The organism is Paenibacillus sp. RS8, assembly GCF_041956825.1.
Classification (GTDB): domain Bacteria; phylum Bacillota; class Bacilli; order Paenibacillales; family Paenibacillaceae; genus Paenibacillus_AQ.
Genome location: NZ_CP168131.1, coordinates 5,929,073 through 6,044,415, shown reverse-complemented (window position 1 = coordinate 6,044,415; position 115,343 = coordinate 5,929,073). Strand labels below are relative to the sequence as shown.

Sequence of the window (115,343 nt, the reverse complement as noted above, 5' to 3'; positions counted from 1 at the left end):
GGTTGACGATAAGCATATTAAAATTGAAGAAGAAAATACAGGCAGGATTGCAGAATTGACGCTCTGGGATAAAGAGGAGAATGTCCCGCCTGGTGATATTGTCAAAGTGCAGTTTCTATTAAATGATCAAAAAATCTCAACCCCTGATGAAATATGGCTGTCTAATCGGGAAAGAGGAAGCAGATATTTCTCATGGATAGATATCCTTACTGTAAAGGATCGAAAGACTGGCGAAAAAGAAATCAATATAGTCCAAAGGCTTACAGATGATAGTCAGCCGATGGAAAAGCAAAAATGGAAAATAATCACGATTTCGCATGATGGCAGCATAGAAGAAAAATCACTGAGTTATGCTCAAAGAAGTGATAATCCTCTAGGTGTCAAGCTTATCGAATTTTCGGGTACTGCACTAATGGGTATGGGTTACTATTCAGATATTGCTAAAAGTTATCCAAGTGTAATTTTTCCTCTGATTTATCCATTTTTAACAGGTGTGTTGGGAATTTTCTTATTGATCATTACAGTTGTTCAATTACTGATTGAGCTTCAACATAGGCGCGTAATAAGGAAAAATGGGCGCTAATGTTCATAAGAGGTTGTGAATTTACCTGTAATCACGAATCACCTTTAACTTAGTCAACGTCGATAAAGCAAACAGTAGTAGCAATACACCGATGGAACCCATGACAGGGGCTGGACTGAAATGATCAGACAAGGCTGAGACGGCTGTAAGGCCAATAGAGGGCGCTACACTCATAATGGAGCCAAGTACACCGAAAACTCTGCCTTGTATGTCCTCCGAAACTTCCAGTCTGAGAATGGTATTGATCAGCAATGTACAGAATGAGAACATGAAGCCAATCAGTAGAATGATGGGAATGGCTAACGCAGCGGTAGTGACGAACGATAACAGGAGGTACATGGGACCCAGACATAACAGTCCAGTCATAATGAGGAAGCCTCGATTCTTTAATTTGGAGCCGAGAAACAAGATCATGCTCGAGCCAATCATATAACCTAGTGGAATACAGGCTTCCATCAGACCAAACTGAAAGGGGCTAGAATTCCATACTTTGACGGCCATGACTTGCGTTAGCATCAGGGAAGGCATAAAGAACAAAGTGAGCGTGGGGAGCATGATGATAATTGCTCGTGCGAAGGGGTATTTCCAAATATAACGAACGCCATCCGCAAGATCCTGCGTGAATTTTCTTTCTTCCTTAGGTCCGTTATTCACTCGGTTTGGCAGTGGAAGGGAGCGGACAGCAAGAACCAGTAGAAAGGAAACAAAAAATGTAGCTCCATCAAATAGGATGGCATCGGCCGCACCAAAACTTGCTACAAAAATACCTCCAGCTGAAAACCCAATCGTTCGACAGATGTTCTCCGACAAGTTCAGAATCCCGACTGCTTTTTGAACATGCTCCTTGCCAACAACAGTGGTGATAGAAGCTTGATAAGCAGGGGATTGGAATAATGCAGAGACAGTTGTAAGTCCCGTCAATATGGCCACGATAACGAATGATGTTGAAGACATAGATATAGCTAAAGCAAGCGTAACTACTAAACCACAGCTTATCAGATCTGTGACCAACATAATGGTTCTGCGGTTGATCCTGTCTGCCAGTGTACCTCCTATCGATCCGAGGAATGAACTGAGCAATAAATTGATGATCGTAATAATAGCTATCATTTTAGCGCTACCGGTTGTCTGAAGCACCCATAAACTTAAAGCAATGCTGTGAAAGGTATTTCCAAACAGGGAAATGGAATAAGAACTGAGTAGTAGCATAAATCTCCGGTTTCCCCAAAGGGTAGGATGGGATTGAACGGCGGTGGATGCATGTTTTGCTAAAGCGGGCTCTGTCATTGGTTACTCTCCTCTCAACTTAAGCGCTTAAGTCAATATCCAAAAAAAATTAATCCACAAAATAACGATTATTCTCTTGTGCGGGGTAGTCAGAGCGATCTAATAACTCTTGCATCAGTTCAAAAGCGGTGGCTGCCTTATCCCCTGTGAATACAAATTTCTGCACATTTTCACCAAGCATTTCTGGGCAATTACAGGTACAAAGAACAGAAAGACGTGAGAATACCCCGGATTTTTCAACATAACTCCCAATAAACTCATTAATAACGATGGCTTCTTTGAAGATCCCCTTGGATAAAATTGTATTCAATTCCTCCAGATTTTGAACTTTGAATATAGCTTTTTCAGATAAAGGAAGACTGTCTTGAATAAAGCGAGTGAGGAGGGAGTTATTGAAGCTCTCCATAATTAAACACACCTCTGAAGGATCCTCCGGCATTACCTTTTGTAGCGCTAAACGATAATTGAAAAGAACTTGCTTAAACAGCTTATCTTCAACCATACTGTCGATCAAAATCAAGGGAATACCTTCTACAAAATGCTTGGAAATCGAGTAGAAGGATTCATCTTGGACATCGATCAGAAAGACGGCTTCGAGTTTTCTTTCGACGATGATATCGAGTGAAGGGTGATCAGTACCAAGAGAGTATAAAAGTGTATGATATCCGGCATCTGTTAATCGCTGTTCCAAAGCACGAATAAATGTGAATTGCGCGTAGAGCTTCCAAGGAGGTAACTGGGTAGAATTATTGACAAGCACGCCTATCAATCCCGTTTTTTTATTGGCAAGTGAACGGGCTGCTAGATTAGGAATGTAATGAAGTTCTTCCGCGAGGAGTAGAATTTGATTACGGGTTTTCTCAGGAATGGTTTGGTTATCGACGCGGTTCAGAACATAGCTCACAGTTGCAACGGAGACATTAGCTCGTAGCGCGATGTCCTTCATTGTAGTCTTTTTCACCAGTAAACGACTCCCTTTTTGTATGATATTTCTAAAGATTAACATTCCGATTCCAAAGCGTCAATCCCTGGAAGGAGCCGAGACTAAAGTATCAAATTTCTCTATATTGAAATAATTGGGAAATTATTGTAGGATTGGCTTAATCGATTAAGCTTATCGGTTTTTTGTCCATCAGAATCTAATAGGGGAGGCGGTTGCGAATGGAGAATGTAGTGTTATATCCCTTTAACAAGATCACTCAAGGGATATTCAGATTCAGAGATTTGACGGATTTTAATGTGACGGCAGTGGTTGATTTTGTCCTTCATAAGGGTTGCGATGTAGGAGAGTTAATCGAAGGCGCAGCTGCGGGTATCCCAATCACGGACAATATCGAAGAAGCGTTTCGGTCAGCGAATACGCTGATCCTCAATGACCCGGGAACCTCGTTTGGTAACAACGAAGGCGTATACGGAGAATTTAATCTTAAAGAGCTTTGGAGAGTGCTAGTACTCGCGGCGCATGAGCATAACATACGAATAATTAGTGTCCACGAGATTTTAGATCAAAACACACTTCAATGGTTGGAAGAGAACCAAATTACAATCGATATTGATGAGCAAATCCCAGATCGATTGGTGAGTAGAATGGTTGATGAGTATGCATTTCCATCTCCTACTGATGAAATAACTACCTATTTAAATTATTTTGAATTGGATACCAAAATCAAAACTTATAATCAAAGGATTTGCAAGGTGGGCATATTTGCGACACGTGGATGTCTAGGTAAATTTACGGCACAAATGTCTTTGTTTAGAGAGCTGAAGAAAGCAGGAGAGAAGGTAAGGACGATTATCACCGAGCCTACCGCATCTCTGTTTAATCAGCCAGGCGGAGATATTATGAAGTTCATCGCTCGTAGACCTCTAAATCAATACCCGTACTATATTAATGCTGCTGTTCGGGATGCGGAGAATGACGGCTGTGATTTTATTATTTTGTCAGGGCAAGGTTCTTTGCTTCCGAATGAGAATTTCATTATTGCTGCTACAAAAATTTCTTATTTGCGGGCTTTCAGTCCTGATTTGACAGTGCTCATAGCTGGGTACGACGATGATGAGCAAATCAGAGATAGTCTTGATATTCTAAGAATTTATGGAAATGGAAGTCGCTCTTTTGCAATCCTTATTCCAGATAAATATGAGGTTGATTTTGGACAATACGAATTCAAAACACCTGAAGAAATGGAGCGGCGAAAACAAGAAATCCGAAGTCGTTTTGACGTAGACCATGTGGAATGCGTACTGGATATCGGCAAATTAACCAGTGAACTGATTAAGCATAGGAAATCCATCAGTCAATAAACTGCGGGGGGCTGTGAATATGAAGAAGGTAGCTCTTTATCCATTCAATAAAATTACACAGGGTCTTATCCGTTTTCGCGATCTGCTGGATGTAGAAATTGTTTCAGTCATTGACTTCGTTTTTCAGGCAGGCTGTGATGCCGGTGAACTTGTTGATGGGACTCTATCTGATATCTTTATTTATGCTTCCCAAGAAGAGGGTCTAGCGGGTGTAGATACGTTAATCTTAAATGATCCAGGTACCTCCTTCGGTGGAAATAAGGGCATTTTTGACGAAAATGATTTGTCTGGATTGTGGCGGAAATTAGTAACCTATGCAGTTTTGAGAGGTATACGTGTTATCAGCGTTCATGATATCTATGAGCAGGATACGCTGAGCTGGATGAAAGAGAATCAGATTAAGATCGAGGTAATCCACGGCTCTCGTGACAATCTGTTTAAAGACATGGACGCACGTTATGGTACGGAAGGTTCTAACACGGAACGCTACCTAAAGCAATTTGAGAATGAAGCCCTCATGTTCTCTATCCCCAAAAAAATTAAAAGAATCGGAATCTTCGCCACTCGAGGCTGCATCGGCAAGTTTACCTTACAAATGAAGCTATTCAAAGAATTCAAAAAGAATGACATTCCAGTAACGGCGTTCATCACTGAACCTACAGGCTTTCTGTTTGGTCAACCGGAAGGCGATATCTTCAAATTTCTGGCACAACGGCCGTTGGAACAATATCCTTATTATATCGATACTGTTGTTGACCATTCTGAACGTAACGGAAATGAATGGATTATCATGGCCGGGCAAAGCTCCATCCTTCCTACCTCTAATATTGCATTCAATTCACTCCGCTTTGCTATGTTAAAGTCTTTTAATCCGGATTATGTGTTATTAATTGTTGGATTTAATGATGATGAGCAAATTCGTGATGCTATAGAAATATTGCGAATCTATTCCAAGCGTCCAATCTCGCTGCTGTTACCTGATAAAATAGAGTCCTCCTATGGACAGTACGAAGCTTATCCCTATGAGCGGCGCATAGCCCGTAAAGTAGAGTTACAACAAAAGTTTCTAATTCATGTAGACCTAATCGAAGAAGCAGCAGATGTGATGAACTTGTTATTGGAAACAGAAAATGCCTCCTCTATTGCCGGTAGAGGAAAGTGATATGTTAAATCCCGGACACTCTGTTTATCAGATTATTACGGATCGTTTCTTTGAAGGTGATCCCGGAATTCGCCCCTCAGCAGAACTGTTTAGCTCAGATCAATCCAATCTCCGAAAGTACTTAGGTGGGGACTGGGAAGGGATAATTCGCAAAATTAAGGACGGTTATATCACGGAAATGGGGTTCAAGGCGATCCTGATTTCTCAGCCAGTAGAGAATGTCCACACTTGTATGGGGGATGAAGGAGGTACGACATCGTATCACGGTTATTGGCCTCGAGACTTCCTAAAGGCGAATGCTTACTTTGGATTACTGGATAAATTCAAGGAGCTGCTAGACGTCGCTCATGAGAAGGGGCTAAAGGTGATTATTGATTTCACACCTAATCATACTTCTCCGGCGCTGGAGCTTAATCCCGGTTATATGGAGAACGGTGCTTTGTACCGCAGAGGTCAGTTTATCGCATCTTACTCGGGAGATATGGAGAGGGTCTTTCTCCATAATGGCGGAACGGATTTTTTGGATGCAGAAGACTCTCTCTACCGTAATTTGTATGATCTAGCTGGATTGGATCAAATGAATCCGCAAGTGGATGCTATTTTACGTGAAGGTATTGGATTCTGGCTGGAGTATGGGGTTGACGGAGTACGAATTGATGCGGCTAAACATATTCCGCCAGGCTGGCTGAAATCATTTTCAGGATGTATTCATGCCTACAAGCCAGCATTTGTATTCGGCGAGTGGTTTCTGCATGCCCATGAAAGCCCGAGTGATAATGCCGCCTTAGCCAATGATAGCGGAATAAGCCTGCTTCATTTTATGTTCAGCCATACTTTACGGAGTATTTTTCATGGGGGAGGTGGATTTGAACAGTTCATCGATATGTTAAGCGGATCTGCCAATAGCTACGAACATTTATATGATCAACTTATATTTTTGGATAATCATGATATGACTCGTTTTACTGTTCATGAGAATCCCTCACTTACGGATCTAGCGTTGTCTTTGCTTCTCACTTCAATTGGAATTCCCTTGGTATACTATGGAACCGAACAGTATATGTGCGGTGGGGATGATCCAAATAATCGCGCTATGATGAGTGCATTCAACAGAGAAACTTCAGCGTATCGAATACTGTCTCAGCTTAATCGTTTAAGAGAACGGAACTTCGCCATTGCTTACGGGGGAATAAAGGTACTTTACATGACTAATAGAGTGCTGGTGTTTGAACGGAGCTATAAGCGAGATGTGGCTTTAATCATGCTGAATGTAGAAGAATCTACACATGAGATCCCTGAGATGGTGACTTCACTACCAAAAGGGGAGTACTCCAGCTTGTTGGAACAAGTATTTGCAGGCAATGATATCTGTATTAATAGTGGAGGAAGATTGTCTTATAAGGTACTGGCGCCACAATCTGCTTATGTGTACGCATATGAATCTGAGCAAGAAGAGCCAGTAGCCGTACATTATTATCCTAAAGCAGGCGTACCAGGCAATGAGATTATTATTCATGGAAGACATCTGGGCGATAGAGGAAGTTTATTTGTTGGCGGTCAGTGTGCAAACGTTATTTCTTGGAAAGCTGATGAGATTGTTGCACGTATTCCGTATTTGTCGGCAGGTAGCCACAAGATTATGGGGACAACGGGTCAAGAAAGTGAATTTCTGTTGCCCGGCCGTTTAACAGTCTGGACAGCTCCATTAGTAACAGTGCGCTTCGTAGTAACGAATGCGTTCACAGATTATGCTTCGCAGATATATGTGTCAGGAAATGTGTATGAGCTTGGAGAGTGGGAGATAGATCGCGCGAGGGGTCCGTTTTATAACCATATCGTATACCGCTATCCTTCCTGGTACTGTGATATCAGCTTGCCGGCAGACTGTACTGTGGAATTTATACTTTTTAAGAAAAATAAATCCGGATCGGTGGACAGGGAAAAGGGATTGCCACATAAGTTTACGACCCCGCGAGAAGGTGTATCTGAAATTACGGTAGAATGGCAGAGTTAATGTAAATGTTCGACTGGAGGTATCTAATCTGTATTAGGAGATGCCAAGTATGGAAGAAAGATTGCAGTATGATGGGGAACGATTGACATTTCAGACAGCTCTGGACGAAGGCATGAGAAATCTTATTTCTAGGCATTTTAATGCATCATGGTATGAATTACAGCAGGCGGTTCGTTTAACTACACTTTCAGTAGATAATAAATTCTCACGTTTTCTCTTTCCGGTGAAACAGTCTCTTGGAGAAACAATAGAAATGCGACTCCCCCGTGTGGAAAACCGTTATTTTTATGCCGATTTAGGGATTATTAAAAAAGCGCAAACGTTTGTATCCATTTCGAGATCTAAAGTTTTGCATGTTCTGGAGGATGGTGAAACGCATTATTCGGATTGGCTCTCCTTTCAAAGAGATCATGCCTCTCCTCCGTTGTTGGAACAGAACACATGGTGGGAATATTTTACGGGTTATTCTCTATCTAAAAACTGAGAGATTGGGAGGAAGCATGTATGCCAAAACCCGTGTCCGTCTTAATTTTGTCATGGGAATATCCCCCTCTGATTATTGGAGGGATCGCACCACATGTTTATGAATTGTCCAGGCACTTGAAGGATGAGTGGACAGAGATTCATGTAGTGACCAATTCCGCGCCCCAAAGTCCTATTTTCGAGACGGAAAAAGGTGTGTTCATACATCGGGTGAATTCGTACGAGAACCTGACTGATTTTGAAGATTGGGTCCTCCAATTTAATCTGGCGATTGTGGATTATGTGAAGACCCAGCTTCTTGGTAATGTCAGATTTGACTTCATTCATGCGCATGATTGGCTGGTAGGGTATGCAGCTATTCTTTTACGACATCAGCTTAACCTACCATTAGTTACGACGATTCATGCCACGGAATATGGTAGGAATCAAGGGTTATTCACGCCACAGCAGCAGGGTATCCATTCTATTGAGAATGAACTCGTATCTCTTTCAGACAAGGTTATTGTTTGCAGTTCCTATATGAAGCACGAGGTTTGCAATGTGCATGCGATTGATGAACAGAAAATGGAAGTGATTCCTAATGGCATTGACCTTAGCTCGCTGCAACTTAAGGAGCCTCACACTTTTCAAAGAGAACTTTATGCACAGGCAGAAGAAAGGATTGTGCTGTTTATTGGAAGATTAGTGAAAGAAAAGGGGGTTCAGGTGCTCTTAGAAAGTGCCCGAGAGGTCCTCTTAGTGATTCCAGATTGTAAATTTATCATTGCTGGGCGTGGTCCAATGTTATCCGAGCTGGAAAGTATAGCTTCCGATATTAACTCCCAGGTGCTCTTTACTGGATTCATCAAGAATCAGGAGAAGAATTTCTTGCTTGAAATTGCGGACTTGTGTGTGTTTCCGAGTTTATATGAGCCTTTTGGTATTGTGGCAATTGAAGCGATGGGGAGTGGAACACCTATAGTTGTTTCTGACGTTGGAGGTTTAGCGGAGATTGTAGAGGATGGACGAACTGGGCTGACTAGCGTGCCAGGGGACTCATATATACTTGCCGAAAATATCCTGCGGATTCTTCAAGATTATTCCCTGGCCAGCCGTATTGCTGAAGCCGGCAGAACGGAAACTGAGTTGCACTATGACTGGAGAAGCATAGCTTTGCGGACAAAGGAAGTCTATTCCAAGCTCAGCGGCGTTAAACTGTGACGGGGATATTTCCAAGACAATGGATTCAGTGAGGAACTTTAAGGTCGAATTTTCCAAACTCTATAGAAAAGAGGGCACCGTTATGACGTCTTTTAACACCTTGAAGGAAGAGATTCTTGATCATAATCTCTGCACATCCTGTGGTTTATGTGCCGCCGTATGTCCTAAGGGTCTTCTATCGATGAGTAGTGACTCGGTTCCTCTGCCTATATTTCAAGGTATCGAGGAGCTAGCCATGGATAGCTGCGGAAGCTGTACGCTTTGTACCGAGGTCTGTCCGGGTTATGATACCGGCGTTATGGAATCTGAGCTCCGAATCTTTGGTCGTAACCGCTCCGAGTCGGAACGCTGGACAGGTGTATATATTTCTACTCATCAGTTATCGGCAGCAGATCCGGATATTCTCGGAAGAGCAGCAGCAGGGGGAGCGGGCACTATTTTGGCTATCACGGCCCTGGAAGAGAAAGTCGCGGATGCGGTTATCGTTGTAGGTAGAGATGAAGAAAAGCCTTGGGTTCCGAAGGCGTTTATTGCAGATTCAGTGGATAAAATTATCGAATGTGCGCAAACGAGTTATTGCATCACCCCCAATCTTCACTTGTTGAATGATTCCCGGTATGAGCGAATTGGAATTATCGGTGTTCCCTGTCAAATTCAAGGCATTAATAAATTACTCAACTTACCAAAGGACACACCTACCTCTTTCCTGGCTAGTAAGGTAGCCTTTACGATTGAACTGGGTTGCGCTTCGAATACATCTTTGGCTGGAACCGAACATCTGATTGCTGAAATTCTGGGAGTTCAGCTAGAGGACGTTCTCTTTATGCGCTACCGAGAAGGAGAATATCCGGGACAGTTTGTGGTCAGAACACGGGATGGCAAAGAACATTCGCTGCCGTTTTACAGGTTGGTAGAAGAGTTCAAGAAATTCAAGACATTCCGCTGCTTATCCTGCCCCGATTGGTGGTCTGGAATAGCTGATATTTCCATTTCAGATGGGGACCCGAATATTTTTGATTCCAGCAAAACTGGAGTGTCAGTAAAAGCCTCCTCTACGGTGATGGTAAGAACTGCGATGGGGGCAAGGCTGATTGAACTAGCGAGGCGCAGGAATGCGATCGAGCTGGTTGATTACACATTCGATAACAACCTTGGCTTAGAGCGTAAGCGCCAGCGTTACCGTAGCTACGCTGCGCAAGGTGACCGAAAAATCCCGCTTGCTCCTGGAAGAGATATGAAATATTCGCAAATACTCTCGGATGACGAGGTGATTAGGAATGGAATTGGTACGGAACAAAACCGAACTGCCAACAAAATTTGACTTGAGGGTAAGCGCGAAGTTGGACGAGCATTCATTCAAATATGCATCGGTTCCTGGGGATAAATCTATTTCTCAGAGGGCAATTATGATGAACGCCATTGCGGAAGGGAAGGGAGTTATTCATAATGTACTGCGATCTCGTGACATTGAGAGTTGTATCGCTATTTTGCGCCAATTAGGTGTAACGTTTGCATGGAATGGTAATGCATTAACTGTCTATGGATTGGGGCTACAATCATTAAGAATTCCTGATGCCAGACTTGAAATCGGGAATACTGCTACATCTGCGAGACTTATCATGTCTGTTCTGGCAGGTCATCCATTTGCAGTCGAGCTAGCCGGCAATCGACTTCTATCTACTAGGCCTATGGATTGGGTGGCACAACCGCTGATAGAAATGGGAGCGTCGATCACCTATCTCGAAAGCGAAGGCTACCTTCCGCTTGTGATTAACGGTAGGTTCCCATTGAGCCCTATCAATATCGAGGCAACAGTAGCTAGCGCACAGGAGAAATCAGCCTTTCTATTTGCGGGTCTCTATGCAGATGGAACAAGTAGCTATCGACAAATGTGCCAGAGTCGCGATCACACGGAACGATTGATGAAATATTTTGGAATTGATATTGAAATCCAGAATAACGTTACCTCTATCCGAGGTGGTTATAACTTTGCAGCCAAAGATGTGATTGTTCCAGGCGATTTGTCTTCCGCTGCATTTTTGCTAGCAGCTTTTACGATTCGTAGTATGGATCGTAAAAAGGAACTTTGGATCAGAGATGTAGGTGTGAATCCAACTAGGTTTGGATTCGTCAGCGTGCTACGAGAGATGGGGGTGGATCTGAAGCTACATCGGGAAAGGCAGCTAATATCCGGTGAGCCAATAGCGGATCTCTACTGCACTACAGGAAAAACGCTAACTCCCGTACATGTGGAAGGCAACGAAAAAGTACAGAGTCTGATCGATGAGGTTCCATTGTTAGCTGTAGTATCAGCATTCGCTGAGGGGACTACCGTCATTAGGAACTGTAGGGAACTGAAGGATAAGGATACAAACCGATTGGAGACAACTGCCAAGCTATTAGCGGCGTTTGGACTCGAGACTTCTTATGACGAAGATGAACTTATTATCTTTGGTGGTCGTAGTCCTTCGCCTGCAGTCGTGAATAGTTATGGTGATCACCGAATTGCTATGACTGCCGCCGTTCTAGCTAGTAGTATGGAAAAGCCTTCTATTATTCGGAATTGTGGTTGTATCGCTGTTTCTTATCCTGAGTTTCTGAATGATCTGTCTCAATTTGCTGAGATTGAAATTTTGCAGTGACGAGATTTAAGACAACGTATTTAAGGTGGAGCTACCAAGCTAGAGCGGAGCGCTGTGTGTGCTCTAGCTTTTTTTATTTCATTTAACTAGTTGATAAACTGTTAACTTTTCTATGAACATACTCTTCCTTGTGATGTTTTTTATATTTTGGGTAAATAGATTTAAGAACCTAAATAAGTCAGCGAGAAGAGGTGTTCTCATGAAAACAAATTTTAATCCAGACGAGACAGAACAATGAAATCGCTTTATATACTGACACAAATTTGTGAAACCATTCACTTAATTATTAAGAATTTTAATATATAATTAATTTATAATCAAAATTAGGGGGAAGCGAAATGAAACTATTTAAAATGATTTTGGTGGCCGGGGTTTCGGTAGCGGTATTGGCTGGTTGTGGAGCAAACGAGGATAAAGCAACTAACTCGGCGGCAACTTCAGCTCCGGCTGCTGAGCAGACAGATGCAGTCACTACTGCCTCGATTGTGAATCAAGCAGATGCATTTACTAAAGCTGTAAGCAAAGATGGAAACTGGATTGTAGCTATTCTAAATGATGTAACGATTCCTGAAGAGATTGTTGTAGCTGGAGAATTCCATGATAAAGGAGCCGCTGATGGCGACATCTATCGTAAGATTGCCCTTTACTCACAAGACGCTGATCATAAGATCACTGCAAGTTATACACTTACCGTACCTAAGTTTACTGTACAAAGTGAAAATTTGAAAGTTGAAGGCGGAACGATTAAAGGCGATGTTTATGTAGAAGCGAAAGGTTTTACTCTGCCTGAAACCGCAACAATTGACGGTAACCTATACTTCACAAGCGAGGATCTGAAAGCATCTGCAAAGATTGACGGAAAAGTGACTGGAACAACAGAAGTTAAATAATTTTGTAATCATCTCATACGTAGAAGCCAACCCATAGACTATGGGTCGGTTTTTTCTTATTGAGGTGATGAGATGTATCCCGGTTTAGACGGTTGTGGATAATGATTATGTGATCTTTGGTTGATTTTCTTAATATTGATCTTATAATATTACTACCACTACTAGGAGGAACACATATGTCTAAGGAATATTCACGTACGTATATTGAGAGTGTAAAGCTTGAAATGTTAAATAGATTGGGATTGAAGCAAGTGTTCTTTAAGGAGCAAATAGGTGACGCTTTGATTTTTGAAGCGGTGGGATTTGATAAAGGAAGCAAGCATCGTTTTTGTGTTAGACCGAAGACGAAAACGATTGACGAATTCATTTCAGGAAAATGGATGAAGGTCCGTAGCTTTGTAATCAAAAGCGTAGAGATGTAATTTTGAACTCTAAAATGGTAGTTCCGTTTATATCGGAGTTACCTTTTTTTGCAGTTACCTAATACTGTGAACGTTTCGTGGGGCTTTTTTTCAAAGATAATGTGAAGTATCGCCGTAGAGATCAATGGTAGTATGATGGTCAGTTAGCGTTACTTTACATAAGGCTGTGGAGAGAATATCCGGCATTTCCCCTAACTCTTGCAATGATTTATTGAGAAAATGAGCCATTATAACTTTTAACGTTATCCGATGAGTGACAATAAGCACCTCAAGTCCTTCGTTATCGTTAATGATACGCTCTATAGTCGGCGTTACTCTTTGTTCAAGCTGACTGTAGGTTTCACCTGAAGCTAGAGGGAGATATAGATCAGGTCTGGTGAAAAAATGAGAGTATTGTAAAGGATAATCTTGTTCAATCTGATCCGTGTTCATTCCTTCCCAAATGCCCATGTTAATTTCCATTAAAGAAGCATCCTGTTGAATGGATAAACTCCGCTTTCCCCGTAAAATCTGCGCAGTATGCAATGCTCTTGGGCTAGTACTAGAATAAATTGCACTTAAATTTTCGCCTTCCAAACGATCTCTCAACCATTCAGCCTGCTGCTCACCTAACGCTGTAAGTGCCGAATTTTGATGCCCCTGCATCCGTTGTTGCAAATTCCATTCGGTTTGTCCATGCCGGGTTAAGAATAATACTGTCTCCTTCATTAACGAAACCTCCCTTATGAATAGTTGTAAGTATAGGATAAAAAAATATAAATAAACAATATATAATAGTTAGGATCCATAATGTATGGTTATAGTAAGAAACGAAGCTTCTTGAATAATGATTTTATTTTATATGGTTAGGAAGATATCACGATGAACTTTCATGTATTAAAATTGTTTTACTACGTGGCGATAACAGGCAGTGTGACCAAAGCTTCTGAACGTTTACATATCAGTCAACCCGCTATATCTGCGCAGATCCGTAAGTTTGAACGGGAGAATCAAATTTTATTATTAGAGGTCAAAGGAAAGAGGATGGTACTTACACCGATTGGAAAAAGACTGATCGATCCCCTTGAGAAGTTATTTGCCATGGGTGAACAAGTACAGCAGATCATTGAGAATCATCATAAATTTCCTGAGGGTCAAATTCGGATCGCAGGTAATTATCTGGCTACAAGTATCCTCATTCCCAGGTGGGCGTCATTATTCAAACAATCTTTTCCGGAAGTGAAAATTCAAATCACTACTACTAATTCTCAGGAAGTGATGGAACAATTAAAAAACTTTGAAGCGGACGTGGCGATATTCAGTGATATGGAGTTCCCTTCGCATCATACAGACATATTTGAATATCGGGAGTTATACAAGGACGAGTATGTGTTCGTGGTCGCTGCTAAGCACCCTTTTGCTAAGCAGCAGGTTAAATTTGAAGAAGTGATGTCTGAAGCATTTATTATGAGAGAGGAAGGCAGTGCAGCTAGAGAGAGACTTGTTCGAATATGTGAAGAAAAAAAGGTACAACAGCCAAGAGTTGAGCTTCAATTTAATGGAGTGAATGAGGTTATTCAAGCTGTGATTGCCGGGTATGGGGTTAGTTTTGTATCCGCTTTGTTAGCTAAGCCTTATCTTGAACAGGGGACGTTAGCCAAGGTTGATGTGGAAAATGTAGTCTCTAATCATTCGATATGGATGGGCTACAGAAAGAAGGAGCTTAAGGTGAGTTATATTCAGTCATTTATTAAGCTCGTCATGAAGCAAATATCAATAAATATATAATCATTTTTAGGAAATTGAAGATAATCTTATGGTAAACTATGGATGAAAAATGGGGAGGGGTTATGATGGATACAATCGTGTTCAAACAAATTGAATTTGTGCGTAGTGTTACTGTTCGTGCAGTTGAAGAGCTTTCCGAGGAAACGCTAGATATCATTCCAGAAGGTTTCAATAACAACATCAGATGGAACTTGGGACATATTTATTTGGTGCAAGAGAAGTTTGCTTTTCATTCCGCTAGGGAGCTTATGCAATTGCCGGAAAGCTTTGAACGATTATTTGCGAAAGGGACAAAACCTGCAGAGTGGAGCGAGAAGCCACCAACACTTGAAGTGTTAATCGAGATGCTTTCGGAGCAACCCAAACGTATCAGGGAAGCTATGAACAATCGCTTAAGTGAGCAAGTGACCCCTCTTACAACCGGTAGTGGATTAACATTAAATACTATCGGAGAATTCATAAATTTCACGCTTTACCATGAAGGGATGCATTTCAATACTATAAAACTATTAAATCGATTTGCAGATTGAAGTCATTAAATCGGATCAGCAACTTGGGGGGGGATTCAATGGAAGTAGGAAGAATCCTAGGGATTGCTTATAATGTGATTCCTGTAGAAGATTTAGAGAAGTCTGCAGCTTGGTTTGTGAAACATTTTGGCTTTAATATAAGGGATCGGAGAGAAGGCAACTTAAGCTTATTTAGGGATAATAGACCGATCCTATATTTAACTCAAAGTGATCATGATTCGAGAGCTGTCTTCGAGGTAAGGGATAAAAAAAGATGGGTGATCACTTTCTTTACAAATGATGTCTTAACCCTTCATCAGTATTTAGTTTCAGAAGATGTGAAAGTCGGAAACATTAGCGATGAAGGAGAATATGGGAAGTTTTTTGTCTTTGAAGATTTGGATGGTAATTTATTTGATGTATGGGAACACCATGATTGTGAGCTGGTTTATTAGCTTTTTAAGGATATCGATGTCTTGTCGATATCTTTTGTTATATATTGGAACAGAAAAAGATTTGTAATGAAAACGGTTTTATGATAATCTAATTTATGTAATACATGTAACCGGTTACACATTGGGGGATGAAATGAATGATGACGATTAAAGATGTTGCAAAAATAGCTGGGGTGTCGGTAGCAACCGTTTCAAGGGTTATAAATGAATCTGGTTATGTTAATATCGATACTCGAAAAAAGGTTGAAGCAGCGATCAAAGAAATGAATTATACCCCTAATGAGGTTGCAAGATCTTTGTATAAACGGAAATCCAAATTAATCGGACTTCTATTACCTGACATTACGAACCCATTCTTCCCGCAATTAGCACGTGGGATAGAAGATCGGATGCAGGAGCATGGTTATCGCATTATCTTTGGGAATAGCGATGAGAACGAAGAAAAGGAATTGGATTATATTCAAACCTTTATCCAAAATAATGTCATTGGCATGATCTCATCCACTAATTTTCCTGAAAAAGATATCTACTCTAACTTGAAAATCCCGGTTGTATTTCTTGACCGTACTTCTAATGACAGTCCCTCCGTATACGCAGATGGCAGAAAGGGCGGACGCCTTGCTGCTCAAGAAATCATTGCACGGGGAAGCACTAAGATTACAGTGATGCAAGGACCGGCACATATTAAACCGGCGCAGGATCGATTTCAAGGTGCGATAGAAGTGCTTGATGAAATGGGAATCACTTATCATGTGATCCAGACATCATCGTTCTCCCACACAGAAGCAGAACAATGGGCTGTAGAGTTATTTGATAAATATATTGATACAGACGGTGTAATTGCCAGTAATGACATCGTAGCGACGGCAGTGATTCATGAAGCACATCGCTTAGGTAAAAGAGTGCCACAGGATCTCCAAATTATTGGATTTGATGATATCCCGCTTAGCAGTCTTTTGTCACCTTCGTTATCCACTATTCGTCAGCCAGCACATGACATGGGCCGAGAAGCGGCGGGTTTACTTATTAAGTTAATTGAGCAAGATAAGGTAGAAGATAAAATCATTCAATTACCCGTCAGCTTTGTGGAGCGGGAAACAACAAGAAGTAAAGCATAGATGACGACATAAGAAAGGTTGATGAACATGGCTAAGATTTGTGTCATTGGAAGCTGTTCAATGGATTTGGTGGTGACTTCATCCAAGCGGCCTCATGCAGGGGAGACCGTTCTAGGTGAGAGCTTCGCTACCGTTCCAGGAGGTAAGGGGGCGAATCAGGCTGTGGCAGCTTCGCGTCTAGGGGCCGAAGTTACGATGGTTGGTTGTGTAGGTGAAGATTTCTATGGTAAGGAGATCATGGATAATCTAAAGAGAAATCGGGTTCTTATCACAAATGTGGAACCGGTTACACATACCGAAAGCGGGACAGCCCACATCATTTTAGCAGAAGGTGATAATAGCATTATCGTTGTAAAGGGAGCAAATGATTTAGTTACTCCTGCTTTAGTTGAGCGAGCGCTTGATGTTATTAAAGGCTCTGATATGGTGCTAATCCAACAAGAAATACCTGAAGAAACAGTATCTTATGTAAGTGAGCTTTGCCATAAATTTAATGTACCTATGCTGCTTAATCCGGCACCTGCTCGTCCTATCAGTGACACGATTATAGAAAATGCTGCTTATCTAACACCTAACGAACATGAATGTACAATTTTATTCCCTGAGATGAGTACTGCTGATGCCTTACGGAAATATCCCAACAAGCTGTTTATCACAGAGGGAAGCAATGGCGTGCGATTTTATGATGGTGAACAAGAAGTTCTGGTTCCTACTTACAAAGTGAATGCTATAGATACGACTGGAGCTGGAGATACTTTTAATGCGGCATTTGCAGTTGCGTTAGCTGAAGGCAGCTCCATTCTGGATAGTGTAAAGTTTGCCAATCGAGCGGCATCTTTATCCGTTACTAAATTTGGTGCTCAAGGTGGTATGCCAACAAGAGCAGAGGTGGAGGCGAATATGTAGCTATGAAGAAACACGGGATATTAAACAGCCATATTTCCAAAGTGCTTACGGATTTAGGTCACACCGATACAATTGTCATCGCAGACGTTGGGCTTCCGGTTCCACCTGGTGTTCCGAAGATTGATCTCGCGATTAAACTAGGGGTTCCTAGTTTCCAAGATATCGTTGATATCATTTCAGAGGATATGGTCATCGAAAAAGTAATTGTGGCAGAAGAATTAGCTACGGACAATAAAGCTACTTCTCAATACTTAAATAATAAATTTAAGGAAATACCCATAGAAGCGTATTCACATGAGCAATTTAAACAACTAACCCAGCAAGCTAAGGTTATTATTCGCACGGGTGAAGCTAAGCCGTATGCAAACTGCATTCTGCAAGCCGGGGTCTATTTTGGATAAAAAGGGGGTTCGAAGTGTATGCACATTACGATGAAAGATATTCATAAGTCTTTTGGCGCTAACCGAGTATTGACCGGTGTGGATTTTGAACTCAAGGACGGTGAAGTTCATGCCCTGATGGGTGAGAATGGCGCAGGTAAGTCTACACTCATGAATATTCTGATTGGTCTGCACCAACGTGACCAAGGAACGATTCATATAGATGATCAGGAGAAATACTTTACGAATCCCAAAGAGGCAGAACAATATGGAATTGCATTTATCCATCAGGAGCTAAATGTGTGGCCGGATATGACGGTTCTGGATAATCTGTTTATTGGCAAGGAACGAACATCCAAATTCGGCCTGTTAAATAGGAAAGAGATGAAAGCGTTAGCAAATGAACAGTTTGCTAAGCTCTCTGTGACCATTCCTTTGAACCAAGAGGCGGGGGAATGTTCGGTAGGTGAAAAACAAATGATTGAGATAGCTAAAGCGCTTATGACACATGCAAAAGTTATTGTCATGGACGAGCCCACCGCTGCATTAACCGAGAGAGAAATACAGAAACTATTCGAAGTCATTGCCTCACTGAAGAAAGAAGGCGTCTCTATCGTCTATATTTCGCACCGGATGGAAGAGATTTTTACGATATGTGATCGAATCACCGTTATGCGGGACGGGAAAACCGTAGACACGAAGCCCATTCCTGAGACTAATTTTGACGATGTAGTTCGGAAGATGGTAGGTCGTGAATTAACAGATCGGTTCCCTGAGCGAACTTCTAAACCTGGAGAAGTTGTTCTTGAAGTTAAGAATGCTTCAAAGAAAGGCCAATTTAAAAATGCTAATTTCTCAGTACGAGCTGGTGAAATCATAGGATTCTCCGGATTAATGGGATCAGGACGTACAGAAATGATGAGAACCTTATTCGGATTGGAATCACTAGATCAGGGTGAAATCTGGGTGAAGGGACAGAAGGTTACCATTCGAAATCCCAATGATGCTATGCAGGCTGGAATCGGCTTCGTTACAGAGGACCGCAAAGATGAGGGGTTAGTCCTTGATTTCTCGATTCGAGATAATATGGTGCTGACGAATTTATATAGCTTTGCCCCCAAGGGCGTAATCATTGATAAGAAAGAACAAGAATTTGTGGACATGCTCATTAAGCGGCTACACATCAAGACGCAGTCCTCATCGACTTTGGTGCGAAATTTATCTGGAGGTAATCAACAAAAAGTAGTTATCGCCAAATGGATTGGTATTGGCCTCAGTGTTCTTATCCTCGATGAACCTACACGCGGTGTCGACGTAGGAGCAAAACGGGAGATTTATCAGTTAATGAACGAATTAACCGAACGTGGCGTCGCCATAATTATGGTATCCTCAGAACTCCCTGAAGTCCTAGGGATGAGTGACCGCATCGTAGTTGTTCATGAAGGGGAAATCAGTGGAGAACTTACACAACAAGAAGCTACGCAAGAAAAAATCATGACGTTAGCTACAGGGGGGCAATAGTAATGACTACTATCAAAGATGAGAGTGTAAAGAAAGGTTTCCAAATCGGGCAAATCACACAGAAATTAGGGCCATTACTAGGGCTAATCATTCTAATAATTATCGTAACCGTGTTGAACCCAAGCTTTATGGAACCTCTTAATATACTGAACTTGCTTAGACAAGTCGCAATTAATGCGCTTATCGCTTTTGGGATGACCTTTGTTATTCTAACGGGTGGCATTGATTTATCAGTAGGTTCTATTCTAGCCTTATCCAGTGCTTTCACAGCCAACTTGATGTTGTCAGGTTGGGATCCGATCTTAGCTATTATTGTAGGCTGTTTAGCGGGTGGACTGATGGGGATGGTCAACGGTCTAATGATAACGAAAGGCAGAATGGCACCCTTTATCGCTACGCTGGCGACCATGACTATTTTCCGCGGGCTAACGCTTGTATACACAGACGGTAATCCGATCACTGGTCTAGGTGACAGCATGACGTTTCAATTGTTTGGCCGTGGATATTTACTAGGAATACCTGTACCTGCTATCACGATGATTATCGTATTCGCTGTCCTGTGGATTGTACTTCATAAAACGCCATTTGGCCGTAAAACGTATGCCATTGGGGGGAATGAGAAAGCATCCATTATTTCAGGGATTAAAGTAGACCGCATCAAAATAATGATCTATTCCTTAACCGGTATGTTATCCGCATTGGCAGGGGCTATCTTGACCTCTAGATTGAACTCAGCACAACCAACAGCAGGAACATCCTATGAGTTAGATGCGATCGCGGCTGTAGTATTAGGGGGGACGAGCTTAACGGGTGGTCGTGGACGTATTGTTGGTACATTGATTGGTGCCCTTATTATCGGGATTCTGAACAATGGCTTGAACTTGCTCGGCGTATCATCATTTTACCAAATGGTAGTTAAAGGGATCGTTATTGCGATTGCTGTGCTCATAGACCGTAAGAAAGCCGTATAAGGGGGATTCGACATGAAAAAGCTCACATTAATTTTTACTTCCTTACTATTGATTCTTATGACGGGTTGTTCCTTAGAGCCTCCAGAGTGGGCTAAGCCTAGCAGCGGTGGGGGTCCGGGGAATATGAAGATTGGATTATCCATATCTACCCTGAATAATCCGTTCTTTGTATCCGTTAAAGATGGAGTTTTGGCAGAAGCTAAGAAGTTAGGCATGGAAGTTCTCGTTATCGATGCGCAGAATGATTCGGCCAAGCAAAGTAATGACGTTGAAGATTTAATGCAAAAAGGTGTAAATGCGCTGTTAATCAATCCAGTTGACTCTTCAGCGATCTCGACGGTTGTTCAAACGGCGAACAGTTTAAGTATTCCAGTCATTACGTTGGACCGTTCTGCAGATAAGGGAGATATAAAAGCCCTTGTTGCCTCTGATAATGTAAAAGGTGGATCAATGGCGGCAGAATATATTGTTGAGCAGCTTGGAAAAGGTGCAAAGGTTATTGAGCTTGAGGGATCACCAGGAGCTTCAGCCACTCGTGAACGTGGGAAAGGATTCCATGAAATCGCCGACACTGAGCTTGATGTGATTGCGAAGCAAACCGCAGACTTTGACCGTACAAAAGGGTTGACTGTTATGGAGAACCTGCTCCAAGGAAACCCAGATGTACAAGCGGTCTTCGCTCATAATGATGAAATGGCTCTGGGAGCTATTGAAGCGATTCAAAGTTCAGGTAAGAATATCCCTGTCATTGGTTTTGATGGTAATGAAGATGCACTCAAATCCATAGAGGCGGGTAAACTGACAGGTACTGTTGCTCAACAGCCTGCATTAATTGGACAGTTAGCGATTCAAGCAGCGAAAGATGTGTTAGATGGCAAGACGGTTGAACAACTGATAGCCGCACCTCTTAAACTGGTTGTAAAAGAATAAATAAACGGTTATAGAAAAACACTGCATTCGCCAATTTGGTGAGTGCAGTGTTTTTGGTATACATAAGCTTATTTTTCCTCAATTACTCTATCCGGTAGCTGTGTCACATAACTATCTGACAGATGGAGAAGCTTTAAAGCACGTTCGAACTCATCCTCTGTAGTTTGTTGCGTGTGGTTACCATCCCCAGATAAGGTATAATGCTGACCGTCCTCGAAGCCACTGCCAGATAGGAAGAGCTCTTCATTATTTACGAAAGAGCCTGTTGGCAGATAATATCGCTGAGGTAGTAGGTTGTAAGTCGATTGATTTAGTAAATCTTGACCAAAATGAATATGATCCGCTAGAGATACACCCAATAAATTAGATACAGTAGGCAAAATATCCACTTGTCCGCCTAGCTGTTCTTTTACACTTGGCGTTGTAATTCCTGTCGCAGATAGGATAAATGGAATATTAATTAATTCGCGTTCTGTATATTCATGACCCAGGATCTCCTGTAGTAGGACGTGATCATCCTCTTTCAAAGAGAAGATAGGAAGTCCGCGGTGATCTCCGTACAATGCAATCAAGCTGTTATCCCAAACCCCATTTTGTTTGAGTTCGTCAATAAAAAGTCCAAGCGCATAGTCAGCATAATTCTGAGCACGAATATAATCTCCGACTAACGTTCCTTCGAACCGTTCTGGTAGGGTCATTTTGTATTTATCCTCAGGGATTGAGAATGGATTATGCGCTGACATTGAAATGACATGAGAGTAGAAAGGCTGATCATTCTGATCCATCCTTGCTAGCTCTGCAGCAGTTTTCTCATACAATACTTCATCAGATGCTCCGTAAAATACCGTGTCCTCTTCACCATAGTATTCCTTATCGTAATATCGATTAAATCCTAAGGCACTATAAAGCTCTCCACGGTTCCAAAAATCGACTTCATTCGTATGAAAGGTTGCCGTATCATAACCTTGCGCTTGAAGTAACTTAGGCAAGCTTGGAAGTTCTTTTGGTGCATACATTTGAGTGGCTGGACCATCAGGTGGAACATAGAAAGAAGTATTTACAATGAATTCGGCGTCAGAAGTATTTCCTTGTCCTACCTGCTGGTAGAAACGTGGAAAGTAGTAGCTGCTAGCCGCAAGCTTGTTCATATTCGGTGTGATTTCTACCCCGTCAATCTTAAGATTGATTAAGAAGTTCTGGAAAGATTCCATCTGCAGAATGATCAGGTTCTTTCCTTTGGCGGCTCCAAATAAAACTGGATCAGTGGAAGCTTGAATTCCTTTAGTTTCGTCAATTGCTGCTTGTGTAATCTTAGAGACGTCGATTTGTTCTTCCTCTTGATTGGCTAACAGAGAGTAAGCTTCATAATTGAGAATGCCCATCTGCTCTGCTTTTACAGTTTCGTTCATACTGGCCCGGTTAGGGAAAATATTCATTGCGCAAATGATGATGGAAATACAGAATAAGATCGCAACCGCTTTCCGATTACTTTTACGCGACATGGCTTTTTTCCAATCAAGTGCCTTTTGTTTTCTAAACATGACCAAGCTAATGACAATGATATCCACGAAAATAAGCATATATTGCGGACGCAGAACCGAAAAAATACTTTTCTTAACAGCTCCAACTTGTTTGACTTGATCTAATACTTGCGAAGTAGCAATGATGCCAAAATGATTATGATATACAATGAGTGAGAAAAATAGTGTAGTGATCAACACATTGACCAGCATGTAAATGGCAATTTTCCGTTTTGTTGCGAACCATTCAATCAAGCAAAAGACTAGAAGCACAAAAGGGATTTCTTTAAGCCATGTGGTCCAAGTTGGCCCATCTTCGAATAAAAAATACCAAGCAAAATAACTTTTAACCAGCATAATGAGAGAGAAAAATAATAGAGATCTTTTACTAAGTGTACGAGGTTCTTTAAACGGCATCTCTTATGCCCATCCTTTTCTTTTAGATTAGTTCATTCTATTACATTGAAGTGTTTAAAATCAACTAGATTGGGGTATGGGAGAGACTTATTTTCCTTAATATTACATTTGGGTGAATGAAACCGTACATATTATATAAAAAATTATTTTTATGCGAAATGAACTTTTTAAGGTACTCCTAACTCTTATAAAGGAGAGAGGTGAAGGTATGGATGTCGCACGTTGGGTGAAAAAAGCCAAAAAGGGGAATAAAGAAGCGTTGCTCCACTTAATCATGTCTGAAAAAGACGTTTATTATAGGCTAGCGTTCAGCTATATGAGGAATACACATGATGCCATGGATGCCATGGAGGAAATGATCGTCACACTATACGAAAAGATCGATCAACTAAAGAAAGAAGAAGCTTTTTATAGCTGGAGTAAGACGATTTTGGTGAATGTGTGTAAAAAACTACTTCATAAGCGCGGGAAACAGGTGCTGTTAGAGGATTGGAGTACCGTTGACGATAGGGATTTAGTTCAAGCTGTGAGTAGTGATCCTTTTCGCAGAAGTGAGCAGCAAATGGATATTGAGACCTTGTTGCTACAAGTAAATGAGCATCAAAGAGAAGCGATTCAATTAAAGTATTTTCATGATCTCGATTATCAAACGATAGCTGACCTTACAAAGGTTTCGATAGGAACTGTTAAATCAAGAATTTACCATGGAATACAAACGCTCAGAAATCATTTCGGAGGTGATGTTAATGAATAACGTCGAGCAACGATTAGCTGATGAGAAGACGCGCATAGCGTCCATTACCGCACCTGAAGAATTAGAAATGAGATTAAGAAAGGCATTGAATTCGGCTCCCGCAAAAAGAACGAAAAGAATAGCACCGATTTGGAAGGTCGCGGCGGTTGTTGTATTAGTGACAGTGATATCTGGACAGAATTACAATGCTTTTGCTTATTATGGGAAGCAGCTTTTTGGTTTTGATGAATTGCTTCAAGGCACAACGTTACAACAGCTAAATGAAAAAGGGATGGGACAAAACATCAACAAGAAGACAATGTTAGTAGATGGGACGGAGCTTACCATTAACGGAATTATGGCGGACGCCAATCAATTCATTATGTATTACACGTTAACTAACCCAAATGGATTAGAGGATATGTCTGTTGACGCTTTTAGACCTTCTAAAATAAGTGGTTTTTTAACTGATTCTAACGTAGTAAGTGGGACCTCATTAATCAATGAAGAACATACGGAGATTAAAGGAACGATGTCGTTTGAGAGCGTAAATCCATTTTCGAAAAAATTAACACTACACTTTTGGCAGCAGCTAGAAGTGAACGGTCAGATGAGCGAAGGGACTGTTACGTTTCCTTATAACCCGAACGAGGCCATGCAAGCTCAGATTAAACAATCGATCAACAAGAAGGTTAAAGTGGACAAAGGTACGATTACGTTTAAATCGATAACAGCTACACCAACGATGACTGTAATTAAAGGGAAGCTGGATGTCGAGAATTTTGATCGGGTGAATTTAGCATTACATGGGATACAATTAATTGTGAATGGAGCGCCTGTAGAGATCTTGGGGAGTGGCAGTCAATCTTCTTTAGGTGGAAGAAACTTTGATATTCGCTTCGATACGTTGCCAAAAGAGCTGCATTCCATGCAGATAATCGTTAAAGACTTTGCTGGATATCAGAAGCTGGACGAAAAGTATGTCCTCCAGACTTCCATAAGTGACAAGCCATTAAAGCTGGGTGATAAAGAACTATGGTTAAAGGATGTATCCAAAACCTCTCAAGGCATTGAAATAACGATTGCTTCTGATGAGGATGTAATGCTGGACGGAGTATCTATAGAAACGAACAACGAGAGTACGCCTTTAAAAACAACAATCAATCAAAAAGAGATCAAGCAAGCGGACGGTAAACTAATGAAAGAACGAACTTTATTATTTGATACACAAACGGAGCCTGAATCACTTCTTATAGAAGGAATGCACTACTTAAAGGCATACAATAAAGAGATTGAGATACCTGTAAAGTGAAAAGAAGTGCGATATCCATTTTTTATAACATATGGTAATCTATATGGACGTGAGAAAAGGAGGAGCACATGGATAATACAGGAGTTTATGAGGTGAGTCGTCCTTCTTTAATGTCACTTCTGCTATCAATGATTATTTCAAGTGGCTTACTATTGACAAGCGTCATAAAAAATTCGAACGGTAAAGTACTTTCGTATATCGGATATTTTTGGGTAATCTTTTGTCTGATAGTTGTAATCGTATTGCTCTATAGGATCATTACGATTAGAAGGTTCATTGAAATCAAGATTCTTCCGGACTCGATAATAGTTGGAAATAAAGAAATTGAAGCAAACCGAATTGAGAATATTTATGTAAAGGGCTATTTCAAGCCGGTAATAGGGATTAAACCTGTTGATCATAAATTTGCTCCCTATAGATTATGTTTTAGTTTTCTTGAACAGGAATACAGGGGAATGAAAGAACTAACCAAATGGGCTGAACGTAATCAAGTTAAACTGTCTCCCAAAAGATTTATGAGATGGCTCTAAGGGGCTTTGGCAATACAAGGGGTGTTCCAAGAGCCTTGAAATGGCTGATGGGGCGCCCTGTATTTTTTCTCCAAGCACCAAGATGTAATATCCATTTTTTATAACATATGGTAATCTATATGGACGTGAGAAAAGGAGGGGCACATGGATCATATAGGGGTTTATAGAGTAAGGCGTCCGTCGTTAATACCATTGCTGATAAGCATCAGTGTGCTATTGGGTATTCAATTATTTCAAATTTATAACCTGAACCATCGCTATACAGCTAGCGACGATTTAGTGCTTTCTAGTTTACTTTATGGTCAGGCTATTTTTTGTCTGATAGTCGAAATCGTGTTAGTCTACAGAATATTTACCATCAGAAGGGTTGTTGAAATTCAGATTCAACCGGAATCTATATTAATAGAAGATCTAAGAATAGAAGCGGATCGGATTAATGATATTTATATAAAAGGATATTTTAGTCCTGTAGTTGGGATTAGACCTAAAGTGAATAAATTTGTTCCTTATAAATTATGTTTTAATTTTCTGTCACAAAAAGATGAAGATGAAGTGATGAAACAGTTAAAAGCTTGGGCCGAACGAAATCAGATCAATGTGTCTCATAAGAGTTTTTCGAGATGGCTATAATCTCTTCTAATCTAATAGGTGAAATGAAAGACACTGACTCCTTGTTGGTGTCTTTTTATGTTTAACTGACACGTCATATGACATGTAACAAAGCTAATTGGTGACAGAACGTTTCTAGCTGGAATGACATTCCCTTTGTGATACTCATAACAGGTTAACCATTCACAAATAACATTTTAGAGGAGAATAGATTATGAAGAAAAAGACACGCAAGCTCAGCGTCATCGCACTATTATTATCAACAGCAGTATTTACAGCATGTTCAGTACCAGTCTCCAACAACGCAACAAGTTCGAAAGGATCTTTTAATGGAAAAGAAATCGAAGCTTTCGTGGACCCTATATTTGCTCAAAAAATGAAGGAATACAACGTGAACGGATCCAATTTTGTAGTGGTTAAAGATGGAAAGGTCCTCGTGAATAAAGGGTACGGATATGCGGATAAAGAAAAGAAAACACTTGTCGATAAGAATACCGTCTTTCAGATCGCATCCGTGTCGAAGACATTTACTGCTTTAGCAGCTTTGCAGCTAGTGGAACAAGGAAAGATGGATCTTGATCACGATATCAATGCGTATCTTGGAGGAATGAAAGTACCTAATGAAACGGAAACTCCGTTAACCTTAAGAAGTATGTTGTCATACACTACGGGCTTTGATTACCCGGATAAAGCTAACTTTGTTGCACCGGAATATGTAGATCAAGACATCCCCATGAAAAAGTTTATGACGGAGCATATGCCGACGGTCGTTCGGACGCCTGGTGAAGCGTATACCTATGATAATTTTGCCTTTTTACTTGCGGGCTATGCGATTGAGAACGTAAGTGGTACCCCGTTTTATAAGTATATGGAGAACCATGTGTTCAAACCGTTAGGAATGAATTCTACTAGTGCACGTTTTACCCCAGAACTATTAAATAGAATGGCCACACATTATGGTCCAGATGGCAAACCTCATCCAACTTATGGGCATGCTCCTACTGATGGGCCACAGGGCAGCATCCTTTCAACTGGTGAAGATATGGCTAAGTATTTAACTCTTTTTCAACAACAAGGTAGTGTGAATGGAAAGCAAATCATTAGTAAAGAAACCACAAAGATGATGCAAACGTACTCCGTTTTTGCGAATGAATTGCTTCCGATGACAACGATTGGTGGATTTGAAGGGTATCGTAATGATCTGATGAATGGCTATCATGTGGTTCTCAAAGGTGGAAATATGCCTGGTCATCAATCCCTAATCGTATTATTGCCAGAGGAGAATACCGCTTTCTACATGTCCTATAACAATGACACGATGATGAGTTTAGATATCTATGAAGCCTTGATGGATCACTATTTTCCTGAAAAGAAAGCTCCAGAGACACCAACGTATCTCCCATTGGATGCATCTGATGCCGCTAAATATACTGGAACTTATTTAAATACGAGATTCTATTTCTTGAAATCGAACTTCACCTATGCTGATGGTAATCTGATTATGGAAACTGGAACTAGCGGTACACATACGTTACGAATGATTAATCCGTTATTGTTCGAAGATGAATTAGGTAACAAATTGGCCTTTAAAAAAGATCATAAAGATCAGATCGAATACTTTTATTATACGAATCCTAATAGCCCAGATTTTGTTTCAGATGCTCGTAAGGTTCACACGAAGCCAGCATTTGCTGATGTATCTGAGGACAACGCTTATAAATCTTACATCTACAACCTGTATTCGCTTGATGTGATAAGTGCTAAATCTGGCAACCATTTCGAACCACAGGGAACCATGACACAAGGTGAGTTTATGGATGCTTTAATTCTTGCCCATGGATGGTACGGGTTTCCTCATTTAATTGAGGGGAATAAAGAATTAACGAAAAAAGGTATTCCTAGTATTGATCGTAATGCTGTCATCACAAGACAAGAAGCGGCCGTTATGATCCAAAATCTAAAACAAGCTAAGCAAGCTTCAGAAATTACGCTTAAAGGTGATACAGACTCATGGGCCACTGATTCGATCAAAGCATTAGTGTCACAAGGCATTGTAGATCCTGATACAAAAGTGAATGATGATGGGTCTGTCGATTTTCGTTCTAAAAAGCCCTTGCTTCGCCAAGAAGCGAGTGCATTACTTGATCTTGCTTTTGGATATTATACGTTGCCAATCAAACACTAAAAATTGGACACCTCAGAGAGACTCTTTGGGGTGTTTTTTTAAATGATAGGTTTAAGAGCAAATGAAATTATCGGTAGTATAAGGTTGTTTTAAATGCTAAAATTACCCAAAAGTATACTCTATACAGCAAGGAGGTATTTTTTTGGATTACAAAGGGTCATCGGTGTATGACAATGTGGATTTTTTCTATAACTATTTATTGAGAAGAAACAGAGCGGATAGCCCAAATAACATTATTGAAAAGCCGGTTATATATGATCTTATGGGCGATGTACTTGGGAAGAAGTTACTCGATTTAGGATGCGGGGATGCTAAGTTCGGATATGAGTTGCTTGAGCAGGGATGTAACTTTTACGAAGGTGTGGAAGGTTCAAGTAATATGGTCAAAGCGGCAAAAGAACTGTTAAATACATCTAAAAGTGAGATTCACCATGCTACTATGGAGAGTTGGAATTACCCAAAAGAGAAATTTGATTTGGTAATCTCTCGGTTAGCTATTCATTATTTACAAGACCTAGAACCAATCTTTGATAGTATCCGTAGTGCGCTTATCCCTAATGGTCAGTTTATTTTTAGTGTACAGCATCCGGTTCTAACATCATCCATGAAAAGTGCAACAACTTCAGAAAGAAAGTCGGACTGGATCGTCGATAATTATTTTGAAATGGGTAAGAGAATGGAGCCTTGGATTGGAGAAAGTGTAGTTAAGTACCATAGAACTTTTGAAGAGTATTTTCAGTCACTGAAAAATGTAGGATTTAAAATAGAGGATATTAGAGAATGTACACCAAATCCTCAGTTTTTTGATAGTGAAGACGAGTATATGTGAAGGATGAGAATCCCACTTTTTCTCGTGTTTAAATGTATAAAATAGTTTGTTGAAGTAACGCTAGTCTAATGAGCATATGAATGAAAAGAATTGCAATGAGGAGGTCTACGATGAAACGAATGCCATATATACGCCCCACTGAGCATTATGATCAACAAATTATTGAGATCGATGAGCAGATTTGTGCATTGATAAAACAACGTAAAGAATGCTCGGATAAAAATCCAGGATTTCCACCATTTGAGTATATTTCTGATTGGGCGGGCAAGTTTGAACTTTACGAGGATTTTTTGAAATCGGTATTTGGGACATTATTTAATGAAGAACATTTTAAGCCGATGGTCGAGCCAACTGATTTTAGAAAACATGTTGCTGTTCTACAATCTATTGAGGCAGATGAGTTCTTCTATACACTGACCTCTATACGACAATACAGTAATGCAAGTGTTATCACACTTAGTATGGATTGGGATATTACCTCTGAATTATATGCTAATAAGCCTAACCACTTTGAGTTATATATAGATAAATCGTATGATAGTCGAATGACGAATGGTGGAAGTTCATCAGGACATGCAGCCTATAACTACGTAGTATCTCCACCTCTCCCAGATGATATCTCTGGTATTACATTAGTGTTCAAGGAATTTAGTGTACCCATAAAGAAGGATGGGACAGGCACTGAGATTGTTTTTAAGCTAGAGTAACTATACAAGGGATTTTTAACAATAGAATTAAGCAGGAAGAGGTACGTAATTAATGAATCAAATGATATGGCTGACTGGGTTATCGGGTTCAGGTAAATCAACACTTGCTGAGGAACTGAAAAAGCACATTGAGAACTGCTACATTCTGGATGGTGATACATTGAGGAAAGGAATTAATCAGGATTTACAATTCAGCGAAGAGGATCGATTGGAAGTCGGAAGGAGAATTGGTGAGATTGGAAAAATTCTGCTTGATGCGAACCTGAATGTGATCGTTGCCTCGATCTCTCCTTACCGCTCCACACGTGAAAAGGTCCGTTCTCTCATTGGGAATTGCTACACGGAAGTCTATGTGCAATGCCCTCTGGAAGTATGTGAGGAGAGAGATCCGAAAGGTCTATATAAACAAGCAAGAGCCGGACAAATCAAGCATTTTACAGGTATTGACTCTCCATATGAAGAGCCTATTTGCCCGGATGTGATCGTAGAGACAGACAAGATTTCTTTAGAGGAATGCGTGTCGAAGATCCTTCAATACACATCAGCTATGCGAAGGAAATAAAACATTTATTAAATTTGATAAAAAAGACGAGCGAACCAATCAAGGGTTGCTCGTCTTTTTTACGTTCCACTGTCAGTAACAACGCTGGAAAATAGTTCTACTAATATTATTGTAAATGATAATCATTATCATATATGATGGGGGTATAAATCTCTCAACATGGAGTGATAGAGAAGGGGGAGCGCAAGACTGTGACATTGAATGATCAAGCTTTGCTATGGAATCAGGCATTCATCAAGATCATAGATATACGGCATACAAGAATGGAACAAGGCGAGGAGCTGCATGCGTACAGAATGCCCTCAAGCGTCTTCTTATATGTAACTCGAGGTAGCGCACATCTCCAATTGGACGGCATAGCACACCGCGTCAGCCGGTTTTCCTTACTCCATGGGGGCAAGGGGCTCTACCTTGATATTACTGCAGATGAGCTGCTGGAATACTATATTATTTTGTATAAAGCGGTACTAGCACTACCATCCCGTCAAGAAACGATCAAGCTGATGGAGAAGCACAATCCGTTTCAAATGCAATATGTTTTTAAGCCCCATTATCCGATTTCCGTTTTCCATCATGTCACCTCCATGAGCAAGGAGTGGCATCGTTCAGATCTACTAAATAAGCTTCAAGTTAAAGCGATATTTTATCAAATGGTTTATGAAATTCTAGAGCAGATGGAACGCCAGAATATCATAGCCGTTAAGCCTGACTTGGTGGCCCAAGCAGTTCGTTATATTCATGAACGCTATCGGGAGCCGATAACGCTTGAGACGCTGCTTGAACACCTTAGTTGCAGCTCCAGACAGCTACTGCACGCCTTTAAGAAGCAAGTGAGAACGAGCCCGATCGATTATTTGATTCAATTGCGGATGAGCAAAGCGAAGAATCTGCTTCTTTCCACAGATTTCACGCTGAAGGAAATTGCCGAGAGTGTAGGCTATACCGACAGCTATTATTTCAGCCGTATCTTCAAGAAATACGAGGGTGTTTCTCCCACTAGCTTTAAAGAAGCTGCGTTACAACAGGAGCAACGTCGAAATAATCCATCCTTCGTGTTCAGATCTCCCATTGTTGCTAGAAGGCAGCAACGTTATATTGGTAATGAGTTTGAGAATCATTATCAATATAAAAGAGAAGGGGAAATACTGATGTATCGTAAGTCAAGAACAACAATGGCAGCAACCTTATTATTTTGTTTCGTTCTCTTTTTGAGTGCATGCTCGACAGGGGGAACGAATGTCACACCAACAAGTAACAGCACGTCTACTAATAATGTTGCAACTTCCGCAAGTCCAGCTGCAAGTCCTTCGACAGATGTAAGCAATGACACAAGAGTGATTAAGCATGCGATGGGGGAAGAAACGCTTACCGGCGCCCCTGAACGTGTTGTCATATTGACCAATGAAGGAACAGAGGCACTTTTGGCACTTGGCATCAAACCGGTCGGAGCCGTTCAGTCTTGGATTGGTGACCCTTGGTACGACCATATCAAGAAAGACATGGAAGGTGTTACGGTTGTGGGAGACGAGCTTCAGCCGAATATTGAATTGATCGCGAGCCTCAAGCCGGATCTGATTATCGGTAATAAGGTTAGACAAGAGAAAATCTACGACCAATTAAAGCAGATAGCTCCGACGATATTCTCCGATGACCTGGCGGGAGATTGGAAAATCAATTTCAAACTCTACTCCGAAGCTTTAAACAAGCAGGAAGAAGGAGAGCAGGCGATGGCGGACTTCGATAAAAGAGTTGCAGAAGTCAAGGCGAAGCTTGGTAGCAAAGCAGACACGAAAGTATCTGTAGTCCGCTTCTCTGCGAAACAAGTGCGTATCTATCAGAAGCAAACGTTCTCCGGCGTGCTCTTGAGCCAATTAGGAATTGCACGGCCTGAGTCGCAGGATAAAGATTCCTTTATCGAAGTTATGACCAAAGAGACGATCCCTAGCATGGATGGTGATGTGCTCTTCTATTTCGTGTCGGAGACTCCGGGCAAGGACGATGCATCGAAGGTCGTAGAGGAATGGAAAAAAGATCCGTTGTTCCAAAATTTGAGCGTTTCAAAGAACAACAAGGTGATTCAAGTCGATGAAGCGATCTGGAACTCAGCAGGCGGATATGAGGCAGCCAATCTGTTGCTGGACGAACTCGTTAAATACTTTGATGTGAAATAATAAAGGCGTATCGAATCAATAAGCTGACGCTGTATTCGCGTCAGCTTGTTGACGATTGCGGCAGTTAAGTTGTTAAGACTGCCAATGAATAGGAGGCTCGGTGTAGACGTGAATGGTTCTTTCCTAAGCAAGCGAAAGCTCGCCGGCCTGGTTGTCGGCACGATTTTGCTTCTAATTAGTATGTTATGCAGTGTATTGTACGGTCTTCATCAATTCAGCTTGAAAGATCTATGGCTGGCTTACAGTCAATTCAATGGTTCCAATGAACATCTTATTCTGACGAGGGTTCGTGTTCCCCGAACACTGATTGCGGCACTGGTGGGGGCAAGTTTAGCAGTAGCCGGGGCGATTATGCAGGTTCTGACCAAAAATCCGCTGGCTTCGCCCTCTGTTTTCGGTGTAAATGCGGGCGCTGTGCTATTTATTGTCATCGGGCTACTCGTATTCGGTTCCTCGTTAACGATGAGCGGCATGGTCTGGCTTGCTTTTGCAGGTGCGGTCGCAACCTCGGTGGTCGTCTATACGCTTGGATTGCAAGGAGGCGGTTTCGAGCCGATAAAGCTGACCTTGGCCGGCGCTTGTATGGCAGCTTTCGCTTCCTCTATTACATCCGGCATTATTTTAATTAATAAGCAGTCGTTGGAATCCGCTCTATTCTGGATGATCGGCTCTGTAGAAGGAAGAAATCTGGAGCATTTACTGATGGTTCTACCTTATATGGCAATAGGAATGACGATCTCATTATTACTATCGGGCTCATTAAATATTATGGCGATTGGAGACGATAGCGCGAAGAGCTTGGGACAGCGTCTAACGCTGGTCCGCGTGCTTTCGGCTACGGCCATTGTACTATTGGCGGGAAGCTCGGTAGCAGCAGCTGGTCCGATTGCTTTCATAGGACTGATTGTCCCTCACTTATGCAGATACATCGTTGGGCATGATTTCAGATGGCTGCTTCCTTATACCGCATTAGTTGGGGCGATTCTTTTGGTGACTGCGGATTTAGCATCGCGCTTTATTCTGGAATCAAGAGAAGTTCCGGTTGGTGTCGCAACGGCGATTATCGGCGTTCCTTTTCTGATCCATGTGGCTAGGAGGAAACAGCATGCTTAAATCGCGTATAGCAAAGCATTCGTTCTTGTTGTTTTTAGGTTTAACTTGTCTCGTTGCCGCCTTGTCGCTCCTTAGTTTATCCGTTGGGGGAGTTAGCGTACCATTAAAAGAGGTACTTGCTTCTCTTACGGGGCGAAACGCAGAAGCCAGTAACCTGATCATTATGCAGTTCCGACTGCCTCGAATAGCAGCCGCAATACTCATTGGCGCAGCATTGGCTGTAGCAGGTGCGCTGTTACAGGGTGTCATTCGCAATCCGCTCGCTTCACCTGATCTTCTGGGTGTAACCGGGGGAGCGTCGGTAGCTGTGGTTGCCTTTATGACTTTCGTGACCGGCTACAGTATCCACTGGGTACCGTTCATTGCCATCGGCGGCGCGTTGGTTGCGACCACCATTAATTATGTATTTGCCTGGAAAAAAGGTGTGTCACCGTTTCGGCTGGTGCTGATCGGCATTGGCATTTCTACAGCAATGGGTGCGCTCACTACATTCCTGCTAATTAGCGGGCCGGCTTATTTGGCCGCTCAAGTGCTGAATTGGATGACGGGAAGCATCTACGGTACCAATTGGAGTTACATTGAAGTGCTGTGGCCGTGGGTAGCAGTATTCATTCCTTTATCGTTTCTGCTTGCAAAGGAATTAAATGTGCAATCCTTAGGTGAGGATGTCGCTATTGGGCTTGGAAGCAGGGTTCAGCTAAGCCGGATGATTCTCTTGTTTTATAGTGTTGCACTTGCCGGAGCTGCAGTTGGCGTAGCCGGGACGATATCGTTTATCGGATTGATGGCACCGCATATAGCCAGAATGCTTGTCGGAAATTCTTACAAGCTGATCATCCCGGTATCCGCGTTGATAGGTGCGATCATTCTACTGTTGGCGGATTTGGCAGGAAGAATGCTTTTTCAGCCGCTAGATGTTCCGGCCGGCGTATTCACAGCAGGCATTGGTGCTCCTTTTTTCATGTATCTGCTGTTTAAGCGCAAGAAGATCTAGATCCCCTTTCGTGGGGATTGAGAACAGAGGGAGGCAAAGAATGACTCGGGGATTGGAGCTTTTTGACGTAACCATTATCGGTGGAGGGCCGGCGGGCTTGTATGCTACCTTTTACAGCGGCATGCGCGACATGAAGACGAAGCTGATTGAGGCGAGAGAGGAGCTCGGAGGAAGGACGTTAATATATCCGGAAAAGATCGTCTGGGATGTCGGTGGCATGGGGCCTACTCGTGGCGCTCAACTTACAAAGCTCATGATTCAGCAAGCTCAAACCTTTGATCCGACCATTGTGCTAGGGCAACAAATTACAGGGTTGGAGAGATTGGTTGATGGCACGATACGCATAACGTCTGCAACCGGAGAACAGCATTGGAGCCGGACGCTGATCTTGGCCGTAGGTCATGGTGCGTTAAAGCTTGCTAAGCTTAGCCTGCCTGGAGCGGAGAATTACGAGAAGGAAAATCTCCATTATACCGTTACGGAATTGGCAAGCTTTCGCGGTAAAAAAGTGTTAATCTCCGGAGGCGGTGATTCAGCTGTTGATTGGGCTAATGAACTAGTGGGTATCGCTTCATCGGTTACGCTCGTGCACCGCCGGGACCGCTTCAGCGGTCTGGAGCGGAATGTGAGGCGGATGATGGCATCTGGTGTTCAAGTCCTCACGCCTTATTCCATTACGTGTTTATACGGGGATGGCACGCTCCTTGATGCTGTTTCGATTGCGCCATTAACTGAAGACGGGGAGTGGACGGATGAAACAGAACAGGAGCGTATCGAGGTGGACGCCGTCTTAATTAATCATGGGCTCAGCGGTAATCTCGGTCCGATGTTACATTGGGGGTTAGCGAGAACGGATTGGAATTTTAATGCGGATGAGAAGCTGGCAACCAATCTTCCGGGTGTATTTGTGGCTGGTGATATTGCAAATTACAGCAGTAAGCTGTATCTTATTGCTGGAGCTTTCACGGACGCGGCTTTAGCCGTGAATAGTGCTAAGATGTATATCGAGCCTGATGCGCCAACAAGAGTGCAGGTTTCCTCGCATAACGGCAAGTTTGATGAAAAGAACAGAGCGTTTGAACTTGTAGAGGAACGAAGCTGAAATGATCGGAGGTGTTATAGCTGAACTCATTAAAAAATAAAATAGCAATCGTTACTGGAGCAAGCAGATCCACAGGGATCGGTACAGCCATATGCCGTTCACTTGCAAGCCAGGGGGTGGATATTTTCTTTACGCATTGGCATCCCTTTGATGAAACAGAAGGGAATGGTGGAGAAAAAGAATGGCCGGATCAACTATGTGCAGAACTGAAAAGTTTGGGAGTCAGGGCAAGCCATATGGAAGCAGATTTTGCCAATCCTGAAATCTCGATAAAGATTATGGATCAGGTGGAAGAGTCATTAGGAAAGGCTTCGATTTTGATTAATAATGCGGCTTACTGTGTGCCGACGAATTATCAGAACCTGAATATCACTTCATTAGATCAACATTATGTAGTGAACAATCGAGGCACGGTTTTACTCAGCACTGAGTTTGCCAAGAGATTCGAAAAGAATCATCCAAAGGGGACTCCAGGTAGAATTATCTTTATGGTTTCAAAAGGCCCTGATCCTAATAACCTGGCGTATATACTGACAAAGGGTGCATTAATAGGGTTGATCGAACCTCTTTCGGTTGGTTTAGCCCCACTACATATCACAGTCAATGGTTTTGATCCGGGTCCTACGGATTCCGGCTGGATAACAGATGAGATGAAAGCTCATTTTTTGCCTATGTTTCCTATGGGGAGAATTGGGTTGCCAGAAGATGCAGCTAGAGGGATTAGTTTCTTAGCGAGTGATGATTCGCAATGGATTACGGGGCAAGTGATAAAATCTGAAGGTGGATTTCTAGGGAAATAAAAAGACATGCTTTACAATGGCAAATTTCCATAAGGTCTGAGATCAAATAAATACTTTAACTTGGCTGCCGATTAATGGGTAGCCTTTTTCGGCTAGTAGGCAGAATATCGCTACAATACATGGAAAATGATGATATAATATCCAAGCCTAATTATTCATTTAATGAAGGGGGAAGACCAGCATGATTACTCTCAGAAAGATTACACTAGAAAACCGACGTGCCATTTTTAACCTGGAAGTTTCAGATGATCAACGTCGCTTCGTTGCGTCCAATTTATCAAGTATGGCTTCGTGTTATGTCCTTGTAACCAATGGTGGTCATCCAATTCCGTTTGCGATTTACGCGGATGAAGAGCCGGTTGGTTTTGTGATGTTGACTTATGGGATCACTGGATATGAAGTTCCATCATTCGTGAACGATAGCTATTGTATCCTGCGACTAATGATTGATAAACGATACCAGAATCAGGGCTACGGTCGAGAAGCTATGACAAGAATTTTGGAATTTATCCGCACCTTACCAGCAGGCCCCGCACAATATTGCTGGATTTCTTACAAGGCTGATAACTTGCCCGCTAAAAGACTCTATGAAAGCTTCGGCTTCCGTGACAGCGGCGAAATTATTGAAGGCGAGCTAACGACCCTATTGCGACTTTGATTTTGAACCGGCGAATTATGTATTATAAGAAAACTACACCTGATATGAATATAAAAACAAGAAGTCAGGTAAATGAATTCATTGAACGGCTAGAGAAAATAAAAATGCTTGATGTAGAAAGCCCGAGGTGAGATATGGACAGAGTAGCGAATATTAGGGTGGAAGAGAAGAAATATCATGACTTGTGTTACGATCGTTATAATTTGTTCGAGCCAGGTTCATGGCTACATAAACCCGTACAATCGGTAATCGATCTTTTGGAAGATTACATCGATCAAGAATATTTAAGTGTATTAGATTTAGGATCCGGGATTGGCAGGAATAGTATACCCATAGCGGAATCTATGAAAAATAGAAACGGTAAGGTAGTTTGTGTTGATTTATTGGAGTCGGCCATTGATAAATTGCAGAGTTATAGTAAAAAGTTTGGGGTCGAGCCCTTTATTGTGACACGATTGTCAGACATTGAGCATTTCATTATCGATCAAGAGGAGTATGACATTATTTTAGCAGTTTCTTCCTTGGAACATGTAAGCTCGGAAAAGGCACTGGAAAAAAAACTTAATGAAATGATCTGCGGGACAAAAATAAATGGAGTTAATTGTATTATTATCGGATCGAACATACAAGAGGTAAACCTTGAAAATGGACAAGAACTAGATCCAATGTTTGAAGTGAATATCTCTACAGAAAGAATGATGGAATTATTAGTTGATCAGTACGCGGGATGGGAAGTTCAACAACGATTTGTAAAATCATTAGAATATAAAATTGATAGAAACGGACAGCCCGTAAAACTAACAACAGATTGTATAACCTTTGTGGCTAAAAAATTATAATTAACAATAGGAGATGGTTATGCCTTTTACTTTTGCTCATCCTATTTTTGGCCTTCCTTTTAAATATTTGAAACCAAAATACTTTAGTGCTACCGGCCTAATATTAGGAAGTATGTCGCCTGATTTTGAATATTTTATTATGCTTGAGCCTTATCAAAGTATAGGGCATTCTATAAAAGGATTAATATTGCAGGCGATTCCTCTTTGTGTGATCCTTGCAGTGATTTTCCATAGAATAGTTAAGGAGAGTTTAGTATTGCATCTTCCTTCATACTATAATATTGATCAACGAGCATACAATATCTTGAGCAAGCGGGGATTGAATTCTACAGGCTGGACAGCGTTTATCTTATCTGTGATTATCGGTTTTTTAACTCATGTGTTCATCGATGGATTTACACATTTCAATGGTTACTTTGTAGGTCAATATCCCCCACTAAGAGATCTAACGATTTTTAACTTCCCTCTTTATAAAATACTGCAGCATTCTTTTTCGTTATTCGGATTACTCATGTTAACCTGGATGATAATTAGTTCTTTGTATCGACACTATGAAACGGTAAAGACAATCCCAGAGGTATCTACGAAACAAAAGATTATTTTCTGGGCATTAGTAGTTGTTGTAGCGATAGCAGTAACCAGTATGAAGTTACTTTTTAGTTCGAGCAGGAATATAATTGGTATTCTTGTGGTTTCGCCTATTACAGGGGGATGCTTAGGAATATTGCTTGTATCGATCATAATAAGAGGTTTACAAAAGACAAAATAATCATAATTCGATTCGTTAAATAAATTACGAGTAAGAATATCATCGCATCATTAAAGCATCCATTGAATTTTTTTTGCAATAAAAGAATTTGTAAAATTTTGAGACTGCGGAGAAATGTGAAACAAATTCAATGGATGGTCCTATATTCAACTGCTGGCCATGGGGAGCTCTATTTTTTATTAAGCACACGCCTCTTTGGGATGTAGAACGGACCGAGTGGACCTTATATCCTCCGAAATGCATGTTTTAGTCGAGCTTACGGACAAATGTATGCGAAAAATCGAATACAATGTGCCGACAGTATCGTAACGAGCTAAATGTATGCGAAAAATCGAATACAATGTGCCGACAGTATCGTAAACGAGCCAAATGTATGCGAAAAACCGAATACAATGTGCCGCCGGTAACGTAAACGAACCAAATGTATGCGAAAAACCGAATACAATGTGCTGCCGGTAACGTAATGAGCTAAATGTATGCGAAAAACCGAATACAATGAGCCGCCGGTAACGTAACGAGCTAAATGTATGCGAAAAATCGAATACAATGAGCCGACAGTATCGTAACGAGCTAAATGTATGCGAAAAATCGAATACAATGTGTCGACAGTATCGTAAACGAGCTAAATGTATGCGAAAAATCGAATACAATGAGCCGCCGGTAACGTAACGAGCTAAAGGTATGCGAAAAACCGAATACAATGTGCCACCGGTAACGTAAACGAGCCAGCGCCCTGATTCATCCGGAATGGGCTTGTTATTAGGGAATAAGTGCAATGTGGTCCGTCCCTAATATATGTGCTTTTTTCATCGAAATAAAGGCTATACGGTTGGTAAGCAGAACCTCACACGGATACGAGTATGGAATTACGGATGTACTCAGCTTGTAACTTTACCTCTAAGGACGCCGTCAGGTGTTTTTTTTTTATTATTTTAAAAATGGTTGAGAAATACATAGTTAATAGGAGGAACTTTAACTTATAATATTACTTTAGCGTATTTTTCCAGCACGCTGTCCAATCCTTTATTTTAAGCAACACTAGCCTGAAAGGAAGTTATCCTTTGTTTGAGACTTTGCTTTTGAATTTCTTGTTTTTATTGTTTCCAATCTTAATGTTTCTAATTTTCTTTGAGAATCGAGCTTTTGCTTATAATAGTAAGATTCTAGTTCTATTGTCGGCAGTGACCATGTGTCTTTGTATTGCTAAACCGTTTAAACTCGATATTGGCTTTATTTTTGATTTGAGATATGTCCCATTTATTATTGTGGCTCTTTTTGGCGGGTACAAGAACGTTCTGCCGCTATATATCCTTTTAAATATCTATCGATTCTATGTGGGGGGAGAGGGGACGTTACAATCCTTTCTTTTTGCCACCTCAATCCTGATCCTGGTCCCACTATATAGTAAAAGGTTCTTAAAATTAGAGTCGAAAGGTCGCATCATCGCGGCAACGAGCATCTCTTTTCTGACGATGGGATTTTACCTAATTACATTAGGTTTAACACAGGGAAGTTTAAATAGGGAATTCTGGATTCTCACCTTAAATGCCTTTACGACGCATGCCGGGGTGATGAGTATCAATATGATTCTAATAGAAAAGATAATTACTAATATTAAGAATCGCGACCGAATTATGCATTCTGAAAGATTAAATGTCGTCAGCGAGCTAGCGGCTAGTGTATCACATGAAATAAGAAATCCACTTACAGTGACCAGCGGTTTTTTACAACTATTGAATAAATCTAATTCGATCACCCGAGAGGAAAAACAATACGTAGAACTATCTCTGCTAGAACTACAGAGGGCTGAAAAAATTGTGAGTGATTATCTCTCTTTTGCCAAGCCACAGTCCGAAAATATGGTTTATTCTAATATGAAGGCGGAGTCTGAATATACTAAAAATATCATCATGCCTTATGCCACTATGCACAAAGTAGAGGTCAAATTTAGTTTTAATAATTCGTTAAAAAAAAGCTATGATCGAAACCAAATACAGCAATGTTTAATTAATCTTTATAAAAACGGAATTGAAGCCATGAAAGAAAAAGAAGGCGGCACCCTGTTCATTGATATTTCGGAAAAAAAACAAAATATTATCATCAGTATTCGAGATACTGGCATTGGAATGACTAAGGAAGAAATATCACGTCTAGGTAAGCCGTATTATTCTACCAAAGCAGAAGGAACAGGACTGGGAATGCTAATGGTCTACAGTACCATTGATAAGGTAAAAGGAAATATTGAAGTCGATAGCGAAAAAGGCAAAGGAACAACGTTTCTTATCACTATCCCAACTTAATCGGACTGTTTATCCTTTATTAGGAAAGTGTAATACCTCTCATGAATGGATTTTGTGTAAAAAGGCTACGAGCCTGTATTAATCCATCAGGAGGTGCGGCTATGGAGGTTTTTATAACTATAGGTGTCAAACTGATCATCAGCTTCTTTGGTTTGTGGATTATTACCTTTATTACTGGCCGCAAGACGCTTAGCCAATTGACACCACTCGATTTCCTGTCATCATTGATTTTAAGTGAGATTGTAGGTAATACGATATACGATGATGAGGTGAAGATCTGGCAGCTGCTGTTTGCTCTATTCGTCTGGACCGCTTTGTCTTATTTGTTTGAAAAGGCGACTACCCATTTTGTGAAGTTCGGGAACATGGCGGAAGGTCGGACAGTGTTGCTAATCGACGATGGTAAAGTAAATCAGGATTTGATGGAGAAATATGATATCGAGTTTACCCAACTGCTGTTTATGCTGCGGCAGCAAAATATATTTTCTCTAAGTGAAGTAAAGTATGCATTGCTTGAAACGAACGGTTCTTTGTCGGTTATGCGCAAGTCTGAAGATGGGCAGCCGGAGCAGTCTTCTGATTTTTCCATTACAATTATAGATAAGGGCAGGCTACTGGAAGATTCCATGCGTGGCAGACCGATGAATAAGATACTGATCCACGAATGGATCGAGGAGCAAGGTTATAAACGCATTGAGGATATTGCTTATGCTGAATACAAGGAAGACGGGTCGCTCTATATCATACCTAAAAACAAACGATAAACCTTGTTGTTAATAATATTGTAACGGAGGTTATCATGCTTGTGTTAGTTACGGTAATGTTTCACGCAGGAGCATTATTAGATTTTATCCGACCTAGTGTGCTACAAACTCAACTTTTTGGCCTTCACACCACATTATTTGGAGCAGTTGTGATATTAGCCTATGAGGACGGTCGCGGGATAGGAATGTTTATTGGTATAATTGGACTTTTTACGGGCATTTCGGGCTCTTTTAGAGATTCCTCTAAATCGGGTGATAAAAAGAATATCTGATGGTCTTTATATTAGGAAATATTTGAAGGGGACAAATTTCATGGGAATTTCTTTATGTAAAGCAGGCGTAAGTGATGCAGAATTTATTCATCAAATGCAAGTCAAAGCCTTTATGCCATTGCTGGAGAAATATAAGGATTATGAAACGAGCCCAGCCAATGAGTCTGTAGAACAAATGAGAAACCGAATTAATCAGTCTTTTACAGATTATTATATGATTAAGAATTCTGATATTGCTGTGGGTGGGGTCCGAATCGTTAAAAAGGAGAATAGAACTTATCGTGTCAGCCCCATATTTATTATGCCAGAATACCAGGGAATGGGGATTGCCCAGCAGGTTTTTGCAATCATTGAACAGAGATATAGCGATGCAAAAAAGTGGGCCCTGGATAGTATTGAACAAGAGCAGAGGAACTGCTATTTATATGAAAAGGTAGGGTATAAACGAACGGAAGAAACAAAGGTAATAAACCATAAATTAACTTTAGTATTTTATGAGAAACTTATGGATTAAAAAAAGACAGCGGACATCTCATGTCCACTGTCTTTTTTGATTACAATTAGTAAACTCTAATACGCTTCACAAAAAACGATAAAATCAATCCAATACCTGCAATTGCTGCGATAAATAAGTAAGCATGTGTAATTCCAGCGGTTAAAATTTCAGGCTGTGCTGCTGTTGGATTTGTGTTTGCAAACCGCGTTTGTCCGCTAGACATTAGCGTAACAGCAAACGTTGTACCGAGGGCTCCTGCGATTTGCTGAAGTGTATTCATAACCGCAGCCCCATCCGGATAGTATTTTACAGGCAATTGATTTAAGCCATTGGTTTGAGCGGGCATTATGACCATGGCTAATCCGATAAACATTGCGCAGTGAATGAGAATAAAGGCTAGGCTACTAGTTTCAGTAGAGTTGCCTGTAAATAGAAAACCAGCAATTGTTGCAATGGAAAACCCAAGCGGCAGCAATAATTTCGGACCGAACTTATCAAATACTCTTCCAGTAACTGGAGCCATAGCTCCGTTAATCACACTGCCCGGAAGGAGTAGAACTCCTGCAGCTGTAGCTGATAACAATAAACCTCCTTTTAAATATAAGGGCAATAAAATGGCAGAGGATAAAATGATCATCATTCCTAAAAAGACCATCACCAGACCTATTGTAAACATTGGATATTTAAAAACTCGTAAATTCAGCATCGGCGTTTCTAACTTAAACTGCCTTAATACAAACAGGATTAAGCTGATGACACCAACGATAAGAGGCAGATAGACAATGATTTCACTTAAAGCATGATCAGCGATGTTGCTAAATCCAAATACGATGCCTCCAAATCCAAAAGTAGAAAGCAGGATGGATAAACTATCTATTTTTGGCTTAGTAATGTTGGCTACATTCTTGATAAAGGTTAATCCAAATCCAAATGTAAATAATAATAAAGGTAAGCTTATCCAAAAGATAAACGACCAACCCAAATGATCCACAATCAAACCGGATAAAGTTGGGCCGATGGCTGGTGCACACATAATCACTAGTCCCATCATCCCCATGACGGTTCCGCGTTTATGTGCAGGGAAAATAATTAAAATAATGTTCGTCATTAGGGGGAGTAATAAACCAGTTCCCAAGGCTTGCACTAAACGCGCAATTAATAACGAGGTGAAATTTGGGGAGAGGGCAGCAATTAATGTACCTACGATAGATAATAGCAAAGAAGCTGTGAATAATTGTCTAGTGGTAAACCACTGCATTAATAGGGCGGATATTGGAACGAGGATTCCCAATACAAGTAAATATCCGGTGGTTAGCCATTGAACCGTTGAGGCACTGATTGAGAACTCATCCATTAAGTTGGTAAAAGCCATATTTAAGGCGGTTTCACTAAATAGCCCGACGAATGCACCTAGCATAAGTGAGAAGGCCATAAGGGCGGGACGTTTAACTTGAACAGCTGCTGTTGATTCCATGATAGGAAGAAACCTCTTTTCAGAAATAGATTCATTTTTTATATAGAATAGATGATATGTCAACTATAGGACAGCGAAAATCATTTATGCATCTCTTACATTATTCTGTACACGCGTTAATAAAGTTTTTAGTGTTGAATATTCCGCAGGAGATAATCCTGTTGCAATAATTTCGTTTAATTGGATAGTCACCTCATTTATCTTAGTTTCTAATTGTCTACCTTCGTCTGTTACAAAAACATTTACCGAACGACGATCTTGCGTACTTGTTACTTTATGAATGTAACCCTTGTTCTCTAAGCTAGCGATCATTCGGGCAACACTGGCTTTGTCCTTCCCAAGTTTATAAGCAATCTCGTTCTGAGATAAACCTTCTTTCTCCAGCAGCAAAGCCATAAGTAAATGTTGTTCAGGAGCAAGTCGAACAGGGGCAAGCAATCTGGTCAAATAATTGGCTATTTCTAAATGCAAATCTCGAATAGCTAAACCAAGCGGGTCTTTGGAATCCATATGATCTCTCCTAATTCAAATATAGATGATATATCAACGTTATGGTTTTGTTTATATTAACATAAAGTATCTAATACATGTCAAGTAAATTTATAGTAGTATTATAGACTTAAGTACAAGCGTGAAAACCTCTTCCACAATATATTGTTATAAATACATTGCTGGAGGGGAAATTATGAGAAAAAGAATATCATCAATAAGAAGAGTGAAAAGTTCTATTTCTAAAGGGTCAACAGTGAAACGTACTTCGAGTAAAACAACGAAAAGAGTAGGGCAGTCAAGAATTCATATCAGACAAGCCAATGCATTCGAACTTCAAGTCTTTCGATTAGTTAACGAAGAACGGACGAGTAGAGGAATTGCTGCATTAACTCTTAATTCTCGGCTCACCGATCTTGCAGTTTTGAAATCAAGAGATATGAGGGATAATAATTATTTTAGTCATACTTCTCCAACATACGGTACTCCTTCTCAGATGTTAGATCGATTTGGAGTGGCTTGGCGTGCATATGGAGAAAATATTGCGGAGGGACAAGCAACACCTGAAGCAGTAATGAGATCGTGGATGAATAGTGCTGGTCATAGAGCAAATATTTTAGATCCTCGCTTTACGGATATTGGGGTTGGTTATGTAGGGGGAACAGCTACTAGCCAATATCAACATTATTGGACACAATTGTTTATCCAGAAACCATAAGGATTGTTCTGAGAATCCGCTCTTTAATGAAATGCGCCTCGAACGGTGTTCTACTTTAGAGGTGAAGTTCAATTACAGGGTGGGTTCTTTTATGTGTAGGACCTTAGTAAAACTCTTTTTTGCGATTTCTAGAACTAAATAATACAATGATTAAAGTGGGTTACTCCAAGACGATACATATGGGGGATTTTATGAATCTAAGTAATCTTTTTTTTCACATTCTGTATTGTAATTATAGATACTTCAATGACCCCAAGAGAAATTGGAGCAAGCTTGTCAGAACCCTTCAGCATCATGAACTTCTCTTAGTGACTGGAGGGAAGGGCAGCTTTATGATCGAACACAAAAGGTATTCGTTTAAAGCGGGTATGTTATTCTACATTTCTCCAGGGGTTAGGCATTCAATAGAGATCGATGCTGAAGATCCCTTATGCTTTCTGTCCGTTCATTTCAACTATGCGAAGGTGAGCATGAACGAAGAGGAATGGGGAATTAATGGTCATGTAGGAACGCTCCATCTTCAACCGGTAAATGAATTGAAGGATTATTATCAAGTAGAAGATATCTTCGGAACAATGATTCAAAGCTGGAATACCAAGCTGCCTGGATATGAATTTGTAGCGAAGACTTTGTTACAGCAGCTTATCATCGCGATTGCTCAAAATACACAAAAGCAAAGTCAAAATTATTCCACTTCCTTAAAGGTGGAAAAAATCATTAACTATATGCATCAAAAGCTCAATCATAAAGTGAGCTTGAGTGAATTGTCAGAATTAGTACAGCTGTCACCTGCTTATTTGTCGAGAGCGTTCAAAGAAATCACAGGTTATTCGATCATAGAGTTCTTTAATAAAATGAAAATTGATAAAGCGAAAGAGCTGATTCTCGAAGGAGACATGAAAATCAAAGAGGTTGCGCAAACCCTTGGTTTTACGGATGAATTTTATTTCAGCAGAATTTTCAAAAGAATGACAGGCATCAGCCCCTCGGAATTTCACAGCAAAAATGTCCATGGAGTTTAGAATAATGCATGGTATATAGCCAATCTGACTGTTAATATGAGGTTGTTATTGTTAGCAGAAAGAAGGCTTTTTTTTATGCCCATGTGGAAAAGGAATTTAATTGTTTGCTGGTTCGGTATGTTTGTAACAGGTGTGGGAATGAGTCAGATTGCGCCAGTCTTGCCACTTTACATTAAGCATCTTGGCGTAGATAATGCTGATTCCATTGCTCAGCTTTCTGGCCTTGCGTTTGGGATTACCTTTATTGTTTCAGCTATTTTCTCACCCATTTGGGGGCAGGCGGCAGATAGGTTCGGGCGTAAACCAATGCTTTTACGTGCGAGTCTTGGGATGGCGATCGTTATAAGCTGTATGGGTTTTGCGCCTAATGTGTATGTATTAATTGCTCTTCGATTACTTCAGGGCACAATTACAGGGTATAGTACGGCTTGTACTACATTAATCGCTACTCAGACGGATAAGGAACATGCAGGTTATGCTTTAGGAACACTTTCAACGGCTAGTATTGCAGGTGCTTTGCTAGGTCCTACGATTGGCGGTTTTATTGCAGAGAACATGGGTTTACAAAGTTCATTTTTTGTTACGGGTGGACTGATGCTCGTTGCCTTCATTACAACTGCTTTATTTGTGAAGGAGTCTTTTCATCGTGAAGATAAAAAAACGCTTAGTATCAAAGAAGTCTGGAGCAGTGTTCCAGAGAAGAGTCTAACGCTCACTTTGTTCGTAACCTTCTTTATTCTAACGGTTGCTTTATACTCTGTAGAGCCGATTATTACGGTATATGTGAGTCAGCTATCCAAGAGTGCTAACCATGTGGCTCTGCTTGCAGGGATGACCTTCTCCGCTTCAGGGCTGGCTAACATCATAGCTGCTCCAAAACTTGGTAAGCTGTCTGATCGAATAGGTGCTCAAAAGGTCATTCTAGTAGCGCTTATAGCCGCTGGGCTTCTGTTCATTCCACAAGCGTTTGTGCAGAATCCTTGGCAGTTAATGGGTCTTCGTTTTCTACTAGGTTTAGCAGCAGGTGGTTTAGTGCCTTCTGTTAATATCCTTGTTAAGAAAATTACGCCGGATGCTCTTACAGGCAGAGTATTTGGACTTAACATGTCGGCAGGTTATCTAGGCACATTTGCGGGCTCGGTATTAGGTGGGCAAGTGGCAGCCTGGTTTGAGATCCGGGATGTATTCTTTATTACGAGTGCGTTGTTGTTGATAAATGCAGGTTGGGTATATTTTAATGTGTATAAAAAACTTAGTATAAATAGGAGAGAAAACAATGGAAGAATTAAAGAGCCCAGAAACTGAATGTATAGATGCAAAAAAAACGGCGCTGGTCGTAATCGATTTGCAAAATGGAATTGTTAACATGCCTAATAAGGCACCGCATACAGGTGAGCAGGTGGTTCAGAAAGGCAGTAGTTTAGTTCAAGCCTTCACTGAAAAAGGGGCATTTGTTGTACTTGTTAGAGTATCATCGTTAGATGGATATGATATGTTAAGACCTCAAACAGATTTGAAGATGAGTGCAGCAGCTTTTCCGGAAGGCTGGGATACTCTTGTGCCTGAATTAGCCAGTTTCAAAAATGCACATGTGATATCTAAACGTCAGTGGGGTGCATTCTTCGGAACAGATCTTGATTTGCAGTTACGTCGCCGCGGTATAGATACGATCGTATTGTGTGGTATATCTACATCCATCGGTGTGGATACGACAGCTAGAGAAGCTTATCAGCTTGGTTACAACCAATTTTTTGTGGAAGATGCCATGACTGCCTCTACTAAAGAGGAGCATGATTATGTGTGTAAAACTATTTTTCCCCGCATAGGTAAGATTCGGTCGAGTGATGAAGTAATTTCCATGTTGAAATAGTATAAAAAACCCTCATGACAATCTCTGCGATAACAGAGTAATCATGAGGGTTTTTTTGTGGGAATTGTATCCTTACATAAAGATGAGGAGTAGGATTCCCGCCAAGAAGCAGTAATAAGAAAAATACTTCAAATTACCTTTAGCCATAATCCCCATAAACCAGCGCATAGAGAAATAGGTGACGATTAGTGTAGTAATAAACGCAATCAAGTATGGAATCGCCAGCTGCGAGCGGTTAGGATCGTGGGCAATATCAGATACGCCCATGACAAGTCCGCCCAAACTGACAGGAATATAAAGCATAAAAGAAAAGCGTAAAGCAGTTTCTTGTTTCATTCCCACAGCGATGGAAGAGATGACAGTTGCACCAGAGCGACTTATTCCGGGAATAAGAGCGACTGCTTGGGCAAGTCCGACGATAACTGCATCCTTCGCCTTTAAGTCACCATCTTGTTTACGGCCACGCAGGTTACGGATCAACCATAAAGCTACCCCTGTAACAAGCAAGGCAATGGATACGGTATGAACTGACGAGAAGATATCCTCAATCTGATCCTTAAAGAGTAGTGCAACAATTACAGCAGGCAAGGTGCCAATGATGATGTACAAAGAGAATAGAAAATCTGACTTATATTCCTCTTTGCGGGTCAAAATAAATTGAATGAATCCAGTGATCAATCTTCCAATATCTTTTCGGAAAATAAAACAAATCGCAATTAGTGAAGCCGTATTTGTTAAGATTTCAAAGGATAGCCCATTCTGTTTTAAACCTAGCAATTTCTGTGCAATGATCAAATGGCCGCTCGAGGAGACGGGGATTGGCTCAGTTGCCCCTTGAACAAACCCTAGTAACAAGTATTTAAGCCACAGTATAATATCTTCCATTTTACCTCCCAGTATTTTTGTAATCTTACTCATCATATCGCATTCTAAAAAGAAATGACAATAGAACCATCGTGCCATATTCAGTTGAAGGAGTTATACTAATTCATAAGACTATTAAATGAGGTGGAATTATTTGTAGTACATTACTCAAAATTCATCGGCAGGACATTCCGAAAGCCGCCAGTGTGCTGGCAGAAGCCTTCGCAAAGGATGATCCATTGTATCAGCATATTTTGCCAGATGAAACAACCAGGCTCCGCGTATTAAATATTTTTTTTCATCGTTATATTGAAATGCTGTATCCATATTCGGATTTATTAACGACGTCAACTAATTATGAAGCTGTCGCCTTAGTGTTTCATTCGGAGCGTCAAACGGGGACGTTGATTGCGAACCTTAACTATACGAAACAAATTGGGCTTGCGATTATTAAGTGTTTACCGATTTGCCGAATGATTGGTGTGCGAGGATTTTTTCGAGGGTTATCCATATTGCGCAGTATGAGTTCCTTATGGTTATCCATGTTTGGGGATCAGAAGTATTTGCATTTAGATATGCTTGCAGTGCAAGAACGTTACCGTGGACAAGGCTATGTATCAAAGATCATGAAGCCGCTGCTCGCCGAATGCCGTGAGAAGAACGCATTATGTACGTTAGAGACACAGACACCAAGCAATTTACCCATTTATGAGCACTATCAATTCCGCACGGTTAAGGTTATCCCCTTACCCAACAGTACACTAGAGCAGTATTGTATGGCATGTGCTCCAAGCGTTACTGAGTAGTTATTAAAACGGGGCGTCCCATTCAGCCATTTCATGGCTTTTGGGGCAGCCCTTTTTTTGCGTACTCTACAAGGGGAAGAGGGAAAACCTCCCTATAATTTAGCTGACTTTTTTTGATCATGAACTATATTTCGCAGCAGGGATGATTATTTTTATGGCTGTGCCATAACCTGGCTCGCTTTCAATGTGGATACCATAAGGTGATCCAAAGAGCAGCTGAATTCGATCATGAACATTCTGGATGCCAATCCCTGATAAATGATGTTTTTTGCTTACATTCACCTGCTCAAGAGCGTTCGGCATCCCTATACCATCGTCCATAATTTCGATGATTAAATGCTCATCCCGCTGGGAGATGAAGATTTGAATATTGCCGCTGACGTATCCAGGGAAAGCATGGAAAAACGCGTTTTCCACAAAAGGCTGGATGATCAGCTTGGGGATTAACAGCTCCGTACTGTCTTCAGAAATCTCAAAGTGGACACCGATTTGATCACCGTATCTGATCTGATTGATAAATACATAATGCTTTAAAGTCTCTATCTCCTGTTTTACAGTAATCATATCCTCAGTAGATCCTAAGGTATTCTGAAGCATGGAGATGAGACTATCGATCGTTTGATCCACCTGTTGGGTCCGATGCATGTTGGCTAAATATTTGATCGAACTCAGCGTATTATACAGGAAGTGAGGGTTGATTTGCATTTGCAGAGCATTGAGATCTGCCTTCCGGCGTTCCTGCTGTTCGTAGACAACTCTTTCGGTATACCGGTCAATTTCTCTAATCAGATGATTGTAGGCTTTGGTTAATACATTAGTCTCGTAGCTGCCATCTTCCTGCAAGGGATGCAATTTCAGACTGTCCCCTTTGGACGTTTTCATCGTATTGACTAACTGATTCAGGGGCTGAATGATTCGTTTACTAAGCCAATAGACAAACAACATGCTAATCACCAGTACAATGCTAACTACTTTGATGATTTCGTTTGAGATTGTATATAGCGGCGCAAATGCAGTTAATTGATCAACCTCCTCCATAATGTAGGCATTAAACTCCGGAAGGAAATACGAAATATAGGTTTGTTTATTTTCTGAATTTGTGACGATACCTCCTTGCTCCACAGCGTTCATGGCATTCAATAGAAGAATGGAATTATACGTGCTTATGGAATCCTTATTGCTGCTGGAGAGAATCGTACCCTCTGCTGAGATAAGCGAGATATGAATGCCTTCCGAAATGTAGGGGCTGTATTTAAGATAGATGTTAAGCTCGTCCATAACAACGGCTGTATATCCGTACATTGAACCGGAAGCACTATCTACCAAAGGTTTCGTAGCAAAAATATAGTTTTTATAGGGTACAGTTTCTTTGAAAAGATCTGAACTGCTATGATATTGAATTCGATTGGGGATAACTCCATTAATCGTCATATAATCCGATACGATTTCATCCGGTATTTTATCCCATTTCAAGTTATTGCTTGAATAATGGCGCCCTCCTTTTCCTGGCATTGCCGAAACAATGATATGGGAGTTGTCGGGACTGAGGTAATCTTTGTAGATATCAATATATCTTCCAAGACTCATGACCAGATTGGTATGCTCAAGTGAGGTCAGAGCCGGCTTGGTAATATAATTTTTAAATTCAACACTACTGTTTATCTGCAGCATCGTATTCACAACCTGGTCATTGTATCGCAGTAAATCATTCTTTACCAAATTCATATTGGCGGATGAATTCTGCACGACTTGATTTAGTAGAATCCGCTCTGAAATTTTCGAGGAGGCCATGGTAAGGATGAAGGAGATTACAAGAATCCCCATTAACATAAGGGTTAGAATTTTGATAAAGATACTATTCTTACGAAGCAAGCCGTTCACCTGTCTTTACTGGGAGATTTGAGTACGGAACTCCACAGGAGTCTTTCCAGTCATTTTTTTGAATACCTTCGAGAAATAATTATGTTCTGAGAATCCGGTTAAACGGCTGATTTCTGATACGGTTAAATTAGGGTCCAGCAGCAGTTCTTTTGCTTTATCTATTCGCACCCTGCTGATATAAGTAGTTAAATTCTCTTGCGTTCGCTGTTTGAAATAAGAGGAGAGGTAACTATAGTTAAGATGCAAGGTATTTGCCATTTCTGATAATGAGATTTCATTAGCATAATGTTTATTGACGTATTCATAAATCTGGTGCAGAATCATCGATTGTTGATCTGATTGTTTCATACTGGATTTCAGTGCATCTAGGAATTGTATCAAAATACTCTCTAATTCATTGATGCTATAGGCTAAATCAATGGTTTTAAATAACTTTAGCCTGGACGAACCAAACTCAGAAATGGGCTGCTTAATATGCTCAAGTGTACTCATTGCCGTATAGATGAGATTTTGACATAAACGTTTCAAGCTATATTCGTCATAGTCCTGTGTAGATAAGATTTTCAGGAAAAACGCTTTCAATTGTTCTCTGGCGTCATCTATAGCCAAAATCCGTAACAATGAAGTAAACTGGTTCAGGTCGAAAGATACCTTTTCGCTAGGAATGAGAATTGCATTTTCCGGAACTACTACTTGTGTTGGGAAATAGATCAGTTTGCCAAGGTATGGTGTTAATCGCAAATGGGCTTCCTTAATCTGTTCTAAACCGGAAAATGGATTGGAAAGAATAAATGAGATATACAGAAGCTTTTCTTTCACGGCCTCAGCTAATGATTGAATGGATGTCGTTATATTTTGAGCTGCAGTCTCTTCATAGTTTAAGAGAATTAGAAATTCAGTCTTAAGGAATATAAAAGAATAGGTTAAGTTGTTAGATAAATGTTGCTTCGCCAATGAAAGAAGGAGCTCCTCCATTTGGTTTTGACTCCACTCTGTTCTGGACAGAAGTAAGCTGTTGCTGGCTTTTGCCAGCATAAAGCAATTTCCTCGGAAATATTTTGTGAGCAAGTCTTTAGATTCTTCATTTGGTAACGCATCATGTTCAAAGCATTGGGCAAGGATCAACGAAATGTCCAGATTAGGACGAATATTACCGGATGTATGTAAGTTCACTGAACCACACAATGTCTGGATTAAAGTTATAAGCTCAGCAGAAGAGACTTTCGGTTTGAGTAAATAATCAGTAACGCCGTATTTAAAGACTTCCCGAACATAATCGTATTCACTGTAGCTGCTTAATACGATAATTTTAATTTCCGGATATTTCACTTTCATAATTTTTGAGAATTCTATTCCATCCATAACTGGCATCACAATATCGGTGATGACGACATGTGGACGAGTGGATTCGATATGGTCGAGCGCTTCTTGGCCATTTGAGACCTGGGAAACGATTTCAATTCCATAATTGCTCCAGTTACATAAATGCATAATCCCCGTTCGAAGGATGGCTTCATCGTCTACGATCATCACCCGATAGGTTGAAACGTTATTGTTCATAGTAGGACACCCCGTTATTTCTCTTGTTGTATTTTTCTCATCATATAACAATCTTTCATATTACGGTAGGGATCTGGTTTGAAAAGCTATATACAAATAAAAAGTGCTATCGACCATAATTTTTACTAGGAAAAAAATAACATTTATTAAATAAACAATAATTAATACTAAGAAAGAACGAATGATTATTATACTTATCATTTTGAATTCTCTAAAATTAGGTTCAAGCGTTAAAGAATGAACCGCTTACATTCAAAGTCAAAAGGGGTTGCAGAAATTGAAAAAATGGTTATCAGTATTGCTCTTAGTATCATTGACAGCAACAGTACTCGCTGCTTGCGGGTCATCAAATTCAGCGGAGAAAAATGAAAGCGGTACTACTAAGAAAAAAGTGATCGCTTGGGCCTGGGACCCTTCCTTTAATGGTGCAGCTTTAAAGATCGCTGAAGATCTTTACAAAAAAGAAAATCCTGATTTTGAGCTAGAGGTTGTTGAAATGGCCAAAACGGACTTGGAACAAAAGCTGAATACTAATCTGGCAGCAGATGTTAAAGACGGTCTTCCAGATATTATTCTGGTAAATGATCCTAATATTCAAAAATATGTAAACTCATATCCAAATACCTTCGCAGATTTTGGTGACAAGATTGATTACACTCAATTCTCTCCATACAAGGTCGATGCACTTAAGGTAGACGGTAAAATGTATGGTGTTCCTTTTGATATTGGTTCAACAGGTATGTTCTACCGCTCGGATTATCTGGAGGAAGCAGGTTTTACGGATGCAGACTTACAGAATATCACTTGGGATCGTTATATTGAAATCGGTAAAATTGTAAAAGAAAAGACGGGCAAATACATGGCGACCATTAATCCAAATGATGAAGCCTTAACCTCCATTCTTCTGCAATCGGGTGGATCGTGGTACATTACACCTGACAATAAAGGAAACTTTGTCAATAACCCTGTAATGACAGAGACCCTTCGTGTATACAAAGCGATTTCTGATTCCGGGATTGCTAAGCCTGTTACAGGCTGGAGTGAATTTGTAGGCAGCTTTAATGCTGGTGATGTAGCTACAGTAGTATCGGGAGTGTGGCAGGTATCATCTATCATGGACGCTAAAGATCAAAGTGGTAAATGGAAAGTAGCGCCAACGCCAAGATTGGGAATTGATGGTGGTGTTAATGCATCGAATGAAGGCGGTTCCAGCTGGTTCGTGCTTGATGGCTCAGCTAATAAAGATCTTGCGATTGACTTCCTGTCCAAAACAGTGGGCTCCAGCAGTGAATTCTACGAGCGATTCTTGACGGAAAATGGCGGTGTGGGTTCCTTTATTCCGGCATTCTCCAGTGAGGCTTATGGTCAAACCTCAGAGTTCTTTGGTGGTCAAGCTATCTACAGCGATTTCACGAAATGGTCTACAGAAGTTCCGGGGATTTCTCTGGGAATGTATACACAGGAAGCAAAAGATGCACTTAAAAATGAATTGCCAAACATTCTGAATGGCGCGGATTTGACGCAAAGCTTAGCTAACATCCAAAAATTGTTCGAACAACAGGTGCAATAAATATAAAGTTAGCAGGTGGGGATAGGATATGGAGAAAAAGTGGAATAAATCTACTATCGCGGGATGGCAGTTCGTATTATGGCCTTCACTGATCATAATGCTGTTTAGCTTCTATCCCATGATTCAATCATTACTGTTATCATTTCAATCAGGGAAAGGGACTGTGTACAGTTTTGTAGGGCTCAAAAACTATGTGCGTCTATTCTCTGACCCTATGTTTAGACAAGCGGTCTCGAATACTTTATTATACCTGGTTATTCAGGTGCCGATTATGTTGTTCTTGGGCTTAATCATTGCTTATTTTCTTAATATGCCTGGTTTGCGCTTTAAGGGGTTTTATCGTACGGCGATTTTTCTCCCGTGTGTAACCTCATTGGTGTCTTATGCAGTCTTGTTCAAAAGCATATTCTCTGTAGACGGTATTCTCAACCGTATGCTTATGTCCATTCATTTAGTGAGTGAGCCTGTTGGATGGCTCACTGATCCCCTTTGGGCACGTATTGTTATTATTCTAGCAATCACATGGCGTTGGACGGGTTACAACATGATTTTCTATTTATCTGCTATGCAAAATATTGATCCTAGTGTGTATGAGGCGGCTTCTATTGATGGAGCTTCTAAGACTCGGCAGTTCTTCAGTATCACTACACCAATGTTGAAACCAATTATTTTGTTTACAGCAATTATCTCAACGAATGGTACGCTGCAATTATTTGATGAGGTCGTTAATATTACCAATGGTGGGCCGGGTAACTCGACAATGACGATATCGAATTATATCTATAACCTATCGTTCGTATATACTCCTAACTTTGGTTATGCGGCTACAGTCTCCTATGCCATTGTAATCATGGTAGCTGTGTTGGCATTTCTTCAACTTAAGGTGGGAGGCGAAAAAGATTGAGCAAGTTAAATAAATCAATCATTCATTTCTTTTTAATCATAGCGTCTGTCATTTCTCTATTTCCTTTTGTATGGATGCTTATTGGGATGACGAATACTTCTTCGGATATAGTAAAAGGAAAATTCTCGTTTGGCTCAAGCCTTTCCGATAATGTAAATCATTTATTCGGCTCGACCAACCTTGGCCAGGCGTTCTGGAATTCTGCTCTGATCGCGGTCGTGGGTACCCTCCTAACATTGCTGCTTAGCTCGATCGCAGGGTATGGATTTGAGATTTATCGGACGAAAGGTAAAGATCGCCTGTTTGGTATTCTAATGCTCTCCATGATGATGCCGTTTGCAGCGATCATGATTCCACTGTTCCGGATGTTCAGTAAATTTGGAATTTTAAACACGCCTGTAGCAGTTATTCTGCCTACCATTACAACCGCGTTTATGATTTTCTTTTTTATGCAGAATACCAAATCCTTCCCGCGAGAATTGCTGCAAGCAGGTCGTGTGGATGGGCTGGGTGAATTGAGATTATTCACAAAAGTGTATATGCCAACCATGAAACCAACCTATGCGGCAGCAGCGATTATTACATTCATGAGTAATTGGAATAACTTCCTGTGGCCGTTGATTGCACTCCAAAGTCAGGATAAGAAAACACTGCCTTTGATCGTGTCATCGTTAGCCTCGTCTTATAATCCAGATTATGGCATGATTATGGTTTCCATAGTTATCACTACATTGCCGACAGTATTAATCTTCTTCTTGCTGCAGAAACAATTTGTACAGGGGATGCTCGGATCTGTGAAGTAGCAACAAAATGATATAGTAGGAACGGGGGCATTTAATTGTCTCCGTCCTTATAAGATTTTGTTTAACATTAAATAGCACAACCTTCGATGAATTGATATAATAGAAACATATATTCGCGTACTTCAGAACCCTATACGGATGTATACGGGTTTTATTTTTGTTTAGTAGCAAACTAGAACTGATGGCGAGGTTGGCAGAAAGATGAATTGGTCGGATTTTGGCGAACGAAACAAACGATTAAATCCCCTATGGAATCTGGGGGCTGGGATGAACCTTGGCGAAATCCAACCTTACAAAGAAATGGTGTCTTTAAGCATCTTGTTGCAGGTCTATTATTTGGAGCTAGAGTCCAATGAGAGAAGATCCAAGGAAGATATTATAGCGCTGGCTTGGACTGCACTGGAACGCTTTAATATTGCGAATCTCGGGACTACCGAATCCGTAGAACGTTTAGTGGACGGCCTGCTCTGGAGTGGAAATGGCGGAGATTTCGAATCCTACTATTATGATGATGCCGCTCGGCAAATGGCTGTGCAGAAATATAAGTATTTTATGGTGGACGAGGATGCGACCCGCAGTAGCTGGGAAGAGAACGGCAGAACAATCTATCGACTCTCCGAATACGCAATGGAGCTTATTTTTATGAGTCATGAGATTATTGAAGAGTTCCAGATCAGTATCAAGCTGCTTGAGATTCAAATGCATATTAAGCATGGACGTGTAACAAGGGCACTTCAGGATGTGAATGAGCTTATCTCCCGGGTCCGGAGGATGACCCATGAGCAGCAGGAATACAGGAATGCATTGCGCCGTAACCCGAAGCATATTTTCAGTGAATTTGGAGTGGCTCGGCATCAGCGACTCGAAGAAATTCATCAGCAGTTCGAGGAAGAACGCAAGCATTTTGATAATATTCATCGTTCTCTGGCCCGGCTTGCCAATGACGAGAAAGATGTGATCGACTTTAACGAGATTCGAATTCTTTCAGAACGAGTGGAGCTCTCTAGGCGAGTACACGATGAACTGGCCGAGATAGTCTTGAACATTTTTGAGGTGGAGACTAATTTAAGATTGAACTTCCCTGAATTATTCTGGGGAGCAGCCGGATTTAACTTCCGTACTCATATCTGGGAGGAATGGGTTAAAGAAGAGGGGCTGCCTAGCGGCGACAGCCTTGAACTGCTTCTTGGCGGTTTGTTTGCTCCGAATCAGGATTTTGTTTATCCGCTTCCCTGGGCTTGGGAGGAGCAAGAGGTTGGTTTTATTCCCGAATTTGTGATGGATGAACTTGATGATGAGATAGATGCGGAGACCGTTCAATATATTCCTAAGGGTATTCCTTGGACGGATGTCGTTGAACTGTGGAAGCCTGTGTTCAATGCTCTAGCCGAGTGTGGAAGCTTTACGTTTACTGAGGAAGCTTTTACCTCGGAGGAATTAACACGTTGGGCACGCACACCGGATGCTATAGATCTATGGGTGCAGTTTTTTCATTCTGAAATTACAGTACAAGAACAAGCTCCAGAGAACAGCAACGGATCCGATGAATGCCAGTTGCTAATCCGGTATGTACTAGAGGATGATCCTCAACTGGAGAGCTTGCGCGGCAAGCTGCTGCGGACGAGCATTGTTCCAGAACCATACCCAAGGGTAAGCTGGTCTGGTCTGGACATGAGTCCATATATTATTAAGATCGTGGAGAGGTGAGAGGTTACAAGCATGAGTTATACATTAGAACAGGTACAGCAAGCTTCACGGCTATTTTTTGAATTACTTCGTAAAAAAGTAATTCCTCTCGATGATCCTGCGGCGGCAGAATGCCTGCAGGACGCTGGAACATATGATGCGCTTCAATATGTTGCCAAGGAGGCAGGCTGCCGAGTGATGAATTCCGGACAACGTCTCCATCTGCTCGTCAATCCACTCGGGTCAGTGTTCGCCACCAACTTTACCCAGTTGAAGAATAAATATTCACGAATTGAGCGCAAAACTCATTTACATATCATTAATATTATCATCCTTGTTTTTCTGGCCGAGATGGACCAGGATGAGACTCATTTTAAGTCCGGACAGGACAGCATGTCCTATATACAGATATCCGATCAGGTGTCTTCACTTTTTCAAGCTTGGATACAGATGGATGATGAAGGTCAGTTTAGCCAGCAGTGGCGGTTGGATATCCAAGCGATGTCGAAGGTGTGGACTAACCTCTATATGCAAACTAAGAGTCAGGAAGAGAGCGATCTTCTGACAAGAGGCGCAGGTTCACGAATTGGGCTGATTCATGAAGGCATGAAGCTCCTGGAAGAGGAGAAGCTCGTGTTCATCTCAGAGTCAGAGAAGCGCATATTCCCGCGGGAAGAGCTCTATGAGAGAATGCGGTATTTATATCATGATGTTGACCGGTATCAGGAATTAAAGAAACTCATTGGACGAACTTTAGCTGAGAAAGACGGTGCTACTAATGCCGCGGATTGAACGCATACGGATTACAGGACTTAAATACGAGAAAATGCTCAAGAAATATGATGATATGATTCTGGACCTCTGCAACGAAGAGGGGCCGGCCAATACCCTTATAACGCTTATGAATGGCGGCGGGAAGGGCGTACTGCTGCAATCCATATTTCAGTTATTAATGCCCAAAACCCCATGGGGAAAAGACAGTGAGAACCAGGTTGAAGCATTTTTTCATAACCATAAAAAACAACTTAAACCTTATACCTTTCACGTAGCTATCGAATGGCATCTCGACAACAGTGAGCGTAATGAGTACATGACGACTGGTATTGCTATGACAGCACATAATTCGCTGGATCAGCAGGACATAAAAGTAGATTACTTACTGTATGCACTTACAGATTACGGTGAAGCGTCTGAACTTACCCTTTCTACATTGCCGCTCTTTGATGAAGAGTCTGCTGAACCTACGAGTTTTGAAACGATACAGCAATTTATAAGAGATCGGCGGGGAGAAATTGTACCTTTCGGTAGCCATAGCTCGGATTTAAAAAGATATTATGATTTCCTGGCTACTCGGGATATTCATATCGCCGAGTGGCGTAATATGCGGCGAATCAATGGGGAAGAGGGCGGTATTAAAGGTTATTTTAAAAAGAATGATGCCTTTACCAACCATAACTTATTCGAAAAGCTAATTATCCCTGAGATCGGCTCCAGTCTGAATGAGGGACCAAAAGAAGAAGACAATACGCTGCAGCGGATGTTTATTGATACGGCGACAGTAGCTCAACGCCTACCGATGCTTGAACAACGGGAACAAGTCTACACAGAGTTTCTTGGAATGGCTGCGCCATTATATGAGCTGGTGAAGCTAGGAGTTGAAGCAGAGAGCGCCGTTCAAGAAACTGAACTGCGTGGACGTCAGATCTATACGGTTATCTATGAAGAGCAGAAAAATGCAGAAGAAGAGCGAAGTAAGGTTGCTAATGAACTGGCTGGGCGTTATCAGGAAGCGAAGCAATTGCGATTTGAGACAGACAATCTCAAGTATTTGCGCAGCAAGGAAGAACTGGAGCTAAAACAGGAAGAGTTCAAAAAGTTCAGTGATGATCAGGGACGTGCACGTGGGCGGCTAGACAATTCCAAGGCTCAGGAGAAAAAGCTAGAAGTGGCTCATTTCTTGGCCAAACGTATGCTCCACACACGACAAATAGAGCAGTGGCAGAAAGAAATTCAAGCCATCGAAGGTTCCTTAGAGATGAAAGAACGTCAAGAGGTCATTCTGGCGGCTAAAGAAAAGCTTCGGAAACAGTGGGATGTGGTGATTAACCTCTGGCAACAAACGATCAGTGGGTTTGGAACCGCGGAGCGGGCTCTGACGAGTGAAGAAAAAGGTCTGCGCAAGGAGCGGGAGAGCTTTCTGCTGGAGTTAGCAGGTCTGGGTATTCAGATTAATGAATTGACGATATCTATCCGGCAATATACAGAAGAGCTTGGCACATTCGCAGCCCAGCATGGTCAAGAAGCTGCCCATACTCCGGTGGCGGCGCTGCAACGTACGATTTCTGCTGCCAAAACGATACTTCTCGATATGGAAGCGTTAGAGGAACAGCATAAAGAGGCTGAGAACCGAAAGCTGGTGCTGCATAAGAATCATGCCGAGCTCAGTGAGAAACATCGCTCTTATGAACGAGAGATTGATGGGCTTGGGGTACAGCTCGATTCTCAGACCTATAAAGAATCACAGTTATGGTCACAAATCGTTGTACTGCTGGAAATGTTTGATGAACATAATCGTTTGGGAGCTACCGGTCTTTTTGAAGAGAAGGATACGATTCAACTACGATTTATCCGCAAAATAGATGAGGTGGAGCAGCAGACTAAACGTTCAAGACGGGATTACTACAATCAGCTCATGGATGTGGAACTTCAAAATCAATCCTACTGGCTGCCGAATTCAGATATTTTGGCGGTTGAGGATACACTCGATTCGCTTAAAATTCAATCCACACCGGGCAGTTCCTATTTAAACGATCGTCCATATCTTGAACGTGAGGAAGAGCTAGAGCGTCATCCGCTTTTACCTTATAGTCTGATTGTAACCCGGCGTGAAGCTGATAAAATTAAACCAGATTTGCTGAAGGACACACTGCTAAAATCAGCGGTGCCTATCTTTATTCGTGAAGAAATGGCAGTTCTAGATCAAGTTTCTTTTAAGCTTTTAGCTAACCAAGGACCACAGATGGTACTGGAGCCAGATCGTTTCTTAAACTTTAAGAGCGGGATCCAGGCGAAGCTTAAGGAACAAGAACAGGTGCTTCAGGACGCAGAGGCTTATTTATCGAAGTTGAAATCTGTGCGTCAGGAATACGAGCGGTTATACCAAACAGAGAACACCGTGACGATTACAGTTAAACGCAATGCCCTTTTGAAACTGCAGAGTGAACTTCAGCAGCGCATTATCAGTCTGAGCAACGAGATGGATGAGAACGAGGGCACGCTTACTCGGATCGGTCGGGAAATCTCCGAGTATAAGTCACTTAGTGCAGAGCATGAGCAGAGGGCTATAGCGTTACAAGCCTGGATTGAACGTACGAAGAAGCATGAGCAGGCTCAAAAAGAGAAGAAAAATTATACAGATCGTAAGGGTCTGGTTAGCAAGGAAATGGCGAATAAAGACCAGCAGCTCGAGCATCTTGAAGCGCAAATGGTAAGCCTTGGCGGAGAGCGCGAGAAGTGGATGGGAGATGCCAAGTATGCTCTATTTCCTAGACTGCAGCATTGGTTTCCTGAGATTGTATTTCCGGCATATCACCAGCTTTCAGATGATATCGAAACCACACCAATTGATCCAGTAGAACAGAATCTTCTGTTGCAGCAGCTCAGTACCGTTGAAAGTCTGCAGCAATCGTTGACGGAGAATGAGCTTGAAATTCGAACAAGAGCCGCCCAGATCAAAGCGGCCAGCGAGAATCTAACGGAGCTTGAAGTCAGCCTGAATCAAGTTGATGTGGATTGGCGGAAGGTGGCAGAACCTGCTGAATCTACCGAATCCATTATGGCTGCAAGAAACCGTCAAAAGTCGGAAACCTCTTCGTTAGAAGAAGACTATCAGATGGTTCACGACTCTTTCATCCGTTGCCAGACCGAGTTGGACAATTTGCAGAAGGAACTGCGCAAGGTAGAAAAAGGAATCAAAGAGAAACACGAGCGTGCCGTGGAGATTTGGAATGAGCCACTCGAGCAAAAAGAGACTGACATTCAAGAGCGTTTCCAAGAGAATGAGCACATGCTTAATCAGTGTAAGCGATCTTTGGAACGAATGGATGCATTCATTCAGACGTTATCCAATCAAATCAAAATCATGAATGCACATATTGAGGAGCGGGTTAATTTACGGACTGTGCCAGAAGAATTAATGCTGAGTGTAAGAGAAAGCTGCGAGTCTCTCGTTGCTGACTGGCTTCTTCGGATTAAGGATAGCCGGGTTAGACGGGATGAGGTCTCCAGGAAAGTGAAGGAAGAGAAAAACTCATTAACCGGAAAACTTGCCAAGAATGAACGGAATTCTGAACTGGAGACCAAGATTCTGGATCGTTTAAATACGGTACATTGGGATAACTTCGCTATTGCTCAGCAAGTCCTAGATTCGATGTTACGTAGTTCGCGTGATCAGATTGAGAGCATTCAAAACGATAAGGAAGATATGGATCATTCCCGTAAGATGTGGGTAGCTCGGGCTTCTTATCGTGTAGTACAAATCATTGATATTATGAAGCGAATGGAACGACGGATGATTATTCATAATGAGAATAATTATGCCTTCCCGCTGGTACGACTGAATTATAAGAATATCAATGTACCGAGAGCAAGCGATGAAGTAGAGCCGATGGTGAGCGACTATTTCAATCGATGTATCCAGGAACTGCTTGCAAAATATCCAAAGATTGAACAAGTGCCAGCGGTGGTAATCAAAGAGGTTATTAATGATGGACGAATCGTCTATGCGGCACTTCAGAATCGCTTCCCGATTCTTCAGGTATATAAACCGGTAACGGAGAATTACTTCCTCTATGCCGCTCCGGAAGACTATCATTATTCCGACTGGGAGATTATCAATCGCGGTGCGTTGGATGAGGCTGTCGGCAGTGGTGGACAGCGTCAATCTGTACAGCTGCTGGTAGCCATGATGATCATGACGCATAAACGAGTGAATCGTGAGAACAAAGGATGGACGGTCTTTTTATATGACAATCCTTTTGGAGAAATGGTCTCTAATAACGTACTTGATCCCGTGTTTGAAATTTCTAAGGCTCTCAAATTTCAGTGGCTGATTGTTACGCCGCCGGAGCTAGTGAAGAATGACGTCAGCGTTCGCTTTGGTGTATACTGGCAGCTCTATTTCGGAGGTGTGAAAGGGGACATGCTAGAATCCACTCTAGTCAAGGGAGGAAGAAAGCTCATTCCTGTTTCGCTTTTTTGATCAGCAGCGTTTACCAGCGTCCATAATGAAAGGGGCGTACCGAAGTGGCATTAAGCTACTCCGGTACGCCCTTTTTTCGCGTTTAAGATGAATTAGGGAAATTGTCCCTAAAATTAGCCAATTACCAGCTCAATGTGTGACTTTTTAGGGAAATCCTCCCTAATAAATTCGTGAATACCCGCCTTACGAAGGAATTACCCTGATAATTAGGGGTATTTTCCCTAATTGTCGCTTGAAGCACGATAAATCTCACATAATTAGGGAGGTTTTCCCTAATTAGTTTTAGATCCACTCCATATATTAGATTCTTATTTTAATTCTAGGAGATGAATGATCATTTAGGTTTGCGTTCAGAAATATAAGAGCCAGTTAGCGTCAAAAAGGTTCCCAGCAAGGTGGCCCAGGTAATCTTTTCATTCAGGATAAGGGCAGAGGCTGCCACAGTAACTACAGGCACAATATAAATGTATACACTCGTTTTTACGGCGCCTAAGATACCTACAGCTCGATTCCAAGTAACAAAACATAAAGCTGAGGCTCCCAATCCTAAGAAGAGGATATTGGTCATATTTTGGGTGTCTTTGAATCTGCTAAGATCCAGATGAAAGTCAAAGATAAACAAAGCCGGCAGCATAAAAAGGATTCCATAAAAAAATACTTTGCGGGTAGCTCCAATTGTATGAACCTGTAAGCCGCTAATCTTGCGCATTAATACAGAGTAAATGGCCCAAACCATAGGGGCTATGAAAGCCAACAGGTCTCCGATCGGGTTCAGTTTTAGAAGAAAACTCCCATTCAGCCCGATTAAAATAATTCCTGACAGCGCAATTACAAAGCCAATTATAAACTGACGATGGAATTTCTCCTCCTCTAAAAAGAAGTGAGCTATAACTGCCGTGAAGAAAGGAGCGATCGAGACAATCACGCCTACATTGGAAGCGAGGGTGTAGACTAGGGCAATATTCTCTAGAAGAAAATATAACGTAATTCCACATAAGCCTGCTGAAACAAAGAGCAGCTCTTCCTTAAACGACTTCGTTCGCACTGGACGTGAATAGATCAGTAACAATACAAAGTAACCCAATAGAAAGCGGAAGAACAGAATTTCAACAGGAGTAAAGTCAGTTAACAGTATTTTGGAAGAGATAAAGGTTGTTCCCCAGATTAAAATAGTAATTAGAGCCAGTAAATGTCCCGTATTAGTTTTACGTTGATCCATCATATCGTGCGATCCGTTGTTTGCCTCTGATTCGGCTGCTGACTAAAAATACGCATATATTGTTTAGGGGTTAAGCCGATCAATTTTTTGAAGAAATTTGTGAAATGGCTCTGATCACTAAACCCGGTTAGCGAGGCCACTTCTATAGGAAGTATTCCTTCTTCTAATAGTCGTTTAGCTTGGTTAATCCGAATGGTCTCCAAGTATCGATAAGGTGATATCCCTTTTTGTTTCGTAAATAAACGCAGCAAATGATATTTGCTTAAGCTTGTCAATTCACTTAATTGATTAAGGGTAATATTCTGCGCATAGTGTGTCTCTATGTATTCGCAAATCGTTTTGATTTCAGAGGTATGGTCCTGTGAAGAATAGAAGGGTTCCGCATCGGAATATTCTCTCAGAAGCTGCTCTAGGAGAAACAGAAACAATTCCTCTTTTTGAAAATCAGTTTGATCCTCTACTATCATTTGATGTAGATCATGTAATGAGCCCGTCAGTTCACTTTGGTAAAGAGCATTAGGTGTAAACCGAGGCAAGTAGTCTATGCCGGTTATTTCAAGCACATACTTACGCATAATCTCTGGCTGAATATTGAAGGCGCGATAGTCAAAGGAACTCCCGTCCAACGGTTCACAAGAGTGGGTATCCTGCGGATTAAAGAGGATCACGTCTCCGCTGTTAAGGATATGCTCTTCATTGTTACAAATCATAAGTCTCTTGCCTTGTTCAATAAAACCTATAACGTAATAGTCATGGAAATGGTTGGGGAATTTCTGCATGATCCCTTCAAAGCGATACGCCTCAAAATTCAAGTCGCTATCGAAGACGATGGTTCGAACTTCACGAGTCACTGCTGCACCTTCTTTTCCAGTTATGTAACCCCATTATAATGTTTAAATTAGGAGCATTCTTGCACGATGTTGCGATTGTGGTTCATCAAATGCTAGATCGCAGCTTCCTCAGGCTCTAATATCATTGGAAGGGTTACTGTAAAAGTGGTACCTTGCTCAGGAATACTTTCTACTGTTATAGCTCCGCCATGATTATGTACAATATTTTGTGTGATCATAAACCCAAGGCCAGTTCCTGATTCTTTTGTCGTATAAAATGGTTTGCCAAGTGCTTTGATCTGTTCCTCTGACATCCCGCAACCTTCATCCTGTACACTAATTCGGGATTCACTTTCAGTTGTATGCACATGAATATATATGTTTCCTCCATTATTCATTGCTTCCATCGCATTTTTAAGTAAATTAATAAACACCTGCTTAAGCTGATAAGCCTCTCCATGAATCCAAATGGGTTGATCTGCACAGACAGGGAGAATCTTAAGGTTTCTTAGTGCAGCTTGACCATTCATTAATGTAGTAACTTGCTCGAGCAAAGATAATAAATCGACAGGTTTACTGATATGCGTCGTTTGTGGTTTGGATAAGACGAGCAGTTCGTTGACGATAAACTCGATGCGTTTCAATTCGGACTCTATAATGAAAAAATATTTATCATTCATGCGCTCGGAAGAGCGAAGCAGCTTCATAAAGCCGTTAATGGCTGTAAGCGGATTTCTGATTTCATGAGCAATTCCAGCTGCTAATTGCCCTGCGGTGGATAATTTCTCGGATTGGATTAGCCGTTCTTCTTCCAGCATTTGCTGTGAGATATCTTTGAAAATTCCAATAAATGCTTTGCTTCCATTGAAGATTATCGGTAGCGTGAACCCATCCACATATTTCTGCTGACCATTTAAGCAATTAATTAAGTAGCAAACGGAGCCTGACGTATTACCGCTGTGATATCTTTCCCTTCGTTCTTGAAGAATTTGATAATTGGAAAGGTCTACAATACTAGTAGTAGATGAACCTAATACTTGATCAAGGCTTTCCGCATGGATTAATTGCAAACCCGCTGAATTCGCATACTGAACAATCCCGTTTATTGTAATCACCACGGTCAGAGGTAATTCCTCTAGCAGCTGTAAGAAAGAATCATCTTTCTCCAACAGATTAGTTTCTACTTCCTGCAGCTGCGTTTCTATCTGCTTGATGATCGTCTTATTTTCGAATTGAATGAAATAATATTGGGGGGCACCATTGGTATCTGAAATGATAGAGATGGAGATCTCTAGGCATAATAGTTGTCCAGTTGGTTTGTAGTAATCCTGTTGGTAACGATGCGGATGGATGTTAAACGAGGAAAAAGACTCTTCAAGCTCAGCAATTTCACGGATCTGACTTAGAAGCGTACGAACAGATGAAGAGGATGTTAGTAACTCGCTATGATCATATCCCAAAAGGGCACTTAAGGCGGAATTCCATTTCAAGAGCGTTCCATCAAACGAAACAAGCGCCATTCCAATTACAGCATGTGTAAAAGCAAAATCAAAACTGTGCAATTCATAAGGCCGCACTGCTATTCACCTCTCATATTCTTTCCACCATATGTAATAGTCTTAGTATAAAACATATATTCTATTAAAATATATAAATTTTTATGTAAACAAGAACCATTCGAAGCTATGTGTTGTTGTGAAAATAAGGGTGCAAGAGTCAAGCGGTTTCAGGTAATATTAGAGAATACGTGCATTTATAGAAAGTGGAGGGGTTGTACTGTGCAATCAATCGTTGGTGAAATCCGAGAAATTAACCGCTATCCAGTCAAGTCATTCGCAGGTGAACGATTGGAAACCTGTATGATAGAACCATATGGAATGCTTGGGGATCGTTTCTGTGCCTTTTATGATGAGTCAAAAGAGGGATGGTGGCGTTATTTTACGGCTAGAAATAATCCTAAAATGCTTACCTATCAAGCCCAATTTATCAATGGAGAAATTCATGTAAGAGCTTCGGATGGTCGAACCTTTGGGTGGGACGAGCGTTTGTTGGAAGAAATTCAAAGCCAAACTAAAACACAAATCTCCATGTCTACTATAAAAGCTTCGCATCCACAACCGGAGCATCCGCAACTGTTATCAGTGGATGGCGCTAGTATCTTACTCATTACGGATGCCAGCTTAAAGAAGCTTGAGGCATCATGGGGTAATTCCTTAGATCAGCGACGTTTTCGTGGGAACTTTGTTATCGCTTTAAATGATGAATCGCTTTTTGAAGGGGATTGGATCGGTCGGCAGCTCTCCATTGGAGAAGTGCAGCTACAGGTAGATAGTTTTTGTGAGAGATGTATGGTTATCACGATGGACCCGGATAGTCTGGAAAGAGACCCTAAACTATTGAAAAAACTGAACCAGGAGTTTGAACTCCACTTCGGAGTATATGCTTCTGTAGTTAAGACAGGGGAAATCAGAATCGGAGACAAAGTAGAATTAATGGATTAGCGTATGATATAAACTTACTTTACATTCTCATATGGATAAATTACCCTTGAAAGGAATGGAAAATTCATAGAGGGAGGGAATGTATGAAGAAGAAAATAATATCCCTGTTGATGGTATCTCTGCTTTTAGTGGTGTATATTCCTACGAATGCTTTTGCAGCGGATAGTGGAAAAACGCAAACGTACGTGAACACTCAGAAGGTGGCGGCTGAGAAGGCAGCATTCTTAACGGAAAAGATAGGAACGACGAGTCTCCAATATGCTCTGATGGATGGGGATACAATCGTTGTGAGCGGCCAAGCAGGATACAGCCATGTGGAGAGCAAGACGGCACCAAGCGTTACAACGATGTATGGAATTGGCTCGACGAGTAAGGTGTATACGGCAGCTTCTATTATGAAGCTCGTAGAACAAGGGAAAGTTGATTTAGAGGCTCCCATTGTAACTTATTTGAATAATTTTACGATGGAAGATTCACGTTATAAGCAAATCACCGTACGTATGCTGTTGAATCACTCATCAGGTCTTGGGGGTTCGAACTTATCAAATTCTTTCTTATTTAATGATTCTGATTCTATCGCCAAAGATAATTTGCTAGCGACTTTGTCAACACAACGCCTAAAGGCAGATCCAGGAGCGTACTCTGTATATTGTAATGATGGATTTACGCTGGCGGAGTTGATTGTTGAGAAAGTCAGTGGCATGGACTTCACTACATTCATTCATCAAAATTTTACAGGTCCTTTAGGGCTTCAGCATACGAAAACGCCAGTAGATTCTGTGGATTCCAGCCAGCTGGCAAGTGTATACAATGCTACCTACCCAGCCGCTTTACCCAAAGAGACCATTAACGTAATTGGAACAGGGGGCATCTATTCCACGGCTGAAGATTTGGTGCGCTTTGCAACTATTTTCACTGGAGGATCGAAAGGGATTCTGTCAGAGAAATCAGTAAAAGCGATGGAGCAAGAGGAATATAAACGTGGAATGTGGCCAAAAGGAATCGATAATTCGTTCGCATATGGATTGGGCTGGGACAGTGTGAATTTATATCCATTCAATCAATACGAGATCAAAGCTCTGACTAAGGGCGGGGATACAAGTCTGTATCATACTTCACTTGTCGTGTTGCCAGAACAGCGGATGGCAGCAGCTGTGGTATCTTCTGGAGGATCGAGCACAACCGATCAGATGCTTGCTAACGAAATTTTGCTCAGTGCTCTACAAGAAAAGGGAGTTATCAAGGAACTGAAAGCTACGCCTACATTTAAAGCCACGAACAAAGAGAAGATGCCAGAGGATTTGTTAAGTTATGCAGGTGTTTATGCTGATTCTACGCAGCTAATGAAGATAGAAATTAGTAAAGCTGGGGAATTGAGTATCTCTTCGATCATGGCACCTACAATGCCAGCTCAGAAATTTTCGTATCATACGAACGGTGAATTCTTAGATGCAGTGGGTACGAGTAAAGTTAGCTTTGTGAAGGAGAACAATGGTCGTATCTATCTTTGGAGTCAAGGGTACGGAGTTATTCCAGGGCTTGGTGAGACTGCCAGTACTCAATATGCAGCAGAAAAGCTAGAGGCGAATTCTTTATCCAATGAGGTTTTGTCAGCATGGCAGCAGCGTCAAGGAAAAATGTATTTTGATGTCAGCGAGAAGTATAGCTCACAATTTTACATGAGTATGCCAGTAGCTGGAATTGCTATGTTCCCTGATGCACCGGGCTATATGGGCTCGAATAAAATAACTGGCCCGAATAAAGCTGAAATGACTGTGCAAATTCCAACTTTAGGTGGGCGCGATCTTGCGGATCTTGTTTTTGAAAATAAAGAGGGTGTGGAGTACCTTAAGGTTGGAAACCAATATTTTATATCACAGGATGCCATTAAACCTATCTATGCCGGCCCGCAATCATTGGTAACCATCCAAGCAGATGGATATGCGAGATGGTATGAAATACCTGAGACAGCATCAGGAAAGTTGATGACAGTAGAGCTACCAGCTAAAGGTTCCTTTGCTGTTTATGATGAGAATGGTAGGTGTGTAAATTTCTCTACGATCAGCGGTCTTACGCAAGTTAAACTTCCGAGTAACGGGAAAATTGTATTTGTAAGCGATGTGGGTGCGAAGTTTGAATTGACAATCAAGTAGTAATAATCAATTTAATTTTTTTATAAAAAAAGAATCCTGTTATCCAGATTATTTTATCTTGGTAACAGGATTTTTTATATTATTCTTCTATTTCTCGCTTAAACGTTTACCGTCCTTATAGGGACGCAGAGGGCAATTATGCTAGTTGAAATTCTATCTTCCTATCTGAAATTCTTTGAAAACTCTTTTATTTTATCTACAAAAATCCCCTTAAGCTGATCCGTTCCTTCCTTAGGAGCTTTATAGGCTTTGTAACCGCCAAAGGATTCGATGCATATTGCAGATTTTTTTAGATCATCCGGAAAATTCTTCTCTATTAATTCCTCAGTTGTTTTCGGTTTCTCGTTACAAATATAGTAGCCCATCTTCTTATTTAGTAACTCATCTTTATTTTTTTTGATAAAATCACGAATCGCTTTGTATATTTTCTCATCTCTTACTCCGGCACCTAAAATAATGCTATCAAATTCTTCAAGATTTGGTTTCTCTATTTCAATATTACAGATCTTACTCTGAGGAATCTCTTCTGATAATACCTTTGCGCATTGCTCTGTTGCTCCTGATTTTGTTGCATATAGAATAAGTACTGCCATTGTGGTTCCTCTTTTCAGCTTAAATTATTCAGGGGTTCCAAAAGACTCTTGTAATTCAATTATCTTGATTATCGAGATAATATATATATTATCGAAAATAGCGATCTTTTGTCAAGTTAACAGCAAGTTCTTATGTACTAATTCTACATCCTTATTATGGTATCATAGGAATAATTGATCTATCGTTAGCTATATCTTTAAAGAAATTACAATAAAAAGGGGTGTGGAGATAAGTTGAGTATCATCGTAATGCTAGTCATCTATTTTTTGCTTGGAGTAACCGTGATTAAATTAGGCATCGATAACTCTAGAAGTACGCAAATATCAAAGGAAATATTAAATGAGTTAAGAGAAATCAAAGAACTAATGATAAGAAATAAATACGAATAACTGCTTAGAAGGAGGGCAACAGGATTGGCCATTCCATTTTTAGTATTAATTCTTGCTTTTTCTGGTTTTTTTCTAAGGGTATGGATTGTTGGTCCGGATAAAGAAAAAATCTCTGACGACGGTAATGAGCTAAATATAAAAGGTAAATTAATACTCGGACTTATTGGATTAATTTCGGCAATTGTCATAATGATAGCTGATGGCGTACAGGGGATAGGAATGAAGTGGTTTTGGATTGTATTCATAATTATTGCCGTAGGATTTCAGTCATATATTGATTGGAAATTTTTAAAGCATACGAAACAACATATCGTTTCAATGATTTTGTTAGTCGAAGGTGTGGTGTTAGTTTATTTCTTTTTCTAATAGGTTGAACGATTAAAGCCTAATCCCCTGTCAGCATACATAAGGGATTAGGCTTTTTAATTTCACGACCTTTTTGGTACATGAGGTTCAGCTGGTGGAATGGATGCGCTTATGACGGGGTTATTTACAACTGGACAGAATCCTGGGTTTGTTAAACATATCTGCTCGGAGTACCGTGGTTGGAGCTTTGAAAGTTCAGTAAAATAGTTGCCGATCATATGATTGCCACTTGCAGATCCATTCTGGAAAGAAAGTGATACGAAGGTATGGACATGACTGTAATAGTACTTCGTTTTCCGTTTAGGCAGCTTATATACATGTGGAGGAGCGTACGTAACAATATCAAAAAGATTGGCATAACGGTAACTCTTCCGGACATATGGTTTAAAAACATTAACAAAGTTCGGATCGCCTACACGTGGTGAACCATAGGTGAACAGATTAGGTGAGATGTGCGAGGTGTTGGCCGCAATATCTATAGCACATAAAGTGGCGAGTGCTCCACCTAGGCTGTGACCAGTAATGTATAAGGTTTTATCGGGAGATAGCTTATCAAGTGTAGAGATAATCCCATCGCGAGCTGATGCGTAGATATTCGTGAAACCACGGTGGGTAAGGGTATCTTCTTTAATGTATTTGAATCTCTCCTGTGAGGCCATAACGTTAGACATCCAATCGGTTGTGGAGCTGGTTCCCCGGAAGGCCACAATAATCTCTTGTGGAGATTCCAGAATAAATCCGAAGCGTTCCCATACCTCGCTGATGGATCTTGCTTCAATTGTATCCACGATCTGATAATCTAATGGAACGACGAACAAACCTTCTGTATTTGAGAACTGCGCATAGGTCTGTCCGCAGATGGCAGCTAGAAAGATAGCCCTTTGCTCTTGATCATTTTTGGTACCCATGTGCATCCCGCCCTCCTTCCTAAACTATATTAGGGGGACGAGAGAGAGATTCCTATATCATAGGAGGCCTTGTACCAATTAGAAATATCTAAATTTTACACAGTTAAATTGTTACTTCAAGTGATTTTATTTCGAAAGTCGAAGGTTCAGCGGCGCTTAATGATTTCATTTCTTCTTTTTGCTATGATTCCACTTTGTGCCTTCGGTTTTCTAGCTTACCATAAATCAAATGAAGCGATCGAAGCTAAGTGCTCCCTAAATCACTTCTGGTGTTACTGCCCACCCATAAGGATTCCTTCGGAAACTTAACTTGCGACAAGGAAATCCATACAGTACACTTTCTTTAACTAGTACAAACCTAAGATAGCTTGGGAAAGAACTTTGAAAAAGGAAGTGTTAAATAGTGGATTTAGAGATGGTCATGCAGGAGCTGGAAGCGCTCGGCAAGGAACGAACCAAGAAAATATATATGTCCAATGGAGCAAAGGAACCACTATTTGGCGTGGCTACCGGAGCAATGAAGCCAATCTTCAAGAAAACAAAAATAAATCAGCCATTGGCTGAGGAGCTTTACGCGACAGGAACTACGACGCCATGTATTTTGCCGGCATCATTGCTGATCCCAATGCAATGACGGAAGCGGATTATGACCGATGGATGGATGCGGCTTATTTTTATATGCTGTCCGACTTTGTAGTGGCAGTAACCTTGGCAGAAGCGGATATTGCACAACAAGTGGCCGATAAATGGATCGCGAGCGGTGAAGAGCTGAGAATGTCAGCGGGCTGGAGCTGTTATTGCTGGCTGCTTGGCAGTCGGCCGGATGTTGAGTTTTCCGAAAGCAAGCTTGCTGGTATGCTTGAGATGGTGGAAAATACGATTCATGATTCTCCAGAACGTACCCAATATTCAATGAATAACTTTTTATACACAGTAGCCGTATCTTATTCGCCACTACATGATAAGGCTAGCGAGACTGCAAGGACTGTAGGTCCAGTTGAAGTTGATAAGGATAAGGCAAAAAGTAAATTGATTCACGCGTACGCAAATATTCAAAAAGCAGTCGACAAAGCTCGGCTTGGTTTTAAACGCAAGCATGTAAGATGTTGATCTAGCAGAAGCTTCTTGAGAAGAAAAAGGATTCCCTGAAACTTCACTCTGCGTTACTATATAGAAATGACTCCAAGTGGGAGAGAAGGGGGAAAAGCATACATGGGCAACTTATTGGAAATTTTGCACAAGGAAGTCGTACCGGCAGAAGGCTGCACAGAGCCGATCGCAGTTGCGTATGCCGTCTCCTTGGCGGCAGAGCTTCTCGAAGAAGAAATAACGGGGATTCAGCTGCATCTCAGCGGTAATATTATTAAAAATGCAATGGGAGTGGGCATCCCTGGGACAGGCCAGACAGGTCTTCCTATCGCAGCAGCCCTTGGTGCGGTGGTCGGACGTTCGCACAAGGAGCTGGAAATCCTATCAGGCCTGACTCAGGATGAGCTAAAGCTGGCAAATGACCTGCTTGATCGAAAGCTGCTAAAAGTGGAGATAATGGACACTCCTGAGAAGTTATATATTGAGGCACAGGTGAAGACAGAGAATCATACGGCGATTGCCATCCTTGCTAAGGAACACACTAATATTGAATACCTAGCTCTAGACGGAAAAAAAGTGACACCTAAGAAGTCTAAAGCTGACTGTGGAAAGCCCGGTCTGTCCGATACTGAAGCTTATGAAGGCTCTGTAGATCGGATTTTCGAGTTTATAAGTACGGCTCCATTTTCAGACCTTAGCTTCCTCTTGGAAGGTGCTCGGATGAACAAAGCGATCTCCGATGAGGGACTCCGAGGCGATTATGGCTTGCAAGTAGGAAAGAAGATGAACCAGCAATCTGCGATGAATTTATTCGGCAATGATGTGGCGAACAAAATTATAGCGGCCACTGCCGCGGCTTCAGATGCTCGCATGGATGGCAGTGCAATGCCTGTGATGACAACAGCGGGCAGCGGTAATCAAGGCATCGCCTGTACGCTTCCTGTTATATCATTGGCGGAATTGCTCGGCAAGGATGAAGAGACACTGGCTCGGGCGCTTGCACTAAGCAATCTGGTCACTGTGCATATCAAGCATTATATCGGGCGGTTGTCGCCTTTATGCGGTTCAGGGATTGCTGGCGGGGTAGGAGCGAATAGCGGGATCATTTATCTCATGGGCGGTAGTCTTGAGCAAATTAAGCATGGGATACAGAATACAATAGCTTCTTTGTCAGGCATGATCTGCGACGGTGCGAATTCAACCTGTGCACTGAAGATTTCCACCTCCACCAATACAGCGATTCAGGCAGCCACATTGGCGATGAATAATATTGCTCCTACGACCAAGGATGGAGTTATTTTCGAAGAGGTGGAAGACACTATTCGCAACATGGAGCGACTGGTTCAAGAAGGTCTGGCGGATACTGACAAGACCATTCTAAATATCATGCTCTCCAAAGGTGGAGCGAAGTAACCTTATAGTAACTTAGATACAAAATAAGAGATCATGAATTATGACCGCCCGGTTCCCTGCTTAAAATGGCAGGAGGCCGGGCGGTCTTTGTAATTCTGCGGCAAGGTCATAGGTTTATAAGAGGATTTGCATTAAATTTTAACATAACTTATTCTGAGATCATAAAGGCATAGACTGATGGTATAAAAAGGAGATATTATGACGGAGAAGATAGATATAGGATGGAACTTTGAGAACAGTTATGCTCATCTGCCGGAATCCATGTTTACAAGGATCAAACCTACTCCTGTGCGAAAGCCGGAGTTAGTTATTTTAAATGAACCGTTGGCTGCTACTTTAGGGCTGAATAGCACAGCACTACATAGTAAGGATGGTGTACAGATTTTTGCGGGCAATGAAGTTCCTAAAGGTACTGAGTCGCTTGCTCAAGCCTATGCTGGGCATCAATTTGGACATTTTACCATGTTAGGTGACGGCCGAGCTGTGCTGCTGGGTGAACAGGTCACTCCCCAAGGTGAACGCGTAGACATTCAGCTTAAAGGCGCGGGAAGAACGCCATATTCTCGTGGTGGGGATGGCCGAGCCGGACTTGGCCCGATGCTGCGTGAATATATCATCAGTGAAGCCATGCATGGCCTTGGTATTCCTACCACTCGCAGCTTGTCGGTGGTCACTACAGGAGAAACGATCATTCGAGAAACAGAGCAGCCCGGTGCTGTTCTTACCCGTGTTGCAGCCAGTCATCTACGGGTGGGTACTTTTCAATATGTTGCAGCATGGGGGAATGCAGATGATCTCCGTATTCTGGCTGATTACACGCTGCAAAGACACTATCCCGAAGTGCCTATGGAAGAGAACCGATATCTTTTCCTGCTTCGGGAAGTGATTGGACGTCAGGCTGAACTGATTGCCAAATGGCAGCTTGTAGGATTTATTCATGGAGTGATGAATACGGACAACATGGCACTTAGCGGAGAAACGATTGATTATGGTCCATGCGCATTCATGGATATGTATAATCCGGAGACCGTATTCAGTTCCATAGACCAGCAGGGTCGATATGCCTATGGCAATCAGCCGGGGATTGCCTCTTGGAATCTCGCAAGATTCGCGGAGACTCTCCTGCCATTGGTGGCTGATGATCAAGAACAGGCGATTCAGCTCGCTGAAGAGGAGATTGCAGATTTTAAAGAGCGGTCTTATCATCATTGGCTCTCAGGAATGAGAGCGAAGCTCGGAATCTTCAACGAAGAGGTAGAGGATGTTGCGCTAATTGAAGACCTGCTAGATTTGATGCAGAAATACCGGGCGGACTATACCAATACCTTCCGTGCCCTAACTTTGGAGAAGCTGGAAGAAACCGTTCTGTTTAGTGCAGCGGAATTTACCAAGTGGCATGAGTTATGGCAGGCTAGACTTAGCAGACAGCAGCAATCGAAAGAGGTTTCACAGCAGCTAATGCGCAATAGTAATCCTGCGATCATTCCGCGAAACCACAGGGTAGAGGAAGCACTCCAAGCGGCAGTGCAACAGGGAGATTACAGTGTGATGGAGCGGTTGCTTGAAGCTCTTTCCAATCCTTACGCGTATACCCCTGAACAAGATGAATATTCGACACTTCCTGAGGAATCAGCAAGACCCTATCGAACCTTCTGCGGCACTTGATTTGCAAATAATGATCTAAATAATGAGGTGAAGTAAGAATGTTTCATGCATATGATGTTCTGGCTAACCAGTTGCTAGCGAATGCGAATGATCCAAGTTGGTATGTGCCCTTTGAGGTAGCCGTAAAAGACTTAAGCGAAGAGGAAGCATCTTGGAAAGTAACAGAAGAAAGCAATAGTATTATTGAGATTGCGCAGCATCTGCTCTACTGGAATGAGGCTTGGCAAACAAGGTATAAAGAAAAGAGCGTCCATGCGGTTCCTTCTGTAGATAACAATGATACCTTTGTTGTTGCAGAAGGAGTAACGTTCCAAGAGCTTCAACAACAACTTTTAGAAGTTCTTCTACGTTGGCAGGAACTGATTACGAAGGACGAATTGGAAGCTGATGTTCAAGGGTTCCAAGACAGTCAGTGGTGGGAAGTATTAGGTAATGTGACGACACATAATGCTTATCACGTGGGGCAGATTGTTTTTATTCGGAAGATCCAAAAGAGTTGGAATCGTAATGTGAAGTGAATTGAAGGACGTTAACGGATGTATAGCCATCTGGATAACGTCTTTTTTTGTGAATATCAATGAGGATAAGTTATAGAGTATTACTTATAAATACTTACATAATTATATTTAATGCTTGTAAATGCTTATTGAATGACTTATGATGACTTTAGGAGGTGCATACAAGATGTTTCAAGAGGAGAGATTGTTGAAGATACTCGAATATTTGAAACAACACCAATCGATGAGTGTTCAAGAGATCTGTACTCAATTTGATGTATCCAGAGATACCGCACGTAGGGATATTGTTAGATTAGTACAGGAAGGTGTTGTGATCCGAACGCATGGAGGGGTATCGTTACCTGAGTTACAAAAAGAATTGTTATCTTATCAGGATCGATTGATCGATAAATCTGAGAGTAAGCAGAGAATAGGGAAGACTGCAGCTCAGCTTATTCAAGATCATGAGACTGTGATTTTAGATGTATCCACCACTGTACAGTTTGTTGCAGAACAAATCACCGCGAAGGATATTACGGTTGTTACACACTCGATTGATAATGTAGGGATCTTGTCCAAACGGGAAGATCTGCAAATTTATGTTCTTGGCGGTTACTTGAATGTGAAAAACCGCTTGTTATATGGTCCTTCCATTATCGATAAACTTAGTGAAATCCGTGCAGATAAAGCCTTTATTGGAGCATCCGCGATCGGTGCTGATGGACTCTACTATCCTTATGAAGAAGATGCGAGGGTAAAAAGAGAAATGGCGCGAAGATCGGATCAAGTGATTTTAGTGGCGGATCACAGCAAATTTAATGCCAAATCCTTTTATCGGCTAGACTTTGATTTCGTTGATATTTTAATTACCAATCGAGAACTCCCAAGTCAGATTAGAGAAGTTCTAGATCAGAAGAACATCACAGTTATTGAGTGTTCAGAAGAGACGGAAGAGGTTCAATCACAAGACTGATGACATAAAGGAGAAGGATATTTATGAATTGTATTTTACAAAATGTGCAATTGGTGCTTCAGGATCGTATTGTTCCAGCAGCTAATGTGTGGATTTTTGAAGGGGAAATCATAAAGATAGATGCAGAGGCCCTTTCGATTCCAGAGGGAGATTATGAACGGATAGATGGCGGTGGCCATTTGTTAGTACCCGGAATGATAGATGTTCATATTCATGGCGCTAATGGTTTTGATATGATGGATGGTACGGAAGAGAGCATTCAAGAAGTATCAAAGGCTTGTGCTGCGTCTGGTTGCACCTCATTTCTGGCTACATCTGTCAGTTCTACGCTAGAAGATCTTTTAGAAATGATTCGTAGTGTCAAGCGTGTGATAGGACATGAAGTGGGTGCAAAGATCGCAGGCATTCATTTAGAGGGACCTTACCTGAACCCGAAGCGAAAAGGTATGCAGAACGAAAAGTTTCTGCGTCATCCCAACTTAGAGGAAATGAACCTAATTTTTGAAGAAGCGGGTTCACTCATTAAGATGGTTACAATTGCTCCGGAGTTGCCGGGCGGGATGGAGCTTATTTCCTTTTTGAAAGAAAAGGGCGTAGTAATAGCCATCGCTCATTCGGATGCCACTTATGAAGAGGCTAAACAAGCCTTTGCGTCGGGGGCAAGTCATGTTACGCATTGTTTTAATGGCATGCGGCCTATTCATCATCGAGATCCAGGGGTAATTGTGGCTGCTTTTGAAGAGAAGCATGTAAGCCTTCAAGCGATTGTGGACAATGTCCATCTGCATCCTGCAATTATTCGATTAATGCATACCTTGAAAGGACCGGAAGGAATGGTCTTGATTACAGATGCACTGCAAGCTATGGGATTAGGTGATGGGAATTATATGTTTGGAGGCCATCATGTTACGGTATCCGAGGGGGTAGCGAGACTGAAGGATGGAACATTAGCTTCAAGCACCGTGACTATGAATGAAGCCTTACGTTATACTGTTGAAACTGGAATTCCATTGATCGATGCTGTACAGATGGCTTCAACTACGCCGGCCAATATTCTGGAGCTTCAACAGAAGGGGACGATAACAGCTGGTTTTGATGCTGACCTGGTCCTCTTGGATGATGAATTTAAAGTGCTCTGGACAATGGTGGATGGTCAAATTTTATAAATCACGATGAATACAGGTTACTTCTGCTCAATGCAGCTGTAACCTGTATTCATGTGCGGTTATGCCAAACACGCTTTTAAAATGCCGGTTCAAATGAGTTAGATCCACAAATCCGCACTCTGCCACAGCTGCATAGATATCCTTGGTTTTCTCAATGGACTGTTTGGCATGCTCTACTTTGCAATTTAAGAAGAATTGATAAGGGGATATTCCTGTGTGCATTTTAAACGCTCGGATAAATTGATATTTGGATAGATCAAATTCTTTGCAGAGGTCGTCTAGCTTCAGCACGTGGTCTAAACTGCAGTACATCATTTCCTTCGCTTTTTTGACGAGGTTACTATTTGTTCTGCGGTCGGTATCTATTTCAGTATGGGATACTAAATCGAGCAGAGTTAACAATAGCTCACTGCACAAGGACTCCTCTTTGCCATGCTGTATGGCATGACTTAGCGCCAATATGCACTGTGCCAATTTGTTGTCGTATAGGATAGGAGAGGTGAACCGCAGTTCTTTTTTTCCTAGTATATCTTGTATAATGGTGGGCTTGATATAAAGCATGACATAATCAATGCCTGCTTTGTCAAACGATCTGCCGTCATGTGTCTGCTCTGGATTGAACAGCATAACCCCATTTTTATGGGAGGATTGCAAGCTACCGTCGAGGTTATATTGCTGAATGCCGCGAAGCGTTACACCGAGTGCATATTCCTCGTGGCAATGTTTTTTATAAGTGAAATCAGTCATGCTAGCTGACAAGGTTAGGATATCTGCCGATTTTTTATAGTTGAATGTTTCCACGTTCTTATCCTCCATGCCTTTATAGGATTCCCGATATCAAAATGGCCGAGTATACTAAAAAGAGTGCCATCAGGGTATTTAGAACTTTTTGATGATGTTGCAGAAAGCTTCTGAAGATCGCGCCAAAAATAATCCATGTTATGAAGCCAAGAAATCCGATTACAGTTACAATTATAACAAATAGGGTCAAGGTAATGGATGAAGTGTAGAATGGCATAACGTAGCTGGGAATGACGGTTAGTGTAAATAAGAGCACTTTCGGATTTACTAGCTGCATAAGAAAGCCTGGCCAAAAATCGGCATTTGAGTTAGACTGTTCTTCCATTGAACCCATTTTAAAGATTTTATAAGCAAGATAAAGCATATATAAGCTCCCAATGATTTGCATAAAGATCAGAATATTTGGGATGACCTCAACAAGAACACGGTTAAGCAAGGTTGAAAGGATAAGCAGTAGTCCAAAAGCCACCGTAGCTCCATATACATAGTTCATAGTTTTTTTGGCCCCTGAACGCTGCACAGATGAAAGAATAACAATATTGGTTGGGCCAGGTGTAAATGTAACGACGATGCAGTAGATTAAAAAGGAAATTATATTCATGATGACCTCCAGTAAAAGTAGTCTCATGAATATAAACCTCCTAGCTAGAATGGTTATAGTATATTATTGCAGAGGTGATCAATAGAATGAACGAGACAAATCAATGTACCATAGCTGTTCTCACCATGGCTGATTATGAAACTACATGCCAGATGTTTGAAGAATCGATATCAGATGCTTTTAATAAAGAGGGAATAGGTCACTTACAAGAGGATATACAAAGTGAAATTGACGATAAAAAGAAAAAGGCACTTTCCTCCCTGGATCAGGCAAACTCGGATACGTGTTTCTTTATCGCTAAAATCAATGGGACGGTTGTGGGTACGATTTCCTATGGTCTCTGCGGTGAGGCAATTCAAATCTGTGCAGAGCATCAGTTGGATCATTTGGGGGAACTGGGTAGTTTATACGTGGTACCACGCTTTCAGGGTCAAGGGATTGGCTCAGCATTAATTAAGGAAATGATGACATTTCTAAACGAACAAGGAATTGAGCAATTTTGCTTGGACAGTGGATATCAACGCGCACAAATCAAGTGGCAGCGTAAATTTGGGAAGCCTTATAAGGTGGTAAAAGACTATTGGGGACCCGATTCCGCTCATATGGTTTGGTTGTGTAATGTGAGTGATCATTTGAACTAAGCTTTTAAAAATTGAAGCCTTTAGCTTTTATAGTAGAGGTTTCTTTTTTATGAATGAGCACTCCAGTGATAAAATGGAAATTGTATGTCATATGGAATGAATGTGTCGTAATATTATATATTAGATGTCGCATTTACCTACTAATAAAGCGCTTTATAATATGCTATTTTATTAATAGATGTCAGAATAACATATATACGGGAGGCACAAGCAAATGACGATTAGAATAGGTAAGATTAGCTATTGGCATGTTCATGCTTGGGACTATACGAAGCAAGCTCAAGAGCATGAGGATACTGTATTAGCTGCGGTTTGGGATGAAGATGCTGAGCGAGGGAAAAAAGCTGCCGAAAGCTTGAATGTTCCTTTTTTCGAATCACTGGATGACCTGCTTGCGCAGGAGGATATAGATGCCGTCATTGTGGATGCACCTACCAATGTGCATAGAGATGTAATCATTGCTGCGGCTAAAGCGGGTAAACATATATTTACGGAAAAAGTAATTGCCCCAACTCATAAAGAAGTCGAAGAAATCATTAGCGCAGTTGAAGAGAATGAGGTGAAGTTGACCGTCTCTTTGCCACGTCTAAATGATGGATATACATTAACGATCCAAGAGGTTCTGAGTCAAGAGCTGCTCGGAGAGATCACTTACGTTAGAGTTCGTTTATCCCATAATGGAGCTACAGAAAACTGGCTTCCTGCGCATTTCTTCAGTTTGGAACAATGCGGTGGCGGTGCTTTGATTGATCTTGGCTGTCATCCGATGTATTTGACGAAGCTTTTCTTAGGTCAAGACGTGACCGGTGTAAGTGCTAATTTTGGTTATGTTACGGGCAAGGAAGTAGAAGATAATGCAGTGGTGACGTTATATACGAATTCCGGAGCTATTGGTGTGGTCGAGGCTGGGTTTGTGAATAGTCATTCGCCGTTTACGATCGAGGTGCATGGAACCGAAGGTACGCTTCTTTACGGAACACCAGAGGATAAGCTTCTACTTAAAAGTAACAAATCTGCTGACAAAGAGGAAGGATGGAAAGAAGTAGCGTTGCACGCTAATCGTGAAAGCGCATTCCATCAATGGGTTAATCATATCCAAAAGGATACTTTCGCCACACAGAATGTTCAAACCGCTGTGGAGCTTACGAGATTAATGGAAGCGGCGAATCGTTCTGCTAAAGAAGCTCGTATGATTCGGTTAGCAGATTTGGACGCTTAATTGCTCTCCACCTGTTAGGAGGATTTAACATTGAGTAACTTTCCCTATGAGATGATGTTTGAGAAGCATGATATGCTCGAGAGATTGGATATTTCTATTCAATGGGGACATTACGAGATTACAGTGCTTAGATTTCATTTGATCTCTTTTCCGCCGGGAAGAGTCATAGATTTCCATAATCATTCTGAATTCGAATTTCATTTTATCCCACGAGGAAAAGGAGAAGTTATTCTAGGCGATCTAAAATACCCCTTGTCTGAGGGAATGCTCTATTTAACCGGACCGGGTGTGATGCATCGCCAAGAGGCGGACCCAGAAGAATCCATGGAGGAACTGTGTCTGCATGTGGACATCAAAGAGAAGTTCAGAGAGGATGCAGATCCTTGGGAGGTTGCGGAGGCAGAGACCTGTGTTCAGAAGCTAAAGGAGCTGCCACTAGTTCCGGCACAAGATTATCACGGCGCTATGAAATGTTTTCTCGAAGCCTATGAAGCTTGTGAAGGTAAACTGACGGGATATTATACTTCCATTAAACATCTTGTTATCAGCATTTTATTAAAAGCAGTAAGAACGTATGATTCAGGTGGAATTCGAACAGAAGCGCCTGTTAGGGATATGTTAACTTATCGGTATCACTATGCCATTCAATATATGGAAGCTAATTATTCAGGAGCCGTTACCTTGGAGAATGTTGCAGAAAAATTGAATATTAGCGCTAGGCAGCTGCAACGAGTGTTTAAGCAAGTGGATGCTGACAAATCTTTTAGTCGATCGCTTGAGGATATTCGATTACAAGCGGTCTGCCGAAAGCTTGAAGAAAGCAATTATCCGATAGAACAAATTGCTAAGTCGGAAGGATTTACGAATGCAACGTATTTGCATATCGTATTCCGCAAGCGTTTAGGCATAACTCCGGCAACTTATCGAAATGCAAAACAAACCAATTAGAAGTGAGGGTGAAAGATATGAGTAAAGTGTTTCGCGTAGGAATTATTGGATGTGGTGGAATTGCAAATGGCAAGCATCTTCCAAGTTTGAGCAGACAAAGTAAGGTTGAGATCGTTGCCTTCTGTGACATTATAAAAGAACGTGCTGAAGAAGCGGCGGAGAAATACGGAAGTGCTGAAGCTGTTGTCTATACGGATTATACAGAATTGTTGAAAGATCAATCTATCGATATTATTCATGTACTTACGCCGAATGATGCTCATGCAGAGATCTCAATTGCGGCTTTAGAAGCAGGAAAACACGTCATGTGTGAAAAGCCAATGGCTAAGACGGCGGCAGATGCCAAACGAATGGTTGAAGCAGCAAAACGTACAGGTAAAAAGCTAACCATTGGATATGACAACCGCTACAGAGAAGATAGCCTGTATTTGAAAAAAGCATGTGAGTCCGGGGAGCTTGGTCATATTTATTTTGCAAAAGCACATGCCATCAGACGGAGAGCCGTACCGACATGGGGAGTTTTCCTCGATGAAGAGAAGCAAGGGGGCGGGCCACTGATCGATATCGGAACCCATGCGCTGGACCTAACGCTGTGGATGATGGATAACTATAAACCGAAAGTCGTGCTGGGTACCAAATATCATGAACTGTCTCAAAAAGAAGAAGCTGCAAACGCTTGGGGACCATGGGATCCGAAGAAATTCACTGTAGAAGATTCAGCCTTTGGAATGATCGTGATGGAGAACGGCGCTACGATTATGTTGGAAGCGAGCTGGGCACTTAATTCACTGGACGTACATGAAGCGAAGTGCAGCTTAAGCGGGACGGAAGCTGGCGCCGATATGAAGGACGGACTTAGAATTAATGGAGAGAAATTCAGTAAGCTGTACACCAATGAAATCGAGCTTGGTGCAGGCGGTGTAGCCTACTATGAAGGTAAAGCAGAAAGTGCGCCTGACATCGAATTAAGAAAGTGGATCGAAGCTATTGAACAGGATAAAGACCCGGTTGTAACACCTGAACAAGCTTATGTTGTTTCGCAAATATTAGAAGCAATATATGAATCTGCACAAACAGGCAAGGCCGTGTATTTAGATTAGATTTTGACAAGCACAACGATTTAGAGTAATATCCACTTGTGATTTAATGATAAGGATTTGAGACAAGACTCTCTCTTTACAGGGAGAGTCTTTTTGCTTTTTTTTCTTGTTGAGTATGGAGGAATAGGGGGATAATCATGGATACTGAAGAACGCAATCATGTGCTTATTGTGGAAGATGACGATAATATTAGACGGTTTATATCTATTAATCTAACGAATAATGGGTTTGTGGTTAGTGAGGCTGCTTTTGGTGAACAAGCATTGCAGAGCTTTAATGCGAACCGGCCAGACGTTATTGTTCTGGACATCATGCTGCCGGATTCGAATGGGTTTGAGATTTGTCGCAAGATCAGAGAGCAGGACCCCGGGGTCATCATCATTTTTTTAACCGCACGTGGACAGGACTTGGATAAAATCAATGGCCTTGAAATTGGTGCCGACGATTACATTGTGAAGCCTTTTAATCCATTAGAACTGGTGGCACGGATTAAAGCGATATTGCGTCGTACAGAAACAGCTCTAAAACCGCAAAGAACTATACTTCAATCTGGACCGATTCGCCTGGATCTGAACTCGAACAAGATGTTTAAGCAGGATGATATTATTGAATTAACTCCGAAGGAGTTTCAATTGATGAAGACCTTTCTGGAGCATCCGGATACAGCACTCTCTAGGAATGAATTAATGAATTTGGTTTGGGGTGAGGATTATATTGGCGATCCAAAGACGGTGGATGTTCACGTGCGTAAGCTAAGAGAGAAGATTGAAGAGGATGCTTCAAACCCGCATTGGATTGAGACTGTATGGGGGCTCGGATACCGCTTTAGAAAGGATGGTTGAAGAATGGGGATTCAGAAAAGATTAGTGGGAAGCTATTTTGTAGTGATCTGTCTTACTGTGCTCATTCTTGAAGTTATTCTTAATATTTCTGTACGATATTATTATTTCCATAATATTGAGCAAACCCTGATGAATCAAGCAAAGCTGTCGGCTTCTTTTTATCAGCAATATTTTGGCGACGAGGATTTAGAGGAACAATCGGATAGATTGTTAAAGGGTTTTGCCAGCCATTCCGATGCACAGGTACAGATTATTAATGCTGAAGGTCGGCTGTTGCAGGATTCAAATGGAATCCAAGGCGATTTTACCATGACAGATTACATGGATGTGCAAGAAGCGATGAAAGGGCAGCCTGGCAGTTGGAAGGGGGAGGACCCTGTAACTGAGGAAGCTATTTTTGCGGTATCCTATCCTTTACAAGCCAAAGGGAATATTGTAGGGGAAGTCAGATTTATTACATCCTTAACGGAAACGATACATACAGTTAATCAAATTGCAGTTTTGCTGATCGGGGTAGGTTTGCTAGTGATTGGTATTGTCACCCTGCTTGGATTATTACTGTCGTGGACTATAACGAGATCTATTAAAGATCTAAAACTGGCAGCAGACCAAATGTCCGAAGGAGATTTCAGCATAAGAGTACAAAAGCGATACCAAGACGAGCTTGGTTCCTTGGCGGATACGTTAAATATGATGGCCAGTCGAATCTCGAAAAGTGAGCAACTTAAGAATGACTTTATCACATCCGTATCCCATGAACTGCGTACGCCTCTGACCTCGATCAAAGGCTGGGTAATAACTTTAAAGGCGGCTGGAGGAAGTAATCAAGCTCTGTTTCATGATGGGTTAGATATCATTGAATCTGAAAGTGACAGATTAACTCATATGGTGGATGAACTGCTCGATTTCTCCAAATTGGATAACGGAAGAATCGCTATTCATCTCACATCTGTGGATCTAACGGAGCTGTTGCAGCATATTGGCAGACAACTCACGCCTAGAGCAACCCGGCAAGGCATTTCACTCGAAGTGAAAATAGAAGAGAATCTGCCGGTCATTCAAGCTGACGAGAATCGTGTGAAGCAAGTCATGATTAATCTCATCGATAATTCGCTTAAATTTACTAGTTCCTCAGGTCGAATCCTTATCAGCGCCCATACGGTTCCAGGGAAAGTTGTAATTACGGTTGAGGATACTGGTTCAGGCATCGCAGAAACGGATTTAGAGAATGTGCGGCAAAAATTCTACAAAGGGGATCAACAAGCGTCAGGTAGCGGTTTGGGCTTGTCCATCTCCGAACAAATCATTACATTGCATCAAGGTGAGCTGCGAATAAGCAGTACTTTAGGCAAGGGAACGATTGTCCAATTTGACTTACCGAGAAAATAAGAACTCAAATTTAACTATTTCATAACCACTTTCATCTCTTTCACAGATAAAATACTATATATGCGGATAAGCAAGGAGTCGATGATCCAAATGCCGAGCAAATTCATAAAAATAGGTGCTATGTTAACAACGTTATTTTTGCTCGGAGGATGCGGAGTCCCAGCGACACCCGGAGAGCTGATTAAGCCTCCATCATCGGAAGCAAGCCTGCAGCGAGACAAAACGAGCCAGGAATTTATCAAATGGCTTCCCGACAAAGCTCAATTGATAACTCCGTTGGATGGACAAGAGGATAATGCGATCTCCTTTGGGGATATGGATGGTGACGGTATCGACGAAGCTGTAGTTGTATATGAGTACAGCAAAAACAAAGGTTCTTCTATAAAAGCAATGCTGCTTAGACAGGAAAATGAAGCGTGGCAAAAGATTTCGGAGGTTGAGGGGTTTGGGTATGGCCTGGATTATGCCGGATTCTATGATGTCGATGATGATGGGCATAACGAGCTCGCGCTGGGCTGGTCATTGGGTGAGGCAGGGAACGGCCTGGATATTTATACGCTGAGTGAAGATCAATTAAAGCTGTTATCGAAGAAGGCGTATCAGGGCAAATTTGATCTGAGATAATCATTCAACCAAATAATCCGTAGCACTTCAGCTTCATCTTCAAAGAAGGTGTATATGTGCTCAGCGGATTATTTATGCTGCTCATTTTCATGCATGTTTCCCGTACACAACAAGAAAAATACAGAAATTAAATAGAGGTTGGTTCATGATTATCTCCACCAAAATTGCAAAGCTGGACAGATCCGTACTTTTTCTCGTAACATGCCTAGTTGGTATTGGTACTGTTGCTATTTATGGAGCGACTACGGATACACGGTTAGACGGTCTTTATATTAGTTCTTTGTATTTATTTGCTATATTTTGCATACCCATGTTATTCATTGCGTTGGTAGATTATCAGATTCTATTGGGTAGGTTAGCGTATCTCTTATATGGTGTGGGTGTAGGTCTACTCGTGCTGGTTAAGTTGGTTGGAGAAAACCTCAACGGTGCCGTACGCTGGTTAAGTATTGGAAGCTTTCAGCTTCAACCCTCGGAGCTGGCTAAAATATGTACAGTGCTGCTCATTGCTCATCTATTGGGTAAACGAGAGGGGCAGCAGCTTCGTTTTTTTCAAGATTTAGTGCCGGTTTGTTTCGTTTTTTGTATTCCTTTTATTTTGATCATGGACCAACCTGACCTGGGTACAGCACTCGTTTTTGCTGGTATATTGCTAAGCATGCTTTGGATTGGTAACATCCGTGCGCTTTATATGCTCCTGATCCTCGGTGTTGTGATTATTTCGATCGGCACGATACTATGGCTGTATTATGCCAACTTCGACTTGTTATCCAAGATTGTCGAGCCCCATCAACTGTCACGAATCCAAGCTTTTTTAGACCCGCAGAGTGATCCTGATAAATCTTGGCATGTTAAAAACGCGATGATAGCCATAGGTTCCGGAGGATTATCGGGCAGTGAAGGTATTTTTTTGCGAAAAGGATATATTCCTTACGCGTATTCCGATTCGATCTATGTAGTTATCGGTGCAAAATACGGTTTTATAGGTTCATCCGTGTTGCTAATGCTTTATTTATTGCTCGTGTATCGCATGATCTTTATTGCGCTCGAAAGCAGGGATCGTGCGGGGGCATACGTTGTCACCGGATTTATCGCCATGATCATCTTTCAAGTTTCTGTTAACCTTGGAATGCATATGGGGTTGCTGCCCCTGACGGGGATATCATTGCCTTTTATTAGCTATGGAGGCAGCTCATTGCTCACTAATATGATTGCGATTGGCATAGTGCTAAGTGTCAAAGTTCATAAAGATGAAAGCTTGGATTGAAAAAGCTACTGGAACTGAGTGGAGGAAATTATGTCTAACAAACGCAAGTGGACAACAACCCGTAAAATTCTGATTAGCATTGGTCTTGTCATAGGAGCGACTATAATAGGGATTGGGGGGTATGCAGGGTATTTGTACAAAAAGACGGATGATGCGATTCAGCGTATGGCTGCTCCAGTCACCGTCCAGCCAACAGCTGCTCCAGCGGAAAAAAAAGAACCGGTATCGGTTGAACCTATGATTGTTCTGCTTGCCGGGGTAGATAGTCGGGACGGCGGTGGCGGGGTAATGAATACCGATGTGCTGATGCTTGTCAGCTTCAATCCGGATACCAAGTCGACGAGTTTCTTATCTATACCGCGGGATTTGTTGTTAAAACCTAAATCGTTACCTTCCCGCAAAGCCAATTATTATTATGCTTACCATTACATAAAAGACAAAACAGAGGCTATTCCTAATACAAAAGAGTTTTTCAGTAATTTACTGGGTCTGCCGATTGATCACATGGTTGTGGTGAATTTTGATGTGTTGCAGGAGACGGTGGACTTGCTTGGCGGACTAACCATTGATGTCGATATGGATATGAAATATACCGATTCGGCAGATGGGACGAACATCGACTTAAAGAAGGGCTTGCAGAAGCTGGACGGCAAACAAGTACTTGATTTTGTGCGTTACCGGAAATCGAATCAAGGAACGGCTGAATCCTCTGATTTTCAGCGCAATGATCGACAGCAGCAAGTAATTAAACAAATTCTGGATAAGCTGGGGAATTTCCAAGGTGTGTCCCAGTGGGGAAATGTATTGGATATCATTGGTGATAATGTGAAGACAGATATTCCTCAAGCGGATCTCCAGCAATGGTTATTGAACTTTCCGAAACTAAAACCAGACCATATTAATTCCTTACATGTGGAATCGCTTTGGAAGAGTCCATACGTGTATGTGAATAAAGAGGATCTTAAACAAGCGCTTACTACTCTGAGTACGGAAGCGGGCGTTAGCACCGAAAGCTCATTACATTTGGAGAATATTGGGACGGTAGATTAACATCAAGTTTGCAGAGAGTCTTCCCATTCCCATTCCTATTCGAAAATTGTTTCAATAAAATGTTGTTCTATAAACTGCTCTTAGGAGCAGTTTTTTGCGTGCTCTTCTATTAATCCCGATAACCGTTAAAGTTATCCGCTAAGGGGTAGAGGCCCGGCTTCCAGACATAGTACCATGAACACAGCGATTATGAATCGTATATTGTTTTGGTTTTGTTGGGAGGAGAAGGGGATTTCATGAAATACAGATTGAGTATTATGTTTCTAATCGTACTTACAGGGATGATATCAATAGCTGCATTTAATCCGATTATCGGTCCGCTTGCTCGAAATCTGGGACTTAGTGATTTTCAATCAGGATGTTTGGTATCAGTTGCGGGACTTTGCTGGCTGCTTGGAGGTTATTTCTGGGAAAAACAAACGTTCATGAGCCGAAAATGGCTGCTCTCTTCGATTATGTTCGTCTATATGACAACACTAGTCATTTTTGCACTGTTGGCTGATTATGCAGTACATGCTGAGAGTAAAACTAGCCTATTTTGGAGTTTCTTTATACTTCGTGCAATCGCCGGCTTTTTCTTTGGAGGTATTCCGGCATTAGCACAAGCTTATGTTATGGGCTGGAGTACAAAAGAGACCCGTACACAGGGAATGGCATTATTCGGTGCAGCCAATGGACTTGGCTTCGTAGTAGGACCTGCAATGAGCGGAGGAATGGCTTCGCTGGGACTCACCTCACCAATGTACGCCGCAGCGATATGTTTATTCACCTTGGCTATTTTATTTCTAGTGTTTATTCCTAAAGAAAAGAATATCGAGATCGAACGGCAGGCGATTTCACTTTCACCCAACGACAAACGGATACGCCTCTATTTATGGATTGGACTATTGCTATCGTTTGCTCTGAATATCGTGCAGGTTACTATCGGATTTTTTGTGCAGGATAGCCTTGGATATAGTACCCAGCAAGCTACTCAGTTAATTGGAACAGGTCTGGCTATCTCGGGAATAATGGTGGTACTCTCGCAAATTGTGATCAGTAAATATCTCAAATGGCATCCTAAAAAGGTGCTGCTAGTAGGGCTATTATTTGTGGCTTTGGGGCTGCTAGGCTTGTTATTGTTTATCAGATTTGCTTATGTAGACTTTACATTTTTGGGAATTGGCATCGGCTTTACATTGCTTGGCTACAGTGCGGGTGCTTCAATGGCGGTTCAAGATCACGAGCAAAGAAGCGTTGCTTCCTTTATTGCGGCCCTGCAAGGGGGCGGATCATTCATAGGTCCAGTTATAGGAACAGCTTTATACACCGCAAATATGGCACTTCCGTATGCTCTCTGCGTGCTATTGATTAGTATTGTAGGTATCGCGAATTTGAAAAAAAGATCAGCGGATCGTGTGGAGAGTTGTTAAAAAGAAATGCTGCTCATAGAGTAGATTCGAAGCTGTCGAGGAAGTCTCGACAGCTTTTTATTCTGCAGCTTTCTGCTGGCAGTGGCTTTATGTAGAGAATAAGGAGAAAGAGTTTTTTACCTCGTAACTGCCTTCCAATTAATAGTATAATAAGAACTCGTAGGAGTTATTTGAAAAAAGTTGTATACATACTCATAATTGAGGAATAAGGAGATGAGAGCATGACTGTAAAGACTACAGCGGAACAAATCCGCATTATCGAATATGATCCTTCTTATGCTAGGGCGGTAGCAGAAATGTGGAACCGTAGCAATGAAAGCTGGGGTGGAGGCACCAATCAGAGAACAGAGGATACAGTGCGCCGCGAGATGGAGATCTCGTCCAATCTAAATGTGTTTCTCGCCGTTGATGGCGAGGAAGTGGTAGGCTTCTGTAGTTTTGCCCATTACCGTCAAGACGAAGGGGCTTTGTATGTACCGCTGTTGAATGTGAGACCTGATTATCACGGATACAAGGTAGGTCGTAACCTGATTTTGAACGCTGTTCGCAAAACAATTGAAGCGGGCTGGCCGCGTCTTGATCTGTTTACTTGGGCAGGCAATACGAAGGCTGTACCGATGTATAAGAAATGTGGATTCTTTTGGGAAAAAAATGAGGATTACGTACATCTAATGAACTTTATTCCAACGGTTCTGCAAACGGAAGCACTTGCTCCTTATTTTGAGCAGCTGGATTGGTATGCAGATAGTACCCGTGAACTGCCCATTCAGCCAGATGGTCGCCGGGAGCGTGGTTTTGATTTCTTCGATTACACTTGGCAAAAGGGAGAACTCTCCTTACGCGCAGAATTCGAGAAGACCGGTCGCGGCCTGACGGCTCTGGATACACCTGACTATGAAATCTCCACGGAGATTGACGATCACGATCTTGTCTTCGGTTCCACATATAAGATTCGTTATCACATCAAGAATCGTTCGGCGTCTGATCTGGCCATTGAGATCAAAGGCCAAAATGACAAAAATATTCGGTTTGCCTTGTCTGCTGCACCAACACTCGCACCAGGAGAAACAGTTATCGTAGAAGGTGAGTTCGAGCTTGATCCGATTCGTGAAGAGCAAAACGACAAGAAGACTCACCCTGTGGTTATGAGCAAATGGATCATCGGTGGCAAGCGCGCTGAGTTTCGTATAGGTATTGCTCCTAAATTCCCACTGAAAATGAGGATGGAGTTGCCAACACGTGAGCTGTATCCGGGTCTTCCCGCTGAGCTATACTTAAATGTTGAGAATAATTTTGCAGCGGAAGCGGAATTTTCTTTTAATTTGCCAGAGGAAGAGTTTTTGACGTGGGCGGATCGGGCAGTAAGCTTCTCGGTTCCAGCTAAAAGTAAGGCTTCCGTCCGAGTACCCTTTACCCTAAATTCATATGGCCTTTATTCACAGGATATTGAGGTGACAGCCGTTCCGGCTGGAGAGAAGGCAGTGTCCTTCATCAGCAAATTATCTGTGCTAATGAAAGGAACACATGGCCGCTTTGGCGGGGAAAACGGGGATCAGTGGGTGGCTGTAAACGGCGCCTACTCCGTACATCTTAATAATAACGACAATGGGATGTGGATTGAATATCCCGGCTCGAGCCATAATTTCTGGTTGACCCATCCGAAGTTAGGTAAACCATTCGCCGAAGAATTCTCGAAGAAACAGGCTAAAACAGTAAAGATCTATTCCGAAGGAGAGGGCCAAGTTCTAGAGACCCTTTATGAATCAGATGAATTCCCGGGTCTGGAGATAAAAAGAGTGGCTAAGCTCTTTGGGAACGGAATCGCTGAGTTTTATAGCGAGGTACGCAATACTAGTAACCAAACGTTGGAAGAGGATATGTATCTACTAACGAATTTCGGATTTTTTGGTAAACGCCTCATCCTGCCCTATCAGGGTCGTTACGTAGATATGGGCGATGCTTACTCAGGCGATCCGGGTAATTGGGACAGCGCTCAAATTACGGAAAATTGGTTGTTCAGCAAGGAAGAAAACGTCACATGCGGCGTTTGCTGGGACCCTTCGTTGAAGCTGCTTCGTCCGGAGTATCCACTTGGACTGGAGCATAATCTTGGTCAAATCCCTGCTGGAGATGTCGTACGAACAAAGACGCTGGTGTTCGCTTTAAACACCTTCCTGAAGTGGTCGGATTTCCGCACCTTTGCACGGAAGCAGCCGGATCCGATCACACCGGTGATGGATGATCATCTTGAATTAACGCTTGGCGGTGGAAACCTGTTTGCGGCGGGGGCGCTTCATGCGGAGTTACTCGAACGAAAGATGACTTCACTTAATGGGAGCCTCGAGCTGTATGTACAAACGGATAGAGGAGAGGAGCAGAAAGTCGCTGAGATGGAACTGAAAAGAGAGCAGAATCTTCACTCCGCGGGCTTTGAGCTCTCATCTGAGGAAGCGGAGACTTCTTCAGAACACAGCCAATCAGGACAGAAGGTTCGAGTCGTCTATCGTGGAGAGGATCGTATTCAAGAGCGAACAGGCCTCTGGTTCCCTCAAACGGAAACAGCAGCCGTTGTCTGTGACACAGAAGAGGGACCAGCGGGTACTATATACACTGTGAGCAACGGAGTTCTTTCTATTGCAGCTGCTCCTGAGTTCGGCAGTGTTGTACATTCCCTGAAGCATCATGGAGAAGAATGGCTGGATAGCTCCTATCCGGAAGCAGCACCACGTTCCTGGTGGAATCCTTGGCACGGTGGACTCGGTGTGGGTATTTCAGGCATAGGTGGATTTAGTCGGTTGGAGGAGCCAAGGAGCGCAGCTTGGACCGAGCAAATGGATGCTCAGGGTAATGTATGGAAAGGATTACGTATCACTACTTCGATCGAGAAGCAGGAAAAGAACCGAGGAATTGTTGTTAATCAGCATTACCTTATGCTCCCAGGTGTCTCTGTGCTCTGTGTGTTGCATTCGGTGACCAATGACAGCGGAATGACCCTGCCGAATTATTCGTTGTCGGAGGAAAATTATATCCAACCTTCGCCAGTCTATGCCGAAGGATGGATGGAATTCTCCAAGGAGGGTAAGTTCTTATTAGGAACGGTTGAAACCTATCTGGAGGCCAAGGGACTATTGCGAATTGGTGCATCTTCGCGTAAGGATATGCTGCATTTGGTGAGCAATCATCCGAATCAGAGTGCCTCGGCGTATGTGAACAATAAAGTATTTAATCACGGGGTGCATCATCACCTTCCACTTCTGAATGGAGAAACTGTTTGGACACAGCCGACCTTCCTGATCATGGGAGAACTCGCTCTGAACTCAGAGGATGTCCGCAGTCTTTTGAAGCTGACCTTTGCTAGACCTACTGACGAAAAGGAGATCTCAAATGCCGATCATTGATATTCACATTCATCTGTCGGACATCGACAGCTTTCATCAAACAGCACTGGATCTCTCCAAAGTCGATTACACTGCTGCCGGGCTCAAAGCAGAGTTTGATAAGAACGATGTTGTTCTTGGTATTGGAATGGGGGTCACGGAGCAGACGAAGGGAGCTTTCCCTGACTCCACTTCCCCTAATCCGATGGGCCTTGACTTGGAAGACACTGTGCCGCCTTTCTTAATGGAATGCGTGGGGATCAATCCGAACATGCTCGGAGGTAAGGATGCTCAAGAGGAGCTGGACCGAATTGAGGCACGGCTGCAAGCGCCCGAGGTAGCAGGCATTAAGCTCTATGCCGGGTACTATCATCATTACGTTTACGACAAAATTTATTCGCCGATTTATGAGTTGGCGGCTAAGTATGGTACGCCTGTCGTCATTCATACCGGTGATACGTACTCGATGAATGGATTGCTTAAGTATGCTCATCCTCTTACCGTGGATGAATTAGCGTTCCAACGGCGTGATGTGAATTTTATGATCTGCCATCTTGGCGATCCCTGGGTGATGGACGCCGCCGAAGTGGTGGCCAAAAATCCAAACGTCTATGCCGATTTGTCCGGCCTTGTGGTCGGTGACCGGCCTCATTTTGAACGGTTCATGAATGAACCACTGTTCATGGATCATTTTCGACGGGCGCTGGTGTACTCCGATCATTATGAGAAAATGTTGTTCGGCACGGATTGGCCACTCGCGCCTATTGACCTGTATGCGGAATTTGTCCGCCGACTCGTCCCTGAGCAGCACCATGAGAAAGTATTTTACGAGAACGCCTTCGCCTTATTTCCACGCATTCAGCAGCGGATTGCGGCGCTCTAAGCATTACGAACAAGCCATCCCTTAGGATATCTAAAGGATGGCTTTTTTTGTTTTTATTTTTTGAATTAGAGATGAATAATTCAATCGTGCTTAACAAAAACTTTATTCGATTCGTCATTACTTTACCAAATCAGGAGGGGGCGTTATTAAACCATTTATCGTAATAGTTGCGTTGTTACTCGTTACAGCTTGTTCGGGTAATCACTCAGCCAACAATCAAATGACTACTCAACAAACGAAGGTTGGACATCCTGCTGGCAAAATGGCTGCAACGTCAACCTTAACGCAAGCGTCTTCTATTTCCACAGAGAATGCAGGAAATTCAACGATTAAGGCTAAACAAGTACCTGGCGGAGATGTATCAAAATGGCTGGATGGGTTTATTCGTACTTCACCACCTACAGGTAGCACAGCGGATCAGACGACTTATCCGCAACCGTCCGCGAAACCACAATATTCGGCTTATCCACAACAATCTGCCAATCCACAACCGTCCGTCAATCCGCAGCAGCCTGCCAATACATCTGATTCCGTTCAGCAAGTGTTGAATTTGGTGAATAAGGAACGTACAAATGCAGGCTTGAAAGCACTAAGTCTGAATAGTGAGCTTTCAAAAATGGCTATGGCAAAAGCAAAGGATATGTATGACAACAATTATTTTGATCATCAGTCACCGACTTATGGTTCTCCGTTTGATATGATGAAGGCATTCGGAATTAGCTATAGCTCAGCAGGAGAAAACATTGCCAAAGGCCAGAAGAGCGCGGAGGAAGTAATGAATCAATGGATGAACAGTCCTGGTCATCGCGCGAACATTCTGAATAGCAGCTTCACTGAAATTGGGATTGCTTCATATAACACTGAATGGGTTCAAGAATTTATTGGTTTGTAAAAAATCAATAAAGCAATAAGGTTGATAAACAGCTAATATCAAGCCCATGTCATCTGACATGGGTTTTTATTATGATTAGATACAATGAAGTCAGCTTACATGCTTATCTACCGAATCAAGTCATCTTTTACTACTAAAGCTTGTGATATTGATGTATTGTGGATTGTGGATAGATATGGTTGCTTTTCTATTTGTTATTGGTCATTTTGTGTGAAAGTAAGTTGCAAGGGAGGTATGGAGTAATTTGAAATTTGGTATTAAGAATTTGAGTATGCATTTTTATTTCATGTAGATTAATAATCGTATAAGGGAGATACAGTATGCTACCATCACTCACATTTCTTAAACTTCAATTGGAAGGGATTCTGCGTAATAAATTTGAGCAGGGACATCAAACCTCCGGTTATTTAGCCAAGCTGGAACAGCTTCCCGCAAGCTATGATGCCTATCTTGAATTCGCCCATAGCTTGGCTGTCATTCCAATGAGGGATAATTGGCCTTACTATGAGCCGAACGATTTAGATGAGATATGGCGGGAAAGCGATCCGGCTCGACCTCTCGGGCAGATCGGAATTTTGAATCTGAAGGATAGCTCCAAGCGTGTGGAGGCTGGTTTTCTCGCTTCAGTCTGCGGTTCTATGCTGGGCAAAACAATAGAGGTAAACCCCAGCTTGTCGGAATTACGTCAAGCGTTAACTTCTGTAGGGGAATGGCCACTGAATGATTATATTTCTGAAGAAATTCTCCATGCGCTGGATCGTCGTCATTGGTCTTGGTTTGAGACTACACGAGGGCGAATTCGTTATGTAGCACCTGATGATGATATCAATTACACATTAATGGGAATGATGGTGCTAGAACAATTCGGTGAAGGTTTTACGAAAAGAGATTTAAGGGATTTATGGTTAAATCACCTTCCGATAAGTACAACTTGGGGTCCGGAAAGGGCAATTTTACTACGATCAGGGATTAGCTATTTGGAACATGATAAGGAATTATTCAATCATTCTGAAATAGAGGCTTGGCCTGATTTTATGGTACAGGGTACAGAGCTATGCGGGGCGGCGATTCGTGCAGATGCCTACGGCTATGCCTGTCCTGGTCAGCCTGCTCTGGCTGCTGAGCTAGCTTGGCGGGATGCAAGCTTTACACATCGCCGGACCGGCATTTACGCCACGATGTTCATTGCTGCTGCGATTGCTGCTGCTCACGTGCTGCGTGATCCCATTGAAATAATCAAAACTGCACTGCAATTCATCCCTAAAAGAAGCCGGTTCTATGAGATTACTCAGGATTGTCTTGAAATGGTAGCGAATGCAGATGACTGGCTGGAAGCATATCAGAGTATTAACCAAAAGTATGAGACTTATTGCCACTGTCAGGTTTATCAAGAAGTAGGAACCTTAATTAATACCCTGCGGTTTGCAGACAATGTTGGTGATGGGATATGCAAGCAGGTAATGCAAGGCAACGATACGGATAGCTTCGGGGCAACGGCTGGCTCACTGCTCGGGGTTTATTTCGGTCCAGATAGTTTGGAATCTAGATGGCTTGAGCCTTTTCAAGACCGGATTCATACGGGACTATCTAATTTTCATGAGCAAAAGCTTTCTACTTTAGCGGAGCGGATGGGGCGTTTACCAAAGCTGCTGAAAACCGGTCAACATCGAGTTCTACCTAGTGAACTCTATGTGAACAAGAATACCGGCCTTGGCCTTTAATATCAATCAATAAACCTGAGCAAATACAACATACATAATAAGCCTACAAAAAGTCCACAGCAACAATGTTGCAAGTGGATTTTTTGCTTTGCTTATACTACTGTTAGTGGGCTGGATTCAAGAGAAGAAGAAGCTGAAATCTGCACATTGAGAAGCTTGCTTTCTCTTTTGAAGCGTATAGAAGGGCTGGCTTATCCAACCCATTGGAGCCATCGCGTTACAGCATGCCGAGGAAGGCGAAATAGCTACTCTCCGAATTGCGAAAAGGGTAAGCTGAAGCAGATATAATATTTGACTGTGACTTAAAATTGGATTAGAACTGTTGATTCTTATGCTTTTTCATGTGGTATCGAATAAAAGTGACCAATCTTGATGACAATTCCTGCGACATTCCAAAACAAAACACAAGTTTTTATCTTCTCCCTGATTTAGGAATTTATTCAGCGGGGATTGAGTGTATGAAATCTATGAAATTTATTTTGCGGCATGTTCATTCTTTTGATTTTATTATTAAGTAGAGGATAAATATAGAAGAAATCTGTAAATATATGATAAGATAGGGGTATCTTATGAATGAGGTGGATAATATGATACACGAGATCAGCGGCGGTACATCATCTCTTGAACTATACGAGGATTACCTAGTAATTAAGCCTAGTAATGTTCAAAAATTGGGAGGACAGACTCAAACGATTCCGTTGGATTCTGTCATTACGATCAGCATAGTTAAGCCCTTTTTAAAAGTTCCTTATTTACAAGTAATTACAGCCAACCTTCAAACATCGAAAAAGGATAATTTAAAAGGAGCGAGTGCTAACGTTGTTCTTATTCAACCGGGAAAAATGAAAATCGCCGAAAAAATTCGTGATTACATAGCAGTATATAAATCAGAAAAACACAATCGTCCTAATCCTCCAGCTCCTGTTGGGTCGATCGATGATTTGAGACAGCTAGCAGAACTTAAGGATTCTGGTATCATAACTCCAGAAGAATTTGAAGCCAAGAAAAAGCAAATCCTTGGATTATAAAATGGACTTTTTTTCATTCAATGCATGATCCGAAATACGAAGCCGCTTGTTCTCCAATTACGGAGAATAAGCGGCTTCATTGTCTTTTTAGAACTAATAAGATAACAGGCCCCCTCTCTATCCCATCTTTATGGGATTGTCCTTGTAAGGGATCTACTTATAATTGTTAGTAATTCTTAGACAATGATGAGTGGGGGCGGGATCAGCATGAGTATTGCAAAAAATACAGAGCTAACAGGTACGCGCAGGCAGCGGTTGGGTATGATGGCGGCTATTTGTATGGGGGCTTTTATTTCTCACTTTACTGCCGGAATTATGAATGTATCGCTTCCTTTTTTTATAAGTCATTTTCAAACTGAGCTTGCAAAAGGATTATGGATCACAACGGGGTATCTACTTGTGATTACTGCGCTTCTCCCTGTGATGGGGAAATTGGGTGATCGTTATGGTTTTCGCCGTATTCACAATCTCGGATATGTGATTTTTACGGTTGGTTCGATCATGGTCGCTTTTTCACCTAATCTGCCAATATTACTTGTACTTAGAGTTGTGCAGGGGATAGGAGCTGCGATGTTTCAAGCAACGAATATTGCGCTTATCAGCGTTCATATGCCGAAAGAACAGAGGGGACGGGCACTCGGAATTCTAAGTACGGCTGTCGCACTGGGCGGGATGACCGGCCCTATTGCAGGAGGTCTGATTGCGGAGTGGCTCAGTTGGCAATGGCTATTTTTGATCCATGTTCCTGTGGCAATTGTGGCTACAGTTATGGCCTATCGGTACATTCCGAGCCGTGTGCATGAGCGCAAGTCGGGAACTGTAAGTATCGCGGGCGCGGGCTTGTTCATGGCGTGGTTTACCTTGCTACTTCTCGTTATTACAAATGGGAGCAAATGGGGTTGGGTGTCCACGCGTACGATGGCTAGTTTGATGGGATTTTTCCTGCTGTTGATTACGTATCTATTATGGGAACGGAGGCAAAAGACACCTTTTCTACCTCTTCGGGCGTTGAAAATTCCTGCTGTAGCGGGTGGCTTGATCGTTAGCTGTGCCTCTTTTATCCTTTCTAATACCGTGCTCGTCCTTATTCCATTTTATTTAATGGGAACAGCGGCTGGCTTCACTTCATCTAAGACAGGCTACATTATGGCAGCTTATCCCATTGCATTAGCATTTTCAGGTCCTCTTGCCGGTTACTGGTCCGATCGTTATGGTTCTCGTCGGCTGATGTTAATGGGGCTGAGCTGCATGGGAAGCGGGTTCATCCTGTTGCTAATATTTTTGGAGAATATACCGGTGTATGGAATCGCTGCGATTCTATGTCTTATTGGACTCGGGATGGGGCTTATTGCTTCACCGAATAATAGTTATATTATGAAGCAGACGCCCAGGGAACACGTAGGTTCAATTGGAGGATTAATTGCCTTAACACGAAATGCGGGTATGGTCTTTGGCTCAGCGCTTGGGCTAGGGCTAGGGATGGTGAGCGGGGAGATAGGGCAGAGGAATTCGATTCAGGCGTTCAAAATGGTTTTTGGGATTAATATTGTTATTTGTATAGGCGTTATTATATTGATGATTGTTATTAATAGACGGACATTAAAATCTCTTTGATATAAAAAAATGTGTGTGTAATCACAACTCAAGGTTTGGTGTTCTGTTACGTTGTGAGTAACGAAAGATTATCTCGATATGGAGGATAACGATATGTTTTGTTACCAATGTGAACAGACACCAACTGGCGGTTGCACCGTTGTGGGAGTATGCGGCAAAAATGAAACCATCGCGAGTTTGCAGGATACGATGATTTTTGCTCTAAAAGGAATTGCAGCCTATGCGACACATGCTCGGCAGCTAGGATATAGTGATCCCGAGGTGGACCGTATTACCCACGAAGCTTTGTATATGACCTTGACCAATTCTAACTTTAATACGCAGGAGCATTTGGAGATGGCGATGAAGGTCGGGGATGCGGCGGTTCGCGTCATGGATCTATTAGATCGTGCGCATACGGATCGCTTTGGGATTCCACAACCCATTACAGTCAGCCAGAACAAAATAGAAGGTCAATGTATTGTGGTGACAGGGCATAATTTGTATGCACTGGAGGAATTGCTGCGGCAGACAGAAGGAAAGGGCATCAACATCTATACTCACTCGGAAATGTTACCTGCCCATGGTTATCCGGCGCTTAAGAAGTATAAACATCTGAAAGGCAATATCGGCAAAGCATGGTACGATCAACGCAGACTTTTCGAGCAGTTTCCCGGTGCGATTCTTGCAACTACAAACTGCGTGATGCCGATTAAAGGCACGTATGCAGACCGCTTTTTCTCATATGAGGTGGCGGGGCTGGAAGGTGTTGCAAAAATCACGAATGACGATTTCTCTCCTCTGATTAATCGTGCGTTGTCATTACCTGCGGCTGATGTAGAATCAGACTTGGTACTCACGACAGGATACCATCACGAAACAGTAATCGGGTTGGCACCAGAGATCATTCAGGCTGTTAAAGACGGGCATATTCGCCGGTTCTTCGTTATTGCAGGCTGTGACGCGCCAGGTAAAGGTGGGAATTACTACCGCGAGTTGGCGACTTCCTTACCGAACGATACCGTCATTTTAACCACTTCCTGCGGGAAATTCCGCTTTAATGATGTGGATTATGGAACCGTTGGAGATACGGGCATTCCGCGTTACATTGACCTTGGACAATGCAATAATTCCGGTTCTACGGTGAAGATTGCCTTGGCTTTGGCTGAAGCATTTGATTGTACGGTGAACGAGCTGCCTGTAAGCATCGTGCTGTCATGGTTCGAGCAAAAAGCGGTAGCCATTCTGCTGGGCTTATTCAGCCTAGGTATTCAAGACATTCGCATCGGGCCGAAGCCGCCGGAGTTCATCTCGGATGGTGTGTTGGATGTCCTAGTTGAACTTTTTGGATTGAAGCTGATTACCACTGCCGAGGAAGATATGAACGCGATGTTGGCTTTGTCGTAAGGTAATAAGGGCATTACATTTAATATTGCAAGACTAAGCTCAAGCTGAGGATAAAGCTTGGGCTTTTCTTGTGTCTTGTCGCTTATATAGGGTTATTTTCTACAGATATGAATTGTGTATTTTTATATTGTTGCGAAGTTGATCTAAAAATTTATTTGCTGCATTAGAAAACACCTGATGTTTTTTCCAGATAATATTTAAATTAGCCTCTAATTTGGGGGTTAAAGGTTTAAAGCAAAGCTTGCTATCTCCTGATGTATTAATAAGTTTATCCAAGCATAATGCATATCCAATATTTTCTTCGACCATTCGTGCAGCATTGTACAGCAGATTGTAGGTTGCGACAATATTGAGATCCTCAATATTCGCTTCAAACCATCCTGTGAATTCGTTACTGACAGCAGTTTGACGTGAAATCAATAGTGGTTTATCTATTAAATCTATTGGCTGAATGAACTGCTTGTACGCTAAAGGACTATCTTTGCGCATTAAAACACCCCAAACATCAGTAGCGGGTAATTTTATGTAATCATATTTTTGTTTATCTGTGGGTTCTATGACAATGCCAAAGTCCAATAATCCACTGTCTAGCTTGCTAGTAATATCGTCAGCATTACCACTGTATAAATCAAATCGAATACTTGGATACTGTTCAAGTAATTCTTTTGATGCTCTGGCAATAAAATTCATAGCTTCAGTTTCACCACCGCCTATGTAAATTTCTCCGCTAATCAATTCTTTTGATTCTTTAAAATTTGCTTCAGTTTTATCTACTAGCTCAACGATTTCCTTCGCTTTTTTAAATAAGTATTTCCCTTCATCTGTTAAAGTGATTTTTCGATTTCCTCTTTCAAATAGAATGGCTCCTAATTCCGTTTCAAGGTCTTTTAATTGTCTTGATAATGTAGGTTGAGACAAATGCAGCTGTTTTGAAGCCGACGATATATTCTCTTCATTCGCTACAGCAATGAAATAGCGTAATACTCGAATTTCCATAACAGTCTCCTTATTTATCTATGCTTAAAAGGCATGAGAGAGTATTTAATATAAGTATTAGTTATTCGAATCATATCAACTTATGATGTGAAAGAAAAGGTTTAACTTTAAAGGAGGGTTTATAGATAGCTATAAAAGATAAAGTGATTATTATTATGGGCGCATCAAGTGGAATCGGTGAAGCAACTGCAAAGGTACTTGCAAAAAGTGATGCGAAGTTGCTCTTAGCTGCACGCCGCTTGGATCGTCTCGAAGCTATTAAAGAAGAATTTCCTAAATCAAATATTCTCATTCAACAAGCGGATGTGACAAACTATGATGATGTGAACAAGGTCGCTAGACTCGCATTAGACACATATGGCAGTATCGATGTTCTCTATAACAATGCGGGTATAATGCCAACAGCACCAATCGTGGAAGGGCGTCGTGAAGAGTGGAAGCAAATGATTGATATCAATATCATGGGTGTTTTGAACGGAATCGCTGCGGTGTTGCCAATTATGGAAAAACAAAAATCAGGGCATATTATTGCAACAGATTCTGTGGCAGGACATGTAGTATACCCTAATTCAGCCGTGTACTGTGGAACATAGTTTGCAGTTCGTGCCATTATGGAAGGATTAAGACAAGACATATGAATCGAATTATCAGAAGTATAAATAAATTTGGGTGGTGATTTTTAAAATGGATATGAATGATTTTATGGATTTTTGTAAGAAAGGAAATCCAATTTCGGGTGAGGATAAAGAATTACATGAATTATTAACTCAATGCAGTTATCAAGCCCAAAAGGTCACGATGGAATTGAATTCATCCTATCATTCAAAAGAAGAAATAGTGGAGATTTTTAGTGAACTTACGGGCACTGAAGTTGATTCGTCTTTTATGTGTTTTCCGCCGTTTTATACAGACTTTGGAAAAAATATTACTATAGGAAAGAATGTGTTTTTCAACACAGGCTGTTCCTTCCAAGATCGAGGAGGAATCAGAATAGGGGACGGTACAATGATTGGTATGAATGTCACGATTGCTACACTTAATCATGGATTACCTTTAGAAACGAGAAATGTAACCTACCCCTCTCCAGTTATCATTGGAAAAAATGTATGGATTGGGTCAAACGCAACCATACTGCCCGGGGTGACGATTGGAGATAACTCTGTTATTGCGGCAGGAGCAGTTGTCACTAAAGATGTTCAAGAGAATTCTGTCGTTGCAGGAGTACCAGCAAAAGAGCTCAAAAAAATTTAATAAATTTGGAAAACTGAATTTGTAGAGAGGGACGCATTGATAGAAAGATAAAAAGACCCCGTCAGTGATTATACTGGCGGGGTTTTGTTAAAGGATCATCCCCATTTCACGGAGTCTATCTTTAATTTTCTTTAAACGAGCTTCTTTTTCGGCAGCTTTAGTCAATAACTCCACTGATGTTTCGTTATACTTCTTAATAATCTTTTTTAAAGTTAATTCTTTCATTTCCTTTTTACTGTGGATTGTTACACGAGGGACGATGTTGTAGTTTTCTATGGTCTTGGGATCTGCAGAAATTCGTTCTAGTAAACGAAGCAGAAGCTTCAGTCTATTGTAGCCCAACCCACGAACCTGGTATAGTTCTTTCCATGTGGAATTTAGTAAATGATCCAGGTTTGTATATCCCTTGGCGTATAGAGCATTTATGAGGCCCGTTAAATTTGCTCCCTGTTCTTCTACATAAGCCACAGCTACAAGACAAGCAATATCCTTACTATAAAGATGCGGTGGAATCGGGAAGAATTGTATTAATTCCCCGTTTCCTTTGATGATGTCATTCATGATGATTTACCCCCAATAAAAAATATGGTCACTATAACACTTCTAGTATTCTGATGAAGGAGTAGTTAGAGGATGCAGCCTAATTGGAGTCATCCTATTCCTCCTTTAGAGGGTCTGAAGCCCTTAAACATTATTAAACCCCATGCTACTGATCATTTTCTGAACACCAGCAAAGTCCATAGCATAAGCTCGTGGAATATGTAACAGAAATGTTATGATGGAGGCATCAATTTTGCGGGGGACACTGATATGGATATCCGAATTAAAGAACTAGTTAATGCTGCACAGGAAACGTACGGATTGGACAACTACTACTTACATACACATGAACTTTATCGCGAAGTTTCGATACTGGGAAAGACCGACTATTTGCTTAGTATGGAATGGTTTCCTTCACATATTACAGAGTGGAAGGAGGATTACAATCCGGAAGGAACGGCTGTCATCACTATAGACCTGCAATCCCGCAACTATAAAAGTGTGATTTTTGTGGGTGGGAAATCATATGCGAATGGGGCACCATTTCAAAATATTGATTTAAACGGCGTTATCCAGTGGATGGAAGCCGAGGCGGGGATCGTGTACGGTAAAGGATTCCACCTAATAAAGGAACAGGTAGGTGAATATCATTTTGCCGAATCTATAGACGGCGTGCCGGTCTCCCCCGGTGGGCGGATGGAGCTCCGCTTTGATGCAGAGGGGAGGCTTATTTTTTACAGTGTGTATGTCCAGTTTCCTTCTAGATCCCTTGTGCAAAAAGAGAACTATTCACTCACACTTCAAGCGGTAGAGCCGCAAGCCAAAAAACAGCTACAACTTATAGAATATCCGGTTTACGAGATGAAGCAATTCCTGCCGATCTATGGGATTGAAGAAATCTACATTACAAATGATGGAACCACCATCCCATTTGAGATTATTTCAGGCACGAAAGCACAACTGAATATAGATCAAGTAATCCATTGGGAGCAAGCGAATACGGAACCGTTTGTAAGGACGGAGATACGTCTGCAAGAAGTGGTTACAATCGAACAGGCAATAGCTCGTGAACCGCACCCAGACTCATTTCCTATCACAGACGCAGAATTATTCAAGTGTATAGCCGGAGTCGAAGCTGGTCTAAGCCAGCTCTATCCGGATGAATCCGGACAATGGATACTGAAGACGTTACATCGGGAAAGAGGACATATTCAAGCGACATTGAGGATGAATGCACCAAGTAATCGTATATTCCAGCGTAAGCTCCTCCTGTTCATCGATGCGAACCTTTATAAGGTTATAAACTATATGGATAACAAATCTCTGCTCGATACGTTTGATGAGTTCCAGAGCGAAGGTGAGATTGCTGTAAGTCATAACGAAGCCTATACCAAGCTCAAAGGGTGGCTCGAATTAACACCCGTCTATGTGTATGATTCTGGGCAGAAGAAGTATGTGCTGTGCGGGAAGCTGGATTGTAATTATGCCGTGAAGGCCACTAGCGGAGATGTGGTGGAGTTGGGTAGTTTGGAATGATAGTGAAAGCTATCTTATAGCTATATGATTAGATAAAGAGTCTAAGTGATAAGGGAGATATCCGTATCACTCAGACTCTTTTTTTTGCTTTTTATACTCAGAGGTATAAGACTTAAGCAATTCTCCAACCCTATGAAGCTTTGTTTTTATCTTTTTGCTCCATGCTTTGTTCCATAGGTCATCAATCGCCAGACCTTTTCTAAAGGTCCCATGGAAAAGAACTTGAACCAGATGGTGCTAAAAATGATTTGAATCATATAAATCAGAACTGCGATGTAGAGAATATCTTTTGGTGAAACGACTTCGAGACCTATAATCGAAATGATTGCCGTCCCAATAATGCTTTGAGCTACATAATTTGTAAATGCCATTTGACCCACCCGGGATATAGGCGTCAGGAATTTCACCATTTGTTTGTTTTCTAATAGTAGAAATAATATTGTTAAGTAAAACAAAGTGGTTGGAAGTGATCCTAAGCCCGTAACTGAATCTACATTGCTGCTCCCGCTTTGAGAAGTGTTCCAAATCCATAATGAGAAACCAACGAACAAAAGAAATGATGCCATTTGAATCCATCTAATTGGTTTTGATAATTCCTGTATATGTGTCAGCCAACCTGACTTTGCAGTTAAAAAACCAGCTAAAAACATAATAAAGATTAGCATAGCGTCATTAGAAAAAATATCAAGGATAGATGAGATTGTCCCTAGCGATGGTGAAAATATTTTTACCGTCAAGGAAATGATGTAAATGGATGTCATACCAATAAGCCACTTATTAAGTGTAGAAACCGTTGTGTGATAAAAAGGGATCAGAAACAATCCGATGACGGCATATACGGGTAGAATGGTTCCCCAAAAGATAAACACATGCACGATTCCCAGCAGTAAGAGGGTTAGTAATCGTCTAGCCGTACGCCATCTTGGTTTATCTCCCCGGCTTTCGGCTCTTGAGGCAAAGATGAATAGACCTACTCCAAACAGGAATGAAAAAATAGAAAAGAACTTTTTCTGTACGAAGATGATTATCAAACTATTGATGATTCCATTAATGCCGCTATAGTCTGGTAAGGGATCTCCTTCAATAATAACTTTAAAGGCCCCGACATTTATAAGCAGTATGCCAAAAAGAGCAAATCCGCGAATGATATCGAGTGAAATAATTCTTTCTTTTTGTGAAATGGAGGGATTCATGTATGGTTCTCCTTTGAATAAAAATTTAATTATCTAGGAGTCAGTATAAGTTGCGAACCTTACATTAATTTGATGCCAACATTACAGAATCCTTAAATATGATAAAATGTTCCATTTCCAGTTGAATTAGAATCCGTTATATGGTTAATATAAATACTAAATCATTTTGGGGTGTGAACTAGAAATGTCAGCATATACTCAGCCAATCTTTGTGGCTGCAATCTTTTTTGTTCTTTTAGCATTTGCTTTATTTATTCCATGGCTCATTTATACGTATAGAAAATACAATTACCTGCCATTTTCTACTACTTTAATTTCATCTTCGTTTATCTTTTACTTTCTAGCAGCGTTATTTTTAGTATTGTTACCGTTGCCAGAGGTACGCAACACTTGTTCTCTTCAAAAACCGGGTACACAGCATTATTCACTTATGCCATTTCAATTTATTGTGAGCACCTTTGGGAATAGTGGTATCGTGTTATCACAGCCTTCAACTTATAGACTGTTATTTAGCCAACCTTCATTCTATCAAGCATTTTTTAATTTCTTGCTATTATTACCTTTTGGTGTTTATTTGCGATATTTTTTTCAAGAGAAGAAATACTGGAAAAAAGCGCTAGCAATCACGTTCTTATTAACATTATTTTATGAGGTAACACAGGTAACCGGCATTTATGGGATTTATAATTGCCCTTATCGCATTTTTGATGTGGATGATTTATTGTTGAATACTGCCGGCGGGGTGCTGGGCTTCTTTATTGCTCCAGCTGTATTAGCGTTATTCCCATCAAAAAAGAAAATTAATGAGAAAGCAGAAAGATTATTAGCTCTTGATGAAGTAAGAGGGATGTCTGTGTTGTTGGCAGTTATTATTGATCTATTGATCAGCAACATGGTAGTTAAAATTGTGTTGAGTATGACCAACGTTAATATGGTTAGTGAATTTATTGCGAGTACAATTACGCTTTTTGTAACCTTCTTTATTATTCCATGGATTTGGAACGGATCGACAATCGGTACGAAAATAATGCGTTATCGCTATGACAGTAATATAAGTCGAGGGGAAACTAACAAGCGATTATTTAAACGTTTTGGTGCGATTTACGCGATGTACTTCATAACGGTCATTGCGAAAACCTTGAATAACGTGGAGCTATCAATGGACTCACCATTTTATAAGGCATCTATATTCTTAACACTAGGTGCTGGATTGACCTCTATCATTTTAACGATCGTGTTGTTCATCCATGTGATCTTAGTCGTGTTTGGCAAACAAAAACGCCGCTTTTACTTTGATGAAGCTTCTGATTTGTATACAACCAGAAGAGAATAAATTCTTTTCAATAGCAAAGGGATACTCCGTAGTCTTAAATGGCTACAGGGTATCCCTTTTTTAAATATAAGAATTTATATGTTCCATGTTATAAATTATCCTTATATTTCTTCGAGAAACATTGTCTTCTTTAAAGGAAGACAACTCGTTTCTTCTTGGTAGATTTAAGCTTGTTGTAAGGTTGGCATGAATTTGCTGTAAGGTTCGCAGCCTATAGTAAAAGTATCAGCAAATTATGAGGTGAAATGTATGGAAGCATTATTAAAAGTAGAAAACATAAAAAAAGTGTACGGGAAGTTAAGCGCTGCTTACACAGCGTTAGAAAACGTGTCTTTTGACATTCAAGCAGGTGAGTTTGTAGGGATTATGGGACCTTCCGGCGCTGGAAAATCAACCTTGCTAAATTTGTTAGCAACCATTGATTCTCCAACTGAAGGGAAAATTTATATGAAGAACAAGAGTATTCATGATATGAAGGAAGCAGCTTTGTCAGACTTCCGACGTGAAAATCTCGGTTTCATCTTCCAAGATTACAATTTACTCGATTCCTTAACTGTAAAGGAGAACATATTGCTTCCTCTGGCGATTGCTAAAATTCCAGCGAAGAAAATCAATCACCTCGTGACTCAGATCTCCAAAGTATTTGGTATTGAAGATTTACTGACCAAATATCCGTACCAAATCTCTGGTGGTCAAAAGCAAAGAACCGCTGCGGCTAGAGCGCTTGTGACAGAGCCTGCGCTGATATTGGCTGATGAACCAACTGGTGCCCTTGACTCCAAATCAGCAACAGATTTATTGGAAAGCTTAAGTTCTTTAAATGAAAATAATAATTCGACCATTATGATGGTGACCCATGATGCCTTTGCCGCAAGCTTCTGCCGCCGGATTATTTTCATCAAGGATGGTTCATTCTCAACAGAAATCTATCGTCGTGATCAGACACGCAAAGCCTTCTTCCAAGAGATCTTAGATGTTCATGCGGCCATTGGGGGTGAGGTTGATGACGTTATTTAGTCTAGCAAGAAAAAATATAGCACGAAACTTCTCTCAATATTTCTTATACATTGCATCGATGGTGTTTAGTATCATCATTTACTTTACATTTGTGACCTTAAAATATAGCGATACGATAGCAGAACAGACAGCTTCATCCCAAAAACTTGGTTCACTAATGAGTGGAGCGGCAGTCATTCTTATCTTTTTCGTATTCATATTTATAGCTTATTCCAATTCGTTTTTTATGAAAAAACGTAAAAAAGAAGTCGCACTGTATGCGTTGCTAGGGGTACGTAATCGACAAATAGGTTTTATGCTCTTTTTTGAAAATCTCTTATTAGGATTATTCTCTTTAGTAGTTGGGATTGTACTTGGGTTCCTATGTTCTAAAGGATTTATGACGATTCTGATTCATTTAATGGGTTATGACGTTGTAGCACCCTTTACATTTTCAGCGGCGGCAGCGATGAACACGGCTATCGTATTTCTAGTTATTTTCTTAGTGACATCGTTTCAGGGCTATCGCTTGATCTATCAATTTAAGCTGATTGATTTATTTCATGCTTCCAAAAAGGGAGAAGTGGCACCTAAACCATCTATGATAGTAGCTGTTCTTGGAGTGTTGCTCATTGTCTTGGGCTTTTGGCTCGCGATGCAGGACCTTTTCACTTCTAAGATATGGGAAAAAATCGGATTTCTCATGACTGTATTAATTATTTTAACAACGGTTATTATGGGTACATTTTTATTGTTCCATAGTGTGACTGGCTTTGTGTTAGCAATGATTAAGAAGAATGAAAAGTGGCTGTGGAAAGGCCTTCATGTAATTACCATTTCGCAATTGCTTTATCGTATCCGTGGAAATGCACGTACATTAACTGTGATTGCTGTGTTAAGTGCTACGACAGTAACTGCCGGTGGAGCGGTGTATGGCCTTTATTACAATACGACTGACTCGGCGAAAACAATTAATCCGAATACCTTTATGTATCAATCAACAGATGCAGAAATGGATAAACAAGTGAGTGCTGTGTTACCAGATACAAAATACGATAAAAATATTGAAGCACTATCCATTACATTTCATACGAAAGAGTTAAACTCGCCATCAACGTTCGATAGCACTGATAAAAGAGAATATACAGTTATCGATGAAAAAACATACAACCAATTAGCAAGTGTACAGCATAAAGAAAAATTAGATGTAAAGGACGGCTACGCGGTTATTTTAGATATCGGATATGACAAAAGGTTCTCACCAATATATACAGGGAAAACGATAACAACAGGCATCGGCCATCCTCTCACATTCCAAAGCTTTAAAACGCAAAGCGTATTGAATGCAGGCACAGCAGGTATAACCGTGGTAGTCTCGGAGGACCAGTATAAAGTGTTGCATAATGATGGGGAAGTGCTGCACTATCGTGTTCTTGGGGTAGATGATGCGTCTGTGGATTTATCTAAAAAAATTGCAAACCAATTACCTGAAGAAGCGATATTTTCAAGTGGTCCACAAGATTACCAAACAAGTTTGGAAGGTGTGGGTTCTCTACTGTTTATCGGAAGTTTCCTTGGTCTAGTATTTCTGGCTGCTACAGGCAGTATCATTTATTTTAAGGTTTTAACAGAGGCAGAAGAGGATAAATCACAGTACAATATGCTGCATAAAATGGGTGTCAGTGCAAAAGAAATGCGAAAATCCATTGCGTCACAGGTATTCGTTATCTTTGTTGTACCGCTTATAGTAGGGTTGTTGCATAGTGTAGTGGCTTTAAAAGCATTTTCTAGTCTAATGATGATAGATTTAGCAAAACCTGTGTTGCTCTGGATGATTGCTTATACCGTAATTTACGGGTTGTATTATTTCTTAACCGTAGCTTCTTACAATCGTATTATTACACTAAATAATAGAACAGAAGGATGATTGAGATGAAAAAATTTCTAATTACTATTGGTATTTTGTTTGTTATTGGAGTTGTAGGGGTCTTTGCTATAGCGAAGATTGATTTCAATCGCTTCAATGCCGAAAATTACTACTTACAAATCACAGAGGATGGGGAACCCCATGAATATAAACTGAGCGATGGTTCAGTCATGACCTCTTATTCTTATACACTAGAGGCTACAAATGCCAAAGGTAATACCATTCCATTGGAATTTAATACACAGAAAAACCTTCGTAAAGGCGCCTACTTGAAAATGTATGTAAAAAAAGGCGATCAAGTCTCCTCATATGATGAAGTGAAATTAGAGGATATTCCGCTAAAAGCAATAAAAAACTAATAAATTGAAGAAGGGCTGTCTCAAAAAAGTAAATGGAGCACAGCCCTTTTCTCTGTCTAATGAGTAAGTAAGGTAATTATATTATAAAAGAATAGTAATGGTGGTTCCGGTATTTTCAACGCTTGTCAAATCGAGTTTCCCCTCATGAGCCCAAATAATGTCTCTTGCGATGGCCATTCCTAACCCAGTTCCATGCTTGCTTGTTGTGTTTGTACCCCGATAGTAGCGTTCGAAAACCTGTTCCAGATCTTTAGCTGGAATACCCTGGCCATTATCAGAAATTGTAATTTGGGTATGCGGATTAATGGTCTCCACTCGAATCTTCACCACGACATTTTCATCGTTGTGCACCAGCGCATTGTAAATAAAGTTAAGGATTGCACGTTTTAGTAATTTTTTATCCACTTTATGTACGGCTTTAACCTCATCTGCCTCAAATTCGATCTGCCTTTCACCAAAGGTTGGGTCATTTAAAAGTTCAATTGTTATTTCTCGTAGAAACTGAACGAGATTCACCTCTTCAAATTGCAGGGATAGCTGGTGATTACGCAAACGCGTCGTTAAATTGAGGTCATCTAACAAATCTTTCATATACATCGATTTACTCTTGATAATTGCTGTGTATTCCTGTAATTCTTGGGCTGTTAAATCTGTGGCACTGTCATTTATAAATTCTGCATAACCTTGAATAGAAGCCAGTGGTGTTTTCATGTCATGCGAAACATTGCTAATCCATTCCTCACGCATTTGATCTAGGTGTTTACGTTCCTCTTCGTGCCGATCAAGCTTTTCAGATAGTTCATTCATATTACGAAAAACATCTTCATAAACGCCTTTGGGAGCAGGCATTTTCTTAAACCGTCGTTCCCTGAGTTGTTGAATACCATCTATTAAGGTATGAAGGGGTGCAGTTAACTTTTTCCCAAATAGAAATCCAATGATAATTACAATAAGCACATCCACGATTAAAAAAATGGAAAGAAAAACATTAACATCTTTGAAAATTTTAGCGTAATCATAGGTCAATACGTAGCGGCCTATTTTAGGATTTTGAATCCCTAAAAAGTAGCTGAAATTTTGAGCTGTGCTGACAAAAATTGTCGTGCTAGCATCTAATTCTTTATATTTATACATTTGTACAATCTCAATCGGGGAATACTCTGTTTGCAACTCTTCAGGGGTATTAAATGCTGATACTTGCTCCCCATGTTCATTCAGAAATTGTACCCAGGCGCTCATTTCTTGTAGTTTTTTGAGGCCTTCTTCGTTTACAACAGGTTTGCCAGATTGTAGTTCTACATATTGTGAAAAGGTCCGGCTAAAGGTTTCTGCAGACGCTTCTTCAGTACCGAAATTATTATTCTTTAGCTGTATAAAGAAGAGGGAAAGGAACAAAATAGCGTTTACGATACCAACGATTACAACAATAGTCATAACCGATCTTAAAAATCGGAGTGTTAATTTCCATTTCAACTTGTCTCACCCCTTGGTATGTAATTTATAACCTAACCCTTTAACCGTTAATATAAAGTCAGGCTTTGAAGGGTCTACCTCAATTTTTTCGCGTAAGCGCCGAATATGTACCATCACTGTATTATCGGAACCAAAAAAATCTTCACCCCATACCTGTTCAAACAAGGTCTCTTTACTTATGATCTGATTCGGATGATGCATGAAACAGCTCATTAAACCGACTTCTTTGGCGGTAAGCACAAGGAGTTCGCCATCCTTTTTTAATTCTGTCTCATTGGCACTAAGCTCAAAAGGGCCAACCTGCAAGCTTTTCGGAGCCTTTTTTTCCTCTGTAAAGCCAGCTCTTCTTAGTTGTGCCTTTACCCGATAAGCGACTTCTTTTGGACTGAATGGTTTAGTAATATAATCATCGCCACCTATCGCCAGCCCTAAAAGCTTGTTAATTTCCTCGTCCTTTGCAGACATAAATAAGATCGGAGCATTTGATGTTTCCCGAATTTTTCTGCATAAGTCATAGCCTTCTCCATCTGGCAGCATAATATCTAGCAAGATCAGTTCAGGATTATACTCCTGAAACTTGTCCCATCCCTCTGCAACTGTCCCGGCAGTTACAACGTCCGGAATACCTTCTTTATGTAAAACTGCCTTCATTAGACGCGCTAAATCATCTTCATCGTCTATGATTAATACCCATTTATGACTTGCCATTTGTTTCCCTCCATCACACAACATTATCTACATTATAAAGTACTTTAATTCTTTCGCAAAAAAGCAAAATAAAGGCTTGCATGAAGATGGGTATTACTTAGACGAACATAGCAAAGCAATATTCGGTGAATGATTATATTCCGCTCTCCGGTTATTCCAGTAATATCACTTCTGACGGTAGGGAGATCCTATTTTGGTATCCATGTGAATTTATTGGAAATAAATGATAAGTATGAATCTAAACAAGGACAAGCAAGTAGAGCTTACGTTAAATGGCAGCGATTTGCCAGGGGTGCAAGCAGACTTAACAGGAACAACAGCAACCAATGTTGATTTGCAG

104 protein-coding genes and 1 pseudogene (2 of these 105 running past the window's edge) are annotated in these 115,343 nt (G+C 41.4%); 84 read left to right on the top strand and 21 right to left on the bottom strand.

The window, feature by feature from the left end; all coding sequences use genetic code 11:
* Nucleotides 1-583, top strand: partial view of a hypothetical protein gene (locus ACDZ28_RS28470; RefSeq protein ID WP_042129286.1) — the 3' portion only. Its footprint begins 170 nt before the window's first position; the window shows 583 of its 753 coding nt (coding positions 171-753); its start codon lies off the left edge, out of view; it ends in the stop codon at nt 581-583.
* A gap of 21 nt (nt 584-604) precedes the next feature.
* Here ACDZ28_RS28470 and ACDZ28_RS28465 read toward each other — a convergent pair whose 3' ends face one another.
* Complete coding sequence (locus ACDZ28_RS28465; protein WP_339287338.1) at nt 605-1,870, bottom strand: MFS transporter; 1,266 nt, start codon at nt 1,868-1,870, stop codon at nt 605-607.
* A gap of 49 nt (nt 1,871-1,919) precedes the next feature.
* Complete coding sequence (locus tag ACDZ28_RS28460; protein WP_375103395.1) at nt 1,920-2,831, bottom strand: LacI family DNA-binding transcriptional regulator; 912 nt, start codon at nt 2,829-2,831, stop codon at nt 1,920-1,922.
* 200 nt (nt 2,832-3,031) lie between these two features.
* On the opposite strand from ACDZ28_RS28460, the gene ACDZ28_RS28455 reads away from it, so the two are divergent.
* The 9 genes from ACDZ28_RS28455 (at nt 3,032) to ACDZ28_RS28415 (ending at nt 12,987) form a co-directional block, all read left to right on the top strand.
* A complete protein-coding gene (locus ACDZ28_RS28455; RefSeq protein WP_042129280.1) occupies nt 3,032-4,174 on the top strand; it encodes a DUF1611 domain-containing protein in 1,143 nt (380 codons plus the stop codon).
* 19 nt (nt 4,175-4,193) lie between these two features.
* Nucleotides 4,194-5,336, top strand: coding sequence for a DUF1611 domain-containing protein (locus ACDZ28_RS28450; RefSeq protein WP_375103394.1), 1,143 nt, complete (start codon nt 4,194-4,196; stop codon nt 5,334-5,336).
* 1 nt (nt 5,337) lies between these two features.
* Complete coding sequence (locus tag ACDZ28_RS28445; protein ID WP_052414651.1) at nt 5,338-7,350, top strand: alpha-amylase family glycosyl hydrolase; 2,013 nt, start codon at nt 5,338-5,340, stop codon at nt 7,348-7,350.
* 49 nt (nt 7,351-7,399) lie between these two features.
* On the top strand, nt 7,400-7,834 hold the full coding sequence (locus ACDZ28_RS28440; RefSeq protein ID WP_042129274.1) for a hypothetical protein: 435 nt from the start codon (nt 7,400-7,402) through the stop codon (nt 7,832-7,834).
* A 20-nt stretch (nt 7,835-7,854) separates the two neighbouring features.
* The gene (locus ACDZ28_RS28435) at nt 7,855-9,033 is read left to right on the top strand and encodes a glycosyltransferase family 4 protein (RefSeq protein WP_042129272.1); all 1,179 of its coding nucleotides are present in this window, start codon (nt 7,855-7,857) and stop codon (nt 9,031-9,033) included.
* 82 nt (nt 9,034-9,115) lie between these two features.
* Nucleotides 9,116-10,354, top strand: a complete 1,239-nt coding sequence (locus tag ACDZ28_RS28430; RefSeq protein ID WP_375103393.1) for a Coenzyme F420 hydrogenase/dehydrogenase, beta subunit C-terminal domain — start codon at nt 9,116-9,118, stop codon at nt 10,352-10,354.
* Nucleotides 10,311-11,675 (top strand): 3-phosphoshikimate 1-carboxyvinyltransferase, encoded by a 1,365-nt coding sequence (gene aroA / locus ACDZ28_RS28425; RefSeq protein ID WP_375103392.1) that lies wholly within the window; start codon nt 10,311-10,313, stop codon nt 11,673-11,675. Before ACDZ28_RS28430 ends, aroA begins: the two co-directional genes overlap by 44 nt.
* A 338-nt stretch (nt 11,676-12,013) precedes the next feature.
* Nucleotides 12,014-12,565 (top strand): polymer-forming cytoskeletal protein, encoded by a 552-nt coding sequence (locus ACDZ28_RS28420; RefSeq protein WP_375103391.1) that lies wholly within the window; start codon nt 12,014-12,016, stop codon nt 12,563-12,565.
* A gap of 176 nt (nt 12,566-12,741) precedes the next feature.
* Entirely contained in the window at nt 12,742-12,987 is a 246-nt protein-coding gene (locus tag ACDZ28_RS28415; protein WP_042129265.1) for a hypothetical protein, read from the top strand.
* A gap of 90 nt (nt 12,988-13,077) precedes the next feature.
* Here the strand turns inward: ACDZ28_RS28415 and ACDZ28_RS28410 are convergent, their stop codons facing one another.
* Nucleotides 13,078-13,695 carry a histidine phosphatase family protein gene (locus ACDZ28_RS28410; RefSeq protein ID WP_042129263.1) on the bottom strand — a complete coding sequence of 206 codons (618 nt, stop codon included), beginning with the start codon at nt 13,693-13,695 and terminating at the stop codon, nt 13,078-13,080.
* A gap of 153 nt (nt 13,696-13,848) precedes the next feature.
* Here ACDZ28_RS28410 and ACDZ28_RS28405 point away from each other — a divergent pair, with 153 nt between their 5' ends.
* From ACDZ28_RS28405 to rbsB, 9 genes are all read left to right on the top strand, one after another.
* Entirely contained in the window at nt 13,849-14,754 is a 906-nt protein-coding gene (locus ACDZ28_RS28405) for a LysR family transcriptional regulator (protein ID WP_375103390.1), read from the top strand.
* A gap of 38 nt (nt 14,755-14,792) precedes the next feature.
* On the top strand, nt 14,793-15,284 hold the full coding sequence (locus ACDZ28_RS28400; protein ID WP_339287330.1) for a DinB family protein: 492 nt from the start codon (nt 14,793-14,795) through the stop codon (nt 15,282-15,284).
* A gap of 38 nt (nt 15,285-15,322) precedes the next feature.
* Nucleotides 15,323-15,718 (top strand): VOC family protein, encoded by a 396-nt coding sequence (locus ACDZ28_RS28395; RefSeq protein ID WP_076120714.1) that lies wholly within the window; start codon nt 15,323-15,325, stop codon nt 15,716-15,718.
* 137 nt (nt 15,719-15,855) lie between these two features.
* Entirely contained in the window at nt 15,856-16,836 is a 981-nt protein-coding gene (locus ACDZ28_RS28390) for a LacI family DNA-binding transcriptional regulator (RefSeq protein ID WP_042129257.1), read from the top strand.
* A 27-nt stretch (nt 16,837-16,863) separates the two neighbouring features.
* Nucleotides 16,864-17,742, top strand: a complete 879-nt coding sequence (gene rbsK, locus ACDZ28_RS28385; protein ID WP_375103389.1) for a ribokinase — start codon at nt 16,864-16,866, stop codon at nt 17,740-17,742.
* Between the two features lie 2 nt (nt 17,743-17,744).
* Nucleotides 17,745-18,143, top strand: coding sequence for a D-ribose pyranase (gene rbsD / locus ACDZ28_RS28380; protein WP_042129253.1), 399 nt, complete (start codon nt 17,745-17,747; stop codon nt 18,141-18,143).
* Nucleotides 18,144-18,161: 18 nt separating this feature from the next.
* Entirely contained in the window at nt 18,162-19,643 is a 1,482-nt protein-coding gene (locus tag ACDZ28_RS28375; RefSeq protein ID WP_375103388.1) for a sugar ABC transporter ATP-binding protein, read from the top strand.
* A 2-nt stretch (nt 19,644-19,645) separates the two neighbouring features.
* Nucleotides 19,646-20,614: a ribose ABC transporter permease gene (rbsC, locus tag ACDZ28_RS28370; protein WP_042129249.1), complete on the top strand. Its 969-nt coding sequence runs from the start codon at nt 19,646-19,648 to the stop codon at nt 20,612-20,614.
* Nucleotides 20,615-20,626: 12 nt separating this feature from the next.
* Nucleotides 20,627-21,544, top strand: coding sequence for a ribose ABC transporter substrate-binding protein RbsB (gene rbsB / locus ACDZ28_RS28365; protein WP_076120710.1), 918 nt, complete (start codon nt 20,627-20,629; stop codon nt 21,542-21,544).
* A 68-nt stretch (nt 21,545-21,612) separates the two neighbouring features.
* Here rbsB and ACDZ28_RS28360 read toward each other — a convergent pair whose 3' ends face one another.
* Complete coding sequence (locus ACDZ28_RS28360) at nt 21,613-23,421, bottom strand: LTA synthase family protein (RefSeq protein ID WP_375103387.1); 1,809 nt, start codon at nt 23,419-23,421, stop codon at nt 21,613-21,615.
* Between the two features lie 268 nt (nt 23,422-23,689).
* On the opposite strand from ACDZ28_RS28360, the gene ACDZ28_RS28355 reads away from it, so the two are divergent.
* The 20 genes from ACDZ28_RS28355 to ACDZ28_RS28260 all read left to right on the top strand — a co-directional run bounded on the left by ACDZ28_RS28355 (nt 23,690) and on the right by ACDZ28_RS28260 (nt 43,244).
* On the top strand, nt 23,690-24,235 hold the full coding sequence (locus ACDZ28_RS28355) for a sigma-70 family RNA polymerase sigma factor (protein ID WP_341113870.1): 546 nt from the start codon (nt 23,690-23,692) through the stop codon (nt 24,233-24,235).
* On the top strand, nt 24,228-25,526 hold the full coding sequence (locus ACDZ28_RS28350) for a DUF4179 domain-containing protein (RefSeq protein ID WP_375103386.1): 1,299 nt from the start codon (nt 24,228-24,230) through the stop codon (nt 25,524-25,526). The genes ACDZ28_RS28355 and ACDZ28_RS28350 overlap by 8 nt, the downstream gene beginning before the upstream one ends.
* 68 nt (nt 25,527-25,594) lie before the next feature.
* Nucleotides 25,595-26,056 (top strand): hypothetical protein, encoded by a 462-nt coding sequence (locus ACDZ28_RS28345; RefSeq protein ID WP_341113868.1) that lies wholly within the window; start codon nt 25,595-25,597, stop codon nt 26,054-26,056.
* 144 nt (nt 26,057-26,200) lie between these two features.
* Nucleotides 26,201-26,686, top strand: coding sequence for a hypothetical protein (locus tag ACDZ28_RS28340; protein WP_375103385.1), 486 nt, complete (start codon nt 26,201-26,203; stop codon nt 26,684-26,686).
* A gap of 193 nt (nt 26,687-26,879) precedes the next feature.
* Nucleotides 26,880-28,850 carry a serine hydrolase gene (locus ACDZ28_RS28335; protein WP_375103384.1) on the top strand — a complete coding sequence of 657 codons (1,971 nt, stop codon included), beginning with the start codon at nt 26,880-26,882 and terminating at the stop codon, nt 28,848-28,850.
* Nucleotides 28,851-28,992: 142 nt separating this feature from the next.
* Nucleotides 28,993-29,679, top strand: a complete 687-nt coding sequence (locus ACDZ28_RS28330) for a class I SAM-dependent methyltransferase (protein ID WP_375103383.1) — start codon at nt 28,993-28,995, stop codon at nt 29,677-29,679.
* A 110-nt stretch (nt 29,680-29,789) separates the two neighbouring features.
* Nucleotides 29,790-30,386: a chorismate mutase gene (locus ACDZ28_RS28325; protein WP_375103382.1), complete on the top strand. Its 597-nt coding sequence runs from the start codon at nt 29,790-29,792 to the stop codon at nt 30,384-30,386.
* Nucleotides 30,387-30,438: 52 nt separating this feature from the next.
* Nucleotides 30,439-30,948, top strand: a complete 510-nt coding sequence (gene cysC, locus ACDZ28_RS28320) for an adenylyl-sulfate kinase (RefSeq protein ID WP_375103381.1) — start codon at nt 30,439-30,441, stop codon at nt 30,946-30,948.
* Nucleotides 30,949-31,139: 191 nt separating this feature from the next.
* Nucleotides 31,140-33,119: an ABC transporter substrate-binding protein gene (locus ACDZ28_RS28315; RefSeq protein WP_375103380.1), complete on the top strand. Its 1,980-nt coding sequence runs from the start codon at nt 31,140-31,142 to the stop codon at nt 33,117-33,119.
* Between the two features lie 84 nt (nt 33,120-33,203).
* Complete coding sequence (locus tag ACDZ28_RS28310; protein WP_375103379.1) at nt 33,204-34,232, top strand: FecCD family ABC transporter permease; 1,029 nt, start codon at nt 33,204-33,206, stop codon at nt 34,230-34,232.
* Nucleotides 34,225-35,226 carry an iron ABC transporter permease gene (locus tag ACDZ28_RS28305; RefSeq protein WP_076120701.1) on the top strand — a complete coding sequence of 334 codons (1,002 nt, stop codon included), beginning with the start codon at nt 34,225-34,227 and terminating at the stop codon, nt 35,224-35,226. The genes ACDZ28_RS28310 and ACDZ28_RS28305 overlap by 8 nt, the downstream gene beginning before the upstream one ends.
* Nucleotides 35,227-35,266: 40 nt before the next feature.
* A complete protein-coding gene (locus ACDZ28_RS28300) occupies nt 35,267-36,328 on the top strand; it encodes an NAD(P)/FAD-dependent oxidoreductase (RefSeq protein WP_339287322.1) in 1,062 nt (353 codons plus the stop codon).
* A 20-nt stretch (nt 36,329-36,348) separates the two neighbouring features.
* Nucleotides 36,349-37,128, top strand: coding sequence for an SDR family oxidoreductase (locus ACDZ28_RS28295; RefSeq protein WP_375105430.1), 780 nt, complete (start codon nt 36,349-36,351; stop codon nt 37,126-37,128).
* Nucleotides 37,129-37,309: 181 nt separating this feature from the next.
* Nucleotides 37,310-37,786 (top strand): GNAT family N-acetyltransferase, encoded by a 477-nt coding sequence (locus ACDZ28_RS28290; protein WP_076120698.1) that lies wholly within the window; start codon nt 37,310-37,312, stop codon nt 37,784-37,786.
* A 134-nt stretch (nt 37,787-37,920) separates the two neighbouring features.
* Nucleotides 37,921-38,625 carry a class I SAM-dependent methyltransferase gene (locus tag ACDZ28_RS28285; protein WP_375103378.1) on the top strand — a complete coding sequence of 235 codons (705 nt, stop codon included), beginning with the start codon at nt 37,921-37,923 and terminating at the stop codon, nt 38,623-38,625.
* Nucleotides 38,626-38,644: 19 nt separating this feature from the next.
* Nucleotides 38,645-39,394 carry a DUF4184 family protein gene (locus tag ACDZ28_RS28280; protein ID WP_076120696.1) on the top strand — a complete coding sequence of 250 codons (750 nt, stop codon included), beginning with the start codon at nt 38,645-38,647 and terminating at the stop codon, nt 39,392-39,394.
* A gap of 1,061 nt (nt 39,395-40,455) precedes the next feature.
* On the top strand, nt 40,456-41,694 hold the full coding sequence (locus ACDZ28_RS28275) for an ATP-binding protein (protein ID WP_375103377.1): 1,239 nt from the start codon (nt 40,456-40,458) through the stop codon (nt 41,692-41,694).
* A 101-nt stretch (nt 41,695-41,795) separates the two neighbouring features.
* Nucleotides 41,796-42,458, top strand: a complete 663-nt coding sequence (locus tag ACDZ28_RS28270) for a DUF421 domain-containing protein (protein WP_076120694.1) — start codon at nt 41,796-41,798, stop codon at nt 42,456-42,458.
* Nucleotides 42,459-42,493: 35 nt separating this feature from the next.
* Nucleotides 42,494-42,730: a hypothetical protein gene (locus tag ACDZ28_RS28265; protein ID WP_375103376.1), complete on the top strand. Its 237-nt coding sequence runs from the start codon at nt 42,494-42,496 to the stop codon at nt 42,728-42,730.
* Nucleotides 42,731-42,770: 40 nt separating this feature from the next.
* Nucleotides 42,771-43,244 (top strand): GNAT family N-acetyltransferase, encoded by a 474-nt coding sequence (locus ACDZ28_RS28260; RefSeq protein WP_375103375.1) that lies wholly within the window; start codon nt 42,771-42,773, stop codon nt 43,242-43,244.
* Nucleotides 43,245-43,290: 46 nt separating this feature from the next.
* Here ACDZ28_RS28260 and ACDZ28_RS28255 read toward each other — a convergent pair whose 3' ends face one another.
* A complete protein-coding gene (locus ACDZ28_RS28255; protein ID WP_042129206.1) occupies nt 43,291-44,700 on the bottom strand; it encodes an MDR family MFS transporter in 1,410 nt (469 codons plus the stop codon).
* A gap of 84 nt (nt 44,701-44,784) precedes the next feature.
* Complete coding sequence (locus ACDZ28_RS28250) at nt 44,785-45,210, bottom strand: MarR family winged helix-turn-helix transcriptional regulator (RefSeq protein ID WP_375103374.1); 426 nt, start codon at nt 45,208-45,210, stop codon at nt 44,785-44,787.
* A 175-nt stretch (nt 45,211-45,385) separates the two neighbouring features.
* Here ACDZ28_RS28250 and ACDZ28_RS28245 point away from each other — a divergent pair, with 175 nt between their 5' ends.
* The 4 genes from ACDZ28_RS28245 to ACDZ28_RS28230 all read left to right on the top strand — a co-directional run bounded on the left by ACDZ28_RS28245 (nt 45,386) and on the right by ACDZ28_RS28230 (nt 48,799).
* Entirely contained in the window at nt 45,386-45,907 is a 522-nt protein-coding gene (locus ACDZ28_RS28245) for a CAP domain-containing protein (RefSeq protein WP_076121156.1), read from the top strand.
* Between the two features lie 146 nt (nt 45,908-46,053).
* Nucleotides 46,054-46,929 (top strand): AraC family transcriptional regulator, encoded by an 876-nt coding sequence (locus ACDZ28_RS28240; protein WP_375103373.1) that lies wholly within the window; start codon nt 46,054-46,056, stop codon nt 46,927-46,929.
* A 75-nt stretch (nt 46,930-47,004) separates the two neighbouring features.
* Nucleotides 47,005-48,234, top strand: coding sequence for a multidrug efflux MFS transporter (locus tag ACDZ28_RS28235; protein ID WP_375103372.1), 1,230 nt, complete (start codon nt 47,005-47,007; stop codon nt 48,232-48,234).
* Nucleotides 48,206-48,799 (top strand): hydrolase, encoded by a 594-nt coding sequence (locus ACDZ28_RS28230; RefSeq protein WP_375103371.1) that lies wholly within the window; start codon nt 48,206-48,208, stop codon nt 48,797-48,799. Before ACDZ28_RS28235 ends, ACDZ28_RS28230 begins: the two co-directional genes overlap by 29 nt.
* Before the next feature lie 72 nt (nt 48,800-48,871).
* Here ACDZ28_RS28230 and ACDZ28_RS28225 read toward each other — a convergent pair whose 3' ends face one another.
* The gene (locus ACDZ28_RS28225; RefSeq protein ID WP_076121153.1) at nt 48,872-49,684 is read right to left on the bottom strand and encodes an undecaprenyl-diphosphate phosphatase; all 813 of its coding nucleotides are present in this window, start codon (nt 49,682-49,684) and stop codon (nt 48,872-48,874) included.
* A 185-nt stretch (nt 49,685-49,869) separates the two neighbouring features.
* Between ACDZ28_RS28225 and ACDZ28_RS28220 the strand changes: the two genes are divergently transcribed.
* On the top strand, nt 49,870-50,469 hold the full coding sequence (locus ACDZ28_RS28220) for a GNAT family N-acetyltransferase (RefSeq protein WP_375103370.1): 600 nt from the start codon (nt 49,870-49,872) through the stop codon (nt 50,467-50,469).
* Nucleotides 50,470-50,586: 117 nt separating this feature from the next.
* Here the strand turns inward: ACDZ28_RS28220 and ACDZ28_RS28215 are convergent, their stop codons facing one another.
* Together ACDZ28_RS28215 and ACDZ28_RS28210 are read right to left on the bottom strand one after the other, a co-directional pair.
* Nucleotides 50,587-52,260 (bottom strand): sensor histidine kinase, encoded by a 1,674-nt coding sequence (locus ACDZ28_RS28215; protein WP_375103369.1) that lies wholly within the window; start codon nt 52,258-52,260, stop codon nt 50,587-50,589.
* A 96-nt stretch (nt 52,261-52,356) separates the two neighbouring features.
* Nucleotides 52,357-53,910: a response regulator gene (locus tag ACDZ28_RS28210; RefSeq protein ID WP_375103368.1), complete on the bottom strand. Its 1,554-nt coding sequence runs from the start codon at nt 53,908-53,910 to the stop codon at nt 52,357-52,359.
* Nucleotides 53,911-54,187: 277 nt separating this feature from the next.
* Here ACDZ28_RS28210 and ACDZ28_RS28205 point away from each other — a divergent pair, with 277 nt between their 5' ends.
* The 6 genes from ACDZ28_RS28205 to ACDZ28_RS28180 all read left to right on the top strand — a co-directional run bounded on the left by ACDZ28_RS28205 (nt 54,188) and on the right by ACDZ28_RS28180 (nt 64,133).
* A complete protein-coding gene (locus ACDZ28_RS28205) occupies nt 54,188-55,480 on the top strand; it encodes an ABC transporter substrate-binding protein (protein ID WP_076121150.1) in 1,293 nt (430 codons plus the stop codon).
* Between the two features lie 28 nt (nt 55,481-55,508).
* The gene (locus ACDZ28_RS28200) at nt 55,509-56,384 is read left to right on the top strand and encodes a carbohydrate ABC transporter permease (RefSeq protein WP_076121149.1); all 876 of its coding nucleotides are present in this window, start codon (nt 55,509-55,511) and stop codon (nt 56,382-56,384) included.
* Nucleotides 56,381-57,187 (top strand): carbohydrate ABC transporter permease, encoded by an 807-nt coding sequence (locus ACDZ28_RS28195; protein WP_076121148.1) that lies wholly within the window; start codon nt 56,381-56,383, stop codon nt 57,185-57,187. The genes ACDZ28_RS28200 and ACDZ28_RS28195 overlap by 4 nt, the downstream gene beginning before the upstream one ends.
* 201 nt (nt 57,188-57,388) lie before the next feature.
* Nucleotides 57,389-58,894 carry a hypothetical protein gene (locus ACDZ28_RS28190; protein WP_375103367.1) on the top strand — a complete coding sequence of 502 codons (1,506 nt, stop codon included), beginning with the start codon at nt 57,389-57,391 and terminating at the stop codon, nt 58,892-58,894.
* Between the two features lie 12 nt (nt 58,895-58,906).
* Nucleotides 58,907-59,665 (top strand): DUF6063 family protein, encoded by a 759-nt coding sequence (locus ACDZ28_RS28185; protein WP_042129190.1) that lies wholly within the window; start codon nt 58,907-58,909, stop codon nt 59,663-59,665.
* Entirely contained in the window at nt 59,652-64,133 is a 4,482-nt protein-coding gene (locus tag ACDZ28_RS28180) for a hypothetical protein (protein ID WP_375103366.1), read from the top strand. Before ACDZ28_RS28185 ends, ACDZ28_RS28180 begins: the two co-directional genes overlap by 14 nt.
* Before the next feature lie 334 nt (nt 64,134-64,467).
* Here ACDZ28_RS28180 and ACDZ28_RS28175 read toward each other — a convergent pair whose 3' ends face one another.
* The 3 genes from ACDZ28_RS28175 to ACDZ28_RS28165 all read right to left on the bottom strand — a co-directional run bounded on the left by ACDZ28_RS28175 (nt 64,468) and on the right by ACDZ28_RS28165 (nt 67,759).
* Complete coding sequence (locus tag ACDZ28_RS28175) at nt 64,468-65,352, bottom strand: DMT family transporter (RefSeq protein WP_341115930.1); 885 nt, start codon at nt 65,350-65,352, stop codon at nt 64,468-64,470.
* Nucleotides 65,352-66,203, bottom strand: coding sequence for an AraC family transcriptional regulator (locus tag ACDZ28_RS28170; protein WP_375103365.1), 852 nt, complete (start codon nt 66,201-66,203; stop codon nt 65,352-65,354). The genes ACDZ28_RS28175 and ACDZ28_RS28170 overlap by 1 nt, the downstream gene beginning before the upstream one ends.
* A 92-nt stretch (nt 66,204-66,295) precedes the next feature.
* Entirely contained in the window at nt 66,296-67,759 is a 1,464-nt protein-coding gene (locus tag ACDZ28_RS28165; protein WP_375103364.1) for an ATP-binding protein, read from the bottom strand.
* A gap of 201 nt (nt 67,760-67,960) precedes the next feature.
* Here ACDZ28_RS28165 and ACDZ28_RS28160 point away from each other — a divergent pair, with 201 nt between their 5' ends.
* Nucleotides 67,961-68,683: an MOSC domain-containing protein gene (locus ACDZ28_RS28160; RefSeq protein WP_341113825.1), complete on the top strand. Its 723-nt coding sequence runs from the start codon at nt 67,961-67,963 to the stop codon at nt 68,681-68,683.
* A gap of 83 nt (nt 68,684-68,766) precedes the next feature.
* Nucleotides 68,767-70,836: a serine hydrolase domain-containing protein gene (locus tag ACDZ28_RS28155; protein WP_375103363.1), complete on the top strand. Its 2,070-nt coding sequence runs from the start codon at nt 68,767-68,769 to the stop codon at nt 70,834-70,836.
* Between the two features lie 161 nt (nt 70,837-70,997).
* Here ACDZ28_RS28155 and ACDZ28_RS28150 read toward each other — a convergent pair whose 3' ends face one another.
* Nucleotides 70,998-71,429 (bottom strand): flavodoxin domain-containing protein, encoded by a 432-nt coding sequence (locus ACDZ28_RS28150; protein WP_375103362.1) that lies wholly within the window; start codon nt 71,427-71,429, stop codon nt 70,998-71,000.
* A 414-nt stretch (nt 71,430-71,843) separates the two neighbouring features.
* Here ACDZ28_RS28150 and ACDZ28_RS28145 point away from each other — a divergent pair, with 414 nt between their 5' ends.
* Nucleotides 71,844-72,185 carry a DUF4181 domain-containing protein gene (locus ACDZ28_RS28145; protein ID WP_375103361.1) on the top strand — a complete coding sequence of 114 codons (342 nt, stop codon included), beginning with the start codon at nt 71,844-71,846 and terminating at the stop codon, nt 72,183-72,185.
* Nucleotides 72,186-72,247: 62 nt separating this feature from the next.
* On the opposite strand, the gene ACDZ28_RS28140 is transcribed toward ACDZ28_RS28145, so the two are convergent.
* A complete protein-coding gene (locus ACDZ28_RS28140; RefSeq protein ID WP_375103360.1) occupies nt 72,248-73,093 on the bottom strand; it encodes a lipase family protein in 846 nt (281 codons plus the stop codon).
* Nucleotides 73,094-73,496: 403 nt separating this feature from the next.
* Here ACDZ28_RS28140 and ACDZ28_RS28135 point away from each other — a divergent pair.
* From ACDZ28_RS28135 to nagA, 6 genes and pseudogenes are all read left to right on the top strand, one after another.
* Nucleotides 73,497-74,203, top strand: a pseudogene (locus ACDZ28_RS28135) (DNA alkylation repair protein).
* A 102-nt stretch (nt 74,204-74,305) separates the two neighbouring features.
* A complete protein-coding gene (locus tag ACDZ28_RS28130; protein WP_076121138.1) occupies nt 74,306-75,595 on the top strand; it encodes a serine dehydratase subunit alpha family protein in 1,290 nt (429 codons plus the stop codon).
* 198 nt (nt 75,596-75,793) lie between these two features.
* A complete protein-coding gene (locus ACDZ28_RS28125) occupies nt 75,794-77,260 on the top strand; it encodes a protein adenylyltransferase SelO family protein (RefSeq protein WP_339287307.1) in 1,467 nt (488 codons plus the stop codon).
* A gap of 38 nt (nt 77,261-77,298) precedes the next feature.
* A complete protein-coding gene (locus ACDZ28_RS28120) occupies nt 77,299-77,778 on the top strand; it encodes a DinB family protein (RefSeq protein ID WP_339287305.1) in 480 nt (159 codons plus the stop codon).
* A 166-nt stretch (nt 77,779-77,944) separates the two neighbouring features.
* Nucleotides 77,945-78,730 (top strand): DeoR/GlpR family DNA-binding transcription regulator, encoded by a 786-nt coding sequence (locus ACDZ28_RS28115; protein ID WP_042129169.1) that lies wholly within the window; start codon nt 77,945-77,947, stop codon nt 78,728-78,730.
* A gap of 23 nt (nt 78,731-78,753) precedes the next feature.
* On the top strand, nt 78,754-79,896 hold the full coding sequence (gene nagA, locus ACDZ28_RS28110) for an N-acetylglucosamine-6-phosphate deacetylase (protein WP_042129167.1): 1,143 nt from the start codon (nt 78,754-78,756) through the stop codon (nt 79,894-79,896).
* A 27-nt stretch (nt 79,897-79,923) separates the two neighbouring features.
* Here the strand turns inward: nagA and ACDZ28_RS28105 are convergent, their stop codons facing one another.
* Together ACDZ28_RS28105 and ACDZ28_RS28100 are read right to left on the bottom strand one after the other, a co-directional pair.
* The gene (locus ACDZ28_RS28105) at nt 79,924-80,697 is read right to left on the bottom strand and encodes an AraC family transcriptional regulator (RefSeq protein ID WP_076121133.1); all 774 of its coding nucleotides are present in this window, start codon (nt 80,695-80,697) and stop codon (nt 79,924-79,926) included.
* Nucleotides 80,698-80,716: 19 nt separating this feature from the next.
* Nucleotides 80,717-81,298 carry a LysE family translocator gene (locus tag ACDZ28_RS28100; protein ID WP_042129163.1) on the bottom strand — a complete coding sequence of 194 codons (582 nt, stop codon included), beginning with the start codon at nt 81,296-81,298 and terminating at the stop codon, nt 80,717-80,719.
* A gap of 86 nt (nt 81,299-81,384) precedes the next feature.
* Between ACDZ28_RS28100 and ACDZ28_RS28095 the strand changes: the two genes are divergently transcribed.
* From ACDZ28_RS28095 to hcp, 17 genes are all read left to right on the top strand, one after another.
* Nucleotides 81,385-81,939, top strand: coding sequence for a GNAT family N-acetyltransferase (locus ACDZ28_RS28095; RefSeq protein ID WP_339287303.1), 555 nt, complete (start codon nt 81,385-81,387; stop codon nt 81,937-81,939).
* A 214-nt stretch (nt 81,940-82,153) separates the two neighbouring features.
* Nucleotides 82,154-83,158 carry a Gfo/Idh/MocA family protein gene (locus ACDZ28_RS28090; protein ID WP_375103359.1) on the top strand — a complete coding sequence of 335 codons (1,005 nt, stop codon included), beginning with the start codon at nt 82,154-82,156 and terminating at the stop codon, nt 83,156-83,158.
* Between the two features lie 30 nt (nt 83,159-83,188).
* Nucleotides 83,189-84,106, top strand: a complete 918-nt coding sequence (locus ACDZ28_RS28085; protein ID WP_231573819.1) for a helix-turn-helix domain-containing protein — start codon at nt 83,189-83,191, stop codon at nt 84,104-84,106.
* Between the two features lie 17 nt (nt 84,107-84,123).
* Entirely contained in the window at nt 84,124-85,206 is a 1,083-nt protein-coding gene (locus ACDZ28_RS28080) for a Gfo/Idh/MocA family protein (protein WP_042129159.1), read from the top strand.
* A gap of 137 nt (nt 85,207-85,343) precedes the next feature.
* Nucleotides 85,344-86,048 (top strand): response regulator transcription factor, encoded by a 705-nt coding sequence (locus ACDZ28_RS28075; protein WP_076121129.1) that lies wholly within the window; start codon nt 85,344-85,346, stop codon nt 86,046-86,048.
* A 3-nt stretch (nt 86,049-86,051) separates the two neighbouring features.
* On the top strand, nt 86,052-87,437 hold the full coding sequence (locus tag ACDZ28_RS28070; RefSeq protein WP_375103358.1) for a sensor histidine kinase: 1,386 nt from the start codon (nt 86,052-86,054) through the stop codon (nt 87,435-87,437).
* A 90-nt stretch (nt 87,438-87,527) separates the two neighbouring features.
* A complete protein-coding gene (locus tag ACDZ28_RS28065; RefSeq protein ID WP_076121127.1) occupies nt 87,528-88,061 on the top strand; it encodes a hypothetical protein in 534 nt (177 codons plus the stop codon).
* A 145-nt stretch (nt 88,062-88,206) separates the two neighbouring features.
* The gene (locus ACDZ28_RS28060; RefSeq protein ID WP_341113804.1) at nt 88,207-89,328 is read left to right on the top strand and encodes an FtsW/RodA/SpoVE family cell cycle protein; all 1,122 of its coding nucleotides are present in this window, start codon (nt 88,207-88,209) and stop codon (nt 89,326-89,328) included.
* 30 nt (nt 89,329-89,358) lie between these two features.
* Nucleotides 89,359-90,378, top strand: coding sequence for an LCP family protein (locus ACDZ28_RS28055; protein WP_375103357.1), 1,020 nt, complete (start codon nt 89,359-89,361; stop codon nt 90,376-90,378).
* A gap of 236 nt (nt 90,379-90,614) precedes the next feature.
* Nucleotides 90,615-91,790, top strand: a complete 1,176-nt coding sequence (locus ACDZ28_RS28050) for an MFS transporter (RefSeq protein WP_375103356.1) — start codon at nt 90,615-90,617, stop codon at nt 91,788-91,790.
* A gap of 221 nt (nt 91,791-92,011) precedes the next feature.
* A complete protein-coding gene (locus ACDZ28_RS28045; RefSeq protein ID WP_375103355.1) occupies nt 92,012-95,188 on the top strand; it encodes a GNAT family N-acetyltransferase in 3,177 nt (1,058 codons plus the stop codon).
* Nucleotides 95,175-96,050: an amidohydrolase family protein gene (locus ACDZ28_RS28040; protein WP_042129146.1), complete on the top strand. Its 876-nt coding sequence runs from the start codon at nt 95,175-95,177 to the stop codon at nt 96,048-96,050. The genes ACDZ28_RS28045 and ACDZ28_RS28040 overlap by 14 nt, the downstream gene beginning before the upstream one ends.
* 220 nt (nt 96,051-96,270) lie before the next feature.
* Nucleotides 96,271-96,942: a CAP domain-containing protein gene (locus ACDZ28_RS28035; RefSeq protein WP_081390041.1), complete on the top strand. Its 672-nt coding sequence runs from the start codon at nt 96,271-96,273 to the stop codon at nt 96,940-96,942.
* A 320-nt stretch (nt 96,943-97,262) separates the two neighbouring features.
* Nucleotides 97,263-98,663, top strand: a complete 1,401-nt coding sequence (locus ACDZ28_RS28030) for an ADP-ribosylglycohydrolase family protein (protein WP_076121121.1) — start codon at nt 97,263-97,265, stop codon at nt 98,661-98,663.
* 569 nt (nt 98,664-99,232) lie between these two features.
* On the top strand, nt 99,233-99,691 hold the full coding sequence (locus ACDZ28_RS28025) for an SHOCT domain-containing protein (RefSeq protein ID WP_052414648.1): 459 nt from the start codon (nt 99,233-99,235) through the stop codon (nt 99,689-99,691).
* A 207-nt stretch (nt 99,692-99,898) separates the two neighbouring features.
* Entirely contained in the window at nt 99,899-101,305 is a 1,407-nt protein-coding gene (locus tag ACDZ28_RS28020) for an MFS transporter (RefSeq protein ID WP_375103354.1), read from the top strand.
* 93 nt (nt 101,306-101,398) lie between these two features.
* Entirely contained in the window at nt 101,399-102,691 is a 1,293-nt protein-coding gene (hcp, locus tag ACDZ28_RS28015; RefSeq protein ID WP_339287282.1) for a hydroxylamine reductase, read from the top strand.
* Between the two features lie 99 nt (nt 102,692-102,790).
* On the opposite strand, the gene ACDZ28_RS28010 is transcribed toward hcp, so the two are convergent.
* Entirely contained in the window at nt 102,791-103,687 is an 897-nt protein-coding gene (locus ACDZ28_RS28010; protein WP_375103353.1) for a LysR family transcriptional regulator, read from the bottom strand.
* Between the two features lie 143 nt (nt 103,688-103,830).
* Here ACDZ28_RS28010 and ACDZ28_RS28005 point away from each other — a divergent pair, with 143 nt between their 5' ends.
* Together ACDZ28_RS28005 and ACDZ28_RS28000 are read left to right on the top strand one after the other, a co-directional pair.
* Entirely contained in the window at nt 103,831-104,280 is a 450-nt protein-coding gene (locus ACDZ28_RS28005) for an SDR family oxidoreductase (RefSeq protein WP_375103352.1), read from the top strand.
* A gap of 91 nt (nt 104,281-104,371) precedes the next feature.
* Nucleotides 104,372-104,938: a sugar O-acetyltransferase gene (locus ACDZ28_RS28000; RefSeq protein WP_042129136.1), complete on the top strand. Its 567-nt coding sequence runs from the start codon at nt 104,372-104,374 to the stop codon at nt 104,936-104,938.
* Between the two features lie 87 nt (nt 104,939-105,025).
* On the opposite strand, the gene ACDZ28_RS27995 is transcribed toward ACDZ28_RS28000, so the two are convergent.
* On the bottom strand, nt 105,026-105,499 hold the full coding sequence (locus ACDZ28_RS27995; RefSeq protein WP_042129133.1) for a hypothetical protein: 474 nt from the start codon (nt 105,497-105,499) through the stop codon (nt 105,026-105,028).
* A 249-nt stretch (nt 105,500-105,748) separates the two neighbouring features.
* On the opposite strand from ACDZ28_RS27995, the gene ACDZ28_RS27990 reads away from it, so the two are divergent.
* On the top strand, nt 105,749-107,014 hold the full coding sequence (locus ACDZ28_RS27990) for a hypothetical protein (RefSeq protein WP_375103351.1): 1,266 nt from the start codon (nt 105,749-105,751) through the stop codon (nt 107,012-107,014).
* Nucleotides 107,015-107,160: 146 nt separating this feature from the next.
* On the opposite strand, the gene ACDZ28_RS27985 is transcribed toward ACDZ28_RS27990, so the two are convergent.
* Nucleotides 107,161-108,207 (bottom strand): DUF418 domain-containing protein, encoded by a 1,047-nt coding sequence (locus ACDZ28_RS27985; RefSeq protein WP_375103350.1) that lies wholly within the window; start codon nt 108,205-108,207, stop codon nt 107,161-107,163.
* 184 nt (nt 108,208-108,391) lie between these two features.
* Here ACDZ28_RS27985 and ACDZ28_RS27980 point away from each other — a divergent pair, with 184 nt between their 5' ends.
* The 4 genes from ACDZ28_RS27980 (at nt 108,392) to ACDZ28_RS27965 (ending at nt 112,822) form a co-directional block, all read left to right on the top strand.
* Complete coding sequence (locus ACDZ28_RS27980; RefSeq protein WP_375103349.1) at nt 108,392-109,540, top strand: VanZ family protein; 1,149 nt, start codon at nt 108,392-108,394, stop codon at nt 109,538-109,540.
* 249 nt (nt 109,541-109,789) lie between these two features.
* Nucleotides 109,790-110,557 (top strand): ABC transporter ATP-binding protein, encoded by a 768-nt coding sequence (locus ACDZ28_RS27975; RefSeq protein WP_375103348.1) that lies wholly within the window; start codon nt 109,790-109,792, stop codon nt 110,555-110,557.
* On the top strand, nt 110,544-112,463 hold the full coding sequence (locus tag ACDZ28_RS27970; protein ID WP_375103347.1) for an FtsX-like permease family protein: 1,920 nt from the start codon (nt 110,544-110,546) through the stop codon (nt 112,461-112,463). The genes ACDZ28_RS27975 and ACDZ28_RS27970 overlap by 14 nt, the downstream gene beginning before the upstream one ends.
* A 5-nt stretch (nt 112,464-112,468) precedes the next feature.
* A complete protein-coding gene (locus tag ACDZ28_RS27965; protein ID WP_375103346.1) occupies nt 112,469-112,822 on the top strand; it encodes a YxeA family protein in 354 nt (117 codons plus the stop codon).
* An 81-nt stretch (nt 112,823-112,903) separates the two neighbouring features.
* Here ACDZ28_RS27965 and ACDZ28_RS27960 read toward each other — a convergent pair whose 3' ends face one another.
* Both ACDZ28_RS27960 and ACDZ28_RS27955 read right to left on the bottom strand, forming a co-directional pair.
* The gene (locus tag ACDZ28_RS27960) at nt 112,904-114,256 is read right to left on the bottom strand and encodes a sensor histidine kinase (protein ID WP_375103345.1); all 1,353 of its coding nucleotides are present in this window, start codon (nt 114,254-114,256) and stop codon (nt 112,904-112,906) included.
* A 45-nt stretch (nt 114,257-114,301) separates the two neighbouring features.
* Entirely contained in the window at nt 114,302-115,003 is a 702-nt protein-coding gene (locus ACDZ28_RS27955) for a response regulator transcription factor (RefSeq protein ID WP_375103344.1), read from the bottom strand.
* 223 nt (nt 115,004-115,226) lie between these two features.
* Here ACDZ28_RS27955 and ACDZ28_RS27950 point away from each other — a divergent pair, with 223 nt between their 5' ends.
* Nucleotides 115,227-115,343, top strand: the start of a protein-coding gene (locus tag ACDZ28_RS27950) for an MMPL family transporter (protein WP_081954129.1). Its footprint extends 159 nt past the window's final position; the window shows 117 of its 276 coding nt (coding positions 1-117); it begins with the start codon at nt 115,227-115,229; the stop codon falls past the right edge of the window.

What these genes read in the sequence shown, in the direction of transcription:
- ACDZ28_RS28465 (WP_339287338.1), bottom strand. Translation starts at nt 1,870, where the DNA reads ATGACAGAGCCCGCTTTAGCAAAACATGCATCCACCGCCGTTCAATCC.
- ACDZ28_RS28455 (WP_042129280.1), top strand. Translation starts at nt 3,032, where the DNA reads ATGGAGAATGTAGTGTTATATCCCTTTAACAAGATCACTCAAGGGATA.
- ACDZ28_RS28450 (WP_375103394.1), top strand. Translation starts at nt 4,194, where the DNA reads ATGAAGAAGGTAGCTCTTTATCCATTCAATAAAATTACACAGGGTCTT.
- ACDZ28_RS28445 (WP_052414651.1), top strand. Translation starts at nt 5,338, where the DNA reads ATGTTAAATCCCGGACACTCTGTTTATCAGATTATTACGGATCGTTTC.
- ACDZ28_RS28440 (WP_042129274.1), top strand. Translation starts at nt 7,400, where the DNA reads ATGGAAGAAAGATTGCAGTATGATGGGGAACGATTGACATTTCAGACA.
- ACDZ28_RS28435 (WP_042129272.1), top strand. Translation starts at nt 7,855, where the DNA reads ATGCCAAAACCCGTGTCCGTCTTAATTTTGTCATGGGAATATCCCCCT.
- ACDZ28_RS28430 (WP_375103393.1), top strand. Translation starts at nt 9,116, where the DNA reads ATGACGTCTTTTAACACCTTGAAGGAAGAGATTCTTGATCATAATCTC.
- aroA (WP_375103392.1), top strand. Translation starts at nt 10,311, where the DNA reads ATGGAATTGGTACGGAACAAAACCGAACTGCCAACAAAATTTGACTTG.
- ACDZ28_RS28420 (WP_375103391.1), top strand. Translation starts at nt 12,014, where the DNA reads ATGAAACTATTTAAAATGATTTTGGTGGCCGGGGTTTCGGTAGCGGTA.
- ACDZ28_RS28415 (WP_042129265.1), top strand. Translation starts at nt 12,742, where the DNA reads ATGTCTAAGGAATATTCACGTACGTATATTGAGAGTGTAAAGCTTGAA.
- ACDZ28_RS28410 (WP_042129263.1), bottom strand. Translation starts at nt 13,695, where the DNA reads ATGAAGGAGACAGTATTATTCTTAACCCGGCATGGACAAACCGAATGG.
- ACDZ28_RS28405 (WP_375103390.1), top strand. Translation starts at nt 13,849, where the DNA reads ATGAACTTTCATGTATTAAAATTGTTTTACTACGTGGCGATAACAGGC.
- ACDZ28_RS28400 (WP_339287330.1), top strand. Translation starts at nt 14,793, where the DNA reads ATGGATGAAAAATGGGGAGGGGTTATGATGGATACAATCGTGTTCAAA.
- ACDZ28_RS28395 (WP_076120714.1), top strand. Translation starts at nt 15,323, where the DNA reads ATGGAAGTAGGAAGAATCCTAGGGATTGCTTATAATGTGATTCCTGTA.
- ACDZ28_RS28390 (WP_042129257.1), top strand. Translation starts at nt 15,856, where the DNA reads ATGATGACGATTAAAGATGTTGCAAAAATAGCTGGGGTGTCGGTAGCA.
- rbsK (WP_375103389.1), top strand. Translation starts at nt 16,864, where the DNA reads ATGGCTAAGATTTGTGTCATTGGAAGCTGTTCAATGGATTTGGTGGTG.
- rbsD (WP_042129253.1), top strand. Translation starts at nt 17,745, where the DNA reads ATGAAGAAACACGGGATATTAAACAGCCATATTTCCAAAGTGCTTACG.
- ACDZ28_RS28375 (WP_375103388.1), top strand. Translation starts at nt 18,162, where the DNA reads ATGCACATTACGATGAAAGATATTCATAAGTCTTTTGGCGCTAACCGA.
- rbsC (WP_042129249.1), top strand. Translation starts at nt 19,646, where the DNA reads ATGACTACTATCAAAGATGAGAGTGTAAAGAAAGGTTTCCAAATCGGG.
- rbsB (WP_076120710.1), top strand. Translation starts at nt 20,627, where the DNA reads ATGAAAAAGCTCACATTAATTTTTACTTCCTTACTATTGATTCTTATG.
- ACDZ28_RS28360 (WP_375103387.1), bottom strand. Translation starts at nt 23,421, where the DNA reads ATGCTGGTTAAAAGTTATTTTGCTTGGTATTTTTTATTCGAAGATGGG.
- ACDZ28_RS28355 (WP_341113870.1), top strand. Translation starts at nt 23,690, where the DNA reads ATGGATGTCGCACGTTGGGTGAAAAAAGCCAAAAAGGGGAATAAAGAA.
- ACDZ28_RS28350 (WP_375103386.1), top strand. Translation starts at nt 24,228, where the DNA reads ATGAATAACGTCGAGCAACGATTAGCTGATGAGAAGACGCGCATAGCG.
- ACDZ28_RS28345 (WP_341113868.1), top strand. Translation starts at nt 25,595, where the DNA reads ATGGATAATACAGGAGTTTATGAGGTGAGTCGTCCTTCTTTAATGTCA.
- ACDZ28_RS28340 (WP_375103385.1), top strand. Translation starts at nt 26,201, where the DNA reads ATGGATCATATAGGGGTTTATAGAGTAAGGCGTCCGTCGTTAATACCA.
- ACDZ28_RS28335 (WP_375103384.1), top strand. Translation starts at nt 26,880, where the DNA reads ATGAAGAAAAAGACACGCAAGCTCAGCGTCATCGCACTATTATTATCA.
- ACDZ28_RS28325 (WP_375103382.1), top strand. Translation starts at nt 29,790, where the DNA reads ATGAAACGAATGCCATATATACGCCCCACTGAGCATTATGATCAACAA.
- cysC (WP_375103381.1), top strand. Translation starts at nt 30,439, where the DNA reads ATGAATCAAATGATATGGCTGACTGGGTTATCGGGTTCAGGTAAATCA.
- ACDZ28_RS28310 (WP_375103379.1), top strand. Translation starts at nt 33,204, where the DNA reads ATGAATAGGAGGCTCGGTGTAGACGTGAATGGTTCTTTCCTAAGCAAG.
- ACDZ28_RS28305 (WP_076120701.1), top strand. Translation starts at nt 34,225, where the DNA reads ATGCTTAAATCGCGTATAGCAAAGCATTCGTTCTTGTTGTTTTTAGGT.
- ACDZ28_RS28300 (WP_339287322.1), top strand. Translation starts at nt 35,267, where the DNA reads ATGACTCGGGGATTGGAGCTTTTTGACGTAACCATTATCGGTGGAGGG.
- ACDZ28_RS28290 (WP_076120698.1), top strand. Translation starts at nt 37,310, where the DNA reads ATGATTACTCTCAGAAAGATTACACTAGAAAACCGACGTGCCATTTTT.
- ACDZ28_RS28285 (WP_375103378.1), top strand. Translation starts at nt 37,921, where the DNA reads ATGGACAGAGTAGCGAATATTAGGGTGGAAGAGAAGAAATATCATGAC.
- ACDZ28_RS28280 (WP_076120696.1), top strand. Translation starts at nt 38,645, where the DNA reads ATGCCTTTTACTTTTGCTCATCCTATTTTTGGCCTTCCTTTTAAATAT.
- ACDZ28_RS28270 (WP_076120694.1), top strand. Translation starts at nt 41,796, where the DNA reads ATGGAGGTTTTTATAACTATAGGTGTCAAACTGATCATCAGCTTCTTT.
- ACDZ28_RS28265 (WP_375103376.1), top strand. Translation starts at nt 42,494, where the DNA reads ATGCTTGTGTTAGTTACGGTAATGTTTCACGCAGGAGCATTATTAGAT.
- ACDZ28_RS28260 (WP_375103375.1), top strand. Translation starts at nt 42,771, where the DNA reads ATGGGAATTTCTTTATGTAAAGCAGGCGTAAGTGATGCAGAATTTATT.
- ACDZ28_RS28255 (WP_042129206.1), bottom strand. Translation starts at nt 44,700, where the DNA reads ATGGAATCAACAGCAGCTGTTCAAGTTAAACGTCCCGCCCTTATGGCC.
- ACDZ28_RS28250 (WP_375103374.1), bottom strand. Translation starts at nt 45,210, where the DNA reads ATGGATTCCAAAGACCCGCTTGGTTTAGCTATTCGAGATTTGCATTTA.
- ACDZ28_RS28245 (WP_076121156.1), top strand. Translation starts at nt 45,386, where the DNA reads ATGAGAAAAAGAATATCATCAATAAGAAGAGTGAAAAGTTCTATTTCT.
- ACDZ28_RS28240 (WP_375103373.1), top strand. Translation starts at nt 46,054, where the DNA reads ATGATTAAAGTGGGTTACTCCAAGACGATACATATGGGGGATTTTATG.
- ACDZ28_RS28235 (WP_375103372.1), top strand. Translation starts at nt 47,005, where the DNA reads ATGCCCATGTGGAAAAGGAATTTAATTGTTTGCTGGTTCGGTATGTTT.
- ACDZ28_RS28230 (WP_375103371.1), top strand. Translation starts at nt 48,206, where the DNA reads ATGGAAGAATTAAAGAGCCCAGAAACTGAATGTATAGATGCAAAAAAA.
- ACDZ28_RS28225 (WP_076121153.1), bottom strand. Translation starts at nt 49,684, where the DNA reads ATGGAAGATATTATACTGTGGCTTAAATACTTGTTACTAGGGTTTGTT.
- ACDZ28_RS28215 (WP_375103369.1), bottom strand. Translation starts at nt 52,260, where the DNA reads ATGGCCTCCTCGAAAATTTCAGAGCGGATTCTACTAAATCAAGTCGTG.
- ACDZ28_RS28210 (WP_375103368.1), bottom strand. Translation starts at nt 53,910, where the DNA reads ATGAACAATAACGTTTCAACCTATCGGGTGATGATCGTAGACGATGAA.
- ACDZ28_RS28200 (WP_076121149.1), top strand. Translation starts at nt 55,509, where the DNA reads ATGGAGAAAAAGTGGAATAAATCTACTATCGCGGGATGGCAGTTCGTA.
- ACDZ28_RS28190 (WP_375103367.1), top strand. Translation starts at nt 57,389, where the DNA reads ATGAATTGGTCGGATTTTGGCGAACGAAACAAACGATTAAATCCCCTA.
- ACDZ28_RS28185 (WP_042129190.1), top strand. Translation starts at nt 58,907, where the DNA reads ATGAGTTATACATTAGAACAGGTACAGCAAGCTTCACGGCTATTTTTT.
- ACDZ28_RS28180 (WP_375103366.1), top strand. Translation starts at nt 59,652, where the DNA reads ATGCCGCGGATTGAACGCATACGGATTACAGGACTTAAATACGAGAAA.
- ACDZ28_RS28175 (WP_341115930.1), bottom strand. Translation starts at nt 65,352, where the DNA reads ATGGATCAACGTAAAACTAATACGGGACATTTACTGGCTCTAATTACT.
- ACDZ28_RS28155 (WP_375103363.1), top strand. Translation starts at nt 68,767, where the DNA reads ATGAAGAAGAAAATAATATCCCTGTTGATGGTATCTCTGCTTTTAGTG.
- ACDZ28_RS28150 (WP_375103362.1), bottom strand. Translation starts at nt 71,429, where the DNA reads ATGGCAGTACTTATTCTATATGCAACAAAATCAGGAGCAACAGAGCAA.
- ACDZ28_RS28140 (WP_375103360.1), bottom strand. Translation starts at nt 73,093, where the DNA reads ATGGGTACCAAAAATGATCAAGAGCAAAGGGCTATCTTTCTAGCTGCC.
- ACDZ28_RS28130 (WP_076121138.1), top strand. Translation starts at nt 74,306, where the DNA reads ATGGGCAACTTATTGGAAATTTTGCACAAGGAAGTCGTACCGGCAGAA.
- ACDZ28_RS28125 (WP_339287307.1), top strand. Translation starts at nt 75,794, where the DNA reads ATGACGGAGAAGATAGATATAGGATGGAACTTTGAGAACAGTTATGCT.
- ACDZ28_RS28120 (WP_339287305.1), top strand. Translation starts at nt 77,299, where the DNA reads ATGTTTCATGCATATGATGTTCTGGCTAACCAGTTGCTAGCGAATGCG.
- ACDZ28_RS28115 (WP_042129169.1), top strand. Translation starts at nt 77,945, where the DNA reads ATGTTTCAAGAGGAGAGATTGTTGAAGATACTCGAATATTTGAAACAA.
- nagA (WP_042129167.1), top strand. Translation starts at nt 78,754, where the DNA reads ATGAATTGTATTTTACAAAATGTGCAATTGGTGCTTCAGGATCGTATT.
- ACDZ28_RS28100 (WP_042129163.1), bottom strand. Translation starts at nt 81,298, where the DNA reads ATGAATATAATTTCCTTTTTAATCTACTGCATCGTCGTTACATTTACA.
- ACDZ28_RS28095 (WP_339287303.1), top strand. Translation starts at nt 81,385, where the DNA reads ATGAACGAGACAAATCAATGTACCATAGCTGTTCTCACCATGGCTGAT.
- ACDZ28_RS28090 (WP_375103359.1), top strand. Translation starts at nt 82,154, where the DNA reads ATGACGATTAGAATAGGTAAGATTAGCTATTGGCATGTTCATGCTTGG.
- ACDZ28_RS28080 (WP_042129159.1), top strand. Translation starts at nt 84,124, where the DNA reads ATGAGTAAAGTGTTTCGCGTAGGAATTATTGGATGTGGTGGAATTGCA.
- ACDZ28_RS28075 (WP_076121129.1), top strand. Translation starts at nt 85,344, where the DNA reads ATGGATACTGAAGAACGCAATCATGTGCTTATTGTGGAAGATGACGAT.
- ACDZ28_RS28070 (WP_375103358.1), top strand. Translation starts at nt 86,052, where the DNA reads ATGGGGATTCAGAAAAGATTAGTGGGAAGCTATTTTGTAGTGATCTGT.
- ACDZ28_RS28065 (WP_076121127.1), top strand. Translation starts at nt 87,528, where the DNA reads ATGCCGAGCAAATTCATAAAAATAGGTGCTATGTTAACAACGTTATTT.
- ACDZ28_RS28060 (WP_341113804.1), top strand. Translation starts at nt 88,207, where the DNA reads ATGATTATCTCCACCAAAATTGCAAAGCTGGACAGATCCGTACTTTTT.
- ACDZ28_RS28055 (WP_375103357.1), top strand. Translation starts at nt 89,359, where the DNA reads ATGTCTAACAAACGCAAGTGGACAACAACCCGTAAAATTCTGATTAGC.
- ACDZ28_RS28050 (WP_375103356.1), top strand. Translation starts at nt 90,615, where the DNA reads ATGAAATACAGATTGAGTATTATGTTTCTAATCGTACTTACAGGGATG.
- ACDZ28_RS28045 (WP_375103355.1), top strand. Translation starts at nt 92,012, where the DNA reads ATGACTGTAAAGACTACAGCGGAACAAATCCGCATTATCGAATATGAT.
- ACDZ28_RS28040 (WP_042129146.1), top strand. Translation starts at nt 95,175, where the DNA reads ATGCCGATCATTGATATTCACATTCATCTGTCGGACATCGACAGCTTT.
- ACDZ28_RS28035 (WP_081390041.1), top strand. Translation starts at nt 96,271, where the DNA reads ATGACTACTCAACAAACGAAGGTTGGACATCCTGCTGGCAAAATGGCT.
- ACDZ28_RS28030 (WP_076121121.1), top strand. Translation starts at nt 97,263, where the DNA reads ATGCTACCATCACTCACATTTCTTAAACTTCAATTGGAAGGGATTCTG.
- ACDZ28_RS28025 (WP_052414648.1), top strand. Translation starts at nt 99,233, where the DNA reads ATGAATGAGGTGGATAATATGATACACGAGATCAGCGGCGGTACATCA.
- ACDZ28_RS28020 (WP_375103354.1), top strand. Translation starts at nt 99,899, where the DNA reads ATGAGTATTGCAAAAAATACAGAGCTAACAGGTACGCGCAGGCAGCGG.
- hcp (WP_339287282.1), top strand. Translation starts at nt 101,399, where the DNA reads ATGTTTTGTTACCAATGTGAACAGACACCAACTGGCGGTTGCACCGTT.
- ACDZ28_RS28010 (WP_375103353.1), bottom strand. Translation starts at nt 103,687, where the DNA reads ATGGAAATTCGAGTATTACGCTATTTCATTGCTGTAGCGAATGAAGAG.
- ACDZ28_RS28000 (WP_042129136.1), top strand. Translation starts at nt 104,372, where the DNA reads ATGGATATGAATGATTTTATGGATTTTTGTAAGAAAGGAAATCCAATT.
- ACDZ28_RS27995 (WP_042129133.1), bottom strand. Translation starts at nt 105,499, where the DNA reads ATGAATGACATCATCAAAGGAAACGGGGAATTAATACAATTCTTCCCG.
- ACDZ28_RS27990 (WP_375103351.1), top strand. Translation starts at nt 105,749, where the DNA reads ATGGATATCCGAATTAAAGAACTAGTTAATGCTGCACAGGAAACGTAC.
- ACDZ28_RS27985 (WP_375103350.1), bottom strand. Translation starts at nt 108,207, where the DNA reads ATGAATCCCTCCATTTCACAAAAAGAAAGAATTATTTCACTCGATATC.
- ACDZ28_RS27980 (WP_375103349.1), top strand. Translation starts at nt 108,392, where the DNA reads ATGTCAGCATATACTCAGCCAATCTTTGTGGCTGCAATCTTTTTTGTT.
- ACDZ28_RS27975 (WP_375103348.1), top strand. Translation starts at nt 109,790, where the DNA reads ATGGAAGCATTATTAAAAGTAGAAAACATAAAAAAAGTGTACGGGAAG.
- ACDZ28_RS27970 (WP_375103347.1), top strand. Translation starts at nt 110,544, where the DNA reads ATGACGTTATTTAGTCTAGCAAGAAAAAATATAGCACGAAACTTCTCT.
- ACDZ28_RS27965 (WP_375103346.1), top strand. Translation starts at nt 112,469, where the DNA reads ATGAAAAAATTTCTAATTACTATTGGTATTTTGTTTGTTATTGGAGTT.
- ACDZ28_RS27960 (WP_375103345.1), bottom strand. Translation starts at nt 114,256, where the DNA reads ATGACTATTGTTGTAATCGTTGGTATCGTAAACGCTATTTTGTTCCTT.
- ACDZ28_RS27955 (WP_375103344.1), bottom strand. Translation starts at nt 115,003, where the DNA reads ATGGCAAGTCATAAATGGGTATTAATCATAGACGATGAAGATGATTTA.